The organism is Pseudomonas sp. F8002 (assembly GCF_013385495.1).
Lineage (GTDB): Bacteria > Pseudomonadota > Gammaproteobacteria > Pseudomonadales > Pseudomonadaceae > Aquipseudomonas.
This window is the reverse complement of the sequence record NZ_JACAPW010000032.1, coordinates 57,672-173,014: the sequence shown is the minus strand read 5'-3', so window position 1 is coordinate 173,014 and position 115,343 is coordinate 57,672. Positions and strand designations below refer to the sequence as shown.

At 61.9% G+C, this 115,343-nt stretch carries 94 protein-coding genes and 1 riboswitch (2 of these 95 cut by a window edge); of the genes, 44 read left to right on the top strand and 50 right to left on the bottom strand.

Annotation, left to right across the window (positions count from 1 at the left end; genetic code table 11):
* On the top strand, nucleotides 1–272 hold the 3' portion of the coding sequence (locus tag HX811_RS23385; protein WP_102367974.1) for a rhodanese-like domain-containing protein. It extends 544 nt beyond the left edge of the window; the window shows 272 of its 816 coding nt (coding positions 545–816); its start codon lies off the left edge, out of view; the stop codon is at nucleotides 270–272.
* Between the two features lie 16 nt (nucleotides 273–288).
* Nucleotides 289–1,149 (top strand): archaetidylserine decarboxylase, encoded by an 861-nt coding sequence (gene asd / locus HX811_RS23380; RefSeq protein ID WP_003217535.1) that lies wholly within the window; start codon nucleotides 289–291, stop codon nucleotides 1,147–1,149.
* A 144-nt stretch (nucleotides 1,150–1,293) separates the two neighbouring features.
* On the opposite strand, the gene serB is transcribed toward asd, so the two are convergent.
* Complete coding sequence (gene serB, locus HX811_RS23375) at nucleotides 1,294–2,508, bottom strand: phosphoserine phosphatase SerB (RefSeq protein ID WP_003217536.1); 1,215 nt, start codon at nucleotides 2,506–2,508, stop codon at nucleotides 1,294–1,296.
* A 134-nt stretch (nucleotides 2,509–2,642) separates the two neighbouring features.
* Here serB and HX811_RS23370 point away from each other — a divergent pair, with 134 nt between their 5' ends.
* Nucleotides 2,643–4,175, top strand: a complete 1,533-nt coding sequence (locus tag HX811_RS23370; protein ID WP_177047576.1) for an AhpA/YtjB family protein — start codon at nucleotides 2,643–2,645, stop codon at nucleotides 4,173–4,175.
* Nucleotides 4,176–4,362: 187 nt separating this feature from the next.
* Here HX811_RS23370 and HX811_RS23365 read toward each other — a convergent pair whose 3' ends face one another.
* From HX811_RS23365 to HX811_RS23325, 9 genes are all read right to left on the bottom strand, one after another.
* The gene (locus tag HX811_RS23365) at nucleotides 4,363–5,070 is read right to left on the bottom strand and encodes a membrane integrity-associated transporter subunit PqiC (protein WP_003217538.1); all 708 of its coding nucleotides are present in this window, start codon (nucleotides 5,068–5,070) and stop codon (nucleotides 4,363–4,365) included.
* 177 nt (nucleotides 5,071–5,247) lie between these two features.
* The gene (parC, locus tag HX811_RS23360; protein WP_003217539.1) at nucleotides 5,248–7,512 is read right to left on the bottom strand and encodes a DNA topoisomerase IV subunit A; all 2,265 of its coding nucleotides are present in this window, start codon (nucleotides 7,510–7,512) and stop codon (nucleotides 5,248–5,250) included.
* A gap of 10 nt (nucleotides 7,513–7,522) precedes the next feature.
* Nucleotides 7,523–8,044 carry a TIGR02281 family clan AA aspartic protease gene (locus HX811_RS23355; protein ID WP_008439113.1) on the bottom strand — a complete coding sequence of 174 codons (522 nt, stop codon included), beginning with the start codon at nucleotides 8,042–8,044 and terminating at the stop codon, nucleotides 7,523–7,525.
* Complete coding sequence (locus tag HX811_RS23350; protein WP_177047575.1) at nucleotides 8,041–9,045, bottom strand: esterase-like activity of phytase family protein; 1,005 nt, start codon at nucleotides 9,043–9,045, stop codon at nucleotides 8,041–8,043. Before HX811_RS23350 ends, HX811_RS23355 begins: the two co-directional genes overlap by 4 nt.
* Complete coding sequence (gene parE / locus HX811_RS23345; protein WP_003209518.1) at nucleotides 9,045–10,949, bottom strand: DNA topoisomerase IV subunit B; 1,905 nt, start codon at nucleotides 10,947–10,949, stop codon at nucleotides 9,045–9,047. The genes HX811_RS23350 and parE overlap by 1 nt, the downstream gene beginning before the upstream one ends.
* 44 nt (nucleotides 10,950–10,993) lie before the next feature.
* On the bottom strand, nucleotides 10,994–11,602 hold the full coding sequence (locus HX811_RS23340) for a YqiA/YcfP family alpha/beta fold hydrolase (protein WP_003209516.1): 609 nt from the start codon (nucleotides 11,600–11,602) through the stop codon (nucleotides 10,994–10,996).
* A gap of 49 nt (nucleotides 11,603–11,651) precedes the next feature.
* Nucleotides 11,652–12,467 (bottom strand): 3',5'-cyclic-AMP phosphodiesterase, encoded by an 816-nt coding sequence (gene cpdA / locus HX811_RS23335; RefSeq protein ID WP_102370213.1) that lies wholly within the window; start codon nucleotides 12,465–12,467, stop codon nucleotides 11,652–11,654.
* A gap of 99 nt (nucleotides 12,468–12,566) precedes the next feature.
* Nucleotides 12,567–13,016: a DUF1249 domain-containing protein gene (locus tag HX811_RS23330; RefSeq protein ID WP_003209507.1), complete on the bottom strand. Its 450-nt coding sequence runs from the start codon at nucleotides 13,014–13,016 to the stop codon at nucleotides 12,567–12,569.
* Nucleotides 13,007–13,624, bottom strand: a complete 618-nt coding sequence (locus tag HX811_RS23325; protein WP_003209505.1) for an NUDIX domain-containing protein — start codon at nucleotides 13,622–13,624, stop codon at nucleotides 13,007–13,009. Before HX811_RS23325 ends, HX811_RS23330 begins: the two co-directional genes overlap by 10 nt.
* Before the next feature lie 211 nt (nucleotides 13,625–13,835).
* Here HX811_RS23325 and HX811_RS23320 point away from each other — a divergent pair, with 211 nt between their 5' ends.
* Nucleotides 13,836–14,582, top strand: coding sequence for an RsiV family protein (locus HX811_RS23320; RefSeq protein WP_003209503.1), 747 nt, complete (start codon nucleotides 13,836–13,838; stop codon nucleotides 14,580–14,582).
* Here the strand turns inward: HX811_RS23320 and cytX are convergent.
* Complete coding sequence (cytX, locus tag HX811_RS23315) at nucleotides 14,551–15,840, bottom strand: putative hydroxymethylpyrimidine transporter CytX (RefSeq protein WP_177047574.1); 1,290 nt, start codon at nucleotides 15,838–15,840, stop codon at nucleotides 14,551–14,553. The two genes, HX811_RS23320 and cytX, sit on opposite strands and share 32 nt — an antisense overlap.
* A 189-nt stretch (nucleotides 15,841–16,029) precedes the next feature.
* Nucleotides 16,030–17,934, bottom strand: a complete 1,905-nt coding sequence (thiC, locus tag HX811_RS23310; RefSeq protein WP_177047573.1) for a phosphomethylpyrimidine synthase ThiC — start codon at nucleotides 17,932–17,934, stop codon at nucleotides 16,030–16,032.
* 145 nt (nucleotides 17,935–18,079) lie between these two features.
* Nucleotides 18,080–18,185: riboswitch (TPP riboswitch) on the bottom strand.
* A 196-nt stretch (nucleotides 18,186–18,381) separates the two neighbouring features.
* Here thiC and HX811_RS23305 point away from each other — a divergent pair.
* The gene (locus HX811_RS23305) at nucleotides 18,382–19,821 is read left to right on the top strand and encodes a TolC family outer membrane protein (RefSeq protein ID WP_017478318.1); all 1,440 of its coding nucleotides are present in this window, start codon (nucleotides 18,382–18,384) and stop codon (nucleotides 19,819–19,821) included.
* Nucleotides 19,822–19,939: 118 nt separating this feature from the next.
* Here HX811_RS23305 and waaA read toward each other — a convergent pair whose 3' ends face one another.
* Nucleotides 19,940–21,217, bottom strand: a complete 1,278-nt coding sequence (waaA, locus tag HX811_RS23300; protein ID WP_177039703.1) for a lipid IV(A) 3-deoxy-D-manno-octulosonic acid transferase — start codon at nucleotides 21,215–21,217, stop codon at nucleotides 19,940–19,942.
* A 23-nt stretch (nucleotides 21,218–21,240) separates the two neighbouring features.
* Nucleotides 21,241–22,131, bottom strand: a complete 891-nt coding sequence (locus HX811_RS23295) for a LysR family transcriptional regulator (RefSeq protein WP_008439125.1) — start codon at nucleotides 22,129–22,131, stop codon at nucleotides 21,241–21,243.
* Between the two features lie 103 nt (nucleotides 22,132–22,234).
* Between HX811_RS23295 and HX811_RS23290 the strand changes: the two genes are divergently transcribed.
* From HX811_RS23290 to HX811_RS23275, 4 genes are all read left to right on the top strand, one after another.
* Nucleotides 22,235–22,570, top strand: a complete 336-nt coding sequence (locus HX811_RS23290; RefSeq protein WP_003209492.1) for a multidrug efflux SMR transporter — start codon at nucleotides 22,235–22,237, stop codon at nucleotides 22,568–22,570.
* Between the two features lie 126 nt (nucleotides 22,571–22,696).
* Nucleotides 22,697–23,866: an FAD-binding oxidoreductase gene (locus HX811_RS23285; protein WP_177047572.1), complete on the top strand. Its 1,170-nt coding sequence runs from the start codon at nucleotides 22,697–22,699 to the stop codon at nucleotides 23,864–23,866.
* Nucleotides 23,863–24,675 (top strand): aldo/keto reductase, encoded by an 813-nt coding sequence (locus HX811_RS23280; RefSeq protein ID WP_003209490.1) that lies wholly within the window; start codon nucleotides 23,863–23,865, stop codon nucleotides 24,673–24,675. Before HX811_RS23285 ends, HX811_RS23280 begins: the two co-directional genes overlap by 4 nt.
* A 41-nt stretch (nucleotides 24,676–24,716) precedes the next feature.
* Nucleotides 24,717–25,685 carry a hypothetical protein gene (locus tag HX811_RS23275; protein ID WP_003209488.1) on the top strand — a complete coding sequence of 323 codons (969 nt, stop codon included), beginning with the start codon at nucleotides 24,717–24,719 and terminating at the stop codon, nucleotides 25,683–25,685.
* A 133-nt stretch (nucleotides 25,686–25,818) separates the two neighbouring features.
* On the opposite strand, the gene hldE is transcribed toward HX811_RS23275, so the two are convergent.
* A complete protein-coding gene (gene hldE, locus HX811_RS23270) occupies nucleotides 25,819–27,240 on the bottom strand; it encodes a bifunctional D-glycero-beta-D-manno-heptose-7-phosphate kinase/D-glycero-beta-D-manno-heptose 1-phosphate adenylyltransferase HldE (protein ID WP_003209486.1) in 1,422 nt (473 codons plus the stop codon).
* A 154-nt stretch (nucleotides 27,241–27,394) separates the two neighbouring features.
* Nucleotides 27,395–29,200, bottom strand: coding sequence for a lipid A export permease/ATP-binding protein MsbA (gene msbA, locus HX811_RS23265; RefSeq protein WP_177047570.1), 1,806 nt, complete (start codon nucleotides 29,198–29,200; stop codon nucleotides 27,395–27,397).
* A 159-nt stretch (nucleotides 29,201–29,359) separates the two neighbouring features.
* Here msbA and HX811_RS23260 point away from each other — a divergent pair, with 159 nt between their 5' ends.
* On the top strand, nucleotides 29,360–31,237 hold the full coding sequence (locus tag HX811_RS23260) for a bifunctional O-antigen ligase/aminoglycoside phosphotransferase family protein (RefSeq protein WP_177047568.1): 1,878 nt from the start codon (nucleotides 29,360–29,362) through the stop codon (nucleotides 31,235–31,237).
* Between the two features lie 66 nt (nucleotides 31,238–31,303).
* Here HX811_RS23260 and HX811_RS23255 read toward each other — a convergent pair whose 3' ends face one another.
* From HX811_RS23255 to HX811_RS23225, 7 genes are all read right to left on the bottom strand, one after another.
* On the bottom strand, nucleotides 31,304–32,188 hold the full coding sequence (locus tag HX811_RS23255) for a glycosyltransferase (protein WP_177047567.1): 885 nt from the start codon (nucleotides 32,186–32,188) through the stop codon (nucleotides 31,304–31,306).
* Nucleotides 32,185–33,333, bottom strand: a complete 1,149-nt coding sequence (locus tag HX811_RS23250) for a glycosyltransferase family 4 protein (RefSeq protein ID WP_008439138.1) — start codon at nucleotides 33,331–33,333, stop codon at nucleotides 32,185–32,187. Before HX811_RS23250 ends, HX811_RS23255 begins: the two co-directional genes overlap by 4 nt.
* Nucleotides 33,334–33,420: 87 nt before the next feature.
* Nucleotides 33,421–34,827: a PIG-L deacetylase family protein gene (locus HX811_RS23245; protein WP_177047566.1), complete on the bottom strand. Its 1,407-nt coding sequence runs from the start codon at nucleotides 34,825–34,827 to the stop codon at nucleotides 33,421–33,423.
* Nucleotides 34,824–35,720 carry a GNAT family N-acetyltransferase gene (locus HX811_RS23240; RefSeq protein ID WP_177047565.1) on the bottom strand — a complete coding sequence of 299 codons (897 nt, stop codon included), beginning with the start codon at nucleotides 35,718–35,720 and terminating at the stop codon, nucleotides 34,824–34,826. Before HX811_RS23240 ends, HX811_RS23245 begins: the two co-directional genes overlap by 4 nt.
* The gene (locus tag HX811_RS23235; protein WP_008439143.1) at nucleotides 35,721–37,478 is read right to left on the bottom strand and encodes a carbamoyltransferase; all 1,758 of its coding nucleotides are present in this window, start codon (nucleotides 37,476–37,478) and stop codon (nucleotides 35,721–35,723) included.
* Between the two features lie 154 nt (nucleotides 37,479–37,632).
* On the bottom strand, nucleotides 37,633–37,986 hold the full coding sequence (locus tag HX811_RS23230) for a YceK/YidQ family lipoprotein (RefSeq protein ID WP_008439144.1): 354 nt from the start codon (nucleotides 37,984–37,986) through the stop codon (nucleotides 37,633–37,635).
* 53 nt (nucleotides 37,987–38,039) lie between these two features.
* Complete coding sequence (locus HX811_RS23225; protein WP_010169294.1) at nucleotides 38,040–38,372, bottom strand: YceK/YidQ family lipoprotein; 333 nt, start codon at nucleotides 38,370–38,372, stop codon at nucleotides 38,040–38,042.
* Nucleotides 38,373–38,529: 157 nt separating this feature from the next.
* Between HX811_RS23225 and HX811_RS23220 the strand changes: the two genes are divergently transcribed.
* Nucleotides 38,530–40,620 carry a TonB-dependent receptor gene (locus HX811_RS23220; RefSeq protein ID WP_174717770.1) on the top strand — a complete coding sequence of 697 codons (2,091 nt, stop codon included), beginning with the start codon at nucleotides 38,530–38,532 and terminating at the stop codon, nucleotides 40,618–40,620.
* A 66-nt stretch (nucleotides 40,621–40,686) separates the two neighbouring features.
* Here HX811_RS23220 and HX811_RS23215 read toward each other — a convergent pair whose 3' ends face one another.
* The 8 genes from HX811_RS23215 to glnE are packed head-to-tail and all read right to left on the bottom strand — an operon-like array spanning nucleotide 40,687 to nucleotide 50,628.
* Nucleotides 40,687–42,129, bottom strand: coding sequence for a lipopolysaccharide kinase InaA family protein (locus tag HX811_RS23215; RefSeq protein ID WP_177047564.1), 1,443 nt, complete (start codon nucleotides 42,127–42,129; stop codon nucleotides 40,687–40,689).
* Nucleotides 42,129–42,881 carry a lipopolysaccharide kinase InaA family protein gene (locus tag HX811_RS23210; protein WP_177047563.1) on the bottom strand — a complete coding sequence of 251 codons (753 nt, stop codon included), beginning with the start codon at nucleotides 42,879–42,881 and terminating at the stop codon, nucleotides 42,129–42,131. The genes HX811_RS23215 and HX811_RS23210 overlap by 1 nt, the downstream gene beginning before the upstream one ends.
* On the bottom strand, nucleotides 42,878–43,612 hold the full coding sequence (locus tag HX811_RS23205; protein ID WP_003209451.1) for a lipopolysaccharide kinase InaA family protein: 735 nt from the start codon (nucleotides 43,610–43,612) through the stop codon (nucleotides 42,878–42,880). Before HX811_RS23205 ends, HX811_RS23210 begins: the two co-directional genes overlap by 4 nt.
* Entirely contained in the window at nucleotides 43,612–44,418 is an 807-nt protein-coding gene (gene rfaP / locus HX811_RS23200) for a lipopolysaccharide core heptose(I) kinase RfaP (RefSeq protein ID WP_134325629.1), read from the bottom strand. The genes HX811_RS23205 and rfaP overlap by 1 nt, the downstream gene beginning before the upstream one ends.
* A complete protein-coding gene (locus HX811_RS23195; RefSeq protein WP_177047562.1) occupies nucleotides 44,415–45,539 on the bottom strand; it encodes a glycosyltransferase family 4 protein in 1,125 nt (374 codons plus the stop codon). Before HX811_RS23195 ends, rfaP begins: the two co-directional genes overlap by 4 nt.
* Entirely contained in the window at nucleotides 45,539–46,597 is a 1,059-nt protein-coding gene (gene waaC, locus HX811_RS23190) for a lipopolysaccharide heptosyltransferase I (RefSeq protein ID WP_003209442.1), read from the bottom strand. The genes HX811_RS23195 and waaC overlap by 1 nt, the downstream gene beginning before the upstream one ends.
* A 1-nt stretch (nucleotide 46,598) precedes the next feature.
* Complete coding sequence (gene waaF / locus HX811_RS23185; RefSeq protein ID WP_087692498.1) at nucleotides 46,599–47,633, bottom strand: lipopolysaccharide heptosyltransferase II; 1,035 nt, start codon at nucleotides 47,631–47,633, stop codon at nucleotides 46,599–46,601.
* 55 nt (nucleotides 47,634–47,688) lie between these two features.
* A complete protein-coding gene (glnE, locus tag HX811_RS23180; RefSeq protein WP_032899861.1) occupies nucleotides 47,689–50,628 on the bottom strand; it encodes a bifunctional [glutamate--ammonia ligase]-adenylyl-L-tyrosine phosphorylase/[glutamate--ammonia-ligase] adenylyltransferase in 2,940 nt (979 codons plus the stop codon).
* A gap of 383 nt (nucleotides 50,629–51,011) precedes the next feature.
* Here glnE and aceE point away from each other — a divergent pair, with 383 nt between their 5' ends.
* The 4 genes from aceE to msrA all read left to right on the top strand — a co-directional run bounded on the left by aceE (nucleotide 51,012) and on the right by msrA (nucleotide 59,049).
* Nucleotides 51,012–53,657, top strand: coding sequence for a pyruvate dehydrogenase (acetyl-transferring), homodimeric type (gene aceE, locus HX811_RS23175; RefSeq protein WP_003209439.1), 2,646 nt, complete (start codon nucleotides 51,012–51,014; stop codon nucleotides 53,655–53,657).
* A gap of 11 nt (nucleotides 53,658–53,668) precedes the next feature.
* Nucleotides 53,669–55,321, top strand: coding sequence for a dihydrolipoyllysine-residue acetyltransferase (aceF, locus tag HX811_RS23170; protein WP_087692500.1), 1,653 nt, complete (start codon nucleotides 53,669–53,671; stop codon nucleotides 55,319–55,321).
* 315 nt (nucleotides 55,322–55,636) lie between these two features.
* Nucleotides 55,637–58,327 carry a bifunctional diguanylate cyclase/phosphodiesterase gene (locus HX811_RS23165; protein ID WP_177047561.1) on the top strand — a complete coding sequence of 897 codons (2,691 nt, stop codon included), beginning with the start codon at nucleotides 55,637–55,639 and terminating at the stop codon, nucleotides 58,325–58,327.
* A 74-nt stretch (nucleotides 58,328–58,401) separates the two neighbouring features.
* Complete coding sequence (gene msrA, locus HX811_RS23160) at nucleotides 58,402–59,049, top strand: peptide-methionine (S)-S-oxide reductase MsrA (RefSeq protein WP_003209436.1); 648 nt, start codon at nucleotides 58,402–58,404, stop codon at nucleotides 59,047–59,049.
* A gap of 123 nt (nucleotides 59,050–59,172) precedes the next feature.
* On the opposite strand, the gene HX811_RS23155 is transcribed toward msrA, so the two are convergent.
* Nucleotides 59,173–60,009, bottom strand: a complete 837-nt coding sequence (locus HX811_RS23155) for a 23S rRNA (adenine(2030)-N(6))-methyltransferase RlmJ (protein WP_003209435.1) — start codon at nucleotides 60,007–60,009, stop codon at nucleotides 59,173–59,175.
* A 174-nt stretch (nucleotides 60,010–60,183) separates the two neighbouring features.
* Here HX811_RS23155 and HX811_RS23150 point away from each other — a divergent pair, with 174 nt between their 5' ends.
* On the top strand, nucleotides 60,184–61,461 hold the full coding sequence (locus tag HX811_RS23150) for an O-acetylhomoserine aminocarboxypropyltransferase/cysteine synthase family protein (RefSeq protein WP_008439168.1): 1,278 nt from the start codon (nucleotides 60,184–60,186) through the stop codon (nucleotides 61,459–61,461).
* Here HX811_RS23150 and HX811_RS23145 read toward each other — a convergent pair.
* Together HX811_RS23145 and HX811_RS23140 are read right to left on the bottom strand one after the other, a co-directional pair.
* On the bottom strand, nucleotides 61,447–62,160 hold the full coding sequence (locus tag HX811_RS23145; protein WP_177047690.1) for a DUF4123 domain-containing protein: 714 nt from the start codon (nucleotides 62,158–62,160) through the stop codon (nucleotides 61,447–61,449). The genes HX811_RS23150 and HX811_RS23145 overlap by 15 nt on opposite strands.
* On the bottom strand, nucleotides 62,157–64,190 hold the full coding sequence (locus tag HX811_RS23140) for a type VI secretion system tip protein VgrG (protein ID WP_177047559.1): 2,034 nt from the start codon (nucleotides 64,188–64,190) through the stop codon (nucleotides 62,157–62,159). The genes HX811_RS23145 and HX811_RS23140 overlap by 4 nt, the downstream gene beginning before the upstream one ends.
* A 188-nt stretch (nucleotides 64,191–64,378) precedes the next feature.
* Here HX811_RS23140 and HX811_RS23135 point away from each other — a divergent pair, with 188 nt between their 5' ends.
* Nucleotides 64,379–64,873: a DUF2165 family protein gene (locus tag HX811_RS23135; protein ID WP_177047558.1), complete on the top strand. Its 495-nt coding sequence runs from the start codon at nucleotides 64,379–64,381 to the stop codon at nucleotides 64,871–64,873.
* Between the two features lie 257 nt (nucleotides 64,874–65,130).
* On the opposite strand, the gene putP is transcribed toward HX811_RS23135, so the two are convergent.
* The gene (putP, locus tag HX811_RS23130) at nucleotides 65,131–66,615 is read right to left on the bottom strand and encodes a sodium/proline symporter PutP (RefSeq protein ID WP_003209422.1); all 1,485 of its coding nucleotides are present in this window, start codon (nucleotides 66,613–66,615) and stop codon (nucleotides 65,131–65,133) included.
* 138 nt (nucleotides 66,616–66,753) lie between these two features.
* Nucleotides 66,754–67,044 carry a hypothetical protein gene (locus HX811_RS23125; RefSeq protein ID WP_177047556.1) on the bottom strand — a complete coding sequence of 97 codons (291 nt, stop codon included), beginning with the start codon at nucleotides 67,042–67,044 and terminating at the stop codon, nucleotides 66,754–66,756.
* A 29-nt stretch (nucleotides 67,045–67,073) separates the two neighbouring features.
* Between HX811_RS23125 and putA the strand changes: the two genes are divergently transcribed.
* The gene (gene putA / locus HX811_RS23120; protein ID WP_177047554.1) at nucleotides 67,074–71,027 is read left to right on the top strand and encodes a trifunctional transcriptional regulator/proline dehydrogenase/L-glutamate gamma-semialdehyde dehydrogenase; all 3,954 of its coding nucleotides are present in this window, start codon (nucleotides 67,074–67,076) and stop codon (nucleotides 71,025–71,027) included.
* Nucleotides 71,028–71,256: 229 nt separating this feature from the next.
* A complete protein-coding gene (locus HX811_RS23115; RefSeq protein WP_177047552.1) occupies nucleotides 71,257–73,059 on the top strand; it encodes an acyl-CoA dehydrogenase in 1,803 nt (600 codons plus the stop codon).
* Here HX811_RS23115 and HX811_RS23110 read toward each other — a convergent pair.
* Together HX811_RS23110 and HX811_RS23105 are read right to left on the bottom strand one after the other, a co-directional pair.
* Complete coding sequence (locus HX811_RS23110) at nucleotides 73,056–73,349, bottom strand: cell division protein ZapA (protein WP_003209415.1); 294 nt, start codon at nucleotides 73,347–73,349, stop codon at nucleotides 73,056–73,058. The two genes, HX811_RS23115 and HX811_RS23110, sit on opposite strands and share 4 nt — an antisense overlap.
* Entirely contained in the window at nucleotides 73,346–73,576 is a 231-nt protein-coding gene (locus HX811_RS23105; RefSeq protein ID WP_003209413.1) for a hypothetical protein, read from the bottom strand. Before HX811_RS23105 ends, HX811_RS23110 begins: the two co-directional genes overlap by 4 nt.
* A gap of 277 nt (nucleotides 73,577–73,853) precedes the next feature.
* On the opposite strand from HX811_RS23105, the gene HX811_RS23100 reads away from it, so the two are divergent.
* The 4 genes from HX811_RS23100 (at nucleotide 73,854) to selO (ending at nucleotide 82,391) form a co-directional block, all read left to right on the top strand.
* Nucleotides 73,854–75,479, top strand: a complete 1,626-nt coding sequence (locus HX811_RS23100) for a methyl-accepting chemotaxis protein (protein WP_177028666.1) — start codon at nucleotides 73,854–73,856, stop codon at nucleotides 75,477–75,479.
* Nucleotides 75,480–75,713: 234 nt separating this feature from the next.
* A complete protein-coding gene (locus tag HX811_RS23095) occupies nucleotides 75,714–77,456 on the top strand; it encodes a potassium/proton antiporter (RefSeq protein ID WP_008439183.1) in 1,743 nt (580 codons plus the stop codon).
* 70 nt (nucleotides 77,457–77,526) lie between these two features.
* Nucleotides 77,527–80,877, top strand: coding sequence for a mechanosensitive channel MscK (mscK, locus tag HX811_RS23090; RefSeq protein WP_102604294.1), 3,351 nt, complete (start codon nucleotides 77,527–77,529; stop codon nucleotides 80,875–80,877).
* Nucleotides 80,878–80,927: 50 nt separating this feature from the next.
* Nucleotides 80,928–82,391: a protein adenylyltransferase SelO gene (gene selO, locus HX811_RS23085; RefSeq protein WP_177047550.1), complete on the top strand. Its 1,464-nt coding sequence runs from the start codon at nucleotides 80,928–80,930 to the stop codon at nucleotides 82,389–82,391.
* A 6-nt stretch (nucleotides 82,392–82,397) separates the two neighbouring features.
* Here selO and HX811_RS23080 read toward each other — a convergent pair whose 3' ends face one another.
* A complete protein-coding gene (locus HX811_RS23080; RefSeq protein WP_177047548.1) occupies nucleotides 82,398–82,799 on the bottom strand; it encodes a type II toxin-antitoxin system HigA family antitoxin in 402 nt (133 codons plus the stop codon).
* Complete coding sequence (locus HX811_RS23075; RefSeq protein WP_093202502.1) at nucleotides 82,796–83,092, bottom strand: type II toxin-antitoxin system HigB family toxin; 297 nt, start codon at nucleotides 83,090–83,092, stop codon at nucleotides 82,796–82,798. The genes HX811_RS23080 and HX811_RS23075 overlap by 4 nt, the downstream gene beginning before the upstream one ends.
* Nucleotides 83,093–83,327: 235 nt before the next feature.
* Between HX811_RS23075 and trxC the strand changes: the two genes are divergently transcribed.
* The gene (gene trxC / locus HX811_RS23070) at nucleotides 83,328–83,762 is read left to right on the top strand and encodes a thioredoxin TrxC (protein WP_177047546.1); all 435 of its coding nucleotides are present in this window, start codon (nucleotides 83,328–83,330) and stop codon (nucleotides 83,760–83,762) included.
* On the opposite strand, the gene HX811_RS23065 is transcribed toward trxC, so the two are convergent.
* Both HX811_RS23065 and HX811_RS23060 read right to left on the bottom strand, forming a co-directional pair.
* Nucleotides 83,750–83,998, bottom strand: coding sequence for a DUF6124 family protein (locus tag HX811_RS23065; protein WP_003209399.1), 249 nt, complete (start codon nucleotides 83,996–83,998; stop codon nucleotides 83,750–83,752). The genes trxC and HX811_RS23065 overlap by 13 nt on opposite strands.
* 441 nt (nucleotides 83,999–84,439) lie before the next feature.
* Entirely contained in the window at nucleotides 84,440–85,210 is a 771-nt protein-coding gene (locus HX811_RS23060) for a ParA family protein (protein WP_177047544.1), read from the bottom strand.
* Between the two features lie 348 nt (nucleotides 85,211–85,558).
* Between HX811_RS23060 and HX811_RS23055 the strand changes: the two genes are divergently transcribed.
* The 19 genes from HX811_RS23055 to HX811_RS22965 all read left to right on the top strand — a co-directional run bounded on the left by HX811_RS23055 (nucleotide 85,559) and on the right by HX811_RS22965 (nucleotide 101,818).
* Nucleotides 85,559–86,281 (top strand): beta-ketoacyl synthase chain length factor, encoded by a 723-nt coding sequence (locus tag HX811_RS23055; protein ID WP_008439188.1) that lies wholly within the window; start codon nucleotides 85,559–85,561, stop codon nucleotides 86,279–86,281.
* A complete protein-coding gene (locus HX811_RS23050) occupies nucleotides 86,257–87,069 on the top strand; it encodes a 1-acyl-sn-glycerol-3-phosphate acyltransferase (protein WP_102367952.1) in 813 nt (270 codons plus the stop codon). Before HX811_RS23055 ends, HX811_RS23050 begins: the two co-directional genes overlap by 25 nt.
* A complete protein-coding gene (locus HX811_RS23045) occupies nucleotides 87,047–87,316 on the top strand; it encodes a phosphopantetheine-binding protein (protein ID WP_008439197.1) in 270 nt (89 codons plus the stop codon). Before HX811_RS23050 ends, HX811_RS23045 begins: the two co-directional genes overlap by 23 nt.
* A 9-nt stretch (nucleotides 87,317–87,325) precedes the next feature.
* The gene (locus tag HX811_RS23040) at nucleotides 87,326–87,580 is read left to right on the top strand and encodes an acyl carrier protein (protein ID WP_003209389.1); all 255 of its coding nucleotides are present in this window, start codon (nucleotides 87,326–87,328) and stop codon (nucleotides 87,578–87,580) included.
* Nucleotides 87,577–88,122, top strand: coding sequence for a hypothetical protein (locus HX811_RS23035; RefSeq protein WP_063033449.1), 546 nt, complete (start codon nucleotides 87,577–87,579; stop codon nucleotides 88,120–88,122). The genes HX811_RS23040 and HX811_RS23035 overlap by 4 nt, the downstream gene beginning before the upstream one ends.
* Nucleotides 88,119–89,789, top strand: a complete 1,671-nt coding sequence (locus HX811_RS23030; RefSeq protein ID WP_177047542.1) for an acyl-CoA synthetase family protein — start codon at nucleotides 88,119–88,121, stop codon at nucleotides 89,787–89,789. Before HX811_RS23035 ends, HX811_RS23030 begins: the two co-directional genes overlap by 4 nt.
* A 167-nt stretch (nucleotides 89,790–89,956) precedes the next feature.
* A complete protein-coding gene (locus HX811_RS23025; protein ID WP_177047541.1) occupies nucleotides 89,957–90,691 on the top strand; it encodes a glycosyltransferase family 2 protein in 735 nt (244 codons plus the stop codon).
* Nucleotides 90,688–91,623, top strand: coding sequence for a glycosyl transferase (locus tag HX811_RS23020; protein WP_177047540.1), 936 nt, complete (start codon nucleotides 90,688–90,690; stop codon nucleotides 91,621–91,623). Before HX811_RS23025 ends, HX811_RS23020 begins: the two co-directional genes overlap by 4 nt.
* Nucleotides 91,607–93,148, top strand: a complete 1,542-nt coding sequence (hutH, locus tag HX811_RS23015) for a histidine ammonia-lyase (RefSeq protein ID WP_177047539.1) — start codon at nucleotides 91,607–91,609, stop codon at nucleotides 93,146–93,148. The genes HX811_RS23020 and hutH overlap by 17 nt, the downstream gene beginning before the upstream one ends.
* The gene (locus HX811_RS23010) at nucleotides 93,141–93,566 is read left to right on the top strand and encodes a thioesterase family protein (protein ID WP_063033454.1); all 426 of its coding nucleotides are present in this window, start codon (nucleotides 93,141–93,143) and stop codon (nucleotides 93,564–93,566) included. The genes hutH and HX811_RS23010 overlap by 8 nt, the downstream gene beginning before the upstream one ends.
* Nucleotides 93,567–93,598: 32 nt before the next feature.
* On the top strand, nucleotides 93,599–94,261 hold the full coding sequence (locus tag HX811_RS23005; RefSeq protein ID WP_177047687.1) for an outer membrane lipoprotein carrier protein LolA: 663 nt from the start codon (nucleotides 93,599–93,601) through the stop codon (nucleotides 94,259–94,261).
* The gene (locus HX811_RS23000) at nucleotides 94,251–96,569 is read left to right on the top strand and encodes an MMPL family transporter (protein WP_177047538.1); all 2,319 of its coding nucleotides are present in this window, start codon (nucleotides 94,251–94,253) and stop codon (nucleotides 96,567–96,569) included. The genes HX811_RS23005 and HX811_RS23000 overlap by 11 nt, the downstream gene beginning before the upstream one ends.
* Nucleotides 96,566–97,300 (top strand): class I SAM-dependent methyltransferase, encoded by a 735-nt coding sequence (locus tag HX811_RS22995; protein WP_177047537.1) that lies wholly within the window; start codon nucleotides 96,566–96,568, stop codon nucleotides 97,298–97,300. The genes HX811_RS23000 and HX811_RS22995 overlap by 4 nt, the downstream gene beginning before the upstream one ends.
* The gene (locus HX811_RS22990) at nucleotides 97,297–97,779 is read left to right on the top strand and encodes a hypothetical protein (RefSeq protein ID WP_177047536.1); all 483 of its coding nucleotides are present in this window, start codon (nucleotides 97,297–97,299) and stop codon (nucleotides 97,777–97,779) included. Before HX811_RS22995 ends, HX811_RS22990 begins: the two co-directional genes overlap by 4 nt.
* The gene (locus HX811_RS22985) at nucleotides 97,776–98,942 is read left to right on the top strand and encodes a beta-ketoacyl-[acyl-carrier-protein] synthase family protein (protein WP_134325613.1); all 1,167 of its coding nucleotides are present in this window, start codon (nucleotides 97,776–97,778) and stop codon (nucleotides 98,940–98,942) included. Before HX811_RS22990 ends, HX811_RS22985 begins: the two co-directional genes overlap by 4 nt.
* On the top strand, nucleotides 98,939–99,400 hold the full coding sequence (locus HX811_RS22980; RefSeq protein ID WP_177047534.1) for a hotdog family protein: 462 nt from the start codon (nucleotides 98,939–98,941) through the stop codon (nucleotides 99,398–99,400). Before HX811_RS22985 ends, HX811_RS22980 begins: the two co-directional genes overlap by 4 nt.
* Complete coding sequence (fabG, locus tag HX811_RS22975; protein ID WP_087692521.1) at nucleotides 99,397–100,125, top strand: 3-oxoacyl-ACP reductase FabG; 729 nt, start codon at nucleotides 99,397–99,399, stop codon at nucleotides 100,123–100,125. The genes HX811_RS22980 and fabG overlap by 4 nt, the downstream gene beginning before the upstream one ends.
* Nucleotides 100,125–101,351 (top strand): beta-ketoacyl-ACP synthase, encoded by a 1,227-nt coding sequence (locus HX811_RS22970; protein WP_177047532.1) that lies wholly within the window; start codon nucleotides 100,125–100,127, stop codon nucleotides 101,349–101,351. Before fabG ends, HX811_RS22970 begins: the two co-directional genes overlap by 1 nt.
* Before the next feature lie 26 nt (nucleotides 101,352–101,377).
* Nucleotides 101,378–101,818, top strand: a complete 441-nt coding sequence (locus tag HX811_RS22965; RefSeq protein WP_003209360.1) for a hypothetical protein — start codon at nucleotides 101,378–101,380, stop codon at nucleotides 101,816–101,818.
* A 161-nt stretch (nucleotides 101,819–101,979) separates the two neighbouring features.
* Here HX811_RS22965 and HX811_RS22960 read toward each other — a convergent pair whose 3' ends face one another.
* Nucleotides 101,980–102,873, bottom strand: a complete 894-nt coding sequence (locus HX811_RS22960; RefSeq protein ID WP_003209358.1) for a LysR family transcriptional regulator — start codon at nucleotides 102,871–102,873, stop codon at nucleotides 101,980–101,982.
* A 181-nt stretch (nucleotides 102,874–103,054) separates the two neighbouring features.
* Between HX811_RS22960 and HX811_RS22955 the strand changes: the two genes are divergently transcribed.
* Nucleotides 103,055–104,272, top strand: a complete 1,218-nt coding sequence (locus HX811_RS22955) for an MFS transporter (protein WP_371132458.1) — start codon at nucleotides 103,055–103,057, stop codon at nucleotides 104,270–104,272.
* A gap of 53 nt (nucleotides 104,273–104,325) precedes the next feature.
* On the opposite strand, the gene hemE is transcribed toward HX811_RS22955, so the two are convergent.
* The 7 genes from hemE to HX811_RS22920 form a co-directional block, all read right to left on the bottom strand.
* Nucleotides 104,326–105,393, bottom strand: coding sequence for a uroporphyrinogen decarboxylase (gene hemE, locus HX811_RS22950; RefSeq protein ID WP_102604309.1), 1,068 nt, complete (start codon nucleotides 105,391–105,393; stop codon nucleotides 104,326–104,328).
* Between the two features lie 242 nt (nucleotides 105,394–105,635).
* The gene (locus HX811_RS22945) at nucleotides 105,636–107,054 is read right to left on the bottom strand and encodes an FAD-dependent oxidoreductase (RefSeq protein ID WP_003209353.1); all 1,419 of its coding nucleotides are present in this window, start codon (nucleotides 107,052–107,054) and stop codon (nucleotides 105,636–105,638) included.
* Nucleotides 107,055–107,086: 32 nt separating this feature from the next.
* Nucleotides 107,087–111,532: a glutamate synthase large subunit gene (gene gltB / locus HX811_RS22940; RefSeq protein ID WP_003209351.1), complete on the bottom strand. Its 4,446-nt coding sequence runs from the start codon at nucleotides 111,530–111,532 to the stop codon at nucleotides 107,087–107,089.
* A 350-nt stretch (nucleotides 111,533–111,882) separates the two neighbouring features.
* Nucleotides 111,883–113,442, bottom strand: a complete 1,560-nt coding sequence (locus HX811_RS22935) for an SPOR domain-containing protein (protein WP_003209350.1) — start codon at nucleotides 113,440–113,442, stop codon at nucleotides 111,883–111,885.
* 10 nt (nucleotides 113,443–113,452) lie between these two features.
* Nucleotides 113,453–114,553 (bottom strand): 3-dehydroquinate synthase, encoded by a 1,101-nt coding sequence (gene aroB / locus HX811_RS22930; protein WP_003209346.1) that lies wholly within the window; start codon nucleotides 114,551–114,553, stop codon nucleotides 113,453–113,455.
* 147 nt (nucleotides 114,554–114,700) lie between these two features.
* Nucleotides 114,701–115,219, bottom strand: coding sequence for a shikimate kinase AroK (gene aroK, locus HX811_RS22925; protein ID WP_003209345.1), 519 nt, complete (start codon nucleotides 115,217–115,219; stop codon nucleotides 114,701–114,703).
* Between the two features lie 4 nt (nucleotides 115,220–115,223).
* A protein-coding gene (locus tag HX811_RS22920) for a type IV pilus secretin PilQ (protein ID WP_177047685.1) crosses the window boundary here: on the bottom strand, nucleotides 115,224–115,343 show its final stretch. The gene runs 1,218 nt beyond the window's last position; 120 of the gene's 1,338 nt are visible here — the last part of the coding sequence; the start codon falls outside the window, past its right edge; the stop codon is at nucleotides 115,224–115,226.

Genomic DNA, 115,343 nt, shown 5'->3' with positions numbered 1-115,343 from the left:
CCAAGGGTGGACACATCCCGGGCGCGGTGAACTTCGAATGGACCGCCGGCATGGACAAGGCGCGCCAGCTGCGCATCCGCCGCGACATGCCGCAGATCCTCGAAGACCTCGGGCTGACCCGCGACAAAGAAATCATCACCCACTGCCAGACTCACCACCGTTCTGGCTTCACCTACCTGGTGGCCAAGGCGCTCGGTTATCCGCGAGTCAAAGGTTATGCCGGTTCCTGGGGCGAATGGGGCAACCACCCCGACACCCCCGTTGAGATTTAAGGTTTAAGGACAGTTAATGAAAAAGCAGTTGTTCATCCTCAGCCAGTACTTGCTGCCCCACCACCTGCTGTCGCGTCTGGCCGGTTGCATTGCCGAATGCCGCGTGCGCTGGTTCAAGAATGCGTTCACCAGCTGGTTTGCCAAGCGTTATCAAGTGGACATGTCCCAGGCCCTGGTTGAAGACGTGACCGCTTACGAGCACTTCAACGCCTTCTTCACCCGCGCGTTGAAAGACGGTGCACGGCCGCTGGATCAGACCCCAGGTGCGGTGTTGAGCCCGGCCGATGGCGCGGTCAGCCAGTTGGGCCCGATTGAACATGGCCGGGTGTTCCAGGCCAAGGGCCACAGCTTCAGCGTGCTGGAATTGCTGGGCGGCGATGCGGCGGTGGCTGCGCCGTTCATGGGCGGCGATTTCGCCACTGTTTACCTGTCGCCGAAGGACTACCACCGGGTGCATATGCCATTGGCCGGCACCCTGCGGGAAATGGTTTATATCCCTGGCCGAATCTTCTCGGTAAACCAGACCACCGCCGAAAATGTGCCGGAACTGTTTGCGCGTAACGAGCGTGTTGCCTGCATCTTCGACACCGAACGCGGCCCGATGGCCGTGGTTCTGGTTGGCGCGATGATCGTGGCATCGATTGAAACGGTTTGGGCAGGCTTGGTAACGCCGCCAAAACGCGAGCTGAAAACCTTCCGTTATGACGAAGCTGCCCGTGGGCCGATCCACCTGGAAAAAGGTGCGGAACTGGGGCGCTTCAAGCTGGGTTCGACGGCAATCGTGCTGTTTGGGCCGGACCAGGTTCAATGGTCGGAAGCACTGCAGGCGGGGACGCCGGTGCAGATGGGCCAGGGCATGGGTTTGCCGAAAGCCTGACTCAAGGCGATTGAAGATCAAAATGTGGGAGCTGGCTTGCCTGCGATAGCATCGGCGCGGTCCCTCTGAAAGAACGAGGCGCCTGCATCGCGGGCAAGCCCGACTCCCACATTGATCCGGTTCAGACCTTAAGCTTTGTGTCGTTTACAGTTGACCGTCGCGGTCGCGAAAGCCCAACAGGTACAACACGCCATCCAGCCCTAAAGTCGAAATCGCCTGCTTGGCCGATTGCTTGACCAGCGGCTTGGCCCGGAACGCCACACCCAACCCGGCAATCGCCAGCATCGGCAAGTCATTTGCCCCGTCGCCGACCGCAATGGTCTGCTCCAGACGCAACCCTTCCTTGTGTGCCAATTCCCGCAACAGGTCAGCCTTACGCTGTGCGTCGACAATCGGCTCCACGGCCACACCCGTCACCTTGCCGTCTACCACTTCCAGCTCGTTGGCGAACACATAGTCGATACCCAGCTTGGCCTGCAATTGCTTGGCGAAGTAAGTGAAACCGCCCGACAGGATCGCGGTCTTGTAGCCCAGGCGCTTGAGTTCGGCGAACAGGGTTTCGGCGCCTTCGGTCAGGCGCAGCGAGGCGCCGATGGAGTCCAGCACGCTGACGTCGAGGCCTTTGAGCAGCGCCAGGCGCTCCTTGAAGCTGGCTCGGAAATCCAGCTCACCAGCCATGGCACGCTCGGTAATTTCCGAAACCTGCTCGCCTACACCGGCAGCCTTGGCCAATTCGTCGATAACTTCGGCTTCGATCAGCGTCGAATCCATGTCGAACACCGCCAGGCGGCGATTGCGGCGGAACAGCGAGTCTTCCTGGAAGGCGATATCGACATTCAGCTCCTGGGCAACGCTCAGGAATTCGGCACGCAGGGCCTGGGGATCTGCCGGCTCACCGCGTACGGAGAACTCGATGCAGCCCTTGCCCTTGTCCGCCGGCGTGTCCAACGGCATACGACCCGACAGACGGTCAATGTGGTCGATATTCAAACCGTATTGAGCCGTGATCGAACTGACACGCTGCAATTGCTCGGCCGTCACCTTGCGGGTCAACAGGGTCACGATGTGGCGTTTTTTGCCCTGGCCGGCCACCCAACTCTGGTAATCCTCTTCGGACACCGGGGTGAAACGCACCTGCTGATCGAGCTTATACGCCGTAAACAGGATGTCCTTGAGCACGGACGAGGCCTGCTCGGTGCTGGGAATTTCCACCAGGATGCCGAACGACAGCGTGTCGTGAATCACTGCCTGGCCGATGTCGAGAATGTTCACACCACCCTGGGCCAGAACACCGGTAATGGCTGCGGTGAGACCCGGACGGTCCTCACCTGTGATGTTAATCAGGACAATTTCGCGCAAAGCGCACCCCCGAGCTGGAAAAAAACCGCATTCTACCCACTTTCAGTGACCATCGGGCACAGCCAGCGCTTTGCCGGTCTTGGGCCTGTCGCTATACTGCGCGTCAACTTCACGGACTAAAGAGCCGAGCTTAAGTGAACCGGCCCACGCCAGTAAAAACCGATAACTTCTTCCTGCTGATCTTCCGGGCACTGCGCCACCGCCGTGTACCGATCGCATTACGCATCGCCAGCCATAACGTGATCCTGGTCGCCCTGGCCCTGGTCATCTACGCCTGCGTGATGGGTTTGCAGTTCAAGCAGGCCATGCACGAGCAAGCCGACGCTTTGGGCGAGAGCCTGACCACCCAGACCGCCACCTCGGCGACTGAGTTGTTGGTGTCCAACGACATCCTCAGTCTCAACGTGTTGCTCAACAACCTGACCAAGAACCCGCTGGTGGCCCACGCCGCTATCTATAGCGTGGACAACCGGATCATGGCCGAAGCCGGGCAACGCCCGAAAAACGGCCTGCTGGGTGAAGCCGAAGGCCTGTACCAGAGCAATATCACGTTTCAGGACGTGAAGGCCGGCCAACTGCGCATCAGCCTGGACATGCAACAGTTCCAGCAGCCGATGACCATCAGCCTGCAAAGCATGGGTATCCTGAGTGCGATCCTGCTGGCACTGTCCCTGGCCTTGAGCCTGCGCCTGGGCCGGCATATCTCCACGCCACTGATGCAACTGCGCATCTGGCTGCGGGATATCGATGAACACACCCCGGCCACCGACCGCCAGGACGAAATCGGCGACCTCGCCCGCCAACTGCACACCAGCTTCGCGCCGGAGCCCGTAGTGCCCGAGGTTGAACCCGAGCCCGAGTTCGAAGACACCGACTACGAAGACGACGAGCCCGAGTTTGAAGTGCGCAACCTGCGGGACCCGAGCTTCGACGAGTCTGCGCCGGTAGCGGCCCAAAAGCCGGCGACCCGTCATGTGATCAAGGCAGAAGAAGACGAACTGGACGAAGAAGACCCGTTCGCCGATCTTCGCGATACTTCAGCTCCAACCGCTCCTGCTGTGCAGCCTGCTCCGGTGCGCAGCACCCAGCCCCAGCACAGCGCCGTATTGGCCGTGCAACTGGGCGCACAGGATCAACTGCGTCGCTTGCCGCGGGCACGCCTGACCGAGCTGCTGGAACGTTATCGTGACTGCCTCGACCAGGCGGCCTCGCTGTATCAGAGCGAACTGCACACCCTGAACGACGGCAGCACCTTGATGCTGTTCCACAGCGAAGACAGCGGCGAAGACTACCTGACCAACGCCATCTGCTGCGGTGAACTGCTGCGGGCCCTGGGCCATGCGCTGCAAATCGAAGTGGCCGACAGCGGCATCACCCTGCAACTGCAATTGGGCCTGACGGTGGGCGACGATCTGTATGGCATGAGCCAGATTGATCTGCTGCTGACCGAGATTGCCCAGGATGCGCTGGCCTTGTCGCAACACAGCCGCAACCTGCTGCTGGTGGAACGCAAGATCAGTGACGACGTGCTGATTCGCCAGCGTGCGCGGATCCGCCCGATTGCCAGCCCTGAAGGTGCGTGCTGTGTGGAGCGGTTGATGGAGCCTTACCCGTCGATGCTTGAGCGCCAGCTGGCGCGGATGCATGAGACGCGGGCGAAGAACTAAAGAACAACGCAAATCAATGTGGGAGCGGGCTTGCTCGCGAAAGCGGCCTGTCAGTCAGCCTATGTATCGACTGATCCGCCGCCTTCGCGAGCAAGCCCGCTCCCACATTAGATCTGCGTACCGCTCAGATCCCGCACAAACAAAAGGCCCGCTCATCAGCGGGCCTTTTTGTTGGTCTGTATTCAGGTCAGAACCTGAACACTTCCATATCGGTGCGAATCGGCACGGCCATCGGCATCTTCGGCTTCTCCGGTGCCGCAGCCTTGGGCTGCGCCGGGGCCTGTTTGCGTGGCGCTTCTGCCACCGCTGGCTGATTGGCCAATGGCTTGAGGGCCACCGACAGCTGGTCAGCCAAACGTTGCAGCAACACACCCTGGGCCTGGACCTGGGACGCGGTGCTGCCGCTGTGCTCTTCCTGCAAGTGCACGATGCGGTTATCCCGCACCTGGCCACGACGGTCGATCAAGCGCCATTGCGCGTCGAGGATAGCGGGCTGCGAAACGCCCGAGTCCAGTCGCGTAATGGTCAGCAGCACCTGTACGTCCGGGGCAAAACCCAACGGCGCCGGCGCCAATACCACACGCTGGCTGTCCAGGTGGCCAGCCACCTGGCGCAACATCAACTGATTGATGTCGGACGAAAGGCTACCGGCCCAGCGGCCATCGGTGGAACCTTGCAGGCTGCCGTCGTTCTGACGTTGCAGCAGGGTTTCACGTTGCAGATAGTCGGCCACTACAACAGGGCCAAGCAATACAGCCATGCCGGCACTTTGTGCAGGCTGAGCCGGACTTCCACTGTCCAGCTGATACAGCGACACCGGTTGGTGTGTGCTGCAACCCGCCAGGCCCAAAAGGCCAGCGAGCAACAAAAATAAAGGAAGGCGCGGAGCAGTCATCATCCCATCCAGGTGGCTGCCACAAGGCGAACCACAATGTAATACTCAAAAATAACCTGTACGCGCTCAGCCACGCCGGCGCTGGAAAGGCCATATCATCCGTGAATATGCGCCATGACTCCAGCGCGAAAGCGTCGATCTACGGGTTAAATCGTAGATCGGGCGCTCTATATCGCCTTAAACGGGCGTTTCCACCAGTAAAGCGTCCACTCGCTGGAAGCCGCGCGGCAGTTTATTGCCACGACGACCCCGCTCACCCTTGTAGTGCTCGAGGTCGTCAGGGCGCAGTGACAACGTGCGCTTGCCGGCCTGCAACACCAGGGTCGAGCCTTCCGGGATCACGGCGATGTCGGTCACGTACTCTTCGCGACTGGCCACCCGCTCCCCGGGAATACCAATGATCTTGTTGCCCTTGCCTTTGCCCAACTGCGGCAAATCGCTGATCTTGAACACCAGCAGGCGCCCTTCGGTCGTCACCGACGCCAGCCAGTTGCCTTCACGGTCTTCCACCGGACGCGGCAGGATCACCTTGGCGTTGTTCGGCAGGCTCAACAACGCCTTGCCCGCCTTGTTCTTGGCCTGCAGGTCTTCACCCTTGACCACGAACCCATAGCCCGCATCGGAAGCGATGACGTACAACGAGTCATCGTCCGGCAGCAGCACGCACTCAAAATTCGCACCCGGCGGCGGTGTCAGGCGTCCGGTCAATGGCTCGCCCTGCCCCCGCGCCGATGGCAAGGTGTGCGCCGGCACCGAGTAACTGCGACCGGTGGAGTCGATAAACACCGCAAACTGGTTGGAACGCCCCGCCGCCGCGGTTTTGAAACCGTCGCCAGCCTTGTAAGACAGGCCGGTGGCGTCAATATCATGCCCTTTGGCTGAGCGAACCCAACCCTTTTCCGACAGAACGACGGTAATTTTCTCGTTAGGCAGCAACTCGGTTTCGGTCAGGGCCTTGGCTTCGGCGCGCTCGACAATCGGCGAGCGGCGGTCGTCGCCATAGGTTTCGGCGTCCTTGATCAGCTCGGTGCGCACCAGCTTCTTCAGCTTGGCCTCGCTGCCCAGCAGGGCCTGGAGCTTGGCTTGTTCCTTGAGCAGCGCGTCCTGTTCGTCCCGCAGCTTCATCTCTTCCAGTCGCGCCAACTGACGCAGACGGGTGTCGAGGATGTAGTCGGCCTGGATTTCGCTGAGTTCGAAGCGCGCGATCAGCTCGGCCTTCGGGTGCTCGGCGGTACGGATGATATGGATCACTTCATCCAGGTTGAGGTAAGCGATCAGCAAGCCGTCCAACAGGTGCAGGCGGCGTTCGACCTTGTCCAGGCGGAATTGCAGGCGGCGACGCACGGTCTGCACCCGGAATTCCAGCCATTCCACCAGCAAAGCCCGCAGGTTCTTCAACTGCGGCTTGCCGTCCAGGCCAATGATGTTGATGTTGACCCGATAGCTGGACTCCAGCTCAGTGCTGGCGAACAGATGCTGCATCAGCACTTCATGGTCGACCCGGCTGTTGGTCGGGATGATCACGATGCGGCACGGGTTTTCGTGGTCGGACTCGTCACGCAGGTCGGCGACTTGCGGCAGCTTCGACGGCTTGGCCTGCATCAGCGCGGCAATCTGCTCCAGCACCTTGGCGCCGGACACCTGGTGCGGCAGCGCGGTGACGATGATGTCGCCGTCTTCGATGTGGTACACGGCGCGCATGCGCACCGAGCCTTTACCGGTCTGGTAGATTTTCAGCAGGTCGGCGCGAGGCGTGATGATTTCTGCTTCGGTCGGGTAATCCGGGCCCTGGATATGCTCGCAGAGCTGTTCGACCGTAGCCTTCGGCTCATCCAGCAGGCGCACGCAGGCGCTGGCCACTTCCCGCAGGTTGTGGGGCGGTACGTCAGTGGCCATGCCCACGGCGATACCCGTGGTGCCATTGAGCAGGATATTGGGCAAACGTGCCGGCAACACCAGCGGCTCGTCGAGGGTGCCGTCAAAGTTCGGGCCCCAGTTGGCCGTGCCCTGGCCCAGTTCGCTGAGCAGCACTTCCGAATACCGCGACAGACGCGCTTCGGTGTAACGCATGGCGGCGAAGGACTTCGGATCATCCGGCGCACCCCAGTTACCCTGGCCGTCCACCAGCGTGTAGCGGTAGCTGAACGGCTGGGCCATCAGCACCATGGCTTCGTAGCACGCCGAATCGCCGTGGGGGTGGAACTTACCGAGCACGTCACCGACGGTACGCGCCGACTTCTTGTGCTTGGAGTCAGCGTCCAGGCCCAACTCACTCATCGCATAGATAATGCGCCGCTGTACGGGCTTCAGGCCGTCGCCGATATGCGGCAAGGCACGGTCCATGATCACGTACATGGAGTAGTTGAGGTAGGCATTTTCGGTGAAGTCAGCCAGCGACCGGCGTTCAACGCCATCTAAGCTGTCTGCAAGGATGTCACTCATGCGGGCCTCATCATTGTTTGGTCTGGCGCAGCAGCAAAGTGCCGCTGCGCTGGGTAAATTCAAGTTGTTTCAATGCACTCATGCCCAGCAATACCTGCTCATCGCCCAAACCCGGTACCACGATGGCGCGCACGTCCCGAAGGACGATATCGCCCAGTTGCAGGCGGCCCAACTCGGTCCGAAAGCCCTGGGTTCGCCCGTTGGCCGTACTCACGCCAACCGGCATGCCGCGTTCAAGCCCGAGACGGTCGGCCAATTCAGCCGGAACCGCCACGTCGGTGGCCCCGGTGTCGAGCATGAACTGCACCGGCTTGCCGTTGATCTGGCCAGTGGCGACAAAATGCCCTTGGCCGTTGCCCAGCAGTTTTACTTCGATATAACCCTCGTGCTGCTCCGAGGTCACCACGGCATTGGGGTTTTCCTGTCGCGCTTCCCACTGCCCAAAAAATCGTGTCGCCAAAAACAGGCCGGCGCCCCACGCGACGAACATCAACACACGCCCGGCGCGCTTGCCGGGTGGTTGCGCACTCATGGCTTGGCGCTCCAGCCACCCGCAGGGGCGGCGAAACGATAGACCACCGGCCGCTTTTCGCCATCGGCGCGGGCACCGAAGTTATTGTCGATGCCGATCCAGGCACCGTCAGCGTCCACCACCAAGGCTTCGGCCAATCCATAGGCCTGGGCATAACGCCGATTCGGCGTCAGCGCTTCATCGGCAAACGACCAGCACAACTCCACCTGGGCCGTGACCGCATCCCGGCGACACACCTGAAACGCATTGCGCTCCAGGGTAAACAGCTTGCCATTGAACAGCGCCAGGTCGGCAAAGTCCTTGGACACCGCCTTGGCGCCCGGGAACTGCGCCGGCTGCATCTCCTGGCCGGCCTCGCTCAGCAATACACAAGGGCCGTCACAATCCCAGAGGGTTTGCGGGCGCTTGATGGAGATCAACCCGCGCCGCTCACGCTCTGCTGCGAGCCAGATTTGATTGCCTTCCGGGTTCACCACGATGCCTTCAAACAGCGCGTTGAAGTGCAGCAACATGCCACTGGCCCGAGCTTCGCGAACCATGCCCGGGGCGATCTTCAGCCACTCCGTTTCACCGTGTTCTGAAGAGAAAGGCACCCTGAGAACCGCCGCGTGGGCTTCGCTGACAATGTAACGGTTACCCGCCGCATCGCAGCTGATGCCTTCAAAATCCAGATCACCACCACGAATCAACGCAGCTGCCCTGGTGCGTGAGCGCAGGCCAAAGGGCAAACCCGACGCCGGCACCGGCGGCACATCAATCCCGTATGTCTCTGCTTTCCAGACGTCACCGGCGGTATCGAGCCGGTAGATCTGATCGTCATCGCGATCGGAGACTGTCCACAATTCGCTACCGCATAAGGCCAGGCCCGACAGGTTACCGCCGCGCATGCCTTCCACCGGGTGTTCCGCCAACAGCTTCAGCTCAGCCGCAGGCGCTGCGACCACCGAGGTGGCCGCCAACCCGCTCAACAACAGTATCGCCAGGGCGAAACCGCTGCGCATCAGCCCAGAACCTCGGCCAGGTTGCCCTTGGACTCCAGCCAGTTCTTGCGATCCGGCGCGCGCTTCTTCGCCAGCAACATGTCCATCATTTCCGAGGTGGCGGCGAAATCTTCCAGGGTCAATTGCACCAGGCGCCGGGTGTTCGGGTCCATGGTGGTTTCCCGCAATTGCGGCGGGTTCATCTCACCCAGGCCCTTGAATCGGGTGACCTGCGGCTTGCCGCGTTTCTTCTCGGCCACCAGGCGATCGAGGATGCCATCGCGCTCGGCTTCGTCCAGGGCGTAGAAAATCTCTTTGCCCAGGTCGATGCGGTACAGCGGCGGCATGGCGACATAGACGTGACCCGCATCCACCAATGGGCGGAAGTGCTGGACGAACAGCGCGCAGAGCAAGGTCGCAATGTGCAAACCGTCGGAGTCGGCGTCGGCGAGGATGCAGATCTTGCCGTAGCGCAGCTGACTCATGTCCGCCGCGCCCGGGTCGACACCGATGGCCACGGCGATGTTGTGCACTTCCTGGCTGGCCAGTACTTCGCTGCCGTCGACTTCCCAGGTGTTTAGAATCTTGCCGCGCAGGGGCAGGATCGCCTGGAATTCCTTGTCCCGCGCTTGCTTGGCGGAACCGCCGGCAGAATCACCTTCCACCAGGAACAGCTCGGAACGCATCGGGTCTTGCCCGGCGCAGTCCGCCAGCTTGCCAGGCAGTGCCGGCCCCTGGGTAATGCGCTTGCGTTCGACTTTCTTGCTGGCCTTCAGGCGACGGCCGGCGTTGTTGATCGCCAGCTCCGCCAGGGCCAGGCCCAATTCAGGGTGTTCGTTGAGCCACAGGCTGAAGGCATCCTTTACCACCCCGGAGACGAACGCCGCTGCCTCACGGGACGACAGGCGCTCCTTGGTCTGGCCGGAGAATTGCGGCTCCTGCATTTTCATCGACAGGACGAACGCGATCCGCTCCCAGACGTCTTCCGGCGCCAGCTTCACGCCGCGCGGCAGCAGGCTGCGGTATTCGCAGAATTCGCGCATGGCATCCAGCAAGCCCTGGCGCAAACCGTTGACGTGGGTACCGCCCTGGGCCGTCGGGATCAGGTTGACGTAGCTTTCCTGGACGCTGTCGCCACCTTCCGGCAGCCACAACAAGGCCCAGTCCACGGCTTCTTTATTACCCGCCAGGCTGCCGCAGAACGGCTCATTCGGCAGGCGCTCGAATTCGCTGACAGAGTCTTCCAGGTAGGACCGCAGGCCGTCTTCGTAATGCCACTCGACCTTTTCGCCGGTGCCTTTGTCTTCAAAGCTGACCAGCAGGCCCGGGCACAGAACAGCCTTGGCCTTGAGCACATGCTTGAGGCGGCTGATGGAGAATTTCGGTGAATCGAAGTATTTCGGGTCCGGCGCGAAGTACACGCTGGTGCCGGTGTTGCGCTTGCCGACGGTGCCGATCACTTCCAGGTCGGTGGCCTTGTAGCCATCGGCGAAAGTCATCTGATACTCGTTGCCGTCGCGCTTGACCTTGACCCGTACGTGGTTCGACAGGGCGTTGACCACGGAAATACCCACACCGTGCAAGCCACCGGAGAACTGGTAGTTCTTGTTGGAGAACTTGCCGCCGGCGTGCAGCTTGGTGAGGATCAGCTCGACGCCCGACACACCCTCTTCCGGGTGAATGTCCACCGGCATGCCACGACCGTCGTCGGACACTTCCAGGGAATGGTCGGCGTGAAGGATGACTTGTACCGACTTGGCGTGCCCGGCCAAGGCTTCGTCGACGCTGTTGTCGATGACTTCCTGGGCAAGGTGGTTCGGCCGACTGGTGTCGGTGTACATGCCGGGGCGTTTGCGCACCGGGTCGAGGCCCGAGAGGACTTCGATGGCGTCGGCGTTATAAGAGCTAGCGCTGGGAGTGGCCATGGGGTCTCGTCGTGAGTCGTTCGATTAAAAAGTAACCTGCGGTTTCACAATGCGGTGAAATCGAAGGATTGGTACTGATCGGAGCCTATGCCGGCAAAACTCAACAGCGCCGGTAACTGTTGGGCGAAGCCCTGGTAACCGTGATCGCCACCGGCCTGGATGCGCAAGGCACAGGCCCGGTAATACTGCTGGGCGAGGCGATAATCCAGTGTTTCATCGCCGGTCTGCAACCACACCTGATAACGCTGGGCGTCCTGGGGCGCCGGCACTTCCAGCTCGGCCAGGGCCGCGACGTGGTCGTGGGTCAGCTCCCAGGTCTCATCGGTGTAGAGGTTCTTCTGGGTGCCCAGGTAACCGTCGAACATCCGATGAGGGCTGACTGCCGGGTTGACCAGCAAGGCGTTGAGGCCATGGCGTTCGGCAAGATGGGTTGCATAGTAGCCGCCGAGTGAGCTGCCTACCAGCAGTGGCCTTCCGAGGTCACGGATAGCCGCCTCCAACTGGGGGATCGCCTGGCGGGGGTGGTGATGCAGGGCCGGCACGCGCAGCTGGTCGGCCAGACCGAGGCTGTCCATCACGGTGATCAACTGGCTCGCCTTGTTGGAGGCGGGTGCGCTGTTGAAACCGTGGATATACAAGATCGATGCGGACATTCCGGGTCCTCTGTGGGTCAGCCAAAGAGGCGCAGTTTACAGGGAAATCTCAGTAGCCGTTGCTACCGTAATCCACCTGAAACGCGAAGCCCTGCACCCGCTCCACACCGGTTTCCAACCGTCCGTCGGCATGCAACCGCAGCCAGCGATACCCGGGCGCCTGCTCACTCACGCTGAAATCCTCACTCCCGGGAGCGAACTGAATACAGGTAGAAGGCGAAGCCAACAAACGCACCCCATTGCGCTCCCGGTCAATTTCCTGATGCACATGCCCCCAAAGCACCGCCCGCACCTGCGGAAACCGATCCAGCACCGCAAACAACGCCTCAGGATTGCGCAAACCGATGGGCTCCATCCAAGCGCACCCAATCGACACCGGATGATGGTGAAAACACACCAGATGATGCCGAGCCGGCGCCTCACTCAACGACTGCGCCAGCAATTGCAGCTGCTGATCCTGCAAATACCCCGGCACCGAACCCGGCACCGCCGAGTCCAGCAGGGTAATGCGCCAGTTGCCCACATCCACCACCGGTTCCAGCAACGCGCTGTTGACCGCCGCCTGCTGCATCACCTGCGGCTCATCGTGATTCCCCGGGATCCAGCGCGCCGGCGCCTGAATCTGCCGCGTCATGTCACGAAACGCCTGATAGGACTCCAGCGTACCGTCCTGGGACAAATCCCCGGTGGCCAGCACCAGATCAATCTGCGGCTGCTGCACCAGCACCGTGTCGATCACCCGTTGCAGGCTCTCGCGGGTATTCATGCCCAGCAGCCCGCCGTCCGCCTCGGCAAACAGGTGACTGTCGGACAACTGCACCAGCAACGCCGAAGCGTCAGGGTTCAAGGCGGATACGCTCGGCAAGGCGTTCTCCCAGGGCGTGATCACAGGAATGGACATTTGAGGCGATTATGCTGGGGCAGGACACAAAGAGGAAACCCGTGAAGCGGACGCAGTTCACATCTATCGAACGACTTCGAACTCGTGGCCCAGGGCCAGGCAGTGACTCAACCATTCACCGAGGAACACATTGAGCTGTGCTTTCTCATCGGGTTGGTGCATGAACACGTTGGGGTAAGGATAGATGCTGCGAAAGCGTCGTGCATGTTCGGCGCTGATCACTTCGGCCATGCGTGCGTCGTGGTACACCTGCACTTCCAGCTGCGGCACCGGCAGCCACGGCAGGCTGTGCTCCTGACGCACCCGCAAAGTGGTGGTGTACGGGCAGTTCACGATCACTTCCAGGGTCAGCACGCCGAGCATCTGGTCGCCGTGAGTCACGGCAATGCGCCGCGCCTCGGGGGTGTGGCGCATGTCTGGCAGCAGCCGCATGAGCCGTGCATAGTTGGCCTCGCAGGCTGCTTGCAGCCCGATCAGGTCAACCCGATATCGCTCCCGTGCCTTTACTGCCATAACCCCCTCACTTCCGCGCGATTAAGCGCAAGCCATTGCAGGGCAATAATGCTCGCTGCGTTGGAAATTTTACCGTCACGTACCGCCTGCAGGGCGTCTTCAAAGGCCCAGACGGTGACGCGGATATCTTCGGCTTCCTCTTCCAGTCCATGGACGCCACCGGCCCCGGCGCTTTCGCAACGGCCCAGGAACAAGTGGACAAATTCGGTGCTGCCACCCGGCGACGGAAAGTACTTGGTGATCGGCCAGAGTGCGGAGAATGTAAGGCCAGCTTCCTCCTCGGCTTCGCGGTGTGCAACCTCCTCCGGTTGCTCATCCTTGTCGATAAGGCCGGCGACCATTTCGATCAGCCACGGGTTGTCGGTGCGGCCCATGGCGCCGACGCGAAACTGCTCGATCAGCACCACTTCATCGCGCTGCGGGTCGTAGGGCAGTACACACACGGCGTCATGACGCACAAAGACTTCGCGATTGAGTTCACGGCTCATGCCGCCATCAAACTTCTCGTGCCGCAGTTTCAGCCGATCCAGTTTGTAGAAGCCCTTGTAGGCATTGTCGCGCTGAACAATCTCGACCTTGCTCGGCGTCGATTTCGCTGTGTCCGTCATATCAACCCTCGTTTATTGCCTTGCGGTGTCGAGGCGGCCTCGACATCGCGCCATCCTAACGCGCTCGTGCCCCTTGATGCAGCCCCTTTCCGGTTGCCGGGATAGACGGCGGGCGTCAAACTCACTCTAATCAGCTTAGTGGCGAACTGACTGCCTTGTCGGGAGTCGAAGCTCCACATTTTCACCTTTCCTCGATTTATGAAGGACACACATGTCGCTTTTAAAAATCGCCTCCGTGGCCTGTATCGCCTTGACCCTGGGTGCTTGCCAGAGCCTGTTCCAGCCGAGCTACCTGAAGCCGCTGGACACCACCGCCGACGCCTCCGAGCAGATCAAACCCGGCTGCAGCAGTCCGGATTGCCCGCTGGTAAACATCGACACCGTGCACTTCCCGTCCGAGCCGCAACTGGACCAGATCATCGAACAGCGCCTGCTGCAGATGGCCCGCACTTCACCTGGCCAGGCCATGCCCGCCACCCTGAACGCCTACCGCGACAAGTTCTTGCGTGAGTCCCCGGACCGCAACAGCATGTACTTGCAGGCCAAGGTACGTGAGCAGCATGACGGACTGGTGATCATCGAAGTGTCCAGCTACCTGGACACCGGCACCGCACACGGTGAGCCGGGCCGCGGCTTTATCAACTATTCACGCCTGCTGCACAAAGAGCTGAGCCTGACCGACATGCTGTTGCCAGGTCAGGAAGATGCATTCTGGAAGACCGCGAAAGTCGCCCACAACAACTGGCTGATCAACTCGCAGATGGACCGCGACCCGGAGTTCGTGAAGAACTGGCCGTTCCAGAAAACCCCGAATGTGGCGCTGACCAGCAATGGCGTGGTGCTCAAGTACAACGTGACCACTATCGCGCCGTACGCATTGGGGCTGATCGAAATGACCATCCCCTATGCGCGCCTCACCGGCGTGATCAAGCCTGAGCTGGTGCCCGCACGCCACTGAAGGCCCGGCCCAGGATGAAGTGCAACAGCCCTGCCAGCACCAACGCCGGCAGGGTCGCGCCGACATCCGGGTACAGATTCGCCAACAGGTGATAGGTACTGACCCCTCCAAGCCAGGCCAGCAGTGCCGGCCAGCGCAGATTGGCGGCAACCCCATGGCCGCGGCGGCGCAGGATGAAGTGATCCACCAGCACCACGCCGAACAGCGGCGCGAACACCGAGCCGATCAGCAGCAGGAAGTTCTGGTACTGCGCCAACGGCGCAAAGCAGGCGATCAGCGTGCAGATAACGCCGATGGCCAATGCCAGGTGCTCGACTTTCAAGCGCAACAGAATCCCGCTGGACACCGCCGCCGAGTGAATATCGGCGAACGCGTTTTCCGATTCATCCAACAGGATCAGCAACAGCGGAATCCCCAGGCCGGCCCCGGCCAATGCCAGCAGCAACGCATTCACTTCACCGCTCGGCGCAAACGCCAGGGTGTAGGCCACGCCAAGGCTCATCAGCCAGAAGTTACCGATGAAGAAACCCAGTGCCGTGCCGCCGAACACGTTTTTCGCGCGTTTGCCGAAACGTGAGTAGTCGGCAATCAGTGGCAGCCAGGACAGCGGCATGGCAATCGCGATATCGAAGCCAACGGCAAACGGCATCGAACCGTCACCAGCCTGGGCCCAGAGAGTGGCCAGGTCGGCCTTGGCAAACAGGTTCCAGGTCAGCCACAGGCAGGCGGCCAGCAGCAGCCAGATGCCCCACTTGCGCAGGATCTGCCGCACGAAGGTCAGCGGACCGCTGACGGCAAGCAAGGTCGCGAGGGCACCGAATACCAGGGTCCAGAACAATGGGCTGGTCAGCAGGCTGCCTTCGCTGAACGCGCGGGCGCCCAACAGGCTGGCGGCGTCGCGCATCACGATGATTTCGAATGAGCCCCAGCCGATCAGCTGCAGCAGGTTCAGCAGCGCCGGCAGGCTTGCGCCCTTGGTGCCGAGGCTGAGCTTCAGGGCGGCCATGGATGACAGGCCGGTATCGCTGCCGATCACGCCGACGGCGGCCAGCAACAGCACGCCGACCAAAGTGCCGAGGAAAATTGCCAGTAAGGAACCGGAGAGGCCCAGGCCCGGCGCCAACAGTGCACCGGTTTGCAGGACCATCAGGCCGATGCCCAGGGAGAACCACAGGGAAAAGAGATCGCGGGCGCCGAAGACGCGTTTGTCCAAGGGGACTGCGATGTCTGGGGAATAGGTGCTGGGTTGAATGCTCAAGGGTGCTATCTCAGAGGGACACTATTATTTGAATCAGCAAAGTCCCCTGTGGCGAGGGAGCTTGCTCCCGCTGGGCGGCGAAGCCGCCCCAAAACCTGCAACCGATGAGTGTCAGTCAAGACACCGATCCAGATTCCGGGAGCGCTGCGCACTCCAGCGGGAGCAAGCTCCCTCGCCACAGGTTCTGATTCAGACCTTTTTGTACAGCTGGCTACCTTCCTGCTTGAACCGCTCTGCCTGCTCCGCCAGTCCCTTGGCCACGTCCACATCCACCGTTTCAATGCGCTGGTTGGCCGCGTACTCACGCACTTCCTGGGTGATCTTCATCGAGCAGAATTTCGGCCCGCACATCGAGCAGAAATGCGCGACCTTGGCCGAGTCCTTCGGCAAGGTTTCATCGTGGTAAGAACGCGCCGTGTCCGGGTCCAGGCCCAGGTTGAACTGGTCCTCCCAACGGAATTCAAAGCGCGCCTTGCTCAACGCGTTGTCACGAATCTGCGCCCCCGGATGCCCCTTGGCCAAGTCCGCCGCATGGGCCGCGATCTTGTAGGTGATGATCCCGGTCTTCACGTCATCCTTGTTCGGCAGACCCAAATGCTCCTTCGGCGTGACGTAGCAGAGCATCGCGCAACCGAACCAGCCGATCATCGCCGCCCCGATGCCCGAGGTGATGTGGTCATAACCCGGGGCGATGTCGGTGGTCAGCGGACCGAGGGTGTAGAACGGCGCCTCGTCGCAGCACTCCAGCTGCTTGTCCATGTTCTCCTTGATCAACTGCATCGGCACATGGCCCGGGCCTTCGATCATGGTTTGCACGTCGTGCTTCCAGGCAATCTTGGTCAACTCGCCGAGGGTTTCCAGCTCGCCGAATTGCGCGGCGTCATTGGCGTCGGCAATCGAGCCCGGGCGCAGGCCGTCTCCCAGGGAGAAGCTGACGTCGTAGGCCTTCATGATTTCGCAGATTTCGTCGAAATGGGTGTAGGTGAAGTTCTCTTTGTGGTGCGCCAGGCACCACTTGGCCATGATCGAACCACCACGGGACACGATGCCGGTGACGCGCTTGGCGGTCAGTGGTACATAGCGCAGCAATACGCCGGCGTGGATGGTGAAGTAGTCGACGCCCTGCTCGGCCTGTTCGATCAGGGTGTCGCGGAACAGCTCCCAGGTCAGGTCTTCAGCGGCGCCGCCGACTTTTTCCAGGGCCTGGTAGATCGGCACGGTACCGATCGGCACCGGCGAGTTGCGGATGATCCACTCGCGGGTTTCATGGATGTGCTTGCCGGTGGACAGGTCCATCACCGTGTCCGAACCCCAGCGAATGCCCCACGTCAGTTTCGCCACCTCTTCTTCGATGGACGAACCCAGGGCACTGTTGCCGATGTTGCCGTTGATCTTCACCAGGAAGTTACGGCCGATGATCATCGGTTCCAGTTCGGTGTGGTTGATGTTGGCCGGGATGATCGCGCGGCCACGGGCGATTTCTTCGCGCACAAATTCCGGGGTGATGATTTTCGGCACGCTGGCGCCGAAGCTGTGGCCGGCGTGCTGCTGGTCCAGCAGGCCGGCGGCGCGGGCCTCTTCCAGCTTCATGTTTTCGCGGATGGCGACGTATTCCATCTCGGCGGTGATGATGCCTTTGCGGGCGTAGTGCATCTGGGTGACGTTGGCCCCGGTCTTGGCACGGCGCGGGTTTTTCACGTGGGCAAAACGCAGCGCGGTCAGCTCGGCATCGCTCAGGCGCTGTTGGCCGAAGTGCGAGCTCAAGCCCGACAGGCGCTCAGTGTCGCCGCGGGATTCGATCCACGGCGAGCGCACATCGCCCAGGCCTTTGCGCACGTCGATGATCACGTTCGGGTCGGTGTAGGGGCCTGAGGTGTCGTAGACCACTACGGGCGCATTGATTTCGCCGCCGAAGTCGGTGGGGGTCACGTCGAGACTGACTTCGCGCATCGGCACGCGGATATCCGGACGCGAGCCCTGGACGTAGATTTTTTGCGAGCGGGTAAACGGCTGCACGGAACCGGAGTCGACCTTGGCCGATTCACTCAAGTGCACGGTGTTTTTTGATTTTTGGCTTTTTAATTCGATGCTCATCACGGGCTCTCCAACTATCCAGGCGGTGGATTTTTGTCGGAGTGAACCTGTGACGGATGGACGCACTGTGACAGTGCTGTGCTTGGCGCACGGGCTGTTCGATTGTCGAACAACATCCCGGACGAAGCACAAGAGGACTCGCCGGGTGACGAGAAATCTTGTTCCCTACGCAGGCGCTAACCTGATCAGGTTCAACGGGATCCGGTATTTACCGATCTCAGCCTTCCAACAAGGCACCCCGACAAGAACGCGGCCAGTCTAGACCATCGAGCAGGCAAATTGCCAACGGCGGTGCATTCATCGTGATGAATGGCGTAATTACAGGATTGTTGTGCCGTGATAGCGCCACTACACTCGGTGACTGCCTGAGGTCTTGACGCCAGGAATGGGCCGCCTTAGCCTTGGGCACCAAATTATCGCCGTAATATTTAATCTAGGGATCGCCTCATGCTGCGCAAACTTTCACTGGCTCTTGCCGTGTCTTGTGCGACCAACGGACTGGTCTGGGCAGCTGAAGCGCCCCTGACGACCAAAACCGACCTGGTCAGCGTCTACCAGGAAGCGGTGGACAACAACGCCGACCTGGCCGCCGCCCGCGCCCAATACGGCGCGCAGAAAGAAGTGGTGCCCCAGGCCCGCGCCGGGTTGCTGCCGAACCTGTCGGCCGGTGCCGACATCAATAACGTGCGCACCCAGCTGGACCAGCCCGCCGCCACGGTCAACCGCGACGCCCATTCCTGGCGCGCGACCTTGAGCCAGCCGCTGTTCCGCGCTGATCGCTGGTTCCAGCTGCAAGCCGCTGAAGCCGTCAACGAGCAGGCCGCGCTGCAACTCTCGGCCACCGAACAGAACCTGATCCTGCAAAGCGCCGAAAACTACTTCGCCGTGCTGCGGGCCCAGGACAACCTGGCGTCCACCAAGGCCGAAGAAGCCGCGTTCAAGCGCCAACTGGACCAGTCCAACGAACGCTTTGACGTGGGCCTGTCGGACAAGACCGACGTGCTGCAATCCCAGGCCAGCTACGACACCGCACGGGCCAACCGGATCCTAGCCCAGCGTCAGGTGGACGACGCCTTCGAAGCGCTGATCACCCTGACCAACCGCCAGTACAACTCGATCCAGGGCATCGTGCACACGCTGCCGGTGCTGCCGCCGTCGCCGAACGACGCCAAGGCCTGGGTCGAAACCGCCGGCCGCCAGAACCTGAACCTGCTGGCCAGCAACTACGCGGTCACCGCCGCCGAGGAAACCCTCAAGCAACGCAAGGCCGGCCATGCACCGACCCTGGATGCCGTGGCGCAATATGAAAAAGGTGACAACGACGCCCTGGGCTTCAGTAACCCGAGCGCCTTTGGCCAGCCGTATCACGGTGACGTGTCGCAACGCACCGTAGGTTTGCAGTTGAGGATCCCGCTGTACAGCGGCGGCCTTACCAGCTCGCAGGTTCGCGAGTCCTATTCCCGTCTGGGCCAGACCGAGCAGCAGCGCGAAGGCCTGCGTCGCCAGGTGGTGGAAAACACCCGTAACCTGCACCGCGCGGTGAACACCGATGTAGAGCAGGTGCAGGCGCGCCGCCAGTCGATCATCTCCAACCAGAGCGCGGTGGAAGCCACGGAAATCGGTTACCAGGTGGGTACGCGCAACATCGTCGATGTGCTGGACGCTCAGCGCCAGCTGTACACCTCGGTGCGCAACTACAACAACAGCCGCTACGACTACATCCTCGACAACCTGCGCTTGAAGCAGGCGGCGGGCACGTTGAACCCGGGGGATTTGCAGGATCTGGCGCGTTACCTGAAGGCCGACTACAACCCGGACAAGGACTTCCTGCCGCCGGACCTGGCCAAGGCCGCCGCGGCGCAGCTGAAGGCTAACCCGGGTTATTAAAGACAACACATAACCCATGTGGGAGCTGGCTTGCCGGCGATTGCATCACCTCGGTCTGACTGATGTACCGAGGTGCCTGTATCGCCGGCAAGCCAGCTCCCACATTTGATTTGTGTTGTTAGACGTTAAGCAGTCTGCCCAACCCGTCCAGCAAACGCTTCAACGCCCCCTGATTGGCGCGCATCACCGCCAGCCCCGCCTGCCCCATCTTCTGCGCGTCCTGCGGCAGTTCGAACAAACGCTGCACCGCCACCGCCAAACCCTCGGCATCGTCCACTTCCTGCAACGCGCCGGCGTCGCGCATCATTGCGCTGATTTCCAGGAAGTTGAACACGTGGGGCCCGCAGATCACCGGCTTGGCCAAGGCCGCCGGCTCCAACGGGTTATGCCCGCCCGTGGCAACCAGGCTACCGCCGACAAAAGCGCTGTCGGCCAGGGCATACAGAAACAGCAACTCGCCCATGGTGTCGCCCAGCAACACCGAGGTTTGCGCCGTCACCGCCTCGCCGCTGGAGCGACGCACCGTGGCGAAACCCTGCTGCTGGCACAGCTCGAACATCGGGTTGAAGCGCTCCTGATGGCGCGGCACCAGGATCAGCAACGCATTGGGATAACTGGCAAGCAACTGGCGATGGGCAGCGAGCACCACTTCGTCTTCGCCTTCGTGGGTGCTGGCGGCGATCCACACCGGGCGTTCACTGGCGTGCCACTGTTCACGCAACGCGGCGGCGCGCGCCAGCAGTTGCGGGTCGATGGTCAGGTCGAACTTGATCGAGCCGGTGACTTCGACAGTCTCGGGCCGTGCACCCAGGCTGCGAAAACGCTCGGCCTCGGTTTCGGTCTGGACCGCGAACAGGCTCATTTCCGCCAGCATCGGCGCGGTCAGCCTGGCGAAACGCCCGTAGCCCTTGGCCGAGCGAGCCGACAGCCGCGCGTTGGCCAATGCCACGGGAATCCCGCGTTTGGCGCACTGGTGAATATGGTTGGGCCACAGTTCGGTCTCCATGATCACTGCCAGTTTCGGCTGCACGCGATCGAGAAAACGCTTGGCCGCACAGGGCAAATCGTACGGCAGGTAGCAGTGCTGGATGCGCGGCTCGTTGGCGAACAACGCCTGGATGCGCTCGGAACCGGTGGGCGTCATGCAGGTGACGGTGATCGGCAGTTGTGGATAACGTTCCAGCAGCCCGCGAATCATCGGCGCAGCGGCGATGCTTTCGCCCACCGACACGGCGTGCACCCAGATCCCGCCAGGCTGCATCACCGGCAAGCCCCAGGAGAAGCGTTCACCCACGCGCTTCGCGTAAGCCGGCGCTTTGCGGGCCCGCAGCCACAGACGTAAAGCCACCAACGGCAGCGCCAGGTAAAACAGACAGCTGTAGAGAGTTCTATTCATGGCGGCGGAGTTTATCGGCTTTTTCAGTCGATCGCCTGCAAGCACTCGGCAAAACGTTCGGCGAGGAAACGCGCGGCCGGGCCGAGGGGTTCGTCGCGGCGCCAGACCAGCTCCACCACCAGCGCCGGCGGGGTCCATTCGCTGTTCAGTTCGACCATCTGGTTCTGATAGGCCGGATACTGCACCACATGCCGTGGCAACCAGGCCCAACCCAGGCCGCGCGCCAGCCATTCGGCCAGCACGTAGAAACTGTCAGCCCGCCACACTTGCGGGCTGGCGGCCTCGCTGCCGGGATACACACTGGTCTGGGTCGCCATCAGCAATTGGCGAAACTGTGCCAGGCGCTGGCAATCCACGAACTGCTCCTTGGCCATGGGATGCCCGATACCGCACACGGTCACCATCTCCACACTACCCAGCACGCGGCGCTCCAACGCTTCGGGGATCTGATCGTGATAGAACAGCAGGCCCAGATCCGCCTTGCGCTCCACCAGCTTGCGCGCGACATCGCCTTGGGCGGCGCTGGACAACTGCACTTCCAGGCTGGGAAATTTTCCCGCCAGCGCTTCGAGGCTATCGAGCACCGGCTGATAGAGCATGGCTTCATCCTGGGCCAGGCGCAGGCGCGCCTCTTCACCGCGCATCAATGACAAGGCACGGCCATTCAGGCGCTCGCACTGGCGCAAGACTTCCCGCGCCTCCTCGAGCAGTGCCGTGCCCGCCTCGGTCAAGCGGGGCTGGCGGCCGCTGCTGCGATCAAACAGGGATACGCCCAGGTCCGCCTCCAACAGGGCAATCCCATTGCTGACTGCCGATTGTGCCCGACGCTGGTCCCGCGCCACCGCCGAAAATGAACGCTGCTCGGCGACGCTGACAAACAGGCGCATTTGCTCAAGACTCCACTGCACGCTCATGGCTCAACCCATCTTCAATTCGGATAGGTAATGACTTTACCGCATCTGACAAGTCTCTAAAATGCCAACCTTATCAAGCGACCCTGTACCGAGGATTTACCCCATGAACGCCGCCTACTATTACCTGGCCATTGCCATCTGCTCGGAAGTGATCGCCACCGTTTCCATGAAAGCGATCAAGGGTTTCAGCACGCCAATCCCGTTGTTGCTGGTGATCGTCGGCTACGGCGTGGCCTTCTGGATGCTCACGCTGGTGGTGCGCACCGTGCCGGTGGGTGTCGCGTATGCAGTGTGGGCCGGGATGGGCATCGTGATGGTCAGCATCGCCGCGCTGTTTATCTACGGGCAGAAACTGGATATCCCGGCGATGCTGGGCATGGGCCTGATTGTGCTGGGCGTGGTGGTGATTCAGTTGTTCTCGAAAACGGCCGGGCATTGAGCAGTGGCAAGCTGCAGGCTGCAAGAAAAAACAACTCGGTCGCGTCTAACTTGATGCTTACCGCTTGAAGCTTGGCGCTGCGCGCTATACTACGCGCCCTTTTTCCACCACAGAGGTGCAGCGCGCATGCCTATTTCCACCGACGTTCTGATTGTCGGCGCCGGGGTTGCCGGCCTCTGGCTCAATGCGCGCCTGCGCCGCCAGGGCTTTTCCACGGTATTGGTGGAAAGCGCCACCCTCGGTGGCGGGCAAAGCGTGAAGTCCCAGGGGATCATCCACGGCGGCGCCAAATATGCACTGCACGGCGCCCTGACCGGTGCCTCCGAAGCCATCGCCGACATGCCCCGCCGCTGGCGCGAAGCCCTGGCGGGCAACGGTGAACTGGATCTCTCCGGTGTGCGCCTGCTGTCCGAAGCCCACTATTTGTGGTCGCCGGGCACCATCGCCGGCAACCTCACCAGTTTCTTCGCGAGCAAGGCCGTGCGTGGCCGCGTGGATCAAGTGAAGGGCGATGACCTGCCACCGGCCCTGCAAGATCGCCGCTTCAAGGGCAAGGTCTATCGCCTGGCCGAACTGGTGATCGACGTCCCAAGCCTTATCGAACGCCTGGCCCAACTGGCCGGCGACGGTTTGCTCGCGGGCAAACAGATCGAACCCTTGCTGGAACAAGGCACACTGGTCGGCCTGAAGGTCGATGGCCGTGAGATCCGCGCCCAGCGTATCGTCGTCAGCGCCGGCGGCGGCACCGCTGACCTGCTCGGCGCCCTGGGCCTGAGCCAGCCCGCCATGCAGCGCCGACCGCTGCACATGATCATCGCCAAGGGCCCCGGCCTGAAGCCGCTGTACGCCCACTGCCTGGGGGGCGGCACCAAGCCGCGCATCACCGTGACCACGCATCCCGCCGCCGACGGCAATTGGGTGTGGTACCTGGGCGGCGATATCGCCGAAGCCGAAGGTGTGGCCCGTACCCCGGAGCAACAGATCGCCACCGCCCAAAAAGAGCTGGGGCAGTTGCTGCCCTGGATCGACATGAGCCAGACCCAATGGGCCACCTTGCGCGTCGACCGCGCCGAACCATTGCAGTCAGGCCTGACCCGCCCGGACAACGCGTTCCTCGCCGAACAGGATCGCCTGTTGGTGGGCTGGCCGACCAAGCTGGCATTGGCACCGGATTTCGCCGATCGAGTGATCAACGCACTGGAACGTGACGGCATCAAGCCAGGAACTACCGAAAAACTGCCCGAGCTGCCGAAACCCGCCATCGCCCAACCTGCCTGGGAGCAACTGCTGCCATGACCCTGCCGACTCTGCACGACCTCCACCGCCCGCTGGGCAGCACCGGCCTGCTGGTCTCGCCGCTGGGCCTGGGCACCGTCAAGCTGGGCCGCGACCAAGGGGTGAAATACCCCAGTGGCTTCCAGATTCCCGATGACGATGCGGCGCGGATGCTGTTACGCCAGGCCCGGCAATTGGGCATCAACCTGATCGACACTGCGCCCGCCTATGGCCGCAGCGAAGAACGCCTGGGCCCGCTATTGCGCGGCCAGCGCCAGGAATGGGTAATTGTCAGCAAGGTGGGCGAAGAATTTGCCGAAGGCGTATCCCATCACGACTTCAGCGCAGCCCACACCCGGCTTTCGGTGGAGCGCAGCCTGAAACGACTGGAAACGGATTTTATCGACCTGGTGCTGGTGCACTCCGACGGCAACGACCTGCATATTCTCAATGATTGCGAGGTTTACCAGACCCTGGAAGACCTCAAGCGCGAGGGCAAGATCCGTGGTTTCGGCTTCTCCGGCAAAACCGTCGAGGGCGGTGTAAAGGCTCTGGAACAAGGTGATTGCGCCATGGTCACCTACAATCTGAACGAACAGGCCGAGAAAGCCGTCATTGATTATGCCGCCGCACACGGCAAGGGCATCCTGGTGAAAAAGGCACTAGCCAGTGGCCATGTCTGCCTGGAATCCGGAGTGGATCCAATTCACGCCAGTTTCATGCTGTTGTTTGCGCAAACTGGCGTTGCCAGTGCTATTGTCGGGACCATTAATCCGCTGCACCTCGCCCACAACGTGGCGACCGCTGCCAAGGTCATTCGCCAACTCTGATGCCGCCGACGCGGCCGACCCCGACGCAAGAAGGAGCCGACATGCCGCGAACGCTCATAAGAAAGAACCCCAGCAACTTCAAGACACTGCCGCTGCACGTCGAAGCAACCCCCGAAGGCTTGAGCTACCAGAGCGTCGGCATGCCGCTCAACTTCGCCCAGACCCTGCAACGGCGCAAGCCGGTGGAGGTGAAAGACACCGAGCGTTTCGTGCTGGAGCTGGCCAACCTTGGGGTCTCGGTGCGCCTGACGCTGCACTGGCAGAACCGCGATTACTGGGTGCTGGTGCGCCAGCGCCGACAAGACCGTGGCGACGTCGTGCTCAAGCTGATCTCCGGCTATGTGCCGGCCCACGAACTGAACCTGCCACTGCACACCGCCATCCAGGAAATCGCCGAGGAATGCCTGCTGGAAACCCCGGAAGGCTGGCTGGGCGGTCGTTTCAATGACACCTGGCTGCCGGCGCCCTACTCGTCGGCCCTGCACTACCGCGAAGCGTTGCCGTTTCGTCTCTCACCGCTGTCCGGGGCCGCGCGCCCGGTGCGCTGCGCCACCATGCAATTGATTGAACGGCCACGCGCCTACGTGCACCTGCCCACGGCTTCGCTGCAGTTGATTTATGACTTGCGCCTGGAAGTGCCCAAGGAGGCGAAGTCCCTGAGCCTGTTTCATGTGGACGAGCGCCTGGAGGGCGACCAATTGGTGGCCCGCCTGGACCGCCAGCGCCCGGACCTGTACCTGATGCCGCTGAAGGACGGGCAGCCGTGTGCGGAGCTGTATACCTTGAAGAAGGATCAGCTGTATCCGGCGAGTACGCGAGGGTTGTATCTGGCTGAAAGCTTTGCCCAGCAGGAAGGCTGGATCGTGCGGGATGAGCGGATCCGCTGGAAGGACTGGCTGCGCCAGCAAGGGCTGAGTGCACCGGAGAAAGAATCGAAATTGAAGCGCTTGACGGGTAAGGCGCGGCAGATCTTGCGCAAGATCGTGCCGAAGAAAAAAGCCAACCCGTAACCGGACATCAGGTCGCGGCAGTCAAATGTGGGAGCGGGCTTGCTCGCGAAGGCGGTGTATCAGTCACTGCATCTGCCAGCTGACCCACCGCTTTCGCGAGCAAGCCCGCTCCCACACGAACCCGCTCCCACCATCAGTTATTGCGGATCTTCTCGACAATCGCCGTGGTCGAGCTGTTTTCCACCAACCCCAGCACTTTGACCTTGCCACCGTAGGCACTGACGATATCGGCACCCACCACCTGGTCGACGGAATAATCACCGCCCTTGACCAGCACGTCCGGCTTGACCTGGGCCAGCAGGTTTTCCGGGGTCGCCTCGGCAAAGCTGATCACCCAGTCCACCGCACCCAAACCTGCCAGCACCGCCATGCGACGGTCGACACTGTTGATCGGCCGGCCTGGCCCCTTGAGGCGGCTGACCGACGCATCATCGTTGACTGCCACGATCAAGCGATCGCCCTGGGCCCGCGCCTGCTCCAGGTAGGTCACGTGACCGGCGTGGAGGATGTCGAAGCAACCGTTGGTGAAGACAATGCTCTCGTTATGGGCACGGGCATCGTCAATCGCCAGCAACAGTTGCTCAAGGCTCAACACGCCGCGCTCCGAGCCTTCGGATCGCTGGATGGCGCGGCGCAGCTCAGGTGCACTGATGGCCGCCGTACCGAGCTTGCCGACCACGATACCTGCTGCCAGGTTGGCCAGGGCCACCGCATGGGGCAGCTCCTCGCCCGCCGCAATTGCCGCGGCCAGGGTGGAAATCACGGTGTCACCGGCACCGGTCACGTCGAACACTTCACGGGCCCGCGCCGGCAGGTGCATGGCCGGGTGATCAGGACGCAGCAAGGTCATGCCGTGTTCGCCACGGGTCACCAGCAAGGCACCCAGGTCGAGGTCGGCCATGAGTTGGGCGCCCTTGGTCACCAGCTCGTGCTCATCGACGCAACCGCCGACGATGGTTTCAAATTCGCTGAGGTTCGGCGTGATCAGGCTGGCGCCCCGATAAATCGAGAAGTCCTTGCCCTTGGGATCTGCCAGCACCGGAATGCCCCGGGCCTTGGCGGCCTGGATCAGTACCTGATGGTTCTTCAAGGCGCCTTTCCCGTAGTCGGACAGCACCAGCACCTTGATGCCTTCGAGCATCTCGTCGACCTGGGCGCTGAGCACCAGGGCATCGGTGGCGAAGGGTTCTTCAAAATCGATACGCAGCAATTGCTGGTGCCGGCTCATGACCCGCAGCTTGACGATGGTCGGCTGGTGAGGAATACGCTGGAACAGCGCACGCACACCTGCACCCTTCAGGCTGTTGGCCAGGCTGTCGGCAGCCTCGTCGTCGCCGGTCACACCCACGAGGGATGCCGGGGCGCCGAGGGCGGCAATATTGAGGGCAACGTTGGCAGCGCCACCTGGACGGTCTTCGATTTGCTCGACCTTGACTACCGGTACCGGTGCCTCAGGGGAAATCCGTGAGGTACCGCCATGCCAGTAACGGTCGAGCATGACATCGCCGACCACCAAGACAGGGGCTTGATCGAATCGCGGCATGGACAACTTCATGGAGCAACCCACATACAAAATGAACAGGGGCGCGATATTACCACAGGGTTGTCAAAGGCTTGTGCAATGTAGGAGCCGGCTTGCCGGCGATGCGGCCACCGCGGTTTTTCAGTGCAACCGCGGTGGCCATCGCCGACAGGCCGGCTCCTGCAGATCAGGTGATGTCGGCCGGGATCGGCGCGTCCAGGCCCATGGCATGCAGCCGGGCGTAGTAACCGTTTTGCGCCAGCAATTCGCCGTGGGTACCGCGCTCGACTATCCGTCCATCGTCCATCACCAGGATCAGGTCGGCTTTCTCGATGGTCGACAGGCGGTGAGCGATCACCAGGGTCGTGCGGCCTTGCATGACCTTGTCCAGGGCGGCCTGGATATGGCGCTCCGATTCGGTGTCCAGCGCCGAGGTGGCCTCGTCGAGGATCAGCAATGGCGCGTTCTTGAGCAAGGCCCGGGCGATTGCCAGGCGCTGGCGCTGGCCGCCGGACAGCAGCACGCCGTTTTCGCCGACCTGGGTGTCGAAGCCCTTGGGCAACTGGTCGATGAAGTCCTTGGCATAGGCATCGGCCGCTGCCGCCTCGACATCGGCCCGCGGTGCGCCGGCGAGGTCACCGTAGGCGATGTTGTTGGTCACCGTGTCGCTGAACAGGGTCACGTGCTGGGTCACCTGGGCGATGTGCCGACGCAGGTTGAGCAGGCGATAGTCTTCGATTTCCACGCCGTCGAGCAGGATCTCACCGCTCTCATGGTGGTAGAAACGCGGGATCAGGCTGGCCAGTGTCGACTTGCCGCTACCCGAACGCCCCACCAGGGCAACCATCTGCCCGGGCTCTGCGGTAAAGGTGATGTCCTTGAGCACATGGCGATCGGTGCCCGGGTAGGTGAAGTTCAGGTTGCGCACTTCCAGGCGGCCGCTGACCTTGTCGCGCTCGATGGTGCCGCGATCGATTTCCACGTCTTCGTCCAACTGCTCGAAAATACTTTCGGCACCGGCCACGCCTTTCTGGATGGTCGAGCTGACTTCGGACAGCTGGCGGATCGGCTTGGGCAACAGGCCGGCCAACGTGATGTAGGCGACCATGTCACCCGCCGACGCATCACCGCGAAGGTACAGGACCAGGAACATCAACACTGCCATGGCGCTGTAGATCACCAGTTGCAGCGCCGGCGTATAGATCGCGCCGGTGCGGGTCATGCGCAGTTGCTTGTTGGTGTTGCTCAGGCTGGCCTTGAGGAAGCGCTTCTGCTCATACACCTCACCGCCGAAGCTGCGCACCACGCGGTAGCCCTGGATGGTTTCCGAGGCAACGTGGGTCACATCGCCCATCGCCACCTGGATCTTCTTGCTCTGCTTGCGGAATTTCTTGCTTGCGGTGCTGACCATCACGGCAATCAACGGCAGGATGGCGATCATCACCAGGGTCAGCCGCCAGTTCATGAACAGCAGCGAGGCGAACAGGAAGATCACCGTCATGCCTTCGCGAATCACCACCTTGATGGCATCGGTCGCAGCACCGGTGACCATGGTCACGTTGAAGGTGATGCGGGAGATCAGGTGCCCGGAGTTGTGATTGTCGAAATAGCGGTTCGGCAGGGTCAGCAGGTTGTTGAATAACTGCACCCGCAGGTCATGGACCAGGCCCAGGGAAACCTTGGCCAGCAGGTAGTTGCCCAGGAACGATCCGAGGCCCTGCCACGCGGCGATCAGGATGATCAGCAACGGCACGGCCTGCAGCAGTTGCAGGTCACGCAGGAAAGGCACCGTGGGGAACAACACCGCTTCAGGGTTGGACAGGCCATCGACAAAGTACTTGAGGATGTAGCCCAGCATCGGCTGGGTCGAAGCGAAAATCAGAAAGCCGACGATACTCAGCGCGAACAAGCCGGCATAGGGCTTAACGTAGCTGAGCAGGCGGAAGTATATTTTCAAGCTCGAAGGGCTTGCGCTCGGACTGGAGTCGGTCATATCACGCGGCGGTTTTGAAAAAGGAGGCTGACTTTAGCACAGCTTCTCTGTTGTACTTGCACGCGGCACAACCGCAGCCCCGTTGGATCCAACGGACGACATTGTATAGCCACTACATTAGTATGGTTGGCTTTCTTTATTCTGGAACGGCTTTTCTGTATGCAATCCAAGCGCCTTACCTATGGCTCAAACCGCGTTTTCGACTTCCTCTGTCTGTGGATTCTGCCCATCGGCTTGTTGCTGCTCCTGAGTGCGCTGTTCTTCGTTACCAATCGAAATGTGCTGCACAGGTTTTACTACCTTCTATTCGCCGCGCCGACACTGTTGCTGCTGTGCCTGCGCCCGACGGAATTCAAGCAGGTATTGCGCGAGCCCCTGGCGATTGCCTTCCTGGTTTTCTCGGGCTGGGCGCTCACCAGCCTGCTCTGGAGCCCTGAGGCTACGACAGACTCCGACCTGTTCAAGCGGCCACCGAATACCTTCACGTTGTTTGCCGGTTTCGGACTGTTGCTGCATTACCGCAGCGAACTGTTCAAGCCGATCTTCTTCTGCGCCGCGCTGATTGCGCTGGTATCGAGCGCCTGCAGCCTGGTGGCTTTTGCTCCCCATATCTCGGATGGCACGCGAATGATCGGCGGGCGTGGTGCACTTGATAATCCGCTGCTGAGCTCTCACGTATTCGGATTCTTCTGCGTTTACTGGCTGTATGTGTGCATGACTACCAAGCGTGCTCACGTACTCTGGTTCAGCGTTCCGGCACTGGCAATCATGGCCGCGGCGGTGCTGGCCACCGGCTCGAGAACACCGATGGTTGCACTGGTCCTCGCCGTGCTCTGGATGAGTTTCATCAGTCGCAATCGTCGCTCGGCCCTGCTGATCGCCTGTATGGCGCTGGGCGCTGCGGCGCTGTTGCTGTTCTATCCCGAAATGATCACCAATCGTGGCAGCTCGTTCCGGTTCGAACTCTGGAGCATGTCGCTCGCGCGTATCGCCGAACACCCCTGGATCGGCCACAGCTACGACTCAGAGTTGTACCTGACGATTGCCGACGGCTATCAACTGCGCGAACCCCACAGCTTTGCCCTCGGCGTGCTCTATTACGTCGGCATCATCGGCTTCATCCCGTGGATATTCATGCTCGGCTGGGGCCTGTACAAAAGCCTCAAGGAACGTGCGCAGCCATTGTTCATCCTGGCCTCCTCCCTGCTGGCCTATGGCATCGGTGCCGGCCTGACCGAGGGCGGCGGCATTCTCTCGCGACCAAAAGAGCACTGGTTCCTGCTGTGGATCCCGCTGGCACTGATCGCCGGCCTGAGCATCGCCCAGCGTCGCCGCAGCCTGCTGCGCATGCCGGTTCAACGCCTGAAATCGCAAGACTTCGAACAGCTGTGCGCCAACGCCCACGTGATCGAAGCCGATGGCCTCGGGCCCAAGGTCCTGCGCCTGGAGGATGGCAGCTTCCTCAAGCTGTTCCGCCCTCGTCGCTGGTACACCTCAGGCAGCTTCAATCCCTATTCAGAGCGCTTTGCCAGCAACAGCGAGCAACTGCGTGCATTGGGGATTCCATCACCGGTCATCCTCAATCTCTATCAGTTAAAGGATGCGAGCAGCGCCGTACGTTATCAGCCGCTGCCCGGCCTGACCCTGCGCCAGGCCCTGCAAAGCCTGGACAGCAGCCTGCGGGAATCGCTGATCGAACGTTTCGGCCGGTTCATGGCCCAGCTCCACGAGCGCGGCGTATACTTCCGCTCCCTGCACCTGGGCAACGTACTTTTGATGGATGATGGCGAGTTCGGCCTGATTGACGTGGCAGACATGCGCATCTACCCATCGCCGCTGCGTAACGCCCTGCGCCAGCGCAACCTGCGGCACATGCAGCGTTATCCCCAGGACCGCAACTGGTTGTTCGAAACCCACTTTGAACAACTCGCCGCTGGCTACGCTTCGGCAGCATCGCCAAGCGCCACGGCGAAGATCCGTGACCAGGTGTCCAGGCTCAATCGTCCGGTTGCGCAGGTAGCGAACCCGGCCAAGTGATGGTTTGAAGCGCCGGGGTTGCAGGCCCCGGGCCATTGCGATGAACGCAATGGCTCGGCCGAAGCCCTATGAGCTGCGCTGCGGCGCCAGGTACAGCCGCACCAACCCACGCAAGGTCTTGTGACCCCAGAACTTCAACGGAATCTGCTTGAGGATCTCCCGCGCCAGTGGGCGGTCACGGTCGGCGGTCTTGAGGAACATCGAGTTCAGGAAGTTGTAGCGAACCTGATCGTAGGCGGGGTGATCGCTGAACAACCCGTAGGTCTTGAGGATGTTCTGGATCATGTAGCGGTGATTCTTGTAGGTGTTGGTCGCGTGCTGGCGATAGCGCGCCATCACCACGTTCAACACGTCGATGGTGTACCCGGAGTGGGTGATCTTCAATTCGATCAGCAAGTCTTCCAGCGGAATCAGCGGATCGAACCCTCCGACCTCTTCCAGCGCCTGCCGACGGATCATCAGCGTCGGTGCCGGCGGAAAGGGCTTGCGATCGAGGAACAGGTCATCGAAATCCAGGCTGCGAAACGGCAAGTCGCGGCGCTGCTTCTTCTCCGGGTATGGCTTGCCGTCCCCATCAATCAACTCGATATTGCCGGCGCAAATACCCACCTTCGGCTTGCCTTCCATGTAGGCAACCTGGGTGGCGATGCGCTCGGGCAGCATGATGTCATCGGAGCCGAATGGCGCGATCAGGCTGCCTTTGGCGCGGGCGATGGCAGCGTTCAGGGTATTGGTCAGGCCCTGGTTCTGCTGCACCTGGAAATCAAACCCGTGTTCGGCCTGCAAGCGCTGGATGCGCTCCACGCTGTCATCCCTGGAGCCATCGTCTACCACCAGCAACTCGATGTTGGGGTAGGTCTGGCCGAGCACGCTGAGGATGCTCTGCTCGATGTACGGTCCGTGGTTGTAGGAGGCGATGATCACAGTGACCAGGGGTTGCTGCAGACTCATGCTTTACCTACTTCACGCAGACCGGTTTCGATCAGGTTCAAATACTTGTGCCGGAACTCGTCCAGGGTGTGGTTTTCTTCCAGGTAGCGGAACACTTGCTCACCCTTGGCACGCAGCTCTTCGTCGCTCAGCGCCAGGTAAGTGTCCAGTGCTGCCGCCAACTGCTCGACATTGCCCGGATCATGGGAGAGGCCGCCGGCACCTTGCACCAACGGCAACATCGCCGGGCCGTTGGAGGCGATGACCGGCAGATGGCCGCTCATGCCTTCCAGCAGCGCCAGGCCCAGGCCTTCGAACAACGACGGCATGGTCCAGATATCGAAACCGCGCACATACTTCATGCCATCTTCGCGAAAGCCCAGCAGGTGCGCACGGCCGGTCAGGCCCAGGCGCTCGATATCGGCGCGCAGGTCTGCTTCGGCGCGGCCGGAGCCGATGATCCCCACTTGAGCCTCAGGGTATTTGTCCTTGAGGGTGGCGAACGCTTGCAGCAAATGGGTGTGGCCCTTGATCGGCACCAGGCGGCCCAGGGCGCCAATCATCCGTGCATCCAGCGGCAGGCCCAGGGCCTTGCGCGCTTCATCCCGTGGCAATTGCAAGGCTTCGGCCTGGGGGATGTCGATGGCATTGGTGACAAAGGTGGTGTTTTCGCGGGTGAACCCGCAGTTGAGGTCCACCAGGTAATCCCTGACCGCTGCCGACACCCCGACGAATCGCCACGCCGGGCTGACCCACTTCTGCGTCTGGCGCCGGCGGTAGCCCCGGGCGTACTCGCCAAAACCGTGGGAGATGCCGATGCACAGGGGGATCTTCAACCAGCGGTTGAGCGACAGCATCATGTTCACCGACTTGAAGCGGTTACAGATGACCACGTCGAATTTCTGCTCGCGGCAATATTTGTAGATCTGCCACATCGCGCCGAAACGAATGCCCTTGAGGGACTTTTCCGGCAACTCGAAATAATGGGAGTGCTCAGCCACGCTCAGGGGCTGGCCGGGCAGCGGGCGGCCGCTGAGGAACCCGGATGTGACCTCGAAACGTTCAGCCGGCAAGGCCTTGACGATCTGCTCGCCGAGGTCGGCGAAGTCGTGGGTCTTGACGTTGTAGTCCGGCTGTAACTGCAAAACCTTGAAACGAGGTTTCATAACTCTCCATGCTGCAATCTGGCTGCGGGCGCGCAGCCCGGTGAAAAAGGGGCGGCAGGCGCTGCAAAGCCTGCCTTCAATAAGGTCTCAGTCCTGCTTCAACACCCAGAGCAATTCATGGCGGCGCACCGCCTTGCGGAAGAACTCATTCTCTCCGTAAGGCGATGGACTACGGCCCGCCAGTAATTGCTGCAACCACCTGCGCACGCGGCGCTTGAACGGCGCCCGCGGCTGCAAGTCGTGCATCATGCCCAGGGCCATGGCCTTGTCCTGCTGCTGGCTCAGCGTCAGCGGCACGCTGCAAGGCACCAGTTCATGCGTGGCATCAAAGCGTGGCGGCAAGGCCACGCCAGCGCCCGAATCACCCATGGGCCAACGATCGTTATCATGCAGGTGGTTGGCGTAGCCGAGCAACGTGCCCGGTTGCCACTCCAGGCCTTGCAAGGCTTCGAGAATCGCGGCGTGGGCGCAGATGTGATCCGGGTGCGGATCCAGCAACGGCGTCGGCAACACGATCACCTGCGGGCGCGCCTTGAGCAGCAACGCCCGCAGGTCGGCAATCAGGTTATTCCAGGTCGGGGCGCCGTCCACATCCCCGGGCAAGGCCAGGGCATTGAACTGGCGAAACAGCCGCGTATCGTCCAACTGGGCTTCCCGGGAAGCCTGGGGCTGATCCGGGGCGGCCTGCATCGCTGCAAGCTGCATGCAGAAGTACCCCAACTGCACGCACTGCGCTTCGGGAACGCCCGCCCAACGCGGCACGGTGACGCTGTCCCAGGCACGCAGGCGGCCTTTGAGTCGTGCGGCATCGGCCTTGGGCATGCCCATCTGCTGATAGTGATCGGCTTCGATTTCGCCCGCCGTGAGGGTGACGATCCAGCTCTCATCGGCTTGGCTGTACAGGCTGAAGGCAGCCAGTTCGGCATCGTCGGCATGGGGAGCAATGACCATCACGCGCTGGCGACGGTAATCCGGCTGGCGGAACAACCACAACGTCGGCTGCCCCTTGATCCGGCAGAAGCGCCCGCGCAAGCGCAGCTTACCGCTGCCCAGCGCTTCGCCCATGCCTGTCAGGTTGAGGTAGCGCCGTCCTGCGACCCCCCGCTCGAAGACTTGCCGGTCTGGTGCATCCAGGCCCGATAACTCCACCGCAGGATCGAAAAAACGCCCAAGCCACGAGCTTTTGAGTTCAACCCCTACGATCAGGGTTTCATCGCCCACCAAGGGCACGTCCAACAGCAGGCGTCCTGCTTCAAGACGCAGCCCCGCGCACTCGCTCCCTTCAGGAAACGCGTACTCATAATCGTCTTTCGGCGAGTAGAACAGATGATCGGCAAACCAGGCCTCATGTGCGGCCCACAGCACCACGGCCAGCACCAGCGGCAACCACCAGGCCACCAGCACACCGACAGCCACCAACAGCAACAGGCCCACCACCAGCGCAATACGCTTGTTGCGCCGGTGCTGCTTGAGCAATTGCTGTTTGCGACTCATACGCTGAACACCGGCACCGGGTTGCACCAGCGCTCCTTGTATTCACGGTCGGAACGCCCGAAGGAGAAACGCAGCGGCTTGTCGCTCGCCCGCGCTTGCTCCCAGGCACTTTGGGTATTGAGGAAGCTCAGCACGCTGCCGGGGCTGAACGCCTTGGTTTCAGGGTCGACACCGCCGTTGACGTACTCGGCGCTGACCCACTGCGGCGCCTGCACCTGATACACCAGTTGCACGGCAATCGCAGCGTCATTGAGAAACAGCATCGAGCCGAACAGGAATTCCTTGAGCAACTCCAGCACCTCGGCCAAGCGCTCGGCTCCCGCCGCAGGGAAACCCCAACGCCGCTGGAACAGGTCGCAATAAATCGCCGCCAGTTCGCTGCTGGAAAACTCGCCGACCGCCCTTACCACGCCGCCGGCCTCTTCCAGCAAACGCAATTCACGGCGCTGGTTGTAGCGAAACTTCTTCGACAACTCTTCCGGTGTGCGCGCCATGGCCAACTGCTCGGCCTGGGGCTTGAGGGTGCTCACGCGCCCTTCATTCAGTGCAGAGAGATAGCGCGCGCGATGGCGCAATGGCACCTGCGCATCGGCGGCAATCGGCAGGATGATCTCGGCGTTACCCAGATCAAACAGGCCTTTTTTGCCTTTGCGCTTGAGCACGTCCTTGGACAGGGCCAGGTCGCGCCCCCAGGTAGCAATTGCGCCCTTCAGCTCACCGTCCTGCTCCCAGCCCAGGTAGCGCACCGGAATCTGCGCCAGGTGCGCCAGCCGCTCGACGATCTGCGGATGAGTCGCCACGCTGCCGCCAAAACGCTGCCAGGCCTGGGCGTAAACCTCGGCCTCGACAGGCGTCCAGCCACGTTCACGCCAGCCCTGGAAGCGGTTCAGCATTTAGACCACGGCGTCATAAGGGTCCACGCCGTCCTTGACCACGAGGATGTCTTCCATGATCAGGTACTGCAGGTCGGAACCGAAGAACATGTTCAGCGCGTCGGTCGGCGAGCAGATCATCGCTTCGCCACGACGGTTGAGCGAGGTGTTCAGCGACACACCATTGCCGGTCAGTACTTCCAGTTCTTTCATCATGTCGTAGTAGCGCGGGTTGTATTCGCGCTTGAGCACCTGGGCACGGGAGGTACCATCTTCATGGACCACTTCCGGCACGCGGGTTTTCCACTCTTCCGACACTTCAAAGGTGAAGGTCATGAACGGCGCCGGGTGATCGACCTTGATCATCTGTGGCGCAACGGTGTCGAGCATCGACGGGCAGAAAGGCCTCCAGCGCTCGCGGAACTTGATCTGGTGGTTGATCCGGTCAGCCACGCCGGTGGCGCTTGGGCAACCGATGATCGAACGACCACCCAACGCCCGCGGGCCAAACTCCATGCGGCCCTGGAACCAGGCCACCGGGTTGCCGTCGACCATGATCCTGGCGATGCGCTTGGGCATGTTTTCAATCTTGCGCCAGACCGGCTTGCTCTCGTGCTTGGCGCACGCCGCGATCACGTCTTCGTTGCTGTAGGACGGGCCGAGATAGACGTGTTCCATCTTCTCCACCGGCACACCACGGGCGTGGGACACGTAGGCTGCCGCACCGACCGCGGTACCGGCATCGCCGGACGCCGGCTGCACGAACAGCTCCTTGACGTCGTCGCGGGCAATGATCTTCTGGTTCAGCTTGACGTTCAGCGCACAGCCGCCGGCAAACGCCAGCTTGCCGGTGTCTTTGAGGATGTCGCCCAGGTAATGGTCGATCATCTGCAACGCCAGCTTCTCGAACAGCGCCTGCATGCTGGCCGCGTAGTGGATGTACGGCTCGTCGGCGATATCGCCTTCGCGCTTCGGACCCAGCCACTCGATCAGTTTGGGCGAGAAGTAGAAACCCTTGCCCTTCTCTTTGTAGCGGCGCAGGCCGATGACGTTGGCGTAGTCGGTGTTGATCACCAGCTCGCCGTTTTCAAAGGAGGCCAGGCGCGAGAAATCGTACTTGCTGGCATCGCCATACGGCGCCATGCCCATGACCTTGAACTCACCGTCGAGCATCTCGAAACCGAGGAACTCGGTGATCGCGCCATACAGGCCGCCGAGGGAGTCCGGATCGTAGAATTCCTTGATCTTGTGGATCTTGCCGTTTTCGCCGTAGCCGAAGAAGGTGGTGGCGTACTCGCCCTTGCCGTCGATCCCGAGGATCGCGGTCTTCTCCTGGAAGCCCGAGCAGTGATAGGCGCTGGAAGCGTGGGCCAGGTGGTGTTCAACCGGTTCGATCTTGATTTTCTTCGGATCGAAGCCCAGTTGCTCCAGGCACCAGACGATCTTGTTGCGATAGCGCTTGTAGCGACGGTTGCCCATCAGGATCGCGTCTAGGGCGCGGTCCGGGGCGTACCAGTAACGCTTGGCGTAGTGCCAGCGGGCCTCGCCGAACAGGCTGATGGGGGCGAACGGAATCGCCACCACATCAACATCGGAAGGCTTGATACCGGCTTGTTCCAGGCAGAACTTCGCCGATTCGTAGGGCATGCGGTTCTTTGCATGTTTGTCGCGCACGAAGCGCTCTTCTTCGGCGGCCGCGATCAGCTTGCCGTCGATGTACAAGGCTGCGGAAGGATCATGGCTAAGGGCGCCGGACAGGCCAAGAATCGTCAATGCCACAGGGGTCTAGCCTCTTTTAGTCTGCATGCAGGCGCGTCACGCCTGAAAAAAGTGTGCTCCCCGCCTGGGCGAGAAACAGCTAAAGGGCGGGATTATAGCGTAAACACGGCGCGGGATGATCTAGGGATTGTGGCGACCGGTTGTCACTGCAGGCCTAGCGGAATATCTCGATGCTGCCGTCCCTGTTCTGGCGGTAGACCGTGTAGGGCAGCACAAGGGTGTCGAGCAAGCCGGAGGCCACGAGCTCGGCGGCGAAGATCGGCAGGGAGCCGGAGGCATCGCGCGTGTGCTCTTTGGTGGTGTCGGGGGCGCCGTTCAAGGTGCAGAAACCGTAGATCACCCCACTGTAGATACGCGGCACGTTTTCACAATAACTGCGCGATTCCTTGAGGTTCTGGCTGGCAACGGCGTCCGGGCGAAACACCGTGTTGATGGTGCCGCAACCGGTGGTGGATACCAGTACAGCGGCGAGAAGGACTCTGGTTGCAAGACTCACGGACAACTCCATTTGGCATAAGTGTGGGCATTCATCCCTGCCCCATACAACCTTGCCGGATCCGTTTATGAACCCGGGCGCCAATAGATACTGATGTTGCCATCGGTACCTTGCTTGTAGACCGTATAGGGCAGAACCACTGTATCAACAATGCCCGAGACCGTTATATCCAATAGAACGAATGGCATCAGCACGCCAGTGAGGTCCGGCGCGGCGTGCAGCAGGCAGAAATCAAAGGCAACCCCGCTGTAGACACGGGGAATCGACTGGCAGTAGGTTTTTTGCTTCCTGAGCTCACGTGCCGCCGCCGCATCTTCGCGCAACAGCGTATTGGCCGTTCCGCAGCCGCTCAACACAAGGATTCCAATGCTTAGCGCAGCAGTCATTTTTAGCGTCATGGCAAGCCCTCTGAATGGCCAGCAACGCTAACATCGGCCCTGTTGGCGACCCAGACCCCACGCACCGCCGCGCCATGTAAGAAGATTCCGAAATGGCAAAAGCTGGCTGAATCGTTAAACTCGCGCACTTTTGTGCGCCATGGATGCTGGTTTACTCATGAAAGTTGTTGTACCCACTCGATTTGCGATGCTGCTTCCCGGACTGCTTGGCCTGTACAGCAGCGCCCAGGCCGATGAAGCGCCACTGGTCCTGGACCCCAGCGTGGTCACCGGTTCGCGCAGTGCCAGCCCATCGTTTGACCTGCCGTATTCGGTGGACAGCATCAGCCGCGAACAAATCAGCGATGGCCAACTGGGCATCAATGCTTCAGAGGCACTGTCCCGCGTGCCCGGCCTGGTGGTTCAAAACCGCCAGAACTACGCCCAGGACTTGCAGATTTCCTCCCGTGGCTTCGGTGCTCGCTCGGCATTTGGTGTGCGCGGTATCAAGCTGATCGCCGACGGCATACCCGCCAGCACCCCGGACGGTCAGGGCCAGGCCGCCACGTTCAACCTCGACACCGCCGAGCGCATCGAAGTCCTGCGCGGCCCGGCCGCCACGCTGTATGGCAGCAATGCCGGCGGCGTGATCCAGATGTTCTCCCGCAACGGCGAAGGCCCGCCGCGCATCGGTGCCGAGACGCTGGTGGGCAGTGACGGCCTGAGCAAGAACCACCTCACCGCCGAAGGCGCGGCAGATGGCGCAGGCTTCGTGCTGGACGCCTCGCGCATGGACACCGATGGTTATCGCGACCACAGCAGCGCCCGCCGCGACCAGACCTTTGCCAAGCTCAATTTCGAGCCCGATGAAGACAGCAAACTGGCGCTGATCTACAGCAGCCTGGAACAGAACGGCACGCAGGATCCGCTGGGGCAGGCGTGGGATGCGTACAAGGCCGACCCGCGCTCGGTCAGTAGCGCCGCCGAGCTGTACAACACCCGCAAAAGCATCGACCACCAGCAACTGGGGATGAATTACGAGCGGTATTTCGGTGACGCCACACTGCAGGTGAATGCCTACACCGGGCGGCGGAGCGTGATTCAGTATTTATCGATTCCCAAGGGAACGCCCGCCAACGAACGCGGCGGCGGCGTGGTGCAGTTCGACCGCAAGTTCTACGGCGGCTCCGTGCGCTGGATGCAACCGGTCGACAGCGTGCCGGGCGAGCTGATGATCATCACCGGCCTGGATTTCGACCAGAGCGAAGACAGCCGCCACGGCTACCAGAACTACAGCGGCAACACCCTTGGCGTAAAAGGCCAGTTGCGCCGGGATGAAATCGACACCGCCCGCAGCCTCGACCCCTACATCCAGGCCAACTGGGCCATCAATCGCTGGACCCTGCAAGCCGGGGTACGCCACAGCACCATGGAACTGGATGTCGACGACCAGTTCCTGAGCAACGGCGACTCCAGCGGCAACAAGACCTATCAGAAGAACACACCGTCCGTGAGCGTGATGTACGCCTTCACGCCCGACCTGCACGGCTACGTCAGTGCCGGCAAGGGGTTCGAGACGCCAACCCAGGCGGAACTGGCGTACGCGCCGGGCAACATCGAAGGGTTCAACTTCGGCCTGAAGCCGTCGGAAAGCACGCAGTATGAAGTGGGCTTGAAGGCACAGTTGAACGACACCCGGGTCAACGCCGCTGTCTTCCAGATCACCACCGAGGACGAGCTGGTGGTGGACCAATCGATCGGTGGCCGCACCAGCTACCAGAACGCCGGCCGCACCCTGCGCCGCGGCTTCGAACTGGGCATCGAAAGCCAGCTCAGCGAGCAGTGGAGCACCAACATCGCCTACACCCGCCTGCAAGCCACCTACGACAGCGACTTCATCGGTGGCGGCAAACCGGTGGACAAAGGCAACTACCTCCCCGGTGTGCCACAAACCACACTATTCGCAGAGCTCAACTGGAAACCCCGGGACTGGGTCAGCACCGCCGTGGAAGGCATGTACCGCAGCAAGGTCTACGTCGAAGACACCAACCAGCAACACGCGGCACCGGGCTACAGCGTGTTCAACTGGCGTGCACGCTTTGAGCAGAAGGTGGAGCACTGGACGTTCCACCAGACCCTGCGCCTGGATAACTTGCTGGATCGCCAATATGTGGGGTCGGTGATTGTCGGAGACGGCAACGGCCGCTATTACGAAGCAGCGCCGGGACGCTCGTGGTATGCAGGCGCCGGCGCCGAGTACACATTTTAGAAACTGACCATCGAACTTGTGGCGAGGGAGCTTGCTCCCGTTGGGCCGCGCAGCGGCCCTAAACCCCTAGCCCACTGCCTTTGGCAACCGCTGATCAATCACCCGATACAACGCACTGCTCTCAGGCCAGTTACGCATAAACCTTGCCCGATCCCTGGCATATGCCGGAGCGAAGCTGCTCAAGGACGTGTGCTGACACATCGAATCCAGGTCGATCAGCGCCCAGCGATCCGTGTGCCAGAACAGGTTATGCCCCTTGAAATCCCCATGGCTGATGCGCTCGCGGATCAACTCTGCGAACAAATAATCCAGGGCCTGCAATTCGGCCTCGGGTGCCTCGCCACTCTCAACATACGGCGCGAACCGCTCGATGATGTCCGGCCCCGGCAGGTACTCGGTCACCAGATACGCGCGGCTGCGCAGCCACAGGAAGCGCTTTTCCAGCAACGCCAGCGGCTTGGGCGTAGCGATGCCGAGGAACGCCAGGCGATTGCCTTCGCGCCACGAATGCCAGGCCCGGCTCGGGCGCCAGAAGCGCTTGAGCCAATGGGCAAAACCCTTGATGTTGTAGCGCTTGATCACGAGTGGTCGACCGGCCACCTCGACCTTGGCGACACTGGCCGCCCCACCAGTTTTATACAGGTGGCCCTGGTCGAGCAGCGCATCGGCCTGCGCCAGCACCGGCAGCATCGCCGCTTCTTCCTCACGACGAGTCGCGCGCAGGGCGAACGGCCCGCGCACGACGCTGAACAGCGTGCACTCCCGGCCAACCTTGCTCAGGAAATCCTTCAAGCGCCAGACGCTGACCTTGCGTACCTGCTTCTGCAACGCTTCGAGCGGCAACGCGTGTTCGCCATTGCTCAGCAGGTAATACACCAGCAACTCTTCGGTAAACGGCTCGAGGTTTTTCGGCAACTGCGCGAAAATCACCCCAAGGTTTTCCAGCACCCGGTTGCGCGACAGCGGTTTGCCCGCCTCTTCGACACAGATCCCGGCGCCGTCGATCAAATACAGTTTGCCGTCCTGACGCAGCAGGTTGTCCAGGTGCAGGTCTTCCTGCCACAGGCCCTTGGCGTGCATCTGCGCAATCGCACCCAGCGCTTCGGCGAGCACCGCTTGCTGCTGGTCAGCCAGCGGCGGCAGGTGTTCAACAGTCTGCCACGCATCAGCCAGGCTGTCGGCGCCTTCAAGAAACTCGAACAGCAGCCAACCGCCCTCACCCTCTTGCAGACCATCGGCCAGCAACAGCGGTGTGGTCAGGCCTTGTTCGGCCAACAACCGCACGCCCCTGAGTTCACGCTGAAAATGCCGCGCCGCCTTGCTGCCCACCAGCAATTTGGCCAGCACCGGGCGCCCGCGCCACACAGCTGCGCCGACATAACGCTGGCCCGGCAATACCCGCAGCAGGCTCAGCAGTTGCAACTGCCCAGGCCCGGCAGCGTCTGCCAGTTCGATGCTCAGGGGCAGGCTTGGCGTGCGGCCGGCATTTTTCAGTTCGGACAAACGCATCAGCGGTTCTCCTTGTGACTGCGCCGGGCCGCCAGGCGCTGGTGCCAGGTGGCAACCAATGCGCTGTCCTGCGGCTGGTCCAGGTAAGCCGCCAACAGCTGGCGAACCTGATCGTCCGACCACTGCGGCGCACGGCGCAACAGCGGTTCCAGGTCCTTGACCCGGTCACGCCAGCCGAACAGCAGCGGGCGGGTTTTCTCCAGGTCGATCAACTGCGCCGCGTACCCGTCGCCGGTGGCCTGCAGGAAAATATGCTTGGGATAAAAACAGCCATGCACCTGGCCCACGCTGTGCAGCCGGCGCGCCAACTGACCGCAGGCCAGCAGGATCGCTCGCTGCTGTGCATCGCTCAATTCAGGCCATTGCTCCAGCAGTGAATCCAGGTCATTCCAACCATCCAGCGCGCGGGTCAGCAACATCGCCCGGTGCTCGTCCGCCACTTTGCGCTCGCCAAAAAAAGCCGCCTGCAACGCCGGAATACCCAACTGCCGATAGCGGCTGATGTTACGAAACTCGCGGGCAAAACTCGGCTCGCCAAACGGGCGGTGCAAGGTGCGCGTCAGGTAGTTGCTCTGGCGCTTGAGGTAGTAGCCCTGGCCTTCAAGTTCGAGGCGAAACACGCTGCTCCAGCCGCCGCGGCTGGTATTGGGCTCGTCCACCGCATCCAGTTGCTTGGCCCACAGCGCGTCGAAAGTGCCGAGGCCGTTGCGCTCAAGCAATGCTCGATCTTCGGCCGCCAGGAAATCACTCATTCTCGCCCCTCGAAAAACTTCACCACGTGGCGAATTCGCTGTTTGTCCGCCGCGCTCAAGTGTTTGCGCTGACGGTATTGCATGTAGAAGCGCAGGCGCTGGGTAGCCGACAAGTGATACTTGGCGACCTTGTCCAGGCAGGCCAGGTCCTTGGTAATGCGGTACTTGAGCCAGAACCCGCGCCAAAAATCGCCATTGGGGCAATCAATCAGGTACAGGGTTTGCTGGTCGTCCACCAACAAGTTGCGCCACTTCAAATCGTTGTGGGTAAACCGGTGGTCGTGCATGGTCCGCGTGTATTCAGCGAGCTGGCGACTGATCTTGTTGACCCACACCGGGTCTGACAGTTGCGGGTCATTGCGCTCAGCCAATGCCGACAAGTCTTCAGTCTTCGGCAGCTCGCGCGTGATCATCGCCCCGCGGTGATACGCCAGGCCTTTACGCTCCAGGCCCCAGGCGATCACATCGGCGGTGGGTATGCCCCACTTGGCGAAGCGCTTGAGGTTCTGCCATTCGGACTTGACTCGTGGCTTGCCCAAATATCGGCGCAACCCCTTGCCTGCACCGACGTAGCGCTTGACGTAATAGTTGACCCCGCCGCGCTCCACGCGAATCACTTCGGACAACGGATCGCGGGTCAGCCGCTCGCCTTGCAGGGCGAACACGGCTTCCAGGCTACCAAAGTCATCCGCCAGGGCGGCGTAAGCGGGTTCCAGGTTCCAACCCGCCATCAGAGCGCATCCCCGTATCGTTGCTTGCGTGCGTAAAGCTTGGCGGCCATGCGTTCCAACGCCGACAGCAGCGCGCTTTGCTCGCCCAGGATCTGGCGCAAAGGCTGCTGGAAGTAGGCCTTGAGAAACCGCAGTTTGTCGCGCCGGGTCAAACCGATCTCCAGGGCGGAGTAGTAAAGCCCAGCCAGGTCCTTGTCACGCCAGCGCCGGGGAATCTTCGAACGCACCTGGGCACGGTGCAGGTCGATCACCGAGAGCTTGATGTTGTGCACGGTAACCGGTTGGTCGGTGTGCAAAAGGAAGTGGCACAGGTAGCAATCACGATGGTTCACGCCCCCCCGATGCATCGTGCCCAGGGTGCGCGCAAGCTCAACGGTCAAGGCATGCCGAATCGCCGGCACGGGCGGCTGTTTGACCCAGTCCATGGTCAGGTCTTCAAGGCTGACGATAGGCGCCAGCTCTTCAGTGACGATGAACGAGTGCTGGTCGGCCGGGTTGCTGCCCTTTTCACCAAAGGCCACGCCGGTCATGGTGGGCACGCCGAGTTCCTGCAGACGCTGGATCGCGTCCCACTCCTGGCCCGCGCCCAAGACAGGCAACTTGGCCGTGATCAGGTTCTTGAGGATTTCACCCCAGCCAATTCCCCGGTGGATCTTTACAAAATAATGGCGGCCTTCCACTTCCGTACGCAGGGTACGGCGCGCGGCCAGCTCACGAAACACCTGGCCGTCCAGCTTCTCGACTTCGGCGAACGCATCGCGTCCGGCCCACAGGGTCTTGAACGGTTCGGCAAGAATCAACTTCATCGGTTTGGCTCCGCCAGAATCAGGTCCGCAGCGTACTGCGGCATGCTATAGAGGTCGGCCGTCTCAGCGAAGACCAGACCATTGCGGCTCCACGCCGCGCGCGCTTGTGGATCATCGAGCATATCCACCAGGTACTGGTTGAGCTGGGCCTGCTCGAACGGTTCGTCCAACACCCGCCCACTCTGGGCCTTGTCGATATAAAACGCGTAGCCGCAGACCTTGCTCACCAGTACCGGGAGGCCGGCGACCACCGCTTCGATCAGCACCATGCCGGCCGCCTCGTTGTATGCGGGGTGGATCAACAGGTCGGCGCCCAGCAGAAAGCGCGGGATGTCGCTGCGGCCCTTGAAGAACTGCACCTGGTCGCCCAGGCCCAGCGCAGCACTCTGCAATTGGAATACTTTGGGGTCGTCCTGGCCGATTACAAATAGCCGGGTGCGTTTCTTCAGGCTCGACGGCAGCGCGGCCACGGCCTTGAGGCTGCGATCGACGCCCTTGGTCTTGAAGCCCGAGCCAATCTGCACCAGCAGCAAATCATCGTCGGCCAGGCCGAATTCGCGACGAAACTCGGCGCGGATCTCGGCAGCATTGGGCGGCGCGCGGCGGTCGCGGGCGATGCCCGGCGGCAACAAATGAAAACGCTCGGCCTGGGTCCCGTAATACTGGGTGAACAGCTGCTGCTGGTGTTCGGACAGCACCATGATCTGCGTCTTGGCGTCTTTGTCGAACACTGCACGCTCGTATTCGGCAAAGTGCTTGTACCGGCCGAACCAGCGATACATCGGGTTGCGCAGGTTCTGCGCCTTGTCTTCGAACACGCCGTCGGCGGCGAAGTACAGGTCCAGCCCCGGCATCTTGTTGAAGCCCACCACACGGTCCACCGGGCGCTTGGCCAGGTCGGCCTGGATCCAGGCGTAGAGCTTTTCATTGCGCCGATGGTTGACCAGCGCCTTGACCGGCGCCACCAGTACTTCAAAGCCCGGCGGCACGTCACCCTCCCAGATCAGCGTATAGACGCGAATCTGATGCCCGCGCTGCTGGCACTCCAGGGCAATGCGCATGAAGTCGCGCTGCAGGCCACCAAAGGGGAAGTATTTGTAGAGGACAAAAGCCAGTTGCATCAGTGTTCCTCAGCCAGTAACAACGTGCTTAAACGAGTTGCGACACGCTCAGGGTTCAGGCGAGTGAAGCACAGGGGCCACTCGCGCTTGAGATCGAACCGACGCTGGTCTTCGGCAGTCGGTTGATAAGTGCATTTCTTTTGCAGGCATGGCGCACACGGGAAGTCGCTGGCCAGGTGAATCTGCGCCTTGCCATAAGCTCCGGTCAGGCCGGGATTGGTAGGGCCGAACAGGGAAATCGTTGGCACATCCAGCGCTGCGGCCAAGTGGCCAAGGCCGGTGTCGACCGCAACACACGCCTTCGCCCCCGCCAGCACTCGGGCCACCCCCGCGAGGTTCAGCCTGGGCAGCACTTCGGCGTTTTTCAGGCCTTGGGCCAGGCGTTCAGCCCGGGCTTTTTCGGCGGCATTGCCCCACGGCAACTTCACGTCCACGCCAAAGCGGTCCATGCGTTCGGCCAGGTCGCGCCAGTAGGCTTCCGGCCAGTGCTTGGTGTCCCAGGTGGTGCCGTGCAGCAGCAGTACGAACGGTTTTTTCGGCGGCAGGCCCAGCAGTTTGTCGACACTGAGGCCGTAGTCGCCCAAGCCTTTTGGCAGGTCATAACCGAGGGCGACGGCAAACAGCTGGCGCAAGCGCTCCACCGCGTGCTGCCCACGGGCCACCGCCAGGCGCCGGGAATAGAAGTGCGCCGCCAATGGCTCGCGAGCCGACTGTTTGTCGAAACCGGCCACCGGGGCACGTACGTAGCGGGTCAGCCAGGCACTTTTCAGCAGGCCCTGGGCGTCGATCACCAGGTCGTATTTGGTCGACTGCACGCTCTTCTTGAAGCGCCGCCATTCGCCACTCTTGAAGGTCTGCCAGAGGTTCTTGCGCCAGCGGCGGATCGCCACCGGGATCACCTTGTCCACCGCCGGGTGCCAGGTGGGAATCTCGGCGAAACCTTCTTCCACCACCCAGTCAAACCGGATGCCCGGGATCGCCCGCGCCGCGTCGGTCAACGCCGGCAAGGCATGAATCACATCGCCCAGGGATGAGGTCTTGATTACCAGAACCCGCAACTTAACGAACCTCGACCACAGTGCCCTGCAACCGCTGCAACGCGTCGCTGACAGGTTGCGGCAGCAACTGGCGCAGGCAGTTGTAGTGGCCGAAGCGGCAGGTGCGATCAAAACACGGGCTGCAATCCAGGCCCAGGCGCACCACTTCGACCTTGTCGGCCAGCGGTGGGGTAAACCCGGGAGACGTCGAGCCATACACTGCCACCAGCGGGCGGTTCAGCGCCGCGGCCACGTGCATCAGGCCGGAGTCGTTGGACACCACCGAGTCGGCACAGGACAGCAAGTCGATAGCCTCGGCCAGGGACGTGTCGCCGCTCAGGTTGACCGCCTCTTCGCGCAGCCCCGGGATCAGGCGCTGGCGAATATCCTCGCCCACCGAATGATCGTTTTTCGAGCCGAACAACCAGACTTGCCAGCCCTCGCGAATCTTCATCTCCGCAACCTTGGCGTAATGCTCCGAAGGCCAGCGCTTGGACTCGCCAAACTCCGCGCCAGGGCACAGCGCCAGCACCGGACGGTCCAGCTCCAGGCCGAACTTGGCCAGGGCGGCGTCGCGGGTGACCGGGTCGATTTGCAGGCTCGGGCGCGGATAAGGCGTCGGCAACTCGGCTCCCGGCGCGTAGGCCAGGGCCATGAAGCGCTCGATCATCAGTGGGTAACGGGCCTTGTCGAGCTTGCGCACATCGTTGAGCAGGCCATAGCGAAACTCGCCACGCCAGCCGGTGCGTTTGGGAATACCGGCGAAGAACGGCACCAGTGCCGACTTCATCGAGTTGGGCAACAGGATCGCCTGATCGTACTGGCCGGCCAGGGACTTGCCGATGCGTCGACGGGTCGCCAGCTCCAGCGCGCCGTGGCCGAGCGGGAAGCTCAAGGCCTGACGCACCTCGGGCATGCGCTCAAGGATCGGCCGGCTCCACTCGGGGGCGAGCACGTCGATTTGGCAGTCGGGATGACGTTGCTTGAGGCACTGGAACAGTGTCTGCGCCATCACCATGTCACCGACCCAACTGGGCCCAACGATCAGAATATTCATGTAGTTTCCACAAACGATACGGGGAGGCTCATGCCTCCCCGCCTTATATAGTGTTTCAGCTTAACCCCAGTTCATGCCAGATTCGCTGCACCTGGCGCCGTTCGTCAGCGAACTGGTCCCCGGCCACCGTACCGGCCTCGTTCTGCAGGGCCTGGCGGTGAGCGGCGGAACGGTAGGCTTTATACACCTCGCGCAGCAAATGGGCATCGGCGGCGGGCATCAGCCCGACCTGCTCCAGGCCTTCCAGAATGCGGATATTGTCGGTGTAGCGCAGCAACGATGGATGTTGCGCAGACCACGCCAGAGCCGCGTATTGCACCATAAATTCAATATCGACGATACCTCCGGCGTCCTGCTTGAGGTCGAACGACGCCGTGGGTTCGAAGGCATTCGCCGCCGTTCCCGCCGCCGTGGACTTGGTGCCGAGGTTGTCGCGCATCTTGGCGCGCATCTCGCTGACCTCCTGGCGCAGCTTGTCCAGGTCCTGCGCACGGCCCAGCACTTGCGCCCGTACCTGCTCGAAAGCACGGCCCACATCCTGACTGCCTACCAGCACTCGCGCACGCACCAGCGCCTGGTGCTCCCAGGTCCAGGCTTCGTTTTCCTGATAACGCGCAAATGCGCCCAGGGAACTCACCAGCAAACCGGATGCGCCCGAAGGCCGCAGGCGCATGTCCACTTCATACAACTGGCCCGAGTTGGTCTGGGTGGTCAGCAGGTGAATGATTCGCTGGCCCAGCCGGGTAAAGAACTGCGCGCCGTCGATCGGCTTGGCACCGTCGGTTTCGGCCTGGGGGTCACCGTCATGGATAAACACCAGGTCCAGGTCCGAACCATGCCCCAATTCGATGCCGCCGACTTTCCCATAACCGACAATGATGAAGCCAGGATCGCACAAGGTGCCGTCCACCCGTTGCGGCGAACCGTAGCGGGCAACCGTCTGGCGCCAGGCCAGGGCCAGCACTTGTTCGAGGATGGCTTCGGCGAGCCAGGTCAGGTAGTCGCTGACTTTCATCAGCGGCAGGCTGCCGGCGATTTCCGAGGCGGCCACCCGCAGGCGGTGGGCCAGCTTGAAGTGGCGCAGGGCTTCCATCTGCTGCTCAAGGTCGTCTTCGGGAATACGCGTCAGGCGCTCGCGCAATTCGGCGGCCAGTTCCGGCGCCAGCGGCGGCTTGAACAGGCGGCCTTCGTTGAGCAGTTCATCCAGCAGCAGCGGGAAGCGAGTGATCTGCTCGGCAATCCACGGGCTGGCGGCGCACAGGGTCAGAAGGCGACGCAGGGCGTCGGGGTTTTCCGTCAGCAACACCAGATAAGCGGAACGCCGGGCGACGGCTTCGACCAAGGGCAGGACGCGCTCCAGTACCAGGTCCGGGTTGGCATGTTCGACGGCCTGGGCCAGCAAGCGCGGGATAAATGCATCCAGACGCTCGCGACCCAGGCGCTGCATGGCACGCAATTGCGGACTGCTGCGCAGGCCGGCCAGGGTTTTCAAGGCTTTGGGCGCGTCGGTAAAACCGCCTTCCTGCAACTGACGGCAGGCGGCTTCCTCGTCCTGGGACTCTTCCCACAACGGCAACCACTCACCGCCCACCATCAACTCGCTCTCTTCGCCCTCTTCTTCATCCGGATCGGCAATCACCTGGCGGAAATGCCAGTCCACCCGGCCACGCCAGTACATCAGGCGCTCATGAAACGCGGTCCAGTCCGGAAAGCCCAGCATAAAGGCAATCCGCGCCTGGTCTTCGGTGCCATCCGGGAGCATCTGCGTCTGGCGATCGGCGATCGCCTGGATCGCGTGCTCGGTGTAGCGCAGGAATTCATAGCCATCGCGCAGCTCGGCGACCACCGCCGGCGGCAGGTAACCCTGGCCTTCCAGGGTACCCAGCACTTTTAACAGTGGGCGCTGCTGCAGGCTCAGGTCACGGCCACCGTGGATCAGCTGGAACGCCTGGGCGATAAATTCGACTTCACGGATGCCGCCCGAGCCCAGCTTGATGTTCTCGGCCATGCCCTTGCGCCGCACTTCCTGCTGGATCAACTGCTTCATGGTGCGCAGCGCTTCGATGGCGGAGAAGTCCAGGTAACGCCGGTAGACAAACGGTCGCAACATGTCGAGCAGTTGCGCACCGGCCACCTGGTCACCGGCCACTACCCGCGCCTTGATCATGGCGTAGCGTTCCCAGTCGCGGCCCTGGTCCTGGTAGTACTGCTCCAGCGCGTTGAAACTGAGCACCAGCGCCCCGGCTGAGCCGTAAGGTCGCAGGCGCATGTCGACCCGGAACACAAAGCCGTCGACGGTCATCGGGTCCAGGGCCTTGATCAGTTTTTGACCAAGGCGGATGAAGAACTCCTGGTTGTCCAGCGAGCGCTTCACGCCAACCGTGTCGCCGCCTTCGGGGTAGGCGAAGATCAGGTCGATGTCGGACGACAGGTTCAGCTCCACTGCGCCGAGCTTGCCCATGCCGAGGATGACCATGTGCTGCGGTTCGCCGCTGCGACGGCCCGTGGGTGTGCCGAACAACACGCAGTGGCGCTGGTACAACCACTGATAGGCCTGGTCGATGCTGGCGTCGGCCATGTCCGACAGGTCGCGGCAGGTTTGCACCAGGTCCGCCTGTCGGGTCAGGTCGCGCCAGATGATCCGCACCTGCTGGCGGGTGCGCTGGCGGCGCAGAACCCGGCCCAGTTCGTCTTCTGTCTCGGCTTGTTGAACGGCCGTTGCAATCTGTCCGCACAGCTCGCCGGGGGCAAAGCTGCGGTCCAGTTCGCCCCAGGCCACCAGCTCGAGCAACATCAAAGGGTCACGAACACTCTGTTCAATGACGAAATCACTGGCGGCGCACACACGGGCGAAGTCAGCCCAACGTTGCGGCGTCCACTCAGAAAGGCCATTATCGCCGTCCAATCCGGCCACGGCGTCACGAAATGACTGCTCGGCCCGCTTGGCAAATGGAAGCAGGATGGCCGGGAGTTCGGCCTGCATTGGAAGGCTCATGGTCTATCCTTGATCGGCGCGTAAAGGGCTTGTAGCTGTGAACGCAAGAACCACGCTCGGTGAAGGACTGTCGAACAAAGGTTAGAAATAGCTGAAAATTTTTCTTTTTTGGCAGTCAACATCAAATCTCTACCCTTTCTTGTTCGCAAAAGATCAACAATAACGATTATGCTCGCCAGCTAGACCGAGCAATCCGCTCAGTCTTGTGTAGTTTTACTACTCGTATATACATTCGAAAGGCTGAAATGGCCGACGATTTGTAGTAAAACTACAGGACGCCGAAGCAACCTTCGGCCATCCAAGAATTTATGTCGTCTGCCCACAAGGCCAGTCGCAAACTTCAGGCAACCGATTCTGGTAGCCTTTCCGCCCTGGAGCAAGCCATGCAAGACCTCGATCCCGTCGAAACCCAGGAATGGCTGGACGCCCTGGAATCGGTTCTCGACAAAGAAGGCGAAGACCGTGCTCACTACCTGATGACCCGTATGGGTGAACTCGCGACCCGCAGCGGCTCGCAACTGCCCTACGCCATCACCACGCCGTATCGCAACACCATCCCGGTAACCCACGAAGCACGCATGCCTGGCGACCTGTTCATGGAACGCCGCATTCGCTCGCTGGTACGCTGGAACGCCATGGCGATGGTAATGCGCACGAACTTGAAAGATTCTGACCTGGGCGGTCACATCTCCAGCTTCGCTTCCAGCGCAACCCTCTATGACATCGGCTTCAACTACTTCTTCCAGGCCCCGACCGAAGAACATGGCGGCGACCTGATCTACTTCCAGGGCCACACCTCGCCAGGCGTCTACGCCCGTGCGTTCATGGAAGGCCGCATCACCGAAGAACAAATGAACAACTTCCGCCAGGAAGTCGACGGCCAGGGCCTCTCGTCCTATCCGCACCCTTGGCTGATGCCTGATTTCTGGCAGTTCCCGACGGTATCCATGGGCTTGGGCCCGATCCAGGCGATCTACCAGGCACGCTTCATGAAGTACCTGGAAGCCCGTGGTTTCATCCCTGAAGGCAAGCAGAAAGTCTGGTGCTTCCTGGGCGACGGCGAGTGTGACGAGCCGGAATCCCTGGGCGCCATCTCCCTGGCCGGCCGCGAGAAGCTGGACAACCTGATCTTCGTCATCAACTGCAACCTGCAGCGCCTCGACGGCCCGGTTCGCGGCAACGGCAAGATCATCCAGGAACTCGAAGGCGTGTTCCGTGGTGCTCAGTGGAACGTGACCAAAGTCATCTGGGGCCGTTTCTGGGACCCACTGCTGGCCAAGGACGTCGACGGCATCCTGCAACGCCGCATGGACGAAGTCATCGACGGCGAGTACCAGAACTACAAAGCCAAAGACGGCGCGTTCGTACGTGAACACTTCTTCAACACGCCTGAACTCAAGGCAATGGTTGCAGACCTGTCCGACGACGAGATCTGGAAACTCAACCGTGGCGGCCACGACCCGTACAAGGTCTACGCGGCATACCACGAAGCGGTCAACCACAAAGAACAACCGACCGTCATCCTGGCCAAGACCATCAAGGGTTATGGCACCGGTGCCGGCGAAGCGAAGAACACTGCGCACAACACCAAGAAAGTCGATGTCGACAGCCTGAAGTTGTTCCGCGACCGCTTCGACATCCCGGTCAAGGACGAAGAGCTGGAGAACCTGCCGTTCTTCAAGCCGGAGCCAAACAGCGCCGAAGCCCGCTACCTCAGCGAGCGTCGCACTGCACTGGGCGGTTTCGTGCCTCAGCGCCGCGCCAAGAGCTTCAACATCCCGACTCCGCCACTGGATACCCTCAAGGCAATCCTGGACGGCTCGGGCGACCGTGAAATCTCCACCACCATGGCCTTCGTGCGGATCCTCGCGCAGCTGGTCAAGGACAAGGAAATCGGCTCGCGTATCGTGCCGATCATCCCGGACGAAGCCCGTACCTTCGGTATGGAAGGCATGTTCCGTCAGTTGGGCATCTACTCCTCCGTCGGCCAGCTCTACGAGCCAGTCGATAAAGACCAGGTGATGTTCTACAAGGAAGACAAGAAGGGCCAGATCCTCGAAGAAGGCATCAACGAAGCGGGCGCCATGAGCTCCTTCATCGCTGCCGGTACTTCGTACTCCAGCCACAACCAGCCGATGCTGCCGTTCTACATCTTCTACTCGATGTTCGGTTTCCAGCGTATTGGCGACCTGGCTTGGGCAGCAGGCGACAGCCGTACCCGTGGCTTCCTGATCGGCGGTACTGCCGGGCGGACCACGCTGAACGGCGAAGGCCTGCAACACGAAGACGGTCACAGCCACATCCTGGCGGGCACCATCCCGAACTGCCGCACCTTTGATCCAACCTACGGCTATGAGCTGGCGGTGATCATCCAGGACGGCATGAAGAAGATGACCGAAGAGCAGCAGGACGTTTTCTACTACATCACCGTGATGAACGAGTCCTACCAGCAGCCAGCCATGCCGGCCGGTGTCGAGGAAGGCATCATCAAGGGCATGTACCTGCTCGAAGAAGACACCAAGGAAGCCGCTCACCACGTGCAACTGATGGGCTCCGGCACCATCCTGCGCGAAGTGCGTGAAGCTGCAAAAATCCTGCGTGAAGAGTTCAACGTCGGTGCTGACGTATGGAGCGTTACCAGCTTCAACGAACTGCGTCGCGACGGCCTGGCCGTAGAGCGCAGCAACCGCCTGCACCCGGGCCAGAAGCCTGCGCGCACCTACGTCGAAGAGTGCCTGGCTGGCCGTAAGGGTCCGGTTATCGCCTCTACCGACTACATGAAGCTGTTTGCTGAACAAATTCGTCAGTGGGTACCGTCCAAGGAATTCAAAGTCCTGGGCACCGACGGTTTCGGCCGTAGTGACAGCCGCAAGAAGCTGCGTCACTTCTTCGAAGTCGACCGTCACTTCGTGGTGTTGGCAGCCCTGGAAGCCTTGGCTGACCGTGGTGAAATCGAACCCAAGGTGGTAGCAGACGCTATCGTCAAGTTCGGGATCAACCCGGAAAAACGCAACCCACTGGACTGCTGAGGAGACTTTCTGTGAGCGAACTCATTCGCGTACCTGACATCGGCAGCGGTGAAGGTGAAGTAATTGAACTGTTTGTGAAGGTCGGCGACACCGTCGAAGCCGACCAGAGCATCCTGACCCTGGAATCGGACAAGGCGAGCATGGAAATCCCTGCTCCCAAGGCCGGCGTGGTCAAAAGCCTGAAAGTGAAGCTGGGCGACCGCCTGAAAGAAGGCGACGAACTGCTTGAGCTGGAAATCGAAGGTGCCGCTGATGCGGCCCCTGCGGCGGCCGCTCCTGCTGCTGCCCCGGCTCCTGCCGCCGAGAAGCCTGCCGCTGCTGCCGAGGCCCCTGCGGCTCCGGCGGCTGCACCTGCCGCCGAAACAGTCCAGGACATTCATGTTCCGGACATCGGTTCGTCGGGCAAGGCCAAGATCATCGAACTGCTGGTTAAAGTCGGCGACACCGTCGAAGCTGATCAATCGCTGATCACCCTGGAGTCCGACAAGGCCTCCATGGAAATCCCTTCGCCGGCTGCCGGCGTGGTGGAAAGCATTGCCGTGAAGCTGGAAGACGAAGTCGGCACTGGTGACTTCATCCTCAAGCTGAAAGTGGCGGGCGCTGCTGCCCCGGCTGCTGCCGCTCCGGCCGCCGCTGCTCCGGCCGCCAAGGCTGAAGCCGCACCGGCTGCTGCCGCGCCTGCACCTGCGCCTGCTGCAAAAGCGGAGGCCGCACCGGCTCCGGCGGCTGCACCTGCGCCAAGCGGTGCCAAGGTTCATGCCGGCCCTGCCGTGCGCCAACTGGCCCGTGAATTCGGCGTCGAGTTGAGCGCGGTAACCGCCAGCGGTCCTCACGGTCGCGTGCTCAAGGAAGACGTGCAGGTTTACGTCAAATCCATGATGCAGAAGGCCAAGGAAGCTCCGGCTGCCGGCGCTGCTACCGGTGGCTCGGGCATTCCGCCGATCCGCACCGTCGACTTCAGCCGCTTCGGCGAAATCGAAGAAGTGCCGATGACCCGCCTGATGCAAATCGGCGCGGCCGGCCTGCACGCCAGCTGGCTGAACATCCCGCACGTGACCCAGTTCGACCAGGCCGACATCACCGACCTGGAAGCATTCCGCGTTGCGCAGAAAGCCGTGGCCGAGAAGGCCGGCGTGAAGCTGACCGTGCTGCCCCTGCTGCTCAAGGCTTGCGCACATTTGCTCAAGGAGCTGCCGGACTTCAACAGTTCGCTGGCGCCAAGCGGCAAGGCGATCATTCGCAAGAAGTACGTGCACATCGGCTTTGCCGTCGACACTCCGGATGGCCTGCTGGTACCGGTCATCAAGAACGTCGACCAGAAGAGCCTGCTGCAGCTTGCCGCTGAGGCTGCTGCACTGGCTGCCAAGGCCCGCGACAAGAAGCTCACCCCGGACGACATGCAGGGCGCGTGCTTCACCATCTCCAGCCTCGGGCACATTGGCGGCACTGGCTTCACGCCAATCGTCAACGCGCCGGAAGTGGCGATCCTGGGTGTTTCCAAGGCCACTATCCAGCCTGTGTGGGACGGTAAAGCGTTCCAGCCGAAGCTGATGCTGCCACTGTCGCTGTCCTACGATCACCGTGTGATCAACGGCGCGGCTGCCGCACGCTTCACCCAGCGCCTGAGTCAGTTGCTGAACGACATCCGCACCATCCTGCTTTAAGCCACAACAGGTCTTCTGCCCATGCAGAAGACCTGGCTTCAACGATTTCCGAGCGCCACGCTCGTACCTCAACCCCGCCAATTGGCGGGGCTTTTTTTGCCTGCTTTCCAGGGAAAACCTGGACACGGAAATCGAGGTTGTACACCGCCCATCACCCCGGTTGCAGAAAACCGCTCGCTGGCCGATAACCCACTTATAGCACTTAGCCTTCATCCTCTCTTGTCAGCCTGTGCTGCATGATGCAACCTTGCCGCAGGCAACAGTAAAGAGGGCGTGAGCCCGGCGCGATGCGCATTTTTCCAAGCGAGTTTCCCCATGAAAAGCCAACCCGATGTCGCCCGTACGGCGGCCGAGGTAGTGACGCAATTACCGGTGCCTTCGCGCCTCGGTATGCTGCGTTTCGAGCGGCTTAATGAGGCTAGCTGGGCCCTGCTGTACCTCGACCCCAATTGCGAACGCCAGTTCGGCCTGCCCGCGATGGAACTGTGCGCCCTGATCGGCTCGCCCTACGCCAGCCTGATGGAGCCCCAGGCGCGCTATCAGCTGCATGATGCGATCCAGGAACAGCTGACCATCAGCCCGCATTACCTGGTGCGCTACACCCTGCACACCAACGACGGCCCGTTGAGCCTGCTGGAACTGGGTGAAGCCTACAAACAACACAATCGTCACCTGCTGCGCGGCTACCTGATGGTGGTCGACGGCCTGTTCAGTGATCTCCCACCGGCCCCTGCGGCAGACCTGGAGAGCCAGAACAGCCGCTTGCAGATTGCCCTGGAACTCAACCAGCGCGCCCAGCAGGAACAACTGCAACACCTTGAGCGGGTGCGCGCCCAGCAGGAGTTGATCCTGCTGCTGGCCCGCCAGCGCTACAGCACCAACAACTCGCTGCAGGAAGCCGCCGAGCTGATCACCCGCAGTGCCTGCGATATCTACCAGATCGACTGCGCAAGCATCTGGAACCTCGAAAACCAGCATCTGGTGCCGATTTCCGCTTATCACCGCGCCGATCAGCAGCACCACCTGCCAGAGTCTATCGATGCCAGTGGCTTCCCGGATTACCTGGAAGCCCTGCAAACCAGCCGTGCGATCGACGCCACCAATGCCATGCGCGACCCACGCACGCGTGAAATGGCCGAGAGCCTACGCCCGCGGGACATCCACGCCATGCTCGACGCCAGCATCCGCGTCGATGGCAATGTGGTCGGCGTGTTGTGCCTGGAGCAAAGTGGCAGCACCCGCGTCTGGCAGTCCGACGAGATCGCCTTTGCCGGCGAGCTGGCCGACCAGTTCGCCCAGGTGATCAACAACCACAACCGCCGCACCGCCACCAGTGCCCTGCACTTGTTCCAGCGAGCCGTGGAGCAAAGCGCCAATGCGTTCCTGCTGGTCAATTGCGACGGCGTGGTGGAATACGTCAACCCAAGCTTTACCGCGATCACCCAGTACAGCACCGATGAAGTCCACGGCCACCAGCTGTCGGAACTGCCGGCGCTGGAGAACCTCAGCGAGCTGCTGTTCGACGCGCCTTCAAGCCTGGCCAAGAGCAACAGTTGGCAAGGCGAGTTCAAGAGCCGGCGCAAGAACCTCGAACCCTACTGGGGCCAGTTGTCGATCTCCAAGGTTTATGGCGACAACCGTGAGTTGACCCATTACATCGGCATCTACGAAGACATCACCCAGACCAAGCTGGCCCAGCAGCGCATCGAGCGGCTGGCGTACACCGACAACCTGACCAACCTGGGCAACCGCCCGGCGTTCATCCGCAACCTGGACGAACGCTTTGCCCGGGACAGCGACAGCCCCATCAGCCTGCTGCTGGTGGACATCGACAACTTCAAGCGGATCAACGACAGCCTCGGCCACCAGACCGGCGACAAGCTGCTGATCAGCCTGGCCCGGCGCCTGCGCAACAGCCTGACCGCCAGTGGCAGCCTGGCGCGATTTGCCAGTAACGAATTTGCCGTGCTGCTGGACGATACCGACCTTGAAACCGGCCAGCAGGTCGCCAGCCAGTTGCTGGCCACCCTCGACAAGCCGATGTTCGTCGACAACCAGCTGATCAGCGTCACCGGCTCCGTGGGCCTCGCCTGCGCGCCGCTGCATGGCCGCGACCCGCAGACCCTGATGCGCAACGCCGGCCTGGCGCTGCACAAGGCCAAGGCCAACGGCAAACACCAGGTGCAGGTATTTACCGAAGCGCTGAATGCCGAAGCCAGCTACAAACTGTTCGTGGAAAACAACCTGCGCCGCGCCCTGACCCAGAACGAACTGGACGTGTTCTACCAGCCCAAGCTGTGCCTGCGCAGCGGTCGTCTGCTGGGGATGGAAGCGTTGTTACGCTGGAACCATCCGGAAAAGGGCATGATCCGCCCCGATCAATTCATCAGCGTGGCGGAAGAGACCGGGCTGATCATCCCCATCGGCAAATGGATCGCCCGCCAGGCCTGCCGCATGAGCCGACAGCTGACCGCCGCCGGCATGGGCAACCTGCAAGTGGCGATCAACCTGTCGCCCAAGCAGTTTTCCGACCCGGACCTGGTGGCCTCGATTGCCACGATCCTCAAGGAAGAACAGTTGCCGGCCAACCTGCTGGAACTGGAGTTGACCGAAGGCCTGCTGCTGGAAGCCACCGAAGACACGCGCCTGCAACTGGACCAACTGAAGAGTTTCGGCTTGACCCTGGCGATGGATGACTTCGGTACCGGTTACTCGTCGCTGAGCTACCTGAAAAAATTCCCGATCGACATCATCAAGATTGATCGCAGCTTCATCCATGAAATCCCGGACAACCAGGACGACATGGAAATCACCTCGGCGGTGATCGCCATGGCCCACAACCTCAAGCTCAAGGTGGTGGCCGAAGGCATCGAGACTGCCGAGCAGCTGGCGTTCCTGCGCCGCCACCGTTGCGACGTCGGCCAGGGCTACCTGTTCGACCGGCCAATCCCGGGGGCCGAGCTGATGACGATGCTTAAACGCTATCCTCGCGGGCCAATCGCCTGACAGCGCGGTAACACTCGGGCACACTGGCAGTCTGAACTCTTACTTGTAACTCAATCTGACTGAGAGGACTGATCATGGTCTTGCGCTCGGAAATCCTGGTGAATAAAAACGTGCTTCCCACTCAAGAACAAGCTTTGCCTGGCCGTGAAACCCCGATGTCGCTGCCCGAGACGCACTTCGTCAACGGCAACCCGCTGCTGGGCCCCTTTGTCGACAACGTAGAGTTTGCGATCTTCGGCCTGGGTTGCTTCTGGGGTGCAGAGCGTCGTTTCTGGCAGCGCGACGGTGTGGTCAGCACGGTGGTGGGCTATGCCGGCGGCTACACGCCGAACCCGACGTATGAAGAAGTCTGCTCAGGCCTGACCGGCCACAGCGAAGTGGTGTTGGTGGTGTTTGACCAGGACAAGATCAGCTACGAAGAGCTGCTGAAAATGTTCTGGGAACTGCACAACCCGACCCAGGGCATGCGCCAGGGCAATGACATCGGCAGCCAGTATCGTTCGGTGATCTACGCGGTCAAGCCGGAGCACCTGGAGGCGGCGAAGGCCAGCGCAGAGGCTTATCAGGCGGAATTGACCAAGGCCGGCCTGGGCACCATCACCACCGAAATCGAAGAAGCGCCGACGGTGTATTTCGCCGAGGCGTACCACCAGCAGTACCTGGCGAAGAATCCGCAGGGTTACTGCGGAATCGGCGGCACCGGCGTGACCTGCCCGATCTGATTGCACCAGATCGTTCCCACGCTCTGCGTGGGAATGCCGCTCTGGGCGCTCCGCGTCCGCTCTGAAATTCGTGACGCAGAGCGTCACAGGATGCGTTCCCACGCAGAGCGTGGGAACGATCAGTTACTCGGCGATAAGCCAATCCATCTGCCAGCCACCCTGGGTTTGCCCAAGCTGCTTGGACAACCACGGCAGCAGCTCACGCAACTCCTCCTCCAGCCCCCACGGCGGATTGGCAATCGCCAGACCCGAACCGGTCAGGGTGTTGGGCGTGTCCAGCGGATGCACCAGCAATTCCACCCGCAGCAACTTCGGCGCACCGGTACCGGCCAGGTCCTGGTAGAAGCGGCGCAGCATGCGCTGGTCCTTCACCGGGTACCAGATCGCAGCCACCGTCTGGCGCATCCGGCTCACGGCTTCCTTGAGGGACGCGGCGCAGCGCTGCATCTCGTCGAGCTTCTCGAACGGCGGGTCTATCAACATCAACGCACGCTTTTCCGGCACCGGCAGCAATGCCCGTGGCACGTGCCAACCTTCGCCAAGGTGGACTTTCACCCGACGATCACCCTTCATGTTGTCCTTGAGCAGCAGGCCGTCTTCCGGGTGCTTTTCGTTGAGCAGCACGCGGTCCTGAGGACGAGTCAGGCGTCGCGCCAGCTCCGGCGAACCCGGGTAGTAGCGCAATTCGCCATCCGGGTTCATCTCGTGCAGCACACGCATGTAATCGGCGGTCAGCGGCGGCAGGTCGGCCTGGCCCCACAGGCGGGCGATGCCTTCCAGGTATTCACCGGTACGGTTCGCCTGGTCGCCCTGCAGGTCGTACAGACCAATGCCGGCGTGGGTGTCGAGATAGGCAAACGGCTGCTCCTTGCGCGACATCAGGGCGATGAGGCGGGTCAAGGTCAGGTGTTTGAAGACATCGGCGTGGTTGCCGGCGTGATAGGCGTGACGATAATTCATGGTTGCTCCTGCGCAGGGGGCGAAGTTTACCTTTTACGCAGGCAAAGGTGCAGGGCTGCGCGTCAGGTGGCGCTTATGCCGCAAACACAGGGGCGCTGCCGAAAATAGTCTAATTGGCGGTGCGAAAGCGGATTTATTGTGGCGAGCAATTATCCATGGAGGTCATAACAACTCATGAAAGACGCCACCATCGCTTTGCACCATGGCTTCAAGTCGGACCCGACTACCAAGGCCGTCGCCGTGCCGATCTACCAGAACGTCGCTTTCGAATTCGATAACGCCCAGCACGGCGCCGACCTGTTCAACCTCGACGTGCCCGGCAATATCTACACGCGCATCATGAACCCCACCAACGACGTGCTGGAGCAACGCATCGCGGCGCTGGAAGGCGGCATCGCGGCCCTGGCGGTGTCGGCCGGCAGCGCGGCGATCCACTACGCGATCCAGACCCTGACCCGTGCCGGTGACAACATCGTCACCACCCCGCAGCTGTACGGTGGCACCTACACCCTGTTCGCCCACTTGCTGCCGAGCTTCGGCGTTGACGTGCGCTTCGCCCGTGACGACTGCGCCGAAGCCATCGCCGAGCTGATCGATGACAACACCAAACTGGTGTACTGCGAGAGCATCGGCAACCCGGCAGGCAATATCATCGATATCGAAGCCCTGGCCAACGTCGCCCACGCCCGTGGCGTGCCGCTGATGGTGGACAACACCGTGGCCACGCCAATCCTGTGCAAGCCGATCCAGTTCGGCGCGGACATCGTCGTGCATTCGGTGACCAAATACGTGGGCGGCCACGGCAACTCACTGGGTGGCGTGATCGTCGACAGCGGCACCTTTCCCTGGACCCAGTACCCGGAGAAATTCCCCGGCCTCAACCAGCCGGAGCCGGCCTATCACGGTGTGGTCTACACCGAAAAATTCGGCCCGGCGGCGTTCATTGCCCGCGCCCGTACCGTGCCGCTGCGCAACACCGGCGCGGCCCTGGCGCCGATGAATGCATTCCTGCTGCTGCAAGGCCTGGAAACCCTGGCCCTGCGCATGGAGCGCCACACCGAAAACGCCTTGAAGATTGCCCACTTCCTGCAAGACCACGCACTGGTGGAGTGGGTCAGCTACGCCGGCCTGCCGGATCACCCCCACCATCACCTGGCGCAGAAATACATGCAGGGCAAACCGTCGGCGATTCTGTCCTTCGGCCTGAAGGGTGGTTATGAGGCGGGCGTGCGTTTCTACGATTCGCTGCAGATCTTCAAGCGCCTGGTGAACATTGGCGATGCCAAGTCCCTGGCCTGCCACCCGGCGTCCACCACCCATCGCCAGATGAATGAACAGGAGCAGGCGAAGGCCGGGGTGAAGCCGGAGATGATTCGCCTGTCGGTGGGCATCGAGGCGATTGAGGACCTGATCGAAGACTTGCAGCAGTCGCTGGCCTCAACCCAGCTCTGAGGCCAGCCAGGCGGCCAGCGCCTGATGGCTGACATCCGGCCGGCGCACGAAGTAGGCGACCTTGTGCTTCAAGGTCGCCGGCACAAAGGCGCTGTACAGGTCCGGGCGCTGTTCTTCCAGCCATTGCAACAGGTTGTCCACCTGCGTAACGCTCGATTGCTCACCCAGGCGCTGGAGAACATGCGGCGGCACTTGCCACCATGGGCCGGGCTTTGCCGCTCCCGCTGCCGTAACCGCTACCTCATGCTGGCGACCATTGATCCAGTAGCGACTGAACACCGGGAGCAACTCCTTTGCCTGTGGCCCCAGCGCCTGCAACACAGGCAGGACATAAGCACCGTCCCAGAAGCGAAAGAACACCGCCGGCCCTTCCGGCAACAGTACCTTGGTCAGGCTGCGCAGATGCTCGACGACGGTGTGCAAGGAACAGGACGACACCGCCAGCCAACCCCAGTCGATACCTTCGCATTCGGCGGCCCATTTCAGAAAAGCGCTGTCCGCGGCGACCACCGCGACGTAGGGCATGACCTCATCCCACGCAGCATACTCGCTGCCCGCCCAGATGGGGCTAAGTGCACGTCCGTCGGTACGCCGCCACGCATCGAGCGGCTTGCAGTCGCTGGCATTGCCCATCACCACAAACAACTGCTCGCCCGCCTGCAACGGCGCAGCCTCAAGCCACTGCCCGGGAGAAATCATGGCGCACCCGCGGGCAGTGATGTATTGCGATGCAGGGGCGTATTGCACACGCCATTCCTGCAGCGCTCGCACTCTTCGCAAAAGGGTGCGCTGCGCTTCAGGCTTAACACCTGGACGGCACTCAACGGTGCAGGTATTACCGCCAGCAACTTTTCCTGCAGCCCCGGCGTCAGCGGCGCTCCCGCCGGTGCCGGGGAGCCGCCAAGCTGGATTTGCGTGCTGCTGAAAATCCCGCCCGCCGAAACGTTGATCCACTGCCCACCGGCCTGGAGGGTCACGCTGGCACCCGCATCAATAACGACGTTTTGCCCGGCACCGATGTGAATGGTCAACCCGGCACGTACCTGCTGGGAGCCCGCGACCATCAGGTGATCGTCCTGCTTGAGTTCGGTCAGGCGGTTGCCGTGGGTGGTGCGCTGTTCTTCGCCCTGAAGCTCGTGACGATCAAGGCCTTTGACGATCACGTCGCGCTGGTTGTCGACCTGCACGTGCTGGTCGTGCAGTACATGCTGGGTCCAGTTGCGCTGGGCGCGCAGGTAGATTTCCTCGGCACCCTTGCGGTCCTCGATGCGCAGCTCGTTGTAGCCACCGCCGCCGGGGCTGGTCTGGCTACGGAAGATGCTGCGGGTCTTGTCGGCTGGCAGGTCCAGCGGCACCGGCGTGGCGGCATTGGCCAGGCAACCGACCACCAGCGGCGTGTCGGCGTCGCCGTCGACGAAACCCACCAGCACCTCCATGCCCACCCGCGGGATCAACACCGAGCCGTAGTGCTCATGGGCCCAGCCACTGGCCACCCGCAGCCAGCAACTGGAATGTTCGTCGTGCTCCCCGGCGCGATCCCAGGCCATCTGCACCTTGACCCGGCCATACTCGTCACAATGGATCTCGCTGCCTGCCGGCCCTGTAACTACGGCGTTTTGATAGCCAGAAATCGGCGGTCGCGATACCAGCAGCGGCGTTCGAAACGGCACCTCCCATGGCGTTACGACAAAGTGATTGCTGTAGCCCTGAGCCGATTCATCACCCGAGGCGTCGATGGTCGACTCCTCCAGCACCTGAGGCTGGCGCCCGGCATGCGTCACCTGGGTGACCAGCCACAAATCATTCCATTCCTGGCGAGGATGCCCTTCCATCCTCAGGAACTGCCCGCTGACCAGGGACGGCTGGTCGCTATGGCCACTGGCCTGGCGAAAGTCACCGCGATGGCGCTCCAACCTACGTTGCGCCAAGTATTTACCATGAGCGCGATCCGTAAAATTCCCGGGATAACACTGTTCCTCCAGCATCGGACGCTGGCCGCCGGACACCGTGCTTTCCAAGCTCAGGCGTGGCTTTCTGAAGTCGTAGTCCCGCAGATTCACATCGGTGGTACGGGTCTTCAACCGCAGGGTAAAACGCTTGATCACCGGCGTGTCGGCAACCATCCCCGAACCCGCCGCGTATTGAGTGGCTTGCTCAGGCTGGGCGAACACGCTCTGGTCATCGCCGAACACCAAAAGGTGGCGCTCGGGGTGGTGCTGGAAGTGGTAGTGAATGCCCGACTCGGCGCACAAGCGCTGGATGAACGCCAGATCGGTTTCGCCAAACTGAACGCAGTACTCACGCTCGGGGTACACCCCGCTCAGTTGAAACGAGAAGGCATCCGCCTGGATACCCTGCCCTTCCAGCACCAGTGCAATGATCTGCGGCACCGTCCGGTTCTGGAAAATCCGCTGGTGAGCGCTGTGCTCAAGATAAGCCAACTGCGGAACCAGCGTGATCTGATAACGCGTCAGGCGCTTGCCAGAGTCGCCTTGCGCCACCCGATAAACCTGGCCATGAATACCATGCCCATGCGCATCAAACCCCAGGAACGCCTGGCGATGCATCAAGCTTTCCAGGTCAAGGTCGGGTTGCTCGCTGACCAGTTCAAGGTCAAAACGATAGGGCAGGCTGATGAATTCATCGCCAGTGAACTCACGCACCTTGAGAACACTGGGCACACCGTCGAGGGTCAGGCTAAAGGCACTTTGATTGGCAGGAGCGAACATCCGGTGTTTCTCTGCGAGTAGTGGGTGGCCGATTCTGCACCAGCTGTTTGCCGAGCTGAGTGCGCTGCAGGCAAATCAGTAAATCCCTACATCGCAGGCGCTTTAATCTTCATGTATCAGGCATCGAAGCCCTACCACCAGCGTGCTAGCGTATTCGTCCCCCATCGCCCCATGACAATGGAAAAAACATGGCCACCCGCTACGCAAAAATCGTCCTGACCCTTGCCCTGGCAGCCTTCGCCACACTCGTGGCCTTCAGCAACATCACCGACTACGGCTCCAACTTTGCCTTCGTCAAACATGTGCTGAGCATGGACACCACCTTCCCCGGCAACGCCGCGATGTATCGCGCCATCACCACCCCATGGCTGTGGCACGGTGCATATTGGCTGATCATCGCCGGTGAAGCCCTGACGGCCGTGCTGCTGGCGCGTGGAGCGCTGGCCTTGTGGCGGGCTCGTCGTGCCACAGGTATCGACTTCAATCGCGCCAAGAAAAGCGCAATCGTCGGGCTGACTCTGGGTTTTATGGTGTGGTTCTTCGGCTTTATGGTGATCGGCGGCGAGTGGTTCCTGATGTGGCAATCCCATCAGTGGAACGGCCAGGAAGCGGCGTTCAAGTTCTATATGGCGATCCTGGGTGTGCTGATTTTTCTCAACCAGCCGGACACTGACCACGACTGAAAAACCACGAATTCAAAATCGGTGGATGCCTACTGTCAGATAGCTGACGGTAGTTTGTAGCCCTTTTCCCAAAGTATAAAAACCGCCTCACATTCAACGCTCACAGCCACCAGGCGAGCCCTTAAATTGGCCGTTTACTTCAGTGATCATCTGAATCTGTGAAAACAACACTGCGAGATCTGGAAGGCAAAAAAACGGCCCGTCATCCAAAAGATGCGGGCCGTTTTCACCTCAGCGGGCATTCAAGCCCCCGCCGATTACTTGTTGAGGTTGTAATCCGCCTCGGCTGCGTCAAACCGCTGAAGCATGCCAGCCGTCGGAGCGCCCAGCTTGCTCACGAAGTAGATCGCCAGGCTGGCGAAGATGAAGCCCGGGATGATTTCGTACAGGCCAAACAGGCTGAAGTGCTTCCACACGATCACGGTGATCGCACCCACCAGGATGCCGGCCAGTGCGCCATTACGCGTCATGCCTTTCCACAGGACCGAGATCAGCACCACAGGACCGAATGCAGCACCGAAACCGGCCCAGGCGTAGCTCACCAGGCCCAGTACGCGGTTTTCCGGGTTGGCGGCCATGGCGATGGCAATCAGCGCCACCAACAGCACCATGGCGCGACCGACCCATACCAGCTCGACCTGGGAGGCGTTTTTACGCAGGAAGGTTTTGTAGAAGTCTTCGGTCAGGGCGCTGGAGCACACCAGCAACTGGCAGCTCAGGGTGCTCATTACCGCCGCCAGGATGGCCGACAGCAACACACCGGCAATCCATGGGTTGAAGAGCAGCTTGGCCAGTTCGATGAACACACGCTCGTGGTTCTCGGTCACGGGACCGGCGACTTCCGGGTGCGCCGAGAAGTAGGCGATACCGAAGAAGCCCACCGCCACGGTGCCGCCCAGGCACAGGATCATCCAGGTCATGGAGATGCGACGGGCATTGGCAATCGATTTCACCGAATCCGCCGCCATGAAACGCGCGAGGATGTGCGGCTGGCCGAAGTAACCCAGGCCCCAGCCCATCAGCGAAATGATGCCGATGAAGGTGGTGTTTTTCAGCATGTTGAAGTTGTCAGGGTTCTGCGCTTCGATCGCCAGGAAGGTGGTGTCGACGCCACCGGTGGCCAGCAGCACGATGATCGGGGTCAGCAACAAGGCGAAGATCATCAGCGTGGCTTGCACGGTGTCGGTCCAGCTCACGGCCAGGAAACCACCGACGAAGGTGTAGGCAATGGTCGCGGCAGCACCGGCCCACAGCGCGGTCTCGTAGGACATGCCGAAGGTGCTTTCAAACAGACGGGCGCCAGCCACGATGCCGGAAGCGCAGTAGATGGTGAAGAACACCAGGATCACCACCGCAGAGATGATTCGCAGCAGGCCGCTTTTATCTTCGAAACGGCTGGAGAAGTAATCCGGCAGGGTCAGGGCGTCGCCGTTGTGCTCGGTCTGCACTCGCAGGCGACCGGCAACAAACAGCCAGTTCAGGTAGGCACCGACGATCAGGCCGATGGCGATCCAGCTTTCCGACAGGCCAGACATGTAGATCGCGCCGGGCAAGCCCATCAGCAACCAGCCGCTCATGTCCGAGGCACCGGCCGAGAGCGCGGTAACCACGCTGCCGAGGCTGCGACCGCCGAGAATGTAGTCGGAAAGGTTGTTGGTGGAGCGATAGGCCATAAAGCCGATCAGCACCATGGCAGCGATATAGATCACAAATGTGATCAGGGTAGGATTACTTACGCTCATTGAGTTACGCCCTGGCTTTGTTTTTATGTAGCGGCGGTCTGTCCGGACGGCCATCCACTTTGCTAGTGGATAGACGAAGCCTGGCGCCGCGCATTTATGACTGACGTTTCCCCAGGAAAGCCATCAGCCGATGAACCGTCAGTAAGAGGTTGCACCTTGGGCGCGAATGCTATTCAACAAAGCAAATAAGGTGCAACCAGTTTCTTGAGAATAAGTTGCACCTCGGTGTGTTTTGTGGAAAACACCGTGTTTTTGCTCCTTTTCGGAGCAAGGGCAGCCAAAGTCAGAAGCAAATGCACCAAGGCGCAGCCGATTCGGCTGCGCCGATAATTTTTCCCGATCAGCATCAAAAATTTCATGGATAAAAAGGGTTGCACCCGGTTGCACCTCTCTCGGCGCAAAGCTAATCTTGCCGCCAGCTGATGCCACGCAGTAGTGGCACCCATGAGGATAAAAAGATGGCTACGACCACCCTTGGGGTCAAACTTGACGACCCGACCCGCGAGCGCCTGAAGGCGGCCGCGACCTCCATTGATCGCACGCCGCACTGGCTGATCAAGCAGGCGATTTTCAATTACCTGGAGAAACTCGAGGGTGGTGCAACCCTGGCCGAGCTCAACGGCCTGGGCAGCAAGGACGCGGAAGAAGCCGGCGAGGTCCAGGCCGACCACGCCCACCAGTGCTTCCTGGAATTTGCCGAAAGCATCCTGCCGCAATCCGTACTGCGCGCCTCGATCACCGCCGCCTACCGTCGCCCGGAGCCGGAAGTGGTGCCGATGCTGATCGAGCAGGCTCGCCTGCCCGCGGCAATGGCCGAGGCCACCAACAAGCTCGCCTCTTCGATCGCCGAGAAACTGCGCAATCAGAAAAGCGCCGGCGGCCGTGCAGGCATCGTCCAGGGCCTGCTGCAGGAATTCTCCCTGTCGTCCCAGGAAGGCGTAGCGCTGATGTGCCTCGCCGAAGCGCTGCTGCGCATCCCCGACAAGGGCACCCGCGACGCACTGATCCGCGACAAGATCAGCACCGGCAACTGGCACCCGCACCTGGGCAACAGCCCGTCGCTGTTCGTCAACGCCGCCACCTGGGGCCTGTTGCTGACCGGCAAACTGGTCGCCACCCACAACGAAGCCGGCCTGACCTCGTCCCTGAGCCGCATCATCGGCAAGAGCGGCGAGCCGATGATCCGCAAGGGCGTCGACATGGCCATGCGCCTGATGGGCGAGCAGTTCGTCACCGGTGAAACCATCGCCGAAGCCCTGGCCAATGCGAGCAAGTTCGAAGCCAAGGGCTTCCGCTATTCCTACGACATGCTCGGTGAAGCCGCACTCACCGAACATGACGCCCAGAAATACCTGGCCTCGTACGAACAAGCCATCCACTCGATCGGCAAAGCGTCCCACGGTCGCGGGATTTATGAAGGTCCGGGCATTTCCATCAAGCTTTCGGCCCTGCACCCGCGTTACAGCCGTGCGCAGTACGAGCGCGTGATGGACGAGCTGTACCCGCGCCTGCTGTCGCTGACCCTGCTGGCCAAGCAATACGACATCGGTTTGAACATCGACGCCGAAGAAGCCGACCGCCTGGAGCTGTCCCTCGACCTGCTGGAACGCCTGTGCTTCGAGCCGCAACTGACCGGCTGGAACGGCATCGGTTTCGTGATCCAGGCTTACCAGAAGCGTTGCCCGTATGTGATCGACTACGTGATCGACCTGGCACGCCGCAGCCGCCACCGCCTGATGATCCGCCTGGTAAAAGGCGCGTACTGGGACAGCGAAATCAAGCGCGCCCAGGTCGAAGGCCTGGAAGGCTATCCGGTGTACACCCGCAAGGTGTACACCGACGTTTCCTACATTGCCTGCGCACGCAAACTGCTTTCGGTACCGGAAGTTATCTACCCGCAGTTCGCTACCCACAACGCCCACACCCTGTCGGCGATCTACCACATCGCCGGTCAGAACTATTACCCCGGCCAGTACGAGTTCCAATGCCTGCACGGCATGGGTGAGCCGCTTTACGAGCAGGTTGTAGGCAAGGTCTCCGAAGGCAAGCTGAACCGTCCGTGCCGCGTGTACGCACCCGTCGGCACCCACGAAACACTGCTGGCTTACCTGGTGCGTCGCCTGCTGGAAAACGGCGCCAACACCTCATTCGTCAACCGTATTGCCGACCAATCCATCTCGATCCAGGAGCTGGTGGCCGATCCAGTGGCCAGCATCGAGCAGATGGCGACGCTGGAAGGCGGCTTCGGCCTGCCGCACCCGCGTATCCCGCTGCCCCGCGACCTGTATGGTGCCGAGCGCGCCAACTCCGCCGGTATCGACCTGGCCAACGAACACCGCCTGGCGTCGCTGTCCTGCGCCTTGCTGGCTACCGCGCATAACAACTGGAAAGCCGCGCCGATGCTCGGTTGCGCTTCCAGCAATGAAGCGGCTGCACCGGTGTTGAACCCGTCGGATCTGCGTGACGTGGTTGGCCACGTACAGGAAGCAACTGTCGAAGACGTCCACAACGCCATCCAGTGCGCCCTGAACGCTGCGCCAATCTGGCAGGCCACCCCGCCCGCCGAACGCGCCGCGATCCTGGAACGTGCCGCCGATTTGATGGAAGGCGAGATCCAGCCGCTGATGGGCCTGCTGGCCCGCGAAGCCGGCAAGACCTTCGCCAACGCCATCGCCGAAGTGCGTGAAGCCGTGGACTTCCTGCGTTACTACGCGGTGCAGGCTCGCAACGATTTCACCAACGACGCTCACCGCCCGCTGGGTCCGGTGGTGTGCATCAGCCCGTGGAACTTCCCGCTGGCGATCTTCAGTGGGCAGGTCGCCGCTGCACTGGCCGCCGGCAACCCGGTACTGGCCAAGCCTGCCGAGCAAACACCGCTGGTGGCCGCACAAGCCGTGCGCCTGCTGCTGGAAGCCGGGATTCCGGAAGGCGTGCTGCAACTGCTGCCGGGCCAGGGCGAAACCGTCGGTGCGCGCCTGGTGGGTGATGATCGCGTCAAGGGCGTGATGTTCACCGGTTCCACCGAGGTTGCGCGCTTGCTGCAACGCAGTGTCGCCGGCCGTCTGGATGCACAGGGTCGTCCGATTCCGCTGATCGCCGAAACCGGTGGCCAGAACGCAATGATCGTCGACTCCTCGGCACTCACCGAACAAGTGGTGATCGACGTAGTGTCGTCGGCCTTCGACAGTGCCGGCCAACGTTGCTCGGCCCTGCGCGTACTGTGCTTGCAGGAAGATTCCGCTGACCGCGTCATCGAAATGCTGAAAGGTGCCATGGCTGAATGCCGCCTCGGCAACCCGGAGCGCCTGTCGGTGGATATCGGCCCGGTGATCGACGCCGAAGCCAAGGCGGGTATCGAGAAACATATCCAGGCCATGCGCGACAAAGGCCGCAACGTTTACCAGGTCGCCATTGCCGATAGCGAAGAGATCAAGCGCGGCACCTTCGTGATGCCAACCCTGATCGAACTGGAAAGCTTCGACGAACTGCAACGGGAGATCTTCGGCCCGGTGCTGCACGTGGTGCGCTACAAGCGCAAAGAGATCGACCAGCTTATCGGCCAGATCAATGCCTCCGGCTATGGCCTGACCCTGGGCGTGCACACCCGCATCGACGAGACCATCGCCAAGGTGATCGACAACGTCCATGCCGGTAACGTCTACGTTAACCGCAACATCGTGGGCGCCGTGGTCGGTGTGCAGCCGTTCGGTGGCGAAGGCTTGTCGGGCACTGGCCCGAAAGCTGGCGGCCCGCTGTATCTGTACCGTCTGCTGTCGACCCGTCCTACGGATGCCATCGAGCAATCCTTCGTTCGTGGTGATGCACTGGCCGCACCGGATGTTCGCCTGCGGGAGGCCATGAGCAAGCCGCTGACCGCCCTGAAAGCCTGGGCCGACAGCAGCAAGCTGAGCGACTTGAGCGCCCTGTGCGTGCAGTTCGCCGCGCAATCCCAAAGCGGTATCACCCGCCAACTGGCCGGCCCGACCGGCGAGCGCAACAGCTATGCCATCCTGCCCCGCGAGCACGTGTTGTGCCTGGCAGAAGTGGAAGGCGACCTGCTGACGCAACTGGCGGCCGTGCTGGCAGTCGGCGGCTCGGCGGTATGGCCGGAAACTGAGTTGACCAAGGCCGTGTTCGCACGCTTGCCGAAGGATATTCAGGCGAAGATCACGCGGGTGGCTGACTGGACCAAGGATGAAACCGTGTTTGATGCCGTGCTGCATCACGGTGATTCCGACCAACTGCGCGGGGTTTGCCAGCAAGTGGCCAAGCGTGGCGGGGCGATTGTCGGGGTTCACGGTTTGTCTTCGGGCGAAACCGGGATCGCCCTGGAGCGCCTGGTGATCGAGCGGGCGTTGAGCGTCAACACTGCTGCCGCGGGTGGTAATGCCAGCCTGATGACCATCGGCTAACTGACGAAACGCGGTCAAAATGTGGGAGCGGGCTTGCTCGCGAATGCGCAGTGTCAGTCGCCAGATGTACTGACTGATCCACCGCATTCGCGAGCAAGCCCGCTCCCACACTGACCGTGTTTGCAACTCACCGCTGTTGTTTTGCTCCTCCATCACCCAGATCAATCTTGCTATCCAGCCTCTATTTGCGCACTTAGACTCAGGCCCATTCCCACACAGGTAAGCCGCCATGTCCGAGACGCTGCTCAGTTCCCGCAATCTGGCTTTCGAGCTGTACGAAGTCCTCGATGCCGAGGGCCTGACCCAGCGCGAGCGGTTTGCCGAACACAACCGTGAAACCTTCGACGCCGCCATCGGCACCGCCCGCAGCATTGCCGAGAAGTTCTTCGCCCCGCATAACCGCAAGGGCGACGAGAACGAGCCACGCTACGAAAACGGTCAAGCGATTCTGATTCCCGAGGTGAAACCGGCGGTAGATGCCTTCCTCGAAGCCGGTTTTCTCAACGCCGCCCGCAGCTTCGAAGCCGGTGGCATGCAACTGCCCACCCTGCTCTCCCAGGCGTGTTTCGCCCACTTCCAGTCGGCCAACGCCGCATCCACGTCCTACCCGTTCCTGACCATGGGCGCCGCCAACCTGATCGAGAGCTTCGGCACCGAGGAGCAGAAACAACGCTTCCTGCGACCGATGATCGAAGGCCGCTTCTTCGGCACCATGGCGCTGACCGAGCCCCATGCGGGCTCATCGCTGTCGGATATTCGTACCCGCGCAGAGCCGGCGGCTGACGGCAGCTATCGCCTCAAGGGCAACAAGATCTTCATCTCCGGCGGCGATCACCCGCTGTCGGAGAACATCGTGCACATGGTGCTGGCCAAGCTGCCGGACGCACCTGCCGGGGTGAAGGGCATTTCGCTGTTTATCGTGCCCAAGTTCCTGGTCAACGACGACGGCAGCCTGGGCAAGCGCAACGATGTGCTGCTGGCCGGGCTGTTTCACAAGATGGGCTGGCGTGGCACCACCTCGACCGCGTTGAATTTCGGCGATAACGGCGAGTGCGTCGGCTACCTGGTGGGCCAGCCGCACCAGGGCCTGAGTTGCATGTTCCAGATGATGAACGAAGCGCGGATCGGCGTGGGCATGGGCGCGGTGATGCTGGGTTACGCCGGCTACCTGTACTCCCTGGAATATGCCCGTGAACGTCCCCAAGGCCGCTTGCCCGACAGCAAGGACCCCAACACCGCGCCGGTGTCGATCATCCAGCACGCCGATATCAAACGCATGCTGTTGACCCAAAAAGCCTACGTGGAAGGTGCCTTCGACCTTGGCTTGTACGCCGCACGGTTGTTCGATGACACCACTACTCTGCCCAACGAAGCCGAGCGCAAACAGGCCCACGAACTGCTGGACCTGCTGACGCCGATCGTCAAATCCTGGCCGTCGGAGTTTTGCCTTAAAGCCAACGAACTGGCGATCCAGATCCTCGGCGGCCACGGCTACACCCGCGAATACCCGGTGGAGCAGTACTACCGCGACAACCGCCTGAACCCGATCCATGAAGGCACCCACGGCATTCAGTCGCTGGACTTGCTCGGGCGCAAGCTGGCGCAGAACGGCGGTGCGGGCTTGAAGCAACTGATCCGCCTGATCGCCGAGACCGGCGCACGGGCACAGGAGTATCCGTCGCTGAATGCCTTGCGGGAACCGCTGGAACAACTGGTGGCGCGCCTGCAAGAGGTCACCCTCGGCCTGCTGACGGATCTCGCCCAGGGCAAGGTCAACAGCAGCCTGGCGAATTCGGCGCTGTACCTGAAGGTGTTCGGGCATACGGTGATTGGCTGGCGCTGGCTGGAACAGGCAATTCGCGCCGAGGAAGGGCTGGCCAGGGGCAATGCTGCCGATGTCGCCTTCTATAAGGGCAAGCTCCAGGCCGCCCGGTACTTCCTGACGTGGGAAATACCGGGCTGCCATCATGAACTGGCGATTCTCGAGGCACGCGATGACACGTGCCTGGGGATGCAGGATGAGTGGTTCTAAGGCGTTCCGATTGCCTTGGAAATCACCTCGACCGTGGCGCTGACTTGCTCTTGGTAACGGTCGAGTTCCTGCTGGTGGTGCTTTTGCATTTCGATCTGCTCGGCGCACAGGTTCAGCGCCGCCAGCACCAATAGCTTGTCACCGATCAGCGTCGGGTACTTTTTCTTGGTGGTGGCCAGGGATGCCTTGAGCATCGTCACGGCGCTCATCAGGGTGTTGTCTTCCCCCTCCGGTGCCTTGATCGAGTAATCCTCACCGAGAATCGAAACGACCTTTATCCCTTCATTCATGCGCTGACAGGACCTGCGCTCACACGCTCAACCAACGCCTGGATACGGGCAGCGGTGGCGCCCTGCTTTTCTTCCTGTTCCATCAGGTTCAGCTGCAAGCTGTCGTTTTCATCCTTGGCGCGAGCCAGTTCGGCCTTGAGGGATTCGTTGGTGCCCAGTAGATCCTGGTTCTGCTGTACCAGGTCGCTGACCAGTTGTTCCAATTGGCTGAGGGATGCTTCTAACATTTTGATTTCTCGGGCTTTTTCAAAGGGCGGTGACGATAAAGAAAATTCACCTCGGATGCCAGGGTTATCCCTGGCGCGGGGCCTTGATTTTACAGGGCAGGCCACGCTTTCGAGCCTTAGTGACTGCATTTATGGCATCTGGTTCCTGAATCCCGTCGGCCCGCCCCGATCTGCGACAAAAGCGCGCACCCCCTCAAGACTTTAGTCGTATGACCGATAGGTCATGGACACCCCGCTCAAACCCCGCATGGATCGCGCTTCTCCCCAGGATCACAACATGTCTCTTCGTAATATGAATATCGCGCCGCGGGCCTTTCTCGGCTTCGCGTTGATTGGCGCGCTGATGTTGTTTCTCGGTGTGTTCGCCCTGAACCAGATGAGCAAGATCCGTGCGGCGACGGAAGACATCACCCTTAGCAGCGTGCCGAGCATTCGCGCCCTGGACGAGTTCACTCAACTGACCCTGCGCCTGCGGGTGCTGTCGTATCGCCTGCTGACCAACCGCGAGCCTGACGTCCAGCAAAAGACCCTTGAGTCTTTTGACGTGCGCAATCAGCAGATTCGTACGGCCCAGGCGGTCTACGAGAAGTTGATCGACAGCAGCGAAGAACGTGCTGCCTACGATGAATACGTGCGTCTGCTGGCCCAGTACCATCAGATTGAAGAGCGCATGAAGAGCCTGTCACGGGCCAATCAGGTGGAAGAGCTGCGCACGCTGCTGAATACCGAGCTGCTGAACAACTCGGATCAGGTCAACGCCGTACTGAACCGCCTGCTGGACATCAACAACAAGATGGCGCTGGCCACCAACCAGCAAGCTGCCGACCAGTACGACATGGCGTTTGAGCTGGTGGTGATCCTGCTGATCCTGGCCACTGCATTGACCATGCTGTTCGCCTGGCTGCTGACCCGCAGCATTACCCAGCCGATCGCCCAGGCCCTGGATGCCGCCGAGGAAATCGCCGAAGGCAACCTGACGCGCCCGATCAAGGTGGAAGGCAACGACGAAGCCGGCCGACTACTGTTGGCAATGGCCAAGATGCAGGACAAATTGAAGGACACCTTGCAGCGCATTTCCGGCTCGGCCACCCAATTGGCCTCCGCCGCGGAAGAGCTGAATGCCGTGACCGACGAAAGCGCCCGTGGCCTGACCCAGCAAAACAACGAAATCGAACAGGCCGCCACGGCGGTGAACGAGATGACCAGCGCGGTTGAAGAAGTGGCCCGCAACGCGGTCAGCACTTCCGAAGCCTCGAAGAACGCCACGTCGTCTGCGGGCGATGGACGTGATTTGGTGCAGGAAACCGTCAGCGCCATTGAACGCATGAGCAGCGACGTGCAAGCCACTGCCACCTTGATCGGCAACCTGGCGGAAGAGTCCCGGGACATCGGCAAGGTGCTGGACGTGATTCGTGGCTTGGCTGACCAGACCAACCTGCTGGCCCTGAACGCCGCGATTGAAGCGGCGCGTGCCGGTGAAGCCGGGCGTGGTTTTGCGGTGGTGGCGGATGAGGTGCGGGCCCTGGCCCATCGCACCCAACAGTCCACCAGCGAAATCGAGCGGATGATCGGCAGCATTCAGGCCGGTACCGAGCATGCAGTGGATTCGATGCGCAACAGCACCGAGCGGGCGGAATCGACGTTGAACATCGCCAAGGGTGCGGGGATGTCACTGGACACCATCAACACTGCCATCGTTGAAATCAACGAGCGCAACCTGGTGATCGCCAGTGCCGCTGAAGAGCAGGCGCAGGTGGCGCGGGAAGTGGATCGCAACCTGGTGAATATTCGTGACTTGTCGGTGCAGTCGGCGACCGGCGCCAGCCAGACCAGTGCGGCGAGCAGTGAGCTGTCGCGGTTGGCGGTGGATTTGAACGGGATGGTGGGGCGGTTCAGGCTTTAACGGATACCGCAGGGCTAAAAATGTGGGAGCGGGCTTGCTCGCGAATGCGGTGGATCAGCTACGCATAACGCGACTGACACACCGCTTTCGCGAGCAAGCCCGCTCCCACATTGAATATGCGCCAGCCATTCAAAACCTTTTTGACAGCACAGCAATTCAACAGGTTAGAATCGCTGGCACGCAGACTGCATGGTCAGTTTGCGCCTCGTCTTTCCTGCTCATGGAGTACTGCCTTTGAATGCGACGACCATCAACAGCCTGTTCTTGATCGGCGCGTTGCTGGTAGGTGCGAGCATTCTGGTGAGTTCTCTTTCGTCCCGCCTGGGGATTCCGATCCTGGTAATCATCCTGGCCGTGGGCATGATCGCCGGCGTCGACGGCGGCGGCATCATCTTCGATAACTACCCGACTGCCTACCTCGTGGGCAACCTCGCCCTGGCCGTGATCCTGCTCGACGGCGGACTGCGAACGCGGGTAGCCAGTTTCCGTGTAGCCCTCTGGCCCGCGTTGTCCCTGGCGACGGTCGGGGTGCTGATCACCACCGGCCTCACCGGTATGGCAGCCGCCTGGCTGTTCAACCTCAACATCATTCAAGGCCTGCTGATCGGCGCCATCGTCGGCTCCACGGACGCCGCAGCGGTGTTCTCGCTGCTGGGCGGCAAAGGCCTGAACGAACGGGTCACCGCCAGCCTGGAAATCGAATCCGGCAGCAACGACCCGATGGCGGTGTTCCTCACGGTCACCCTGATCGACATGCTCGCCAGCGGCCAGACTGGCCTGCACTGGAGCCTGCTGGGCCACCTGATCCGCGAGTTCGGCATCGGCGGCATCATCGGCCTGGGCGGTGGTTGGTTGATGCTGCAGATGGTCAACCGGATCAACCTGGCCAACGGCCTGTACCCGATCCTGGTGATTTCCGGCGGCCTGGTGGTGTTCGCCCTGACCAACGCCTTGCACGGCAGCGGTTTCCTCGCCGTTTACCTGTGCGGCCTGGTGATCGGCAACCGCCCGGTGCGCAGCCGGCACGGCATTTTGCATATGCTCGACGGCATGGCCTGGCTGGCACAGATCGGCATGTTTCTGGTGCTGGGCCTGCTGGTCACGCCCCATGATTTGCTGCCCATCGCGCTGCCGGCCCTGGGCCTGGCGCTGTGGATGATTCTCTTCGCACGGCCGCTGTCGGTGATCGTCGGCCTGTTGCCGTTCAAGGCCTTCCATGGCCGAGAGAAAGCCTTTATCGCCTGGGTCGGCCTGCGCGGTGCGGTACCGATCATTCTGGCGGTGTTCCCGCTGATGGCCGGCCTGCCCCACGCGCAGCTGTACTTCAACCTGGCGTTCTTTATCGTGCTGGTGTCGTTGCTGGTGCAGGGTACGAGCCTGCCGTGGGTCGCCAAACTGTTGAAAGTGACGGTACCGCCAGAGCCGGCGCCGATTTCCCGGGCGGCCCTGGAAGTGCACGTCACCAGCGAGTGGGAGCTGTTCGTCTATCGCCTGGGCGCCGAAAAATGGTGCATCGGCGCCGCCCTGCGGGAGCTGAAAATGCCCGAAGGCACGCGGATCGCCGCGCTGTTTCGTGGCCAGCAACTGCTCCATCCGTCGGGTAGTACGGTGCTCGAAGTCGACGATCTGCTGTGCGTAATCGGCCATGAACACAACTTGCCGGCCCTCGGCAAGCTGTTCAGCCAGGCACCACAACGGGGCCTCGACCTGCGCTTCTTCGGCGACTTCGTACTGGAAGGCGACGCCCAGCTGGGCGCGGTTTCGGCCCTGTACGGGCTCAAGCTCGAGGGCATCGACCCGGACATGCCACTGAGTCGTTTCATCACCCAGAAAGTCGGCGGGGCACCCGTGGTCGGCGACCAGGTGGAATGGAACAACACCATCTGGACCGTCGCGGTCATGGACGGGAACAAGATCGGCAAAGTCGGCGTCAGATTCCCCGAAGGAAGTCGCCCGGGCCCCGGACTCTTCCTCTAAACTGCGGGGCGACGGCGCGCCAGTCGATGTCGGGACGCCCCCTATTTTTCACCTTGCTCGACCGGTCTCTATGACAACCCTGCGCACTTTTCTCGCCACTGCCCTGCTGGGCCTGACTCTCTGCGTCGGCACCGTACACGCGGCCGACCCGCCCAGCATCGATTCCGTCCAGCAAACCCTGGACAAGCTGCCGGACCGCAAGCTGCCCGACGCCGACATGAAGGCGCTGCAAAGCATCCTGCAGCAAACGCTCACCTTCCTGGGCAACCAGCAGGACTACCAGCAGCGCCTGGTGGACCTCAAGCGCCAGCTCGAAGACGCGCCGCGCCAGACCGTCGACAACCAGCGCGAACTGACCCGCCTCAAGGCCACCAAGGTGATTCCGGTCGCCCAGCGCTACGCCACCTTGCCGGTGCCGCAACTTGAACAACTACTGGTGCAGCGCACCACCCAGCAAGGCGACCTGCAAAAGGAACTGGCCGACGCCAACAGCCTGACCATCGCGGCCCAAACCCGTCCCGAGCGCGCCCAGACCGAAATCAGCAGCAGCCAGACACGTATCCAGCAGATCAACGCGACCCTCAAGGCAGGCAAGGACAACGGCAAGACCCTCAGCGGCGACCAGCGCAACCAGCTGAATGCCGAGTTGGCCGCCCTCAACGCCCTGATTCCCCTGCGCCGCCAGGAACTGGCCGGCAACAGCCAACTGCAAGACCTGGGCAACAGCCAGCACGACCTGGTGCTGGAAAAGACCGCGCGCCTGGAGCAGGAAATCCAGGACCTGCAAACCCTGATCAACCAGAAACGCCTGGCCCAGTCCCAGGAAACCGTGACCCAGCAGTCCATCGAAGCCCAGAAGGCTGGTGGCAGCAGCCTGCTCGCCACGGAAAGCGCGGCCAACCTGAAACTGTCCGACTACCTGCTCAAAAGCACTGACCGGCTCAACGAGCTGACCCAGAAAAACCTGCAAACCAAGCAGCAACTGGACAGCGTGACCCAAAGCGACTCGGCGCTGGACGAGCAGATCAACGTGCTCAAGGGCAGCCTGTTGCTGTCCAAGATCCTCTACAAACAGAAGCAGGCCCTCCCGCGCCTGACCGTGGACCGCGACCTGGCAGATGACATCGCCAACATTCGCCTGTACCAGTTCGAGGTCAACCAGCAGCGCGAACTGATCAGCACCCCGAGCACCTACGTCGACAGCTTGCTGGCCAACCAGCCGGCCGACCAGGTGACGCCACAACTGCGGCGCACCCTGCTGGAACTGGCGATCACCCGCAGCGACCTGCTGGAGCGCTTGAGCCGGGAACTGAGCGCACTGCTCAACGAATCCATCACCCTGCAACTGAACCAGAAACAACTGCTGAGCACCGCCACCACCTTGCGGGCGACCCTCGACGAACAGATGTTCTGGATTCCCAGCAACAAGCCGCTGGATACCGAATGGCTGGAAACCGTACCGGCGCACCTGAGCAAACAGGTCAATACCCTGCCGTGGGCCTCCAGCGTCAGCGAGCTGTATGACGGCCTGACCCAGCGCCCGCTGCTGTTCCTGCCCCTGCTGTTGTTGATCGGCGCGCTGCTGTGGCGTCGCAGCTACCTGTATGCCCGGCTGAAAAAAATCCATATGGACATCGGCCACTTCAAACGCGACAGCCAGTGGCACACGCCGGTGGCGATCCTGGTGAATATCGCGCTGGCGATGCCGGTGGCCCTGGGCCTGGCACTCTGCGGCTATGCGCTGCAGATCGACGCCCGTGGGCAAAACGCCAACCTCGGCGCCGCCCTGCTGCAGATCGCCCAGGCGTGGCTGGTGTTCTACACCGCGTATCGGATCCTCGCGCCCGGCGGCGTCGCCGAGTTGCACTTCCGCTGGGAAAAACCCCAGGTCGAATTCCTCCAGGGCTGGGTACGCAAGCTCGGGCTCGTGGTACTGGCGTTGGTGGCCGTGGTGGCCATCGCCGAGCATCAGCCGGCAGCGCTGGCCGACGATGTGCTGGGCATCGGCGTGGTACTGACCTGCTACGCACTGATGGCGTGGCTGCTCGGGCGCCTGCTGCTCAACAGCCCGACTCATGAAAAAGCCTCGCTGTTTCGCAAGGCCGTGGGCCTGGTGTTTACGGCACTGCCGGTGGCGCTGTTTATCGCCGTATGCTTTGGCTACTACTACACCGCCCTCAAGCTCAGCGACCGGCTGATCAACACCTTGTACCTGCTGATGTTCTGGCTGGTGATCGAAGCCACCTTCGTACGTGGCCTGGGCGTAGCGGCACGGCGCCTGGCCTATGCGCGGGCCCTGGCCAAACGCCAGGCCGCCAAGGAAGCCGGTGATGGTGAAGCAGTGATCGAAGAGCCGACCCTGGACATCGAACAGGTCAACGAACAGTCGATGCGACTGATTCGCCTGGCGCTGCTGGGCGGCTTTATCGCTGCGTTGTACTGGGTGTGGTCCGACTTGATCTCGGTGTTTTCCTACCTGGACAACGTCACCCTCTACGAATACACCAGCGGCACCGGCGCCAATATCAGCATGGTGCCCATCAGCATCGGCGACTTGCTCGGCGCCCTGATCATCATCGGCATCACCTTCGCCCTGGCGCGCAACCTGCCCGGCCTGCTGGAAGTACTGGTGCTGTCCAAGCTCGACCTGGCCCAGGGCAGCGCCTACGCCACCACCACCTTGCTGTCCTATGTGATTGCCGGCGTCGGGTTTGTCTCCACCCTGTCGACCCTCGGCGTGAGCTGGGACAAGTTGCAATGGCTGGTGGCCGCGCTGTCGGTGGGGTTGGGGTTCGGGATGCAGGAAATCTTCGCCAACTTCATCTCCGGCATCATGATCCTGTTCGAGCGCCCGGTACGGATCGGCGACACCATCACCATCGGCAACCTGTCGGGCACGGTGAGCAAGATCCGCATCCGTGCCACCACCATCACTGACTTCGACCGCAAGGACATCATTGTTCCGAACAAAACGTTCATCACCGGGCAACTGATCAACTGGTCGCTGACCGACACCATCACCCGGGTCACCCTGAAACTGGGCGTGGACTACGGCTCGGACCTGGACCTGGTGAAGGAATTGCTGCTCAAGGCCGCCGCCGAAAACCCACGCGTGCTGAAAGACCCGGCGCCCCACGTGTACTTCCTCAACTTCGGTGAAAGCACCCTCGATCACGAACTGCGCATGCATGTACGGGACCTGGGCGACCGCAACCCGGTGATCGATGAGGTCAACCGCTTCATCAACCGCGAGTTCAAGAACCACCACATCAACATCTCGTTCCGGCAGATGGAGGTTTACCTGAAGAACCTGCATGGCCAGGAATACAAGCTGGTGCCGGTGGAAGAAGAAAACCGGACCATCCTGCCGCCCGCCCAGGACCAGGACCTGCCCGAGCCACCGCCCGCCAAACTCGACTAAACGCGCTATCCCCAGCAGAATGGTCGGACATTCTGCTCAGGAGATGGCCGTTGAAAGCCCTCGACGAACTGACCTTCGACAACCGCTTCGCCCGCCTGGGCGACGGTTTCTCAACCCATGTGCTGCCCGAGCCCATCGACGAACCGCGTTTAGTGGTGGCGAGCGAGGCAGCCATGGCGCTGCTGGATCTCGACCCCGCCGTGGCCGAAACGCAGGTGTTTGCCGAGCTGTTCGGCGGGCACAAGCTGTGGGCCGAGGCCGAGCCGCGGGCGATGATCTATTCCGGGCATCAGTTTGGCTCGTACAACCCGCAACTGGGGGATGGCCGCGGATTGTTGCTGGGCGAGGTGTACAACCAGGCCGGCGAGCATTGGGACCTGCACCTCAAGGGTGCCGGGCAAACCCCGTACTCGCGCATGGGCGATGGTCGTGCGGTGTTGCGCTCGTCGATCCGCGAGTTTCTGGCGTCGGAAGCACTGCATGCGCTGGGCATTCCCAGCAGTCGTGCGCTGTGTGTGATCGGTTCCACCACGCCGGTGTGGCGCGAGAAACAGGAGCGCGCCGCCATGGTGCTGCGCCTGGCCCACAGCCACGTGCGCTTTGGGCATTTCGAATATTTCTACTACACCAAGAAGCCTGAATTGCAGAAGCAATTGGCGGAACACGTGCTGTCCCTGCACTTCCCGGAATGCATGGAACAGCCCGAGCCGTACCTGGCGATGTTCCGCGAAATCGTCGAGCGTAATGCCGAGTTGATCGCCAAGTGGCAGGCCTATGGGTTCTGCCATGGAGTGATGAACACCGACAACATGTCGATCCTCGGCATCACCTTCGACTTCGGGCCGTTTGCGTTCCTGGACGATTTCGACGCGCAGTTCGTCTGCAACCACTCCGACCATGAAGGGCGTTACTCCTTCAGCAACCAGGTGCCGATCGGGCAGTGGAACCTGAGCGCTCTGGCCCAGGCGTTGACGCCGTTTATCAGCGTCGAGGCGCTGCGTGAAACGCTGGGGCTGTATCTGCCGTTGTTCCAGGCCCATTACCTGGACCTGATGCGCCGCCGACTGGGCCTCACCACCGCCGAAGATGACGATCAAAAACTGGTGGAGCGCCTGCTGCAACTGATGCAGAACAGCGGCGTCGATTACACCCTGTTCTTCCGCCGGCTGGGGGATGAATCCGCCGCATTGGCCGTGGCGCGGTTGCGCGACGACTTTGTCGACCTCAAGGGGTTTGATGATTGGGCTGAGTTGTACAAAGCCCGTGTGGAGCGCGACGCCAGCGGCACAGAAGAACAGCGACGTGAGCGGATGCATGGGGTGAATCCGCTTTATATCCTGCGCAACTATTTGGCGCAGAACGCCATCCAGGCGGCGGAGCTTGGGGATTACAGCGAAGTGCGCCGGCTGCATGAAGTGCTGAGCAAACCGTTTGAAGAGCAGCCGGGGATGGAACAATACGCCCAGCGGCCGCCGGATTGGGGGAAGCATTTGGAGATTAGTTGTTCTTCATAGCGCGACCTAGATAAAGGTCTCCACTGAAACCCCAAAGCGCTCCGCCAGCCAACGAATCTGCCGCAGGTTGAGCTGGCGTTTGCCACTAAGTACTTCAGAGACAACCGACTGCGCACCAACGCCCGGGAGATCACTTTGGGTCAAGCCATGCTCTCGCATCATTGAACGTAGCACTTCAACGCCACTGGCAACGGGCATCGGCCGGTACTCGAGATCGTAGGCCTCGATCCAGTCACTGAGGATATCCACCAGGCTCATGAGCGGGCTGGATTCATCTTCGCCTATCAGGTCCAGCAATTCGTCGAGGGCGCTGACCAAGGTATCGTAGTCCGCCTCGTTTCTTGGCTTGCGCAGCAATGGCGAAACAAATTGCCAGTGTTCGGCAGCCTGCCTGATGAGTGCGCTCATCTGATTTTCTCCTTCCATTTACCTTGCTCATATTCACGGTGATCGAACAGGTACTTGATATAAATTCGTTGTACTTGGTAATGCACGAAGGCAATCAACCTCAGCTTATTGCCCCCGATGTCAAACACATGGAACTGCCCGACTTTGTCTGTTGCAGGGAACATTCCTTTCATCGACGCAAAGTCGGCGGGACTGTTGCGTTTCATTCTGCGATACCACTCATCCAGTGCCGTGGCTGAATGCGGCCATCTTTCTTTCGCTTCCCATATCCTTTTTTCGCTGATCACTCGCATGCAACATCCTTATCGCATCTTGCTATGAAGGTTAGTCTTGCCGAAAAAATATCGCAATCTGCGATATTCCTTGGCGGACCAGTGGCGCAATTCCAAGCACCCTTCAACAGCCTAGATACGCCGCGATAGAAGTCACCACCAAAAATGTGAACGCGTACATCACTAGCGTCGAACCTTGATAAACACCCTTCCCGGCTCCAAATAGAACCCATTGGCCACTTTCACGGAGCCCAGCATGTCCGACTCTCTAGTAATTCCCTGCCCCCACTGCAACGGTCTCAACCGCATCCCCAATGAACGCCTGGGCGATTCGCCGAAGTGCGGGCGCTGCAAGCAACCGGTGCTGCTGAGCAAACCCTTTGAGCTGAAACAGGGCGATTACGCCAGCCAGATCAAGGGCGACCTGCCGTTGCTGGTGGACGTGTGGGCCGAATGGTGCGGGCCGTGCAAGTCGTTTGCGCCGGTGTTTGAGCAGGCCGCCGGGCAGTTGGCCGGGAAGTGCCGATTGGCCAAGCTCGATAGCGAGGCCAATCAGCAGTTATCCGCTCAGTTGGGGATTCGCTCGATTCCCAGCCTGATCCTGTTCAAGAATGGCCGGGAAGTGGCGCGTCAGAGCGGTGCGTTTCCGTTACCGCAGTTGATGAGCTGGCTGCGCAGTCAGGGCGTTTGAGGTAACGGGACACCCCGGTCCATCACTTGCCCCATCAGCAATACGCCCAATTCGCTCAACTGATGAATGGCCAACGCGACATCGCGCTGCTTGCCGGTGAGGTCGTCGGAAAGGTCGAGCAGGAGGGTGGTGACTGAGGAGAAGGTTTCGTAGGTATTGAGGATCAGGGTTTCGGTGGCTTGGCCGGGGCTGACTGTAAAAAGGTACGACGGGGGATTTGGAGTAGCTTTAAACATGGTCGACATTCCTGATTGGAGCCGCCATCTGATCGCTACTAAACGAATTAGGGTGGCAGCTGTACGCAGGTTAGTAGACCGGGAAATGTCGAAGCCGGCGCGCCCGAAGACGCCCTACGCACAGCTACCATCAAGCACAGACTCAGCGCCTGAAAGATGAAGCTTATGCACTTAACGACAAACACTCGGGCTACTAAACCCGATCACTGAGAATTCAGCGACCGAGCAACCTTAGAGACGCCCATCCAGACGCACAAGCCGGCGGATTCTGGCGTAACTGTAGGCAACGGCGCAAGACGACGATTTCCCTGTAGGAACAAAGACCAAATGTGGGAGCGGGCTTGCTCGCGAATGCGGTGGGTCAGTCAATAAAGATGTCGACTGATCCACCGCATTCGCGAGCAAGCCCGCTCCCACATGGGTGATGTGTTGCCTGCTAAATCAAACGTTTTCCAGCAGGTTATGCAACTCCACAAACTGCTGTGTCAGCTTGTGCCGTGGGTCCAGGTGGATCAGCGGCATGTTCGCCTGGTGCGATTCACGCATGCGCACCGAACTGGTGAGGTACACCGGCAGTACCGGCAACCCTTCGGCAATCAATTCATCCAGCATCTGCTGCGGCAGGCTCGCCCGGGCCTGGAACTGGTTGACCACGATGCCTTCCACTTCCAGCCCTTCGTTGTGGTCTTCCTTCAATTCTTCGATCTCGGCCAACAGGCCATACAGCGCCTGGCGGGAGAAGCTGTCGCAATCGAAGGGGATCAGCACGCGATCAGCGGCAATCAGCGCTGAAACGGCATAGAAGTTCAGCGCCGGCGGCGTATCCAGGTAGATCCGGTCGTAGTCCTCGCTCAATTCATCCAGCAGCTTTCGCAGCTTGTTGATCTTGTGCTTGGCCTCAAGCTTGGGCTGCAAGTCGGCCAGTTCCGCGGTAGCGGTGATGACGTGCAGGTTGTCGAACGGGGTTTCGTAGATATCCACCTGGTTCTTCTTCGAAAACGGCCCGGAAGACAGGGTTTGCTTGAAGAAGTCGGCGATTCCCATGGGGATATCGTCGCCGGTCAGCCCGGTGAGGTACTGGGTAGAGTTAGCCTGGGCATCGAGGTCCACCAACAGGGTTCGATAGCCTTCGCTGGCGCTGACCGCCGCCAGGTTGCAGGCAATGCTGGACTTGCCAACACCGCCTTTTTGGTTGAACACCACGCGCCGCATGGAAAAACCTCCGTGTATCAATGAATGACCCGAGTGTAGAGGGCAAAAGCGCCCGTTAGCTACCTCGTTTGTTCCTGTACTACAGCATCAGAGGCTCTATCTCGCATAACAATTTCCCGTCTGTCCGACAAAGCAGGAATTGCCTGACACCTGCTGCCCTACCTGCATGATGGACAATCGGTAATTCTTTCCAGCGAATTTGTAATCATCCGTGAACAATTCTTTACCAAAGTTTGCTAGAACCCCGCAGCACCGGGATAATGCGCGCCATTCGGCGATTGCACCCTGTCCCGGTATTCGGGGCCAATGGCCGCACAAGGAAGCCCGCAGGGGCGGGATAACTTCTCAGTGATCAATTTCAACATCGCCCAATGGCGCGCCTGGGCTCCCGGGCTCGAAAGCGCGGACGACTGGCGCACCTGGTGCCGGCAGCCGATGTTGCTCGCCCGCAGCGACGCGGCACCCGATGTGTCCTTCCTGCCGGCCATGCAGCGCCGGCGCCTGAGCCGCCTGGCGCGCATGGCCTTCAGTGTGGGCTGGCCCCTGGCCGAAGGCTTGCAACAGTTGCCATTGGTGTTTGTTTCCCGTCACGGCGAAACCCCACGCACCCTCGATATTCTCAGCGACCTGGCCAACGACGAGCCCCTGTCGCCGACCCAGTTCAGCCTGTCGGTGCATAACGCGGTGATTGGCCTGTGGTCGATCCTGCGCAATGAAACCAGTGAAATGACCGCCCTCGCCGCCGCCGGCGATGGCCTGGAGCACGGCATGCTCGAAGCCGCTGCCCTGCTCAATGAAGGCGCACCGGCTGTATTGCTGATCATTACCGAGGAACAGCCCCCCGAAGCCTATGCGCGCTGGATCGAGGACGTGCCCTTCCCCTACGCCCTCGGCCTGCTGCTGACACCGGGCGACGAGTGGCAGCTGGAACTGAATACAGCCGCTGTCCAACCCACCACCAAAGCCCAGTGGCCCCACGCCCTGAACCTGCTGCGCACCCTGCTGAACGAAGAGGGCGCCTGCCAACATGCCTGGAAGAACCGAGTATGGAACTGGCAACGCAAGTCCTGACCGAAAAGCCCCGGAAGGCCTACTACTGGCGCCTGTTCGCCACTGCCACCGCCTTCGCCCTGTTTGGCCTCGGCGGCCTGTGCCTGCGTGTGCTGGTGTTTCCGCTGCTCAGTTGCCTGCCGGGTGATGCCAAACAGCATCAGCGACGCGCCCGCCACACCATCAGCTGCCTGTTCTGGTTGTTTATCCGCATGATGACGCGCCTGGGCATCCTGACCTACAGCGTCGAAGGCGCGGAAAAGCTCGGCCGCCCGGGCCAGATGATCATTGCCAACCACCCATCGCTGGTGGACGTGGTGTTCCTGATCGCCCAGATGCGCCAGACCAACTGCGTGGTCAAGCAGAGCCTGTGGCAGAACCCGTTCACCCGTGGGCCGGTGCGCGACGCCGGTTACATCAGCAACGATGGCAGCGCCGACATGCTCGATGCCGCTGCCGATGCCCTGCGGGACGGCCAGACCCTGATCATTTTCCCGGAAGGCACCCGCACCTCACCGGGCCAGGCGCCGACCTTTCATCGCGGCGCCGCCGCCATTGCCCTGCGCGGTGCGAGCATCATCACTCCGGTGGTGATCAAGGTCAGCCCCACCACCCTGACCAAGGCCGAACCCTGGTATCGCATCCCGAATCGCCGCTTTCACTTCAGTTTGCGCGTGGGTGCCGATATAGAACCACAGGCGTTTGCCGCACAAGGGCCCGCGCCCCAGGCATCACGCAAGCTCAACGATTACCTGCACCAGTATTTTATTAAGGAGCTCGCCGAAGATGAGCGACCAACACCGCCTTGAGCACGACATAAAAACGCTGATCATCGAGGCCCTGGGCCTGGAAGACATCAGCGAGAGCGACATCGGCAACGAGCAAACCCTGTTCGGCGAAGGCCTTGGCCTGGATTCAGTCGACGCCCTGGAATTGGGCCTGGCGATCCAGAAAAAGTACGGCATCAAGATCGATGCCGACGCCAAGGACACCCGCAATCACTTCACCAACGTGGCCAGCCTCGCGGCGTTCGTCACGGCCCGACAGGCAGCTTGAGACCGTACCATGCAAACTCGTGACGATATTTTCAACACCTTGCGCGACGCCCTGGTGGAACTGTTTGAACTGGAACCGGAACGCGTCACGCTCGACGCCAACCTGTACCAGGACCTGGAAATCGACAGCATTGATGCAGTGGACCTGATCGACCACATCAAGCGCCAGACCGGCAAGAAAATCGCCGCCGAAGAGTTCAAGGCCGTGCGCACCGTGAATGACGTGGTCGAGGCGGTCTACCGTCTGGTTCAACCGGCCGCATGAGCCGGCTGATCGGCCTTGGCCTGTTGCTGGCGGGGCTGCTGTACCCTTTTGCGGTGTATTACGGCACTGAGCATTTTGCCCCGTGGCAATTTGGCCTGCTGCTGGGCAGCCTGTGGCTGTTGCGCGCCCTGACCGGCGCCAGGCGCCCGGGCAGCCGCTGGATGGCGGCGGCGATCATCGTCTTTTGCCTGTTGCTCGCCTGGTTCGACAACCCGCAGATGCTGCGCTGGTACCCGAGCCTGGTCAGCGCCTTCATGCTGGCACTGTTCGGCCTGAGCCTGAAATACGGGCCGCCGATGGTCGAGCGCCTCGCGCGCATGACCGAGCCGCAACTGCCCGAAAAAGCGATTGTGTATACCCGCCAGGTCACCGTGGTGTGGAGTGTATTTTTCCTGTGTAACGGCCTGCTCGCCGCCGCCCTCACCCTGTGGGCGCCGCTGAGCTGGTGGACGTTGTACAACGGCATGATCGCCTACGGGCTGATGGGGCTGTTGTTTGCCGTGGAATGGCTGGTACGACAAAGGGTTCGAGGCCGCGTATGAATTGGTTGAATCTTGAGCACTTGCTGCTTGAGCCTGTGGAGCAGCGTTTGGTGACCACCGAACCTGCCCTGGATCACCCACACCTGTGGGAGAAGTCCCTGAGCCTGGCCGCCGGGTTGCAAGCCCGGGGCATCCAGCGCCTGGCGGTGTACCTGGAAGATGCCGGCTTGCTGGCGATCGCCCTGCTGGGTGCGTGGCGCGCAGGCGTCAGCGTGTTGTTGCCCGCCGACCTGCAACCACAAACGCGCCAGCGCTGGGACGATGCCGTCGACGCCTGGCTGACCGAGGCCGGCGACCTGGACGCGCTGTATCAAGCGCCATCAAGCGCCGCAGCCCTGGACCTGGATGCCTGCTGCCTGAGCCTGTGCACCTCCGGCTCCAGCGGCGAACCCAAGCGCATCGACAAAACCCTGCGCCAGATGGCCAATGAAGTCCAGGCGCTGGAAACCTTGTGGGGCGCCGACCTCGGCGAGGCGTGCATCATCGGCAGCGTCGCCACCCAGCATATCTATGGTTTGCTGTTCCGGGTGCTGTGGCCGTTGTGTGCCGGGCGCACCTTTGTGCGCCAACAGTTGGCATTTCCCGAGGACTTGCAGCGCGCCAGCCGCGAGCATGCGCAATTTGCCTGGGTCGCCAGCCCGGCGCTCCTCAAGCGCATGGGTGACAACCTCGACTGGCCAGCGCTTACACCGGTCAAACGGGTGTTTTCCTCCGGCGGCGCCTTGCCCCTTGAAGCCGCCGGCAGCCTGCATCAGCGCCTGCAGCAATGGCCGACGGAAATCCTCGGCAGCTCGGAAACCGGTGGTATCGCCTGGCGCCAGGGCGAACAACCGTGGCAGCCGTTTGCCGACGTGCAGCTGAGCCAGGACGCCGACGGCGCCTTGCGCATCGCCTCGCCATACCTGCCCGCCGGCCATGTCGAACAGACCGCCGACGCCGCCACCATCCACGCCGACGGCCGCTTCGAATTGCTCGGCCGCCTGGACCGCATCGTCAAGCTGGAAGAAAAACGCATCTCCCTGCCGATGCTGGAACAGGCGCTGATGGACCATGCCTGGGTCGCTGAAACGCGCCTGGGCGTGGTGCAGGAAAACCGCGCCTCCCTCGGCGCCCTCGTGGTGCTCAGCGCAGACGGCTTGCATGCCCTGCGTAACCAGGGCCGGCGCACCGTCACCCAAACCCTGCGCCAGCACTTGAGCCAACACTGCGAAGCCCTGGCCCTGCCCCGCCGCTGGCGCCTGTTGCGCCAATTGCCGCTGAACACCCAAGGCAAGCTGCCCCAGGCCGACGTCGAAGCCCTGCTGCTGGCACCGCGCCCGAAAGCCCCGGAAGTACTGGAACAAGTCGAAGCCAACGGTGAATGGACCCTGCAACTGGCGATCCCGCCGGACCTCGCCTACTTCAGCGGGCACTTCCCGCAAACCCCGGTGCTACCGGGTGTGGTGCAAGTGGATTGGGCGCTGAGCCTGGGCCAGCAACTGCTCAAGCTGCCGGGGAAGTTCGCCGGGATGGAAGTGCTCAAGTTCCAGCAACTGGTACGCCCGGATGACCGGATCGAACTGCACCTGCGGTTCGATCAGGAGCGCGGCAAGTTGTACTTCGCCTACCGCAATGAGGCGGCCGCCTGCTCCAGTGGGCGGATCGTGCTGGGGAGGGTCAGTGATTAAGCTTTTGTGGCGAGGGAGCTTGCTCCCGCTGGAGTGCGCAGCACTCCCAACCCAGGCACTGTGGTTTATCAGGCAGGTCTCGGTCGCCTGTGTTGGGGCTGCTTCGCAGCCCAGCGGGAGCAAGCTCCCTCGCCACACGAAGTGCTTGTGCCAATGGGGTACCTGTTATGCATAACCCCTGCGCCTTGATCCCGGTCTACAACCACGAGGCCGCCGTGCCCGCCGTGGTGCGCACCGTGCTGTCCAGCGGCCTGCCATGCCTGCTGGTAGACGACGGCAGCAGCGCCACCTGCGCCGCCGTGCTGGCGCAACTGGCAACCCTCGACAACGTGTCACTGCTGACCCTGCCCGCCAACCAGGGCAAAGGCGCCGCCGTCATGGCCGGCTTTCGCGAAGCCGCACGCCTGGGTTTCACCCACGCCCTGCAAGTGGACGCCGACGGCCAGCACGACCTGCGGGAAGTCGGTACCTTCCTCGACGCCTCCCGCGCCCACCCGAATGCGGTGATCTGCGGCTACCCGGAATACGACGACAGCGTGCCCAAGGGCCGCCTTTACGCGCGCTACCTGACCCACGTTTGGGTGTGGATCAATACCTTGTCGCTGCAGATCCGCGATTCCATGTGCGGCTTTCGTGTGTACCCACTGCCACCGACCCTGGCCTTGATGGACTCGGCCAACATCGGCAAACGCATGGATTTCGACTCCGACATCCTGGTGCGCCTGGCCTGGCGCAACCAGCCGATGCGCTGGCTGCCGACCAAGGTGCACTACCCCGCCGACGGCCTGTCGCACTTTCGCCTGTTCCACGACAACGCGCTGATTTCCTCGATGCACACCCGGCTGTTCTTCGGCATGTTGGTGCGCGCGCCGATGATCCTCTGGCGCCGGTGGCAGGCATGAGCCAGGACACCAAGCACTGGGCCGACCGCGAGGAGCGCGGCAGCTTCTGGCTGATGAAATTCACCGCCTTCGCCGCCAAGGTCCTCGGGCGCCGGCTGCTGAGCCCGCTGCTCTACGGCATCATTTTCTACTTCTTTCTGTTCGGCCGCACGGCCCGCCAAAGCGCCTGGCAATACCAGCAGCGCCTGGCCGACTGGAGCCGGCGCGATGACCTGCGCCCTACCCACAGAAGCGTCTTCGGCCAGTTCATGGCATTCGCCGACGCCCTGCTGGACAAGCTCGACGTATGGAACGGCAAGTTGCGCCTGGAGCAGATCGAAATCATCGACCCGGCCCAACTGCGCGGCCAGCTGCGTAGCGAACGCGGGCAGATGCTGGTGGGCGCGCACCTGGGCAATCTTGAGGTGTGCCGCGCCCTCGCCGAGCTTGGCGAAAAGGTCACCATGAACGTGCTGGTGCACACCAAGCACGCTGAACGTTTCAACCGGATTCTGGGCGAAGCCGGGGCGACCAATCTGCGCCTGATCCAGGTCAGCGAACTTGATCCGGCAGTGATGATGCTGCTCAGCCAGCGCCTCGACGACGGCGAGTGGCTGGCGATTGCCGGCGACCGCGTACCGCTGCATGGCGGGCGCACGGTACGCGTGGATTTCCTCGGCCATGACGCCGCCTTCCCCCAAGGCCCGTGGCTGTTGGCCGGTTTGCTGAAATGCCCGGTCAACCTGCTGATGTGCTTGAAGCACCAAGGCCGTTATCGCCTGATCATCGAGCCGTTTGCCCAGTTGATCGAATGGAAACGCAGCGACCGCCAGCAGGTGATCGCACAATGGACCGCCCGCTACGCCGAGCGCCTGGGCCAGTTCTGCCTGGAAGCGCCCCAACAATGGTTCAACTTTTACCCTTTCTGGAAGACCGATGACGACGCATCTTGAGCCGGTAACCTTCGGCGAAATTCCCCTGCGCATCGAAGACGTGCTGGCCCTGGCCAACCGTCAGGCGCCGACTCAACTGCAAGCTGATGCCAAGTACCGCCAGCGCATAGCCAAGGGCGCGCAGTTCCTGGATTCGTTGCTGGACAAGGAAGGCGTGATCTACGGCGTGACCACCGGCTACGGCGACTCGTGCGTGGTGGCGGTGCCGCTGGAGCACGTCGAAGCGTTGCCCCGCCACCTCTACACGTTCCACGGCTGCGGCCTGGGCAAGTTGCTGGATGCGCAAGCCACCCGCGCGGTGCTGGCGGCGCGGTTGCAGTCGCTGTGCCATGGCGTGTCGGGCGTGCGCGTGGAGTTGCTGGAGCGCCTGCACGCGTTCCTGGAATTTGACGTGCTGCCGCTGATTCCGGAAGAAGGCTCGGTGGGCGCCAGCGGTGATTTGACGCCGCTGTCCTACGTGGCCGCAACCTTGTCTGGTGAGCGCGAAGTGCTGTTCCGTGGCGAACGCCGCCAGGCGGCGGAGGTGCACCGCGAGCTGGGCTGGGACCCGCTGGTACTGCGCCCGAAAGAGGCCCTGGCACTGATGAACGGCACCGCCGTGATGACCGGCCTCGCCTGCCTGGCCTTCGCCCGCGCCGACTACCTGCTGCAACTGGCCACGCGCATCACCGCGCTGAACGTGGTGGCGCTGCAAGGCAACCCGGAGCATTTCGACGAGCGCCTGTTCGCCGCCAAGCCGCACCCGGGGCAGATGCAAGTCGCCGCCTGGCTGCGCAAGGATCTGGCGATTGACGCGCCGACCGCGCCGCTGCATCGCCTGCAAGACCGTTACTCCCTGCGCTGCGCGCCCCATGTCCTGGGCGTGCTGGCCGACAGCCTGAACTGGCTGCGTTCGTTCATCGAGATCGAACTCAACAGCGCCAACGACAACCCGATCATCGACGCCGAAGAAGAACGCGTGCTGCACGGCGGCCACTTCTATGGCGGCCACATCGCGTTCGCCATGGACAGTCTCAAGACCCTGGTGGCCAACGTCGCCGACCTGCTGGACCGCCAGCTCGCCCTGCTGGTGGACGTGCGTTACAACCACGGCCTGCCGAGCAATTTGTCGGGCGCGCCAGCCGAGCGGGCGATGATCAACCACGGCTTCAAGGCTGTGCAGATCGGCACCAGCGCCTGGACCGCCGAAGCGCTGAAAAACACCATGCCGGCCAGCGTGTTCTCGCGTTCCACCGAGTGCCACAACCAGGACAAGGTGAGCATGGGCACCATCGCCGCCCGCGATGCGATTCGTGTGCTGGAACTGACCGAACAAGTCGCCGCCGCCACTTTGCTCGCCGCCAACCAAGGCGTATGGCTGCGGGCCCAGGCTGAAGATGCGCGCCCGCTGCCGCCGGCGCTGGCCGCCATGCACGACGAGCTGGCCAAAGACTTCCCGCCGGTCATCGAAGACCGCGCCCTGGAAGGCGAATTGCGCCTGTGCCTGAAACGCATCGCCGAGCAACACTGGAGGCTGCATGCGTAGCCCCGGCGTGTTGCACTGCGACACTGAAATCCTCGTGCCGTTTTTCGACATCGACACCATGAACGTGGTGTGGCACGGGCACTACGTAAAGTACCTGGAAGTCGCCCGCTGCGCCTTGCTGGACAAGCTCGGCCACAACTACACGGCGATGCTGGAAGCGGGCTACGCCTGGCCGGTGATCGATATGCAGCTGCGCTATGTGCGCGGCGCGACCTTCGGCCAGACCATCAACGTGCGCGCCAGCCTGGTGGAGTGGGAGAACCGCTTGAAGGTCAATTACCTGATCAGCGACAAGGCCACGGGCGAGCGCCTGACCCGCGCCAGCACCGTGCAAGTGGCGGTGGAAATTGCCAGCCGCGAAATGCAGTTGGCGTCGCCGAAGGTATTTGTCGACGCAGTCGAGAGGGCGCTGTCATGACACACAACCCTGTGGGAGCGGGCTTGCCCGCGATGGTCGTCAACGATAACGCGAGACGCCTGACACTTCTCGGCGCCCTCAGGTTCTTCGCGAGCAAGCTCGCTCCCACAAGGACCGCGCTAATCCTGTTGTTAAGCATTCCAGGCCTGGCCCATGCTTTCGACCTGCAACAACTCAGCGATCAGCTGGCAAAACCGTCGGTGATCCACGGCAACTTCATCCAGGAAAAACACCTGCGCGCCCTGCCGCAACCGCTGGTCAGCAAGGGCACGTTTGTCCTGGCCAAGAATCACGGCCTGCTGTGGCTGCTGAAAACCCCGCTGCAACAGGACTACCGCATCAGCGCCAACGGCATCGCCCGGCGTGACGCCAACGGCTGGCAATTGCTGCCGAACAAGAGCGCCGGCGCCGAGCAGAACCGTTTGTTCCTCGCGGTGTTACAGGGCGACAGCAGCGGCTTGCAGCGTGACTTCGAGCTGCAACTGCAAGGCGAAGCCCAGCAGTGGAAACTCACGTTGATCCCGCGCTCGCTGCTGCTCAAGCAGGTGTTCACCCAAATCAATATCGACGGCGGCGAACTGGTGCAGAAGATCGAGCTGCTGGAAACCCAGGGCGACAGCACCGTACTGCGCATGCAGGACAGCACCAGCAGCCAGCCCTTGAGCGACGCGGAGCAACACGACTTTGCCGAGTGAACGCTGGTTGCCGCGCCTGTTCCTGATCCTGCTGGTGGCCGTGTTGGCCCTGGCGGGCTGGCAATGGCGCCATGGCGCACCGCTGTCGGCGAACCTGATGGAACTGGTGCCCGGCACCGCGCCGGATGCGCTGGAGCTGCGCGCCGAACAGCGCATGCAGGAACCGCTGAACCGCGAAATGCTGGTGCTGGTGGGGCATGCCGACCGGCAAAAAGCCGTGGCCATGGCGACGCAATTGGGCGAGCGCTGGCAAGCCAGCGGCCTGTTTGAAAAGGTCCAGTGGAACCTCCAAGCCGACCTGCCGGCCCTGCGTCAGCAGTTGCTGCAAGGCCGGCTGGCGATGCTCTCGGCCAAGGATCGCGAGCAACTGATCGACGAGCCCCAGGCGTTTATTCAGCAGCGGGTTCAGGCGCTGTTCGACCCGTTCACCGGCTTCAGCCTGGTGCCCAGCCAGGACGATTGGCTGGGCCTCACCGGGCGCATCCAGAACAGCCAGCCGCAGCACGGTTCGGTGCAACTGGATATCGGCAGCGGCGCGCTGATCGCCGATGCCGACGGCAAAAGCTGGGTACTGCTGCGGGCCCGCACCACCGGCAATGCCTTCGACATGAAACTGCCGCTGCAAGTGGCTGACCTGCTCAAGGCCAGCCGCGAGCAGGCCGACCAGCAAGGCGCGCAATTGCTCGCCGCCAGCGGCCTGCTGTATGCAGCCAATGGTCAGCAGCAGGCCACCCGGGAAATCACTTGGGTCGGCGGCGGCGCGACGGTAGGCATCCTGTTATTGCTGCTGCTTGCGTTCCGCCGCTGGCGGGTGTTGCTGGCGTTCGTGCCGGTGCTGGTGGGCATGCTGTTTGGTGCGGTGGCCTGTGTGGCGCTGTTCGGGCATATGCATGTGATCACGCTGGTGCTGGGCTCGAGCCTGATCGGCGTGGCGGTGGATTACCCGCTGCATTACCTGTCCAAGAGCTGGAGCATGAGCCCTTGGCGCAGTTGGCCAGCGTTGCGCGTGACCTTGCCGGGCCTGAGCCTGAGCCTGGCCACCAGTTGCATCGGTTACCTGGCCCTGGCGTGGACGCCGTTCCCGGCGCTGACGCAAATCGCGGTGTTCTCCGCTGCCGGTCTGGTGGGCGCTTACCTGTCGGCCGTGTGCCTGTTGCCGGCCTTGCTCAAAGGCGTCGAGCTGCGCCCGGCGCAATGGCCCCTGCGCATTGCCGAGTTCCTGCTGAGCGTGCGCGAGTCGCTGCTCAAGCGCCTGCCAAGCCCGGTGTTGTTGATACTGGTGTTGGTGTTTTGCGCCGGTGGGCTGTGGCACCTGAACAGCAAAAACGATATCCGCCAGTGGATCGGTGCGCCACCGCAGTTGCTGCAGGAAGCCCAGGCCGTTGCGCGGATTACCGGGTTCCAGCCCACCAGCCAGTTCTTCCTGGTGCGGGCGGACAACCAGCAGCAGTTGCTGGAACGCCAGGCCGCGCTGAGCCAGCGCCTGGATCAGTTGGTGAACATGGACAAGCTCCAGGGTTACCTGGCGCTCAACCAGTTGGTCAGCGCGCCGGCGGAGCAACAGCAACTGCGCGAGGCCCTGAACCAACTGCCGCAGTACTGGCAGCCATTGCTGGACCTCGGCGTACCGGCCGCCGCCCTGCAAGCCGAGCTGGCCCAGTTGCAGGCCTTGCCCACCGAAGACATCGACGCAGCACTGGTCGGCCCGCTGGCCGAGCCGTGGCGCACGCTGTGGCTGGGGAATGTCGACGGTGGCGTGGCGGCGATGGTGAGCCTGCAAGGGTTGAACAACCCGGCCTTGCTGCGGGTGCAGGCCCTGGATCTGCCCGGCGTGCAGTTGGTGGATCGCCTCGGCGACTTGAACCAGGTGTTCGCCGCCACACAGATCAGCGCGGCGGAATTGAAATTGATGTCCTGCGTGTTGATCGTACTGCTGCTGATCCTGCCGTTCGGCTTCGGCGGTGCCTTGCGCATCGTCGCCCTGCCGTTGCTGGCTGCGCTGTGCAGCCTGGCCAGCCTGGGTTGGCTGGGGCAGCCGCTGACGTTGTTCAGCCTGTTCGGCCTGCTGCTGGTGACCGCCATCAGCGTCGACTACGCGATCCTGATGCGTGAACAAATTGGCGGCGCCGCCGTGAGCCTGTTGGGCACACTGTTGGCGGCCGTGACTACTTGGCTATCGTTCGGCCTGCTGGCTATTTCCAGCACACCGGCGGTGAGTAATTTTGGGCTGTCGGTGAGCCTGGGGCTGGCGTTCAGCTTCATGCTGGCGCCGTGGGCCAGCCCGTCCGGGACAAGGAAGATGAGATGAGCAGCCAATACCTGAGTAAAAACTACGTCGAAGAAACCAAATTCGGCTTCTGGTTCCTGCGCAGCCACACCTGGCAGCACCATGTGCTGCGCGTGGCCATCAACGACCTGCGCAGCCTGTTCAGCGACCCGCTGCCGGTTGCCCCGGTGCTGCTGGACGCTGGTTGCGGCCAGGGCAAGTCGTTCCAGTACCTGCAGCAGGTGTTCGCCCCCGACCGCCTGATCGGCCTCGACGCCGACCCCCACAGCCTCGACCTGAGCCGCACCGAAGCCGCGCGCCAGGGCATCGCCATCGAGTTGATCGGCAGCGACTGCGCGACCCTCGACGTGGCCGACGCCAGTGTCGACGTGCTGTTCTGTCACCAGACCTTCCATCATCTGGTGGAACAGCATCGCGCCCTGAAAGAGTTCTATCGCGTGCTCAAGCCGGGCGGCTACCTGCTGTTTGCCGAATCCACCGAGGCCTATATCGACACCTGGGTAATCCGCTGGCTGTTTCGTCACCCGATGCATGTGCAGAAAAGCGCCGAGGAGTACCTTGAGATGATTCGCGAGCAGGGCTTTGAGTTCGGCCCGCAGAACGTCTCGTACCCGTACCTGTGGTGGAGCCGCGCCACCGACTTCGGCCTGCTTGAGCGCTGGGGCCTGCGCCAGCCAAAACCGGCCGGCCAGCGCGAAGAAACCCTGGTCAACGTGGTCGCCCGCAAACCTCTGGCGAGCGCTGAGACATGATCCGAATGCTGTTGATCGGCTGCCTGTTGCTGCTGGGCGCGTGCGCCAGCCAGCCGCCGTTGCCGACGAAAAACCCGGTACTGAGCCTGCCACTGCAACTGCACGTACAGCGCGAACAGGACGGCCAACGCCAGGACTGGTTGCTGGTGATGCAGCGCGAAGGCGGCGGGATTCGCTGGTCGATGATGGACCCGCTGGGCATTCCCCAGGCTCGGCAGATGCTGATCAATGGCGCCTGGCAGGCCGACGGTCTGCTGCCGCCCAACCCCCAGGCGCGTGAATTGTTTGCCGCGCTGTTGTTCGCCCTGACCTCGGCGGATGAAGTTTCCAGGCTGTACCCCGGCACCCAGGAAATGGACCTGATCCGCACCCTGCCGTCCCACTGGAAGATCACCTATCACTCCTCCCTGGTGTTTCGCGTGGACGTGGTCGGGCAACACCTGACCTACCACATCTCGCCGCTTGGGGCTGCCCGATGAGCGCCTACCTCAATGCCCTCGGCGTGATCTGCGCCCTGGGCCGCGACAAGCGCGAAGTCAGCCGCAGCCTGTTTGCCGGCGACTGCTCCGGCATGCGCGCCGAAAGCGGCTGGGTGCCGGAGCGTGTGTTGCCGGTGGCCGCTGTGCACGGTGAACTGGCGGCGATACCGCCCGGGCTGGAATCCCATCGCAGCCGCAATAACCAGTTGCTGCTGGAAGCCGCGTTGCAGATTGACGACGAGATCCGGCAAGCGATCCAGACGTTCGGCGCGTCGCGCATTGGCATCGTGCTCGGCACCAGCACCTCGGGCATCGATGAAGCCAGCCGTGGCATCGCCCACTATCTGCGGGAAAACCAGTTCCCCGCCGACTACGACTATCAGCAACAGGCGCTTGGCGCCCCGGCCGATTTCCTCGCCGACTGGCTGCAACTGAGCGGCCCGGCCTACGTGATTTCCACCGCCTGCACCTCCAGCGCACGAGCGCTGATGAGTGCCCAACGCCTGTTGGACCTGGGCGTGTGCGATGCGGTGATCTGCGGTGGCGTCGACACGCTGTGCAAGCTGACCCTCAATGGTTTTTCGTCGCTGGAGGCGGTTTCGGCAGAGCGCTGCAATCCGTTTTCGCTGAACCGCAACGGCATCAATATCGGCGAAGCCGCCGTGCTGTTCCTGATGAGCAAAACCCCGGCGCCGGTCGCACTGCTGGGCAGTGGCGCCAGTTGCGACGCCCACCATATTTCCGCCCCCGAGCCTACCGGCAAGGGGGCGTTGCAAGCGATGCGCAAGGCCCTGGCCAGCGCACAACTGGCGCCCGGACAAATCGGTTACCTGAACCTGCACGGCACCGCTACCCAACATAACGATGCCATGGAAAGCCTGGCGGTCGCGGCCCTGTTCCCGGACGGCGTAGCCTGCTCCTCGACCAAACCCATGACCGGCCACACCCTGGGCGCCGCCGGCGCGCTGGAAGCGGCGTTCTGCTGGCTGAGCCTGGCAGAAGGCGTAGTGCCGCCGCATGTCTGGGATGGCCAGGCGGACCCCGACCTGCCCGTACTGAAGTGGGCGTCGCCCGGCGACGCCCTGGAAAAACGCTGCCTGATGAGCAACTCGTTTGCCTTCGGCGGCAACAACGTCAGCCTGATTATCGGAGACGCCCCATGACTGATTGGCCGCTCGCCGAACTGCTGCCCCACGCCGGTGACATGATCCTGATCGATCAGGTCCTGAGCTTTGATGAAGAACAGATCCAGACCCGCCTGACGGTCAAGCCCGGCGGTCTTTTCAACCGCGCCGACGGCAGCCTGCCTGCGTGGGTCGGCGTTGAGTTGATGGCGCAAAGCGTCGCGGCCTACGCCGGTTGCCGCGCGCGCCAGAAAGGTGAAGCCGTGGAGTTGGGCTTCCTGCTGGGCACGCGCAAGTTCGAGTGCAACGTCGAGCACTTTCCCGCAGGCACCGAGCTGACCATCCACGGCCTGCGCTCCCTGGAAGACGACAACGGCATGGGTGTGTTCGAATGCCACCTCACCGGCGACGGCATCCAGGCCAGCGCGCGCTTGAACGTATTTCGACCGCCCCAGGCGGCCAACTATTTAGATGAATCGAAGGACACCACGCCATGACTGAATCCGTATTGGTGACCGGCTCCAGCCGTGGCATCGGCCGCGCTATCGCTGTGCGCCTGGCCCAGGCCGGGCACGACATCGTGCTGCATTGCCGCAGCGGGCGTGCCGAGGCGGATGCGGTGCAGGTCGAAATCGAAGCGCTGGGGCGCAAGGCCCGGGTGTTGCAATTCGATGTGGCGGACCGCGCCAGCTGCAAGGAGATCCTTGAAGCCGACGTGGAAGCCCATGGCGCGTATTACGGCGTGGTGCTCAATGCGGGCCTGACGCGCGACGGCGCGTTTCCAGCGCTGTCGGAAGACGATTGGGACGTGGTGATGCGCACCAACCTCGACGGTTTCTACAACGTGCTGCACCCGGTGATGATGCCGATGATTCGTCGTCGCGCCGCCGGGCGGATCGTGTGCATCACCTCGGTATCCGGGCTGATCGGCAACCGCGGCCAGGTCAACTACAGCGCGTCCAAGGCCGGCCTGATCGGCGCCGCCAAGGCCCTGGCCATCGAGCTGGGCAAGCGCAAGATCACCGTCAATTGCGTGGCCCCCGGGCTGATCGACACCGCGATGCTCGATGAAAACGTACCGGTGGAAGAGCTGATGAAAATGATCCCCGCCCAGCGCATGGGCACTCCGGAAGAAGTCGCCGGGGCGGTGAATTTCCTGATGTCGGCAGAAGCCGGCTACATCACCCGCCAAGTGCTTGCCGTGAATGGAGGCCTGTGCTGATGAAACGTGTGGTGGTCACCGGCATGGCCGGCGTTACGTCCCTGGGCAGCGATTGGGCAACCATCGCCGCCAACTTCCGCGCCAACCGCAGCGGCATCCGGCGCATGGACGAGTGGGACCGTTTCACCGAACTGAACACCCGGCTGGCCGGGCCGATCGATGATTTCGTGGTGCCCTCCCACTGGACCCGCAAGCAACTGCGCAGCATGGGCCGGGTTTCCCGGCTGGCTGTATGGGCGGCGGAGCAGGCGCTCAAAGACGCCGGCTTGCTGGGCGACGAGTCGATCAAGGACGGGCGCATGGGCGTGGCCTGTGGCTCGTCCACCGGCAGCACCGACGAGATCAAGGCCTTCGGCAATATGCTGCTGAACTCGGTGGCCGAGGGGCTGAACGCCAACTCCTACGTGCGGATGATGCCCCACACCACGGCGGCGAATATCAGCATTTTCTTCGGCCTCACCGGCCGGCTGATCCCCACCTCCAGCGCGTGCACCAGCGGCAGCCAGGGCATCGGCTACGCCTATGAAGCCATCAAGTTCGGCCGCCTGCCGCTGATGTTGGCAGGTGGCGCCGAAGAGCTGTGCCCTACCGAAGCCATGGTGTTCGATGCGCTGTACGCCACCAGCCTGAAAAACGATGCACCACAAACCAGCCCGCGTCCCTACGACAGTGGCCGCGACGGCCTGGTGATCGGCGAAGGCGGCGGCATCCTGGTACTCGAAGAGCTGGAACATGCGCTGGCCCGTGGCGCGCATATCCACGCCGAAATCGTCGGCTTCGGCAGCAACGCCGACGGCCAGCACACCACCCGCCCGGAACAGGCCACCATGCGCCGCGCCATGGAACTGGCATTGGAAGATGCGGGGCTTGCGCCCGACGCCATCGGCTATGTGAACGGCCATGGCACCGCCACCGACCAGGGCGACATCGCCGAAACCCTGGCCACCAACAGCCTGTTCGGCAGCCGCATGCCCATCAGCTCGCAAAAGAGTTTCCTTGGGCACACCCTGGGCGCATGCGGCGCGCTGGAGTCGTGGTTCAGCATCGAAATGATGAACAGCGACCGATACGTGCACACCTTCAACCTCGACGAAGTCGACCCGCGCTGCGGCGAGCTGGACTACCTGCAAGGTGAGTTCCGCGAGCTGCACAGCGACTACGTGATGAACAACAATTTTGCCTTTGGCGGCGTCAACACTTCGCTGATCTTCCGCCGCTGGGTCTAAGTTTTTTTACTGACTGGAGAAATGGAATGTCTTCCCTGCTACGCGCAACACTGGTCGCTTTGGCCCTGCTCACCACCGCTGGCTGCACCAACAAACCGGTGCTCAACACCCAGCATGACTTGCCGGCGAACCCGCAGGTCAACGAAGAAAAAATGAAGCAGACCATCATCGCGGCCTTGAACAAACGCCAATGGGTGGTGCAGCGCCTGAGCCCGCAACTGGTGCAGGCCGAGATCAACGTGCGCAACCAGTTCCACGCTGAAATCGACATCCGCTACACCGCCACCAGCTACGCCATCACCTACCGCGACAGCCGCGACCTGGGCTACAAGGACGGCAAGATTCACCGCAACTACAACCGCTGGGTGAGCATGCTGGACCGTGACATCCTGGCGGCGTTGCGCACCAATGGTGTGAGTGACACGGCGCAGTTGCTCCAGCAGACCGGGACGTCGAAGCAGAACTGAAACACCCGCTTCCCTGTGGCGAGGGAGCTTGCTCCCGTTGGGGCGCGAAGCGCCCCTGAAACCTGCGCTTGAAGGTTGCCTGGTAAAACTCAGTCGTCGGGTTTTGGGGCTGCTGCGCAGCCCAGCGGGAGCAAGCTCCCTCGCCACAGGTTATGCGTCGGTCATACCAATGCCTTGCGGGTCAGCAGCTCGACAAACGCCTTGGCCATCGGCGTCTGCTGACCCTTGCGCTGCACCAGCCACACCGCCGTCACCGCCTCCTGATCCAGCAACGTGCGATACACCACGCCATCAATGCGGATCCGCTGATACGACGCCGGCAACACCGAAACACCCAACCCCGCCGCCACCAGGCCGATGATGGTCATCGCCTCCCCGGCCTCCTGCGCGAAGTGCGGGCTGAAGCCGGCATCACGCGCCAGGCTCATCAATTGGGCATACAACCCGCTGCCGTAAGTCCGCGGGAAAAACACAAACGGTTCTTCGGCCAATTGCGCCAGGTGCAAACCCCGCTCACTGCCCTCCACCAACGGATGCCCGGCGTTCAGCACGGCCACCAAGGGCTCGCGCATCAGTTCCACGACGCTCAAGGAGTCGGGCAACGGCAACGGTCGCATCAACCCCACCTGAATCGACTCATCCACCAGCGACTCGGCCACCTCCGTGCTGCTCATCTCCTGCAGATTCAAATGCACCGCCGGGAATGCCTGGCGAAACGCGAAGATCGCCTGTGGGATGCTGGAGTTGAACGGCGCAGAAGAGGTGAAGCCAATCTTCAACTCCCCCAGTTCCCCCAGCTGCGCCCGACGCGCCACGTCCGCCGCTTTATCCACCTGCGCCAGCACCAACCGCGCCTCTTGCAGGAACAACCTGCCGGCCTCGCTCAGCTCGACCCGACGATTGGTACGCTCAAACAACCGCGCACCTATCTCCTGCTCCAGCGCCTGGATCTGCTGGCTCAGGGGCGGCTGGGAGATCCCCAGCACCTGCGCGGCGCGGCCAAAATGCAGCTCTTCAGCCACGGCGATGAAGTAACGCAGGTGGCGCAGTTCCATGAAAACCTCATTAGGTCGTAGAAGCTCTTAAACAGGTCGAACAATATATTGGAAAGAATCAATAGGGAGCTATATTCTTTTTTGCATTGCCAGCCCTGGCAGCCTTTCCTCCCCGAGGTCCCGCGTGAAATCTGCTGTCGCTCCGCTTGCTCAAGAAGTACCGCCCACCGCCCTCGATGAAGTGGTGGCACAGCTCAACGAGCAGTACATCGAAAAAGGCACCCCGATGTTCATGCGCACGGTGCTGGCGCTGTTCTCTGGCGGTTTCGCCACTTTCGCCCTGCTCTACTGCGTACAGCCGATGATGCCGGCGCTGTCCCACGAATTTTCCATCAATGCCGCGCAAAGCAGCCTGATTCTCTCGGTGGCCACCGGCATGCTTGCCATTGGCCTGCTGATCACCGGGCCGATTTCCGACACCCTGGGGCGCAAGCCGGTGATGGTTGCCGCACTGTTCTGCGCCGCGTTGTGCACCATCGCCAGCGGCCTGATGCCAAGCTGGGAAGGCATCCTGCTGATGCGCGCACTGGTGGGCCTGTCCCTCAGCGGCCTGGCAGCGGTGGCCATGACCTACCTGAGTGAAGAGATCCACCCGCAACACATCGGCCTGGCCATGGGTTTGTACATCGGTGGTAACGCCATTGGCGGGATGAGCGGGCGCTTGATCATCGGCGTACTGATCGACTTCGTCAGCTGGCACACCGCGATGCTGATCATCGGCGCCCTGGCGCTGATCGCGGCCACGGTGTTCTGGAAGATCCTCCCCGAATCGCGCAACTTCCGCGCCAGCACCCTGCACCCGCGCAGCCTGGTGGACGGCTTCACCATGCACTTCAAGGACGCCGGCCTGCCGTGGCTGTTCCTCGAAGCCTTCGTGCTGATGGGCGCCTTTGTGACGATGTTCAACTACATCGGCTACCGCTTGCTGGCGGACCCGTACGATTTGAGCCAGGCCGTGGTAGGCCTGCTGTCGCTGGTCTACCTCTCGGGTATCTACAGCTCGGCGAAAATCGGCTCCCTGGCCGACCGCCTGGGCCGTCGTCGCGTGCTGTGGGGCACCATCGTGCTGATGCTCGGCGGTATCGCCCTGACGCTGTTTACCCCGCTGTGGCTGGTAGTGCCCGGCATGCTGATCTTCACCTTCGGCTTCTTCGGCGCCCACTCGGTGGCCAGCAGCTGGATCGGCCGCCGCGCACTGAAAGCCAAGGGGCAGGCGTCGTCGCTGTACCTGTTCAGTTACTACGTGGGGTCGAGTATTGCGGGGACGGCGGGCGGTTTCTTCTGGCACTACGCCGGGTGGAACGGGATTGGCGGGTTTATCGTCGCGCTGTTGATCGTCGCGTTGCTGGTGGCGTTGAAGCTGGCGAAGTTGCCGCCGTTGCAGGAAGCCAAGGCTTAACCAGCGCTTACAAAAAAGCCCGGCATCTGCCGGGCTTTTTCATTGCCGCGCGATCACTCGTGATACTGCGCCGACAACTCGTGCACCGCCCGCAGGAACGCACCTGCGTGCTCCGGATCAACTTCCGGAGTAATGCCGTGGCCAAGGTTGAACACGTGACCACTGCCTTTGCCGTAGCTGGCGAGGATGCGGCCGACTTCAGTACGGATGGCTTCCGGCTTGGCGTACAGCACGGTCGGGTCCATGTTGCCTTGCAGCGCAACCTTGCTGCCCACGCGGCGACGGGCTTCGCCGAGGTCGCAGGTCCAGTCCAGGCCCAGCGCGTCGGCGCCGGCGTCGGCGATGCTTTCCAGCCACAGGCCGCCGCCCTTGGTGAACATGATCACCGGCACCTTGCGGCCTTCGTGTTCGCGGATCAGGCCGCTGACGATCTTGCGCATGTAGGCCAGGGAGAACTCCTGGTACGCCGCCGCCGACAGGTTGCCACCCCAGGTGTCGAAAATCTGCACCGCCTGGGCGCCGGCCATGATCTGGCCGTTGAGGTAGGAGGTGACCGACTGCGCCAGCTTGTCCAGCAGCAGGTGCATGGCTTGCGGGTTGTCGTACAGCATGGCCTTGGTCTTGCGGAAGTCTTTCGACGAGCCGCCTTCGACCATGTAGGTGGCCAGGGTCCACGGGCTGCCGGAGAAGCCGATCAGCGGCACGCGGCCGTTCAGCTCGCGGCGGATGGTGCTGACCGCATCCATGACGTAGCCCAGGTCCTTGTGGGGATCGGGGATCGGCAGGGCTTCGATATCGGCCAGGGTACTGACGACTTTCTTGAAACGCGGGCCTTCGCCGGTTTCGAAGTACAGGCCCTGGCCCATGGCGTCAGGGATGGTCAGGATATCGGAGAACAGGATGGCCGCATCCAGCTGTGGATAGCGGTCCAGCGGTTGCATGGTGACTTCGCAGGCGAACTCCGGGTTCATGCACAGGCTCATGAAGTCGCCGGCGTGGGCGCGACTGGCGCGGTATTCCGGCAGGTAGCGACCGGCCTGGCGCATCATCCACACAGGGGTGACGTCCACGGGTTGCTTGAGCAGGGCACGAAGGAAACGGTCGTTCTTGAGGGCAGTCATGTCGGCATCCGCAAAAAAAGTGCGGGCATTTTCTCAGAGCGCGACGCAAAAGGCACGGCAAGAGCCGTGCCTTTTGTCTATCGGGTCAATTTGTCGCGGATATGAAAGCGCCACAAAACAAATGTGGGAGCGGGCTTGCTCGCGAAAGCGGTGGGTCAGCCAACACATCTGGTGACTGATATACCGCATTCGCGAGCAAGCCCGCTCCCACATTTTGATCCCATTTCAATCCGGGATCGGGGTCAGACCTGCAGGTAATCCAGGATCCCTTCGGCGGCGTTGCGGCCTTCGAAGATGGCCGTCACTACCAGGTCAGACCCGCGAACCATGTCGCCACCGGCGAAGATTTTCGGGTTGCTGGTCTGGTGTTTGTACTGGCCTTGTTCCGGGGCTACAACGCGGCCCTGGCTGTCGGTCTGGATTTCGAACTGCTCGAACCAAGGCGCCGGGCTTGGGCGGAAACCGAAGGCGATGACCACGGCGTCTGCCGGGATGATCTCTTCGGAACCCGGGATCGGCTCGGGGCTGCGACGGCCACGGGCATCCGGTTCGCCGAGACGGGTCTCGACCACTTTCACGCCTTCGACACGGTCTTCACCGACGATAGCGATCGGCTGGCGGTTGTAGAGGAATTTCACGCCTTCTTCCTTGGCGTTCTTCACCTCTTTGCGCGAACCCGGCATGTTGGCTTCGTCACGACGGTAGGCACAGGTCACCGACTTGGCACCCTGGCGAATCGAAGTACGGTTGCAGTCCATCGCGGTATCACCACCGCCCAGCACCACGACCTTCTTGCCTTTCATGTCGACGAAATCTTCCGGCGACTTTTCAAAGCCCAGGTTGCGGTTGACGTTGGCGATCAGGAAGTCCAGAGCGTCGTACACGCCCGGCAGGTCCTCACCGGCAAAGCCGCCCTTCATGTAGGTGTAGGTGCCCATGCCCATGAACACGGCATCGTATTCTTCAAGCAGTTGCTCCATGGTCACGTCCTTGCCGATTTCGGTATTGAGGCGGAACTCGATACCCATGCCGGTGAAGACTTCGCGACGATGGCTCAGTACGGTTTTTTCCAGCTTGAACTCGGGGATGCCGAAGGTCAGCAGGCCACCGATTTCCGGGTTCTTGTCGAACACCACCGGGGTCACGCCGCCACGTACCAGCACGTCGGCACAGCCCAGGCCCGCCGGGCCCGCGCCGATGATCGCGACGCGCTTGCCGGTCGGCTTGACCTTGGACATGTCCGGGCGCCAGCCCATGGCGAACGCGGTGTCGGTGATGTACTTCTCCACCGAACCGATGGTCACCGCGCCGAAGCCGTCGTTGAGAGTGCACGCACCCTCGCACAGACGGTCCTGCGGGCACACCCGGCCGCACACTTCCGGCAGGGTGTTGGTCTGGTGAGACAGCTCGGCGGCGGCGAGGATGTTGCCCTCGGCCACCAGCTTCAGCCAGTTCGGAATGAAGTTGTGCACCGGGCACTTCCATTCGCAATACGGGTTACCGCAACCCAGGCAGCGGTGGGCCTGGTCGGCCGAGTGCTGGGGTTTGAAGGGCTCGTAGATTTCCACGAACTCTTTCTTGCGTTGACGCAACAGTTTCTTCTTCGGATCTTTGCGCCCGACATCGATGAACTGGAAGTCGTTATTCAGACGTTCAGCCATGTTAAAACCTCATCAAACTCTTCAGGCGCATATCACTGCGGGTTGGCACGGATGCTGGAAAGCAACGATTTCAGGTTGGCAGCCTTGGGCTTGACCAGCCAGAAACGACGCAGGTAGTCATCGAGGTTTTCAGCGAGGTTGCGACCCCATTCGCTGTTGGTTTCCTCGACATATTCGTCCAGCACATGCTGCAAGTGGTTGCGATAGGATTCCATCGCTTCGCCGCTGATCCGCTGGATCTCCACCAACTCGTGGTTCACCTTGTCGACGAAGGTGTTGTCCTGGTCGAGCACGTAGGCGAAACCGCCGGTCATGCCCGAACCGAAGTTGTAGCCGGTCTTGCCCAGCACCGCGACAAAACCCCCGGTCATGTACTCGCAGCAGTGATCGCCCGTGCCTTCAACCACGGTGTGGGCACCGGAGTTACGCACTGCGAAACGCTCACCGGCCGTGCCCGCGGCAAACAGCTTGCCGCCGGTTGCGCCGTACAGGCAGGTGTTGCCGATGATGGCACTGTCTTGAGTCTTGTAGACGCTGCCCACTGGCGGGACGATCACCAGCTTGCCGCCGGTCATGCCCTTGCCCACGTAGTCGTTGGCATCGCCTTCGAGGTACATGTTCAGGCCACCGGCGTTCCATACGCCGAAGCTCTGGCCAGCGGTACCCTTGAAGCGGAAGGTGATCGGCGCCTTGGCCATGCCCTGGTTGCCGTGCTTGCGCGCGATTTCGCCGGAGATGCGTGCGCCGATGGAACGGTCGCAGTTGCAGATATCCAGGGCGAATTCGCCGCCGCTCGCGTCGTTGATCGACGAAGTGGCCATCTCGACCATCTTCTCGGCCAGCAGGCCCTTGTCGAACGGCGGGTTGCGGTCAACCTGGCAGAACTGTGGCTTGTCGGCCGGGATGTGATCGCTGCCCAACAGCGGCGTCAGGTCCAGGTGCTGTTGCTTGGCGGTCTGGCCTTCGAGGATGTCCAGCAGGTCGGTACGGCCGATCAGCTCTTCCAGGGAACGCACGCCCAGCTTGGCCAGCCACTCACGGGTTTCCTCGGCGACGTAGGTGAAGAAATTCACCACCATGTCGACGGTACCGATGTAGTGGTCCTTGCGCAGCTTCTCGTTCTGAGTGGCCACGCCGGTGGCGCAGTTGTTCAGGTGGCAGATGCGCAGGTATTTGCAGCCCAGGGCGATCATTGGCGCGGTGCCGAAGCCGAAGCTTTCGGCGCCGAGGATTGCAGCCTTGATCACGTCGAGGCCGGTTTTCAGGCCACCGTCGGTTTGCACCCGGACCTTGCCGCGCAGGTCGTTGCCGCGCAGGGTCTGGTGGGTTTCAGCCAGGCCCAGTTCCCACGGTGCGCCGGCGTACTTGATGGAGGTCAGCGGCGAAGCGCCGGTGCCGCCGTCGTAGCCGGAGATGGTGATCAGGTCGGCATAGGCCTTGGCCACACCGGCGGCGATGGTGCCCACGCCGGCTTCCGCTACCAGTTTCACCGAGACCAGGGCCTGCGGGTTGACTTGTTTCAGGTCGAAAATCAGCTGCGACAAATCCTCGATCGAGTAGATGTCGTGGTGCGGCGGCGGCGAAATCAATGTCACGCCCGGCACTGCATAACGCAGCTTGGCGATCAGGCCGTTGACCTTGCCGCCTGGCAGTTGCCCGCCTTCGCCCGGCTTGGCGCCCTGGGCAACCTTGATCTGCAGCACTTCGGCGTTGACCAGGTATTCCGGGGTTACACCAAAACGGCCAGTGGCGACCTGCTTGATTTTCGAGCTCTTGATGGTGCCGTAGCGCGCCGGGTCTTCACCGCCTTCGCCGGAGTTGGAACGCGCACCCAGGCGGTTCATGGCTTCGGCCAGGGCTTCGTGAGCCTCAGGCGACAAGGCGCCCAGGGAAATACCGGCGGAGTCGAAACGCTTGAGGATCGATTCCAGTGGCTCGATCTCGCTGATGGCCAGCGGCGTGTCCAGGGTTTTCACCTTGAACAGGTCGCGGATCATCGACACCGGGCGGTTATCCACCAGCGCGGTGTATTCCTTGAACTTGGCGTAGTCGCCTTGCTGCACGGCGGCTTGCAGGGTGTTGACCACGTCCGGGTTGTAGGCGTGGTATTCGCCACCGTGCACGAACTTCAGCAGGCCGCCTTGCTGGATCGGCTTGCGCGCGCTCCAGGCTTCGGCGGCCAGGGCTTTCTGCTCGGCTTCGATGTCGACGAAACGCGCACCCTTGATGCGGCTCGGCACGCCACGGAAGCTCATCTCGCAAACTTCTTCCGACAGGCCGATGGCTTCGAACAATTGCGCGCCGCGGTAGGACGTGACGGTGGAGATGCCCATCTTCGACAGGATCTTCAGCAGGCCCTTGGTGATGCCCTTACGGTAGTTCTTGAACACCTCGTAGAGGTCGCCCAGGACTTCGCCGGTACGGATCAGGTCGCCGAGTACTTCGTAAGCCAGGAACGGATACACCGCCGAGGCGCCGAAGCCGATCAACACCGCAAAGTGATGCGGGTCGCGGGCGGTGGCGGTTTCAACCAGGATGTTGGAATCGCAACGCAGGCCCTTTTCGGTCAGGCGGTGGTGTACCGCGCCGGTGGCCAGGGAAGCGTGGATCGGCAGCTTGCCCGGGGCGATATGGCGGTCGGTCAGCACGATCTGGGTACGGCCGGCACGCACGGCTTCTTCAGCCTGATCGGCGACATTGCGCACCGCGGCTTCGAGGCCGAGGCTCTCGTCGTAGTTCAGGTCGATGATCTGCCGGTCGAAGCCCGGGCGATCCAGGGTCATCAACGAGCGCCACTTGGCCGGGGAAATGACCGGCGAGCTGAGGATCACGCGGGAAGCGTGCTCAGGCGATTCCTGGAAGATGTTGCGCTCGGCACCGAGGCACACTTCCAGGGACATCACGATGGCTTCGCGCAGCGGGTCAATCGGCGGGTTGGTCACCTGGGCGAACTGCTGGCGGAAATAGTCGTACGGCGTGCGCACGCGCTGGGACAGCACGGCCATTGGCGTGTCATCGCCCATGGAGCCGACGGCTTCGTAGCCCTGCTCGCCCAGTGGGCGCAGCACCTGGTCACGTTCTTCGAAAGTGACCTGGTACATCTTCATGTACTGCTTGAGCTGGTCGACGTCGTAGAAGGCAGAACCGTGGTCGTTGTCTTCCATGGTCGCCTGAATGCGCAGGGCATTCTTGCGCAGCCATTGCTTGTACGGATGACGGGACTTCAAGCGGTTGTCGATGGCATCGGTGTCAAGGATCTGACCGGTCTCGGTGTCCACGGCGAGGATCTGGCCCGGGCCAACGCGGCCCTTGGCGATCACGTCTTCCGGCTTGTAGTTCCACACGCCGATTTCCGACGCCAGGGTGATGAAGCCGTTGGTGGTGGTCACCCAGCGCGCCGGGCGCAGGCCGTTACGGTCGAGCAGGCACACGGCGTAGCGACCGTCGGTCATTACCACGCCGGCCGGGCCGTCCCACGGTTCCATGTGCATCGAGTTGTACTCATAGAACGCCCGCAGGTCGGGGTCCATGGTCTCGACGTTCTGCCACGCTGGCGGAATGATCATGCGCACGCCACGGAACAGGTCGATGCCGCCAGTGACCATCAGTTCGAGCATGTTGTCCATGCTGGAGGAGTCGGAACCCACGCGGTTGACCAGCGGGCCGAGCTCTTCCAGGTCCATCAGGTCGTTGGCGAACTTGGTGCGACGGGCCACGGCCCAGTTGCGGTTGCCGGTGATGGTGTTGATCTCGCCGTTGTGGGCGAGGAAGCGGAATGGCTGGGCCAGCGGCCATTTCGGCAGGGTATTGGTGGAGAAGCGCTGGTGGAACACGCAGATTGCGGTTTGCAGGCGCTCATCGCTCAGGTCTGGATAGAAGGCGGTCAAGTCCGCCGGCATCATCAGGCCTTTATAAATGATGGTCTTGTGGGAAAAGCTGCAGATGTAGTGGTCGGTGTCGGCGGCATTGGCCACGGACGAGCGACGACGAGAGGTGAACAGCTTGATCGCCATGTCCTGGTCACTCAGGCCGTCGCCTGCGATGAACACTTGTTCGATCTGCGGCAGGCGCTCCAGGGCCAGGCGGCCCAGTACGCTGGTGTCGATCGGCACTTTGCGCCAGCCGACGAGCTGCAGGCCAGCGGCCAGGATCTCGCGGTTCATGTTCTCGCGAGCAGCTTCGGCTTTTACCGGGTCCTGGTTGAAGAACACCATGCCCACAGCGTACTGCTTGGGCAAATCGGCGCCGAAATGTTCCTTGGCGACTGCGCGCAGGAACTGGTCGGGCTTTTGAATCAGCAAGCCGCAACCGTCACCGGTCTTGCCGTCGGCGTTGATCCCACCGCGGTGGGTCATGCAGGTCAGGGCCTCGATGGCCGTTTGCAAAAGGGTATGACTGGGCTCGCCCTGCATGTGGGCTATCAGGCCGAAACCGCAGTTATCCTTGAATTCATCGGGTTGGTACAGACCTGCTTTCATAGACACTTTCTCACCAGGCTGCCTCTTATTTCGAGGCAAATTTCTTTTCAATTCAACCGGTTACCTTCCACGCCGAACGTACGCCGGCTTAGCGGGGGCAAAAGGGAGGTCATTGTACACACCGACACAGACGCTCACAAATTTAGCGACGAAATGTCGCAAATCTATGTCGCATTTATGAAAGGTTTAAAGCGATATGCTGTGCTAGTCAAAACTTTTTTAATTTTGACCGCTACGACTCAAAAGCCACTGTGACGCAGACACCACAAAGCGCGCGGCCTTCAGGGCTGCACGCTGTGTTGTTTTTTTTGAGGTGCCGAGAGGGCGGCCTGGGTAAGGCCGCCGGATCTTCAGCGAGTTGTTGCCAGTTCTTGTTGAACGCTGGCGACAGTGCGAGGCCAAGGTTTACCAGCCTGAACCTTCGCTGGCAAGGCCTTGATAGCGGATTCCGCTGCTGTACGGCTGGAGAAGTTGCCGTAAGTGATCACGTAGAGAGGCTTACCGTTGAGCACTTTCTTGAAATAACGGTACTCGCCGCCCTGCTCTTTCACGAACGCCTGGGCGTTGGCTTCGGAGCTGGTGCCGAGGATCTGCACCACGAAGTTACCGGTAGGCTGGCTGGCATACCAGCTGCTGCCGGCAGCGCCAGTCGCGGCCTTGGCCACGACGGCCGGTTTTTCGGCAGGCTTGGCGGCTGGAGCCGGCTTGGCCGCAGGCGCCGGGGCGACTGGCTTGGCCACAGGCGCAGGCTTGGCGGTGGCGACCTGGGCTGGCGCTGGCGTCGGCTTGGCCGCTGGCTGACCGGCTGGCACGCCCGCAGGTGGCGCGGTGGTGGTCACGGTCGGCGGCGTGGCGCTGGAGCCTTCAACGGGCACCCCATCGTCGCCTTCGGAGATGCCGCCAGCTTCTTCGGCGAGCGGGCCGCGCATCACCGGTTGGCCGACCATTGGCAGGTTGGTGGGTTGGCCGGAGTTGGCAAACTCAACGTTCGGTGTTGGCTTGCCCAGTGGCAACTGCGCCTGTTCGGTTGGCGCGCCAGCGGTGGTCGGTGCCTTGTTGCGACCTGGAATCAACCAGGCGGCGGCGACGGCAACCACGACAACGGCAGAAATTGCCAATACGTGCTTCTTCGGCATAGTAAACCCCATCTTTGGACGCTTTACCGCTGAGCGGCTGGCAATCATGGCTTCGATCATGGCATCCCGGGCAACCTGGTTGATGGTGCCAGGCCAGCCGTCGGAGCTTTCGTGAATATCAGAGATCTGCGAAGCGGAGAAAAGTTCGATGCCCTGCCCCGCGCCTTCCAACCGCTGGGCCAGGTATTCGCGGGTTTCTTCTTCTTCGTAAGGCTGCAGTTCGATGACGTGGAACAGCTCCTGCTCACCGCTGATCTGTTCAAGTTCGGCGATCAGCGAAGACTCGCCAAACAGGAACACATGCGGGCGCCCTTCAGGCGTACCGGCCGCCAGGGCCAGCAACGCTTCCAGGGCAGATTCGTCGAGCTGCTCGGCGTCATCCACCAGCAGGTAGACTTCCTGGCCGGTCAGGCCCAGTTGCACCACTTGCTTGAGGATCGCATTCGGCTCGGCAGTGGACACGTCGAGGGCCTGGGCCACTTGACGCAACACGCCTGCCGCATCACCGGCACCACGGGCGGAAACCACCACGCTCTGTACCGATTGCTTGTTGGTGCTGGCCACCAGCGCCTGGCGCAGCAAGGTCTTGCCGCTGCCCAATGGGCCGGTGACCACCAGCAGCAACTGGCTGTAGCGCGCCAGGTGGTGCAGTTGCCCCAGCACCGGCTTGCGTTGCGCAGGGAAAAACTTGAAACCAGGCACCCGAGGAGCAAAAGGGTCGTGGCTTAACTGGTAATGGCCGAGGAACGCCTCGTCGGCATGCAAACTAGTCATCGGGATCTTATTAACCTTTAAGCTGGGCCAGGGCGCGGTAATCCGCTCCCAGCGTGGCCTGTAAAATCTCTTTCGGATAATCGTCGGTCACTACCGCTTCGCCCATTCGGCGCAACAGCACCAGTCGCAGTCGACCGTCGATCACTTTCTTGTCTATTGCCATATGTTCGAGAAAATCTGCCTCGGTCATCTCCTCGGGAGGAATGACCGGCAACCCGGCGCGCTGGAACAGGCGGATCCCGCGATCACGCTCCTGGGCGCTGATCCAGCCCAGGCGTTGCGACATCTCCAATGCCATCACTGTGCCAGCCGCTACGGCCTCTCCATGCAACCACACACCATAGCCCATGTGGGTCTCGATCGCATGGCCGAAGGTGTGGCCGAGGTTCAAGGTGGCGCGCACGCCGGACTCACGCTCGTCGGCATTCACCACCAGCGCCTTGGCGGCGCAGGAGCGGGAAATCGCTTCGGTGAGTGCCACCTGGTCGAGGGCGCGCAGGGCGTCGACGTGTTCTTCCAGCCAGGTCAGGAACGGCTCGTCGCAGATCAGCCCGTACTTGATGACTTCCGCCAGGCCCGCCGACAGCTCGCGGGGTGGCAGGGTATTGAGGGTGGCAGTGTCGATCAGCACCACATTCGGCTGATAGAACGCGCCGACCATGTTCTTGCCCAGCGGGTGGTTGATGCCCGTCTTGCCGCCCACCGACGAATCGACCTGGGACAGCAAGGTGGTCGGTACCTGGATAAAGTCCACGCCGCGCTGATAGCAGGCGGCCGCAAAGCCGGCCATGTCGCCGATCACACCGCCACCCAGGGCCACCACCGTGGTGCGCCGGTCATGACGGGCCGTCAGCAGGCCATCAAAGATCAGTTGCAGGGTTTCCCAGGTCTTGAAGGCCTCGCCGTCCGGCAGCACCACCGAGATCACCGAGTACGCCGCCAGGCTGCGGCTCAGACGCTCAAGATACAGCGGCGCGACCGTTTCATTGGAGATGATCGCCACTTGCCGCCCGGCAATATGCGGTGCGAGCAACTCGGGCTGGTCCAACAAACCTTCGCCAATATGGATCGGGTAGCTGCGCTCGCCAAGATCGACCTTAAGTGTCTGCATGTGTCCCCGCGTTGAAGATGAAAGCAGGCGTCCTGCCCTACATTAACGTTGTCGGCAACGTCGGGATCTGACGCTGCCTGATGGCTCTACGCCACAACTCGGACGGTCATGACGCGCCGCCGAGGATAGCGCATTTCGGCCCTGGCTTTAACGGGGTGGCAACTGTGCCAGGCGCTCGAGAATGTCGAGAACCACCATTCGTGGCGGCCGCTCATCGGTTTCCACCACCAGATCGGCGATTTCCCGATAAAGCGGGTCGCGCAGCGTCAGCAGGTCCCGCAGGGTTTTTGCCGGGTCGGCGGTGCGCAGCAATGGGCGATTGCGGTCGCGAGCGGTGCGGCCCACCTGCTGCTCGACAGACGCGTGCAGATAAACCACGCGACCGCCGGCGTGCAGCGCCCGGCGGTTCTCGTCGCGCATCACTGCGCCACCGCCGGTGGCCAATACCACGCCATCGCAGCCGCACAGTTCGGCAATCATCGCCTGCTCGCGGTCGCGAAAGCCCAGTTCGCCTTCCTTATCGAAGATCCACGGGATATTGGCGCCCGTGCGCAATTCAATTTCCTTATCGGAGTCTTTGAATGGCAGGCGCAGCTCTTTGGCCAGCAAACGGCCGATGGTGCTTTTTCCAGCCCCCATCGGTCCTACAAGAATCAAATTTCGCACAGAATCAACGACTCACAGCAATCGCCTGGTTATTCATAATACGCGGAGTCAGGAATACCAGCAGCTCGGATTTTTTCTCCGAAACCACATCCCGCCGGAAAAGGCGGCCAAGATACGGCACATC

Bases quoted from the DNA above. Each gene is read 5' to 3' on its own strand.
- HX811_RS23295 (WP_008439125.1), bottom strand. From the start codon at position 22,131: ATGAGCGTGCAGTGGAGTCTTGAGCAAATGCGCCTGTTTGTCAGCGTC.
- rfaP (WP_134325629.1), bottom strand. From the start codon at position 44,418: ATGAAGTTGATTCTTGCCGAACCGTTCAAGACCCTGTGGGCCGGACGC.
- HX811_RS23155 (WP_003209435.1), bottom strand. From the start codon at position 60,009: ATGAATTATCGTCACGCCTATCACGCCGGCAACCACGCCGATGTCTTC.
- HX811_RS23150 (WP_008439168.1), top strand. From the start codon at position 60,184: ATGAAAGACGCCACCATCGCTTTGCACCATGGCTTCAAGTCGGACCCG.
- HX811_RS23035 (WP_063033449.1), top strand. From the start codon at position 87,577: ATGAGCCGGCTGATCGGCCTTGGCCTGTTGCTGGCGGGGCTGCTGTAC.
- fabG (WP_087692521.1), top strand. From the start codon at position 99,397: ATGACTGAATCCGTATTGGTGACCGGCTCCAGCCGTGGCATCGGCCGC.
- waaA (WP_177039703.1), bottom strand. From the start codon at position 21,217: ATGAATAGAACTCTCTACAGCTGTCTGTTTTACCTGGCGCTGCCGTTG.
- HX811_RS23205 (WP_003209451.1), bottom strand. From the start codon at position 43,612: ATGGCGGGTTGGAACCTGGAACCCGCTTACGCCGCCCTGGCGGATGAC.
- hutH (WP_177047539.1), top strand. From the start codon at position 91,607: ATGACGACGCATCTTGAGCCGGTAACCTTCGGCGAAATTCCCCTGCGC.
- asd (WP_003217535.1), top strand. From the start codon at position 289: ATGAAAAAGCAGTTGTTCATCCTCAGCCAGTACTTGCTGCCCCACCAC.
- HX811_RS22995 (WP_177047537.1), top strand. From the start codon at position 96,566: ATGAGCAGCCAATACCTGAGTAAAAACTACGTCGAAGAAACCAAATTC.
- HX811_RS23230 (WP_008439144.1), bottom strand. From the start codon at position 37,986: ATGGAGTTGTCCGTGAGTCTTGCAACCAGAGTCCTTCTCGCCGCTGTA.
- HX811_RS23365 (WP_003217538.1), bottom strand. From the start codon at position 5,070: ATGACTGCTCCGCGCCTTCCTTTATTTTTGTTGCTCGCTGGCCTTTTG.
- HX811_RS23115 (WP_177047552.1), top strand. From the start codon at position 71,257: ATGTCCGAGACGCTGCTCAGTTCCCGCAATCTGGCTTTCGAGCTGTAC.
- HX811_RS22960 (WP_003209358.1), bottom strand. From the start codon at position 102,873: ATGGAACTGCGCCACCTGCGTTACTTCATCGCCGTGGCTGAAGAGCTG.
- HX811_RS23245 (WP_177047566.1), bottom strand. From the start codon at position 34,827: ATGAGTCGCAAACAGCAATTGCTCAAGCAGCACCGGCGCAACAAGCGT.
- HX811_RS23050 (WP_102367952.1), top strand. From the start codon at position 86,257: ATGGAACTGGCAACGCAAGTCCTGACCGAAAAGCCCCGGAAGGCCTAC.
- HX811_RS23025 (WP_177047541.1), top strand. From the start codon at position 89,957: ATGCATAACCCCTGCGCCTTGATCCCGGTCTACAACCACGAGGCCGCC.
- msrA (WP_003209436.1), top strand. From the start codon at position 58,402: ATGGTCTTGCGCTCGGAAATCCTGGTGAATAAAAACGTGCTTCCCACT.
- HX811_RS23105 (WP_003209413.1), bottom strand. From the start codon at position 73,576: ATGTTAGAAGCATCCCTCAGCCAATTGGAACAACTGGTCAGCGACCTG.
- HX811_RS23030 (WP_177047542.1), top strand. From the start codon at position 88,119: ATGAATTGGTTGAATCTTGAGCACTTGCTGCTTGAGCCTGTGGAGCAG.
- msbA (WP_177047570.1), bottom strand. From the start codon at position 29,200: ATGACCGACTCCAGTCCGAGCGCAAGCCCTTCGAGCTTGAAAATATAC.
- HX811_RS23145 (WP_177047690.1), bottom strand. From the start codon at position 62,160: ATGATTTCTCCCGGGCAGTGGCTTGAGGCTGCGCCGTTGCAGGCGGGC.
- thiC (WP_177047573.1), bottom strand. From the start codon at position 17,934: ATGAGCATCGAATTAAAAAGCCAAAAATCAAAAAACACCGTGCACTTG.
- HX811_RS22965 (WP_003209360.1), top strand. From the start codon at position 101,378: ATGTCTTCCCTGCTACGCGCAACACTGGTCGCTTTGGCCCTGCTCACC.
- HX811_RS23100 (WP_177028666.1), top strand. From the start codon at position 73,854: ATGTCTCTTCGTAATATGAATATCGCGCCGCGGGCCTTTCTCGGCTTC.
- aceE (WP_003209439.1), top strand. From the start codon at position 51,012: ATGCAAGACCTCGATCCCGTCGAAACCCAGGAATGGCTGGACGCCCTG.
- gltB (WP_003209351.1), bottom strand. From the start codon at position 111,532: ATGAAAGCAGGTCTGTACCAACCCGATGAATTCAAGGATAACTGCGGT.
- HX811_RS23140 (WP_177047559.1), bottom strand. From the start codon at position 64,190: ATGTTCGCTCCTGCCAATCAAAGTGCCTTTAGCCTGACCCTCGACGGT.
- HX811_RS22970 (WP_177047532.1), top strand. From the start codon at position 100,125: ATGAAACGTGTGGTGGTCACCGGCATGGCCGGCGTTACGTCCCTGGGC.
- HX811_RS23225 (WP_010169294.1), bottom strand. From the start codon at position 38,372: ATGACGCTAAAAATGACTGCTGCGCTAAGCATTGGAATCCTTGTGTTG.
- HX811_RS23285 (WP_177047572.1), top strand. From the start codon at position 22,697: ATGCCTATTTCCACCGACGTTCTGATTGTCGGCGCCGGGGTTGCCGGC.
- HX811_RS23260 (WP_177047568.1), top strand. From the start codon at position 29,360: ATGCAATCCAAGCGCCTTACCTATGGCTCAAACCGCGTTTTCGACTTC.
- HX811_RS23220 (WP_174717770.1), top strand. From the start codon at position 38,530: ATGAAAGTTGTTGTACCCACTCGATTTGCGATGCTGCTTCCCGGACTG.
- HX811_RS23020 (WP_177047540.1), top strand. From the start codon at position 90,688: ATGAGCCAGGACACCAAGCACTGGGCCGACCGCGAGGAGCGCGGCAGC.
- HX811_RS23060 (WP_177047544.1), bottom strand. From the start codon at position 85,210: ATGCGGCGCGTGGTGTTCAACCAAAAAGGCGGTGTTGGCAAGTCCAGC.
- trxC (WP_177047546.1), top strand. From the start codon at position 83,328: ATGTCCGACTCTCTAGTAATTCCCTGCCCCCACTGCAACGGTCTCAAC.
- HX811_RS23065 (WP_003209399.1), bottom strand. From the start codon at position 83,998: ATGTTTAAAGCTACTCCAAATCCCCCGTCGTACCTTTTTACAGTCAGC.
- HX811_RS23215 (WP_177047564.1), bottom strand. From the start codon at position 42,129: ATGCGTTTGTCCGAACTGAAAAATGCCGGCCGCACGCCAAGCCTGCCC.
- HX811_RS23250 (WP_008439138.1), bottom strand. From the start codon at position 33,333: ATGAAACCTCGTTTCAAGGTTTTGCAGTTACAGCCGGACTACAACGTC.
- HX811_RS23330 (WP_003209507.1), bottom strand. From the start codon at position 13,016: ATGGCAGTAAAGGCACGGGAGCGATATCGGGTTGACCTGATCGGGCTG.
- HX811_RS23210 (WP_177047563.1), bottom strand. From the start codon at position 42,881: ATGAGTGATTTCCTGGCGGCCGAAGATCGAGCATTGCTTGAGCGCAAC.
- HX811_RS23045 (WP_008439197.1), top strand. From the start codon at position 87,047: ATGAGCGACCAACACCGCCTTGAGCACGACATAAAAACGCTGATCATC.
- hemE (WP_102604309.1), bottom strand. From the start codon at position 105,393: ATGACTGCCCTCAAGAACGACCGTTTCCTTCGTGCCCTGCTCAAGCAA.
- HX811_RS22980 (WP_177047534.1), top strand. From the start codon at position 98,939: ATGACTGATTGGCCGCTCGCCGAACTGCTGCCCCACGCCGGTGACATG.
- HX811_RS23275 (WP_003209488.1), top strand. From the start codon at position 24,717: ATGCCGCGAACGCTCATAAGAAAGAACCCCAGCAACTTCAAGACACTG.
- glnE (WP_032899861.1), bottom strand. From the start codon at position 50,628: ATGAGCCTTCCAATGCAGGCCGAACTCCCGGCCATCCTGCTTCCATTT.
- HX811_RS22990 (WP_177047536.1), top strand. From the start codon at position 97,297: ATGATCCGAATGCTGTTGATCGGCTGCCTGTTGCTGCTGGGCGCGTGC.
- parC (WP_003217539.1), bottom strand. From the start codon at position 7,512: ATGAGTGACATCCTTGCAGACAGCTTAGATGGCGTTGAACGCCGGTCG.
- HX811_RS23255 (WP_177047567.1), bottom strand. From the start codon at position 32,188: ATGAGTCTGCAGCAACCCCTGGTCACTGTGATCATCGCCTCCTACAAC.
- HX811_RS23165 (WP_177047561.1), top strand. From the start codon at position 55,637: ATGAAAAGCCAACCCGATGTCGCCCGTACGGCGGCCGAGGTAGTGACG.
- parE (WP_003209518.1), bottom strand. From the start codon at position 10,949: ATGGCCACTCCCAGCGCTAGCTCTTATAACGCCGACGCCATCGAAGTC.
- aroB (WP_003209346.1), bottom strand. From the start codon at position 114,553: ATGCAGACACTTAAGGTCGATCTTGGCGAGCGCAGCTACCCGATCCAT.
- HX811_RS23010 (WP_063033454.1), top strand. From the start codon at position 93,141: ATGCGTAGCCCCGGCGTGTTGCACTGCGACACTGAAATCCTCGTGCCG.
- HX811_RS23355 (WP_008439113.1), bottom strand. From the start codon at position 8,044: ATGAGTGCGCAACCACCCGGCAAGCGCGCCGGGCGTGTGTTGATGTTC.
- HX811_RS23195 (WP_177047562.1), bottom strand. From the start codon at position 45,539: ATGCAACTGGCTTTTGTCCTCTACAAATACTTCCCCTTTGGTGGCCTG.
- mscK (WP_102604294.1), top strand. From the start codon at position 77,527: ATGACAACCCTGCGCACTTTTCTCGCCACTGCCCTGCTGGGCCTGACT.
- waaF (WP_087692498.1), bottom strand. From the start codon at position 47,633: ATGAATATTCTGATCGTTGGGCCCAGTTGGGTCGGTGACATGGTGATG.
- HX811_RS23325 (WP_003209505.1), bottom strand. From the start codon at position 13,624: ATGACGGACACAGCGAAATCGACGCCGAGCAAGGTCGAGATTGTTCAG.
- HX811_RS23080 (WP_177047548.1), bottom strand. From the start codon at position 82,799: ATGAGCGCACTCATCAGGCAGGCTGCCGAACACTGGCAATTTGTTTCG.
- HX811_RS23340 (WP_003209516.1), bottom strand. From the start codon at position 11,602: ATGTCCGCATCGATCTTGTATATCCACGGTTTCAACAGCGCACCCGCC.
- HX811_RS23290 (WP_003209492.1), top strand. From the start codon at position 22,235: ATGAACGCCGCCTACTATTACCTGGCCATTGCCATCTGCTCGGAAGTG.
- putP (WP_003209422.1), bottom strand. From the start codon at position 66,615: ATGAGCGTAAGTAATCCTACCCTGATCACATTTGTGATCTATATCGCT.
- HX811_RS23350 (WP_177047575.1), bottom strand. From the start codon at position 9,045: ATGCGCAGCGGTTTCGCCCTGGCGATACTGTTGTTGAGCGGGTTGGCG.
- HX811_RS23240 (WP_177047565.1), bottom strand. From the start codon at position 35,720: ATGCTGAACCGCTTCCAGGGCTGGCGTGAACGTGGCTGGACGCCTGTC.
- HX811_RS23135 (WP_177047558.1), top strand. From the start codon at position 64,379: ATGGCCACCCGCTACGCAAAAATCGTCCTGACCCTTGCCCTGGCAGCC.
- HX811_RS23320 (WP_003209503.1), top strand. From the start codon at position 13,836: ATGTCGCTTTTAAAAATCGCCTCCGTGGCCTGTATCGCCTTGACCCTG.
- HX811_RS23040 (WP_003209389.1), top strand. From the start codon at position 87,326: ATGCAAACTCGTGACGATATTTTCAACACCTTGCGCGACGCCCTGGTG.
- HX811_RS23005 (WP_177047687.1), top strand. From the start codon at position 93,599: ATGGTCGTCAACGATAACGCGAGACGCCTGACACTTCTCGGCGCCCTC.
- HX811_RS23075 (WP_093202502.1), bottom strand. From the start codon at position 83,092: ATGCGAGTGATCAGCGAAAAAAGGATATGGGAAGCGAAAGAAAGATGG.
- HX811_RS23280 (WP_003209490.1), top strand. From the start codon at position 23,863: ATGACCCTGCCGACTCTGCACGACCTCCACCGCCCGCTGGGCAGCACC.
- HX811_RS23305 (WP_017478318.1), top strand. From the start codon at position 18,382: ATGCTGCGCAAACTTTCACTGGCTCTTGCCGTGTCTTGTGCGACCAAC.
- HX811_RS22945 (WP_003209353.1), bottom strand. From the start codon at position 107,054: ATGGCTGAACGTCTGAATAACGACTTCCAGTTCATCGATGTCGGGCGC.
- hldE (WP_003209486.1), bottom strand. From the start codon at position 27,240: ATGAAGTTGTCCATGCCGCGATTCGATCAAGCCCCTGTCTTGGTGGTC.
- putA (WP_177047554.1), top strand. From the start codon at position 67,074: ATGGCTACGACCACCCTTGGGGTCAAACTTGACGACCCGACCCGCGAG.
- HX811_RS23110 (WP_003209415.1), bottom strand. From the start codon at position 73,349: ATGAATGAAGGGATAAAGGTCGTTTCGATTCTCGGTGAGGATTACTCG.
- HX811_RS22985 (WP_134325613.1), top strand. From the start codon at position 97,776: ATGAGCGCCTACCTCAATGCCCTCGGCGTGATCTGCGCCCTGGGCCGC.
- HX811_RS22935 (WP_003209350.1), bottom strand. From the start codon at position 113,442: ATGACTAGTTTGCATGCCGACGAGGCGTTCCTCGGCCATTACCAGTTA.